This window comes from Streptomyces sp. NBC_01017 (assembly GCF_045162795.1).
Taxonomy (GTDB): Bacteria; Actinomycetota; Actinomycetes; order Streptomycetales; family Streptomycetaceae; genus Streptomyces; species Streptomyces machairae.
This window is the reverse complement of sequence record NZ_CP108683.1, coordinates 10356906-10472248: the sequence shown is the minus strand read 5'-3', so window position 1 is coordinate 10472248 and position 115343 is coordinate 10356906. Positions and strand designations below refer to the sequence as shown.

At 66.3% G+C, this 115343-nt stretch carries 101 protein-coding genes and 17 pseudogenes (2 of these 118 cut by a window edge); 60 read left to right on the top strand and 58 right to left on the bottom strand.

Annotated features, from left to right (window positions below; genetic code table 11):
• Together OG331_RS47890 and OG331_RS47885 are read left to right on the top strand one after the other, a co-directional pair.
• Positions 1-1049 carry the 3' portion of a helix-turn-helix domain-containing protein gene (locus OG331_RS47890; protein ID WP_406191756.1) on the top strand. It extends 433 nt beyond the left edge of the window, so only the last 1049 of its 1482 coding nucleotides appear in the window; its start codon lies off the left edge, out of view; its stop codon occupies positions 1047-1049.
• A gap of 828 nt (positions 1050-1877) precedes the next feature.
• Positions 1878-2327, top strand: a complete 450-nt coding sequence (locus tag OG331_RS47885) for a single-stranded DNA-binding protein (protein WP_406191757.1) — start codon at positions 1878-1880, stop codon at positions 2325-2327.
• A 221-nt stretch (positions 2328-2548) separates the two neighbouring features.
• Here the strand turns inward: OG331_RS47885 and OG331_RS47880 are convergent, their stop codons facing one another.
• Both OG331_RS47880 and OG331_RS47875 read right to left on the bottom strand, forming a co-directional pair.
• A complete protein-coding gene (locus tag OG331_RS47880; RefSeq protein WP_406191759.1) occupies positions 2549-2806 on the bottom strand; it encodes a hypothetical protein in 258 nt (85 codons plus the stop codon).
• 92 nt (positions 2807-2898) lie between these two features.
• Positions 2899-3235 (bottom strand): annotated as a pseudogene (locus tag OG331_RS47875) (Mu transposase domain-containing protein); the annotation flags it as partial.
• 329 nt (positions 3236-3564) lie between these two features.
• Here OG331_RS47875 and OG331_RS47870 point away from each other — a divergent pair.
• Positions 3565-6051, top strand: a complete 2487-nt coding sequence (locus OG331_RS47870) for a hypothetical protein (RefSeq protein ID WP_406191761.1) — start codon at positions 3565-3567, stop codon at positions 6049-6051.
• Positions 6052-6155: 104 nt separating this feature from the next.
• On the opposite strand, the gene rapZ is transcribed toward OG331_RS47870, so the two are convergent.
• Entirely contained in the window at positions 6156-7070 is a 915-nt protein-coding gene (rapZ, locus tag OG331_RS47865; protein WP_406191763.1) for an RNase adapter RapZ, read from the bottom strand.
• Between the two features lie 1507 nt (positions 7071-8577).
• Complete coding sequence (locus OG331_RS47860) at positions 8578-8952, bottom strand: VOC family protein (protein WP_406191765.1); 375 nt, start codon at positions 8950-8952, stop codon at positions 8578-8580.
• 63 nt (positions 8953-9015) lie between these two features.
• Here OG331_RS47860 and OG331_RS47855 point away from each other — a divergent pair, with 63 nt between their 5' ends.
• Both OG331_RS47855 and OG331_RS47850 read left to right on the top strand, forming a co-directional pair.
• On the top strand, positions 9016-9966 hold the full coding sequence (locus tag OG331_RS47855; protein ID WP_406191767.1) for a helix-turn-helix transcriptional regulator: 951 nt from the start codon (positions 9016-9018) through the stop codon (positions 9964-9966).
• A 971-nt stretch (positions 9967-10937) separates the two neighbouring features.
• A pseudogene (locus tag OG331_RS47850) lies at positions 10938-11138 on the top strand (cold-shock protein); the annotation flags it as partial.
• Positions 11139-11394: 256 nt separating this feature from the next.
• Here OG331_RS47850 and OG331_RS47845 read toward each other — a convergent pair.
• Both OG331_RS47845 and OG331_RS47840 read right to left on the bottom strand, forming a co-directional pair.
• Positions 11395-11868, bottom strand: coding sequence for an ATP-binding protein (locus OG331_RS47845; protein ID WP_406191769.1), 474 nt, complete (start codon positions 11866-11868; stop codon positions 11395-11397).
• 88 nt (positions 11869-11956) lie between these two features.
• A complete protein-coding gene (locus OG331_RS47840; RefSeq protein ID WP_406191771.1) occupies positions 11957-12289 on the bottom strand; it encodes a hypothetical protein in 333 nt (110 codons plus the stop codon).
• A 72-nt stretch (positions 12290-12361) separates the two neighbouring features.
• Here OG331_RS47840 and OG331_RS47835 point away from each other — a divergent pair, with 72 nt between their 5' ends.
• Positions 12362-13000 (top strand): flavin reductase family protein, encoded by a 639-nt coding sequence (locus OG331_RS47835; protein ID WP_406191773.1) that lies wholly within the window; start codon positions 12362-12364, stop codon positions 12998-13000.
• 60 nt (positions 13001-13060) lie between these two features.
• Positions 13061-13306 (top strand): annotated as a pseudogene (locus OG331_RS47830) (IS1182 family transposase); the annotation flags it as partial.
• A gap of 31 nt (positions 13307-13337) precedes the next feature.
• Here the strand turns inward: OG331_RS47830 and OG331_RS47825 are convergent.
• The 7 genes and pseudogenes from OG331_RS47825 to OG331_RS47795 form a co-directional block, all read right to left on the bottom strand.
• Positions 13338-13796, bottom strand: a complete 459-nt coding sequence (locus tag OG331_RS47825) for a transposase (protein WP_406191775.1) — start codon at positions 13794-13796, stop codon at positions 13338-13340.
• A 181-nt stretch (positions 13797-13977) separates the two neighbouring features.
• Positions 13978-14124, bottom strand: a pseudogene (locus OG331_RS47820) (IS3 family transposase); the annotation flags it as partial.
• A gap of 104 nt (positions 14125-14228) precedes the next feature.
• Positions 14229-14462: a hypothetical protein gene (locus tag OG331_RS47815; protein ID WP_406191777.1), complete on the bottom strand. Its 234-nt coding sequence runs from the start codon at positions 14460-14462 to the stop codon at positions 14229-14231.
• Between the two features lie 167 nt (positions 14463-14629).
• Positions 14630-15004, bottom strand: a complete 375-nt coding sequence (locus tag OG331_RS47810) for a hypothetical protein (RefSeq protein ID WP_406191779.1) — start codon at positions 15002-15004, stop codon at positions 14630-14632.
• A complete protein-coding gene (locus tag OG331_RS47805; protein ID WP_406191781.1) occupies positions 15001-17520 on the bottom strand; it encodes a tyrosine-type recombinase/integrase in 2520 nt (839 codons plus the stop codon). Before OG331_RS47805 ends, OG331_RS47810 begins: the two co-directional genes overlap by 4 nt.
• A 211-nt stretch (positions 17521-17731) precedes the next feature.
• Complete coding sequence (locus OG331_RS47800) at positions 17732-19048, bottom strand: IS701 family transposase (RefSeq protein WP_406191783.1); 1317 nt, start codon at positions 19046-19048, stop codon at positions 17732-17734.
• Positions 19049-19122: 74 nt separating this feature from the next.
• Positions 19123-19920 carry a tyrosine-type recombinase/integrase gene (locus OG331_RS47795; RefSeq protein ID WP_406191785.1) on the bottom strand — a complete coding sequence of 266 codons (798 nt, stop codon included), beginning with the start codon at positions 19918-19920 and terminating at the stop codon, positions 19123-19125.
• An 878-nt stretch (positions 19921-20798) separates the two neighbouring features.
• Here OG331_RS47795 and OG331_RS47790 point away from each other — a divergent pair.
• Entirely contained in the window at positions 20799-21065 is a 267-nt protein-coding gene (locus tag OG331_RS47790; protein WP_406191787.1) for a hypothetical protein, read from the top strand.
• Positions 20998-21405, top strand: coding sequence for a glycine betaine ABC transporter substrate-binding protein (locus OG331_RS47785; RefSeq protein ID WP_406209481.1), 408 nt, complete (start codon positions 20998-21000; stop codon positions 21403-21405). The genes OG331_RS47790 and OG331_RS47785 overlap by 68 nt, the downstream gene beginning before the upstream one ends.
• Before the next feature lie 68 nt (positions 21406-21473).
• On the opposite strand, the gene OG331_RS47780 is transcribed toward OG331_RS47785, so the two are convergent.
• Positions 21474-21920 (bottom strand): subtilase-type protease inhibitor, encoded by a 447-nt coding sequence (locus tag OG331_RS47780; protein ID WP_406191791.1) that lies wholly within the window; start codon positions 21918-21920, stop codon positions 21474-21476.
• Positions 21921-23192: 1272 nt separating this feature from the next.
• Here OG331_RS47780 and ltrA (OG331_RS47775) point away from each other — a divergent pair.
• Both ltrA (OG331_RS47775) and OG331_RS47770 read left to right on the top strand, forming a co-directional pair.
• Complete coding sequence (gene ltrA / locus OG331_RS47775) at positions 23193-24905, top strand: group II intron reverse transcriptase/maturase (RefSeq protein ID WP_406191793.1); 1713 nt, start codon at positions 23193-23195, stop codon at positions 24903-24905.
• A gap of 227 nt (positions 24906-25132) precedes the next feature.
• Positions 25133-26180, top strand: a pseudogene (locus tag OG331_RS47770) (transposase); the annotation flags it as partial.
• A 125-nt stretch (positions 26181-26305) separates the two neighbouring features.
• Here the strand turns inward: OG331_RS47770 and OG331_RS47765 are convergent.
• A complete protein-coding gene (locus tag OG331_RS47765) occupies positions 26306-27502 on the bottom strand; it encodes a S8 family serine peptidase (RefSeq protein ID WP_406191315.1) in 1197 nt (398 codons plus the stop codon).
• Between the two features lie 1049 nt (positions 27503-28551).
• Here OG331_RS47765 and OG331_RS47760 point away from each other — a divergent pair.
• Positions 28552-28935 (top strand): hypothetical protein, encoded by a 384-nt coding sequence (locus OG331_RS47760; RefSeq protein ID WP_406191795.1) that lies wholly within the window; start codon positions 28552-28554, stop codon positions 28933-28935.
• A 74-nt stretch (positions 28936-29009) separates the two neighbouring features.
• Here OG331_RS47760 and OG331_RS47755 read toward each other — a convergent pair whose 3' ends face one another.
• The gene (locus OG331_RS47755; protein WP_406191797.1) at positions 29010-29552 is read right to left on the bottom strand and encodes an integrase; all 543 of its coding nucleotides are present in this window, start codon (positions 29550-29552) and stop codon (positions 29010-29012) included.
• Positions 29553-30195: 643 nt separating this feature from the next.
• Between OG331_RS47755 and OG331_RS47750 the strand changes: the two genes are divergently transcribed.
• The 6 genes and pseudogenes from OG331_RS47750 (at position 30196) to OG331_RS47725 (ending at position 38132) form a co-directional block, all read left to right on the top strand.
• Positions 30196-31941, top strand: coding sequence for a PxKF domain-containing protein (locus tag OG331_RS47750; protein WP_406191799.1), 1746 nt, complete (start codon positions 30196-30198; stop codon positions 31939-31941).
• 582 nt (positions 31942-32523) lie between these two features.
• Positions 32524-32785 (top strand): annotated as a pseudogene (locus tag OG331_RS47745) (transposase); the annotation flags it as partial.
• Between the two features lie 867 nt (positions 32786-33652).
• Positions 33653-34033, top strand: a complete 381-nt coding sequence (locus tag OG331_RS47740) for a hypothetical protein (RefSeq protein WP_406191801.1) — start codon at positions 33653-33655, stop codon at positions 34031-34033.
• 74 nt (positions 34034-34107) lie between these two features.
• Complete coding sequence (locus OG331_RS47735) at positions 34108-35400, top strand: IS701 family transposase (RefSeq protein WP_406191803.1); 1293 nt, start codon at positions 34108-34110, stop codon at positions 35398-35400.
• A gap of 1603 nt (positions 35401-37003) precedes the next feature.
• Positions 37004-37264: a hypothetical protein gene (locus OG331_RS47730; protein WP_406191805.1), complete on the top strand. Its 261-nt coding sequence runs from the start codon at positions 37004-37006 to the stop codon at positions 37262-37264.
• A gap of 529 nt (positions 37265-37793) precedes the next feature.
• Positions 37794-38132 carry a carboxymuconolactone decarboxylase family protein gene (locus tag OG331_RS47725; RefSeq protein ID WP_406191807.1) on the top strand — a complete coding sequence of 113 codons (339 nt, stop codon included), beginning with the start codon at positions 37794-37796 and terminating at the stop codon, positions 38130-38132.
• Between the two features lie 684 nt (positions 38133-38816).
• Here the strand turns inward: OG331_RS47725 and OG331_RS47720 are convergent.
• Together OG331_RS47720 and OG331_RS47715 are read right to left on the bottom strand one after the other, a co-directional pair.
• Entirely contained in the window at positions 38817-40793 is a 1977-nt protein-coding gene (locus OG331_RS47720) for a PxKF domain-containing protein (RefSeq protein ID WP_406191809.1), read from the bottom strand.
• 369 nt (positions 40794-41162) lie between these two features.
• Complete coding sequence (locus OG331_RS47715; RefSeq protein ID WP_406190426.1) at positions 41163-42407, bottom strand: IS110 family transposase; 1245 nt, start codon at positions 42405-42407, stop codon at positions 41163-41165.
• 1656 nt (positions 42408-44063) lie between these two features.
• Here OG331_RS47715 and OG331_RS47710 point away from each other — a divergent pair.
• Complete coding sequence (locus OG331_RS47710; RefSeq protein ID WP_406191811.1) at positions 44064-44966, top strand: Ku protein; 903 nt, start codon at positions 44064-44066, stop codon at positions 44964-44966.
• A 27-nt stretch (positions 44967-44993) separates the two neighbouring features.
• A complete protein-coding gene (locus OG331_RS47705; protein ID WP_406191813.1) occupies positions 44994-45173 on the top strand; it encodes a hypothetical protein in 180 nt (59 codons plus the stop codon).
• Here the strand turns inward: OG331_RS47705 and OG331_RS47700 are convergent, their stop codons facing one another.
• Positions 45174-45512 (bottom strand): DUF6233 domain-containing protein, encoded by a 339-nt coding sequence (locus OG331_RS47700; RefSeq protein WP_406191815.1) that lies wholly within the window; start codon positions 45510-45512, stop codon positions 45174-45176.
• Between the two features lie 50 nt (positions 45513-45562).
• Between OG331_RS47700 and OG331_RS47695 the strand changes: the two genes are divergently transcribed.
• The 4 genes from OG331_RS47695 (at position 45563) to OG331_RS47680 (ending at position 47167) form a co-directional block, all read left to right on the top strand.
• Positions 45563-45952 (top strand): hypothetical protein, encoded by a 390-nt coding sequence (locus OG331_RS47695; protein ID WP_406191817.1) that lies wholly within the window; start codon positions 45563-45565, stop codon positions 45950-45952.
• Positions 45939-46139, top strand: a complete 201-nt coding sequence (locus tag OG331_RS47690) for a hypothetical protein (protein WP_406191819.1) — start codon at positions 45939-45941, stop codon at positions 46137-46139. Before OG331_RS47695 ends, OG331_RS47690 begins: the two co-directional genes overlap by 14 nt.
• A gap of 251 nt (positions 46140-46390) precedes the next feature.
• Positions 46391-46624 carry a hypothetical protein gene (locus OG331_RS47685; protein WP_406191821.1) on the top strand — a complete coding sequence of 78 codons (234 nt, stop codon included), beginning with the start codon at positions 46391-46393 and terminating at the stop codon, positions 46622-46624.
• Between the two features lie 9 nt (positions 46625-46633).
• Positions 46634-47167, top strand: coding sequence for a hypothetical protein (locus OG331_RS47680; protein WP_406191823.1), 534 nt, complete (start codon positions 46634-46636; stop codon positions 47165-47167).
• A 46-nt stretch (positions 47168-47213) separates the two neighbouring features.
• On the opposite strand, the gene OG331_RS47675 is transcribed toward OG331_RS47680, so the two are convergent.
• From OG331_RS47675 to OG331_RS47655, 5 genes are all read right to left on the bottom strand, one after another.
• Positions 47214-47774 (bottom strand): hypothetical protein, encoded by a 561-nt coding sequence (locus tag OG331_RS47675; RefSeq protein WP_406191825.1) that lies wholly within the window; start codon positions 47772-47774, stop codon positions 47214-47216.
• 269 nt (positions 47775-48043) lie between these two features.
• Positions 48044-48448, bottom strand: a complete 405-nt coding sequence (locus OG331_RS47670) for a hypothetical protein (protein WP_406191827.1) — start codon at positions 48446-48448, stop codon at positions 48044-48046.
• Positions 48445-48903 (bottom strand): hypothetical protein, encoded by a 459-nt coding sequence (locus OG331_RS47665; protein ID WP_406191829.1) that lies wholly within the window; start codon positions 48901-48903, stop codon positions 48445-48447. The genes OG331_RS47670 and OG331_RS47665 overlap by 4 nt, the downstream gene beginning before the upstream one ends.
• A gap of 87 nt (positions 48904-48990) precedes the next feature.
• Complete coding sequence (locus OG331_RS47660; protein ID WP_406191831.1) at positions 48991-49836, bottom strand: helix-turn-helix domain-containing protein; 846 nt, start codon at positions 49834-49836, stop codon at positions 48991-48993.
• Positions 49833-50573 carry a DUF6879 family protein gene (locus tag OG331_RS47655; protein WP_406191833.1) on the bottom strand — a complete coding sequence of 247 codons (741 nt, stop codon included), beginning with the start codon at positions 50571-50573 and terminating at the stop codon, positions 49833-49835. The genes OG331_RS47660 and OG331_RS47655 overlap by 4 nt, the downstream gene beginning before the upstream one ends.
• A 298-nt stretch (positions 50574-50871) precedes the next feature.
• On the opposite strand from OG331_RS47655, the gene OG331_RS47650 reads away from it, so the two are divergent.
• On the top strand, positions 50872-51348 hold the full coding sequence (locus OG331_RS47650) for a hypothetical protein (RefSeq protein WP_406191835.1): 477 nt from the start codon (positions 50872-50874) through the stop codon (positions 51346-51348).
• A gap of 107 nt (positions 51349-51455) precedes the next feature.
• Positions 51456-52676 carry an ISAs1 family transposase gene (locus OG331_RS47645; RefSeq protein ID WP_406191102.1) on the top strand — a complete coding sequence of 407 codons (1221 nt, stop codon included), beginning with the start codon at positions 51456-51458 and terminating at the stop codon, positions 52674-52676.
• A gap of 45 nt (positions 52677-52721) precedes the next feature.
• Here OG331_RS47645 and OG331_RS47640 read toward each other — a convergent pair whose 3' ends face one another.
• Positions 52722-54653 carry a transposase gene (locus OG331_RS47640; protein WP_406209477.1) on the bottom strand — a complete coding sequence of 644 codons (1932 nt, stop codon included), beginning with the start codon at positions 54651-54653 and terminating at the stop codon, positions 52722-52724.
• Positions 54654-54923: 270 nt separating this feature from the next.
• Here OG331_RS47640 and OG331_RS47635 point away from each other — a divergent pair, with 270 nt between their 5' ends.
• A complete protein-coding gene (locus OG331_RS47635; RefSeq protein WP_406191297.1) occupies positions 54924-56351 on the top strand; it encodes an IS1380 family transposase in 1428 nt (475 codons plus the stop codon).
• 557 nt (positions 56352-56908) lie between these two features.
• Here the strand turns inward: OG331_RS47635 and OG331_RS47630 are convergent.
• Together OG331_RS47630 and OG331_RS47625 are read right to left on the bottom strand one after the other, a co-directional pair.
• A complete protein-coding gene (locus OG331_RS47630) occupies positions 56909-57115 on the bottom strand; it encodes a DUF3303 family protein (protein ID WP_406191840.1) in 207 nt (68 codons plus the stop codon).
• 878 nt (positions 57116-57993) lie between these two features.
• Complete coding sequence (locus OG331_RS47625) at positions 57994-58743, bottom strand: transposase family protein (protein ID WP_406191842.1); 750 nt, start codon at positions 58741-58743, stop codon at positions 57994-57996.
• A gap of 127 nt (positions 58744-58870) precedes the next feature.
• Here OG331_RS47625 and OG331_RS47620 point away from each other — a divergent pair, with 127 nt between their 5' ends.
• A complete protein-coding gene (locus OG331_RS47620; protein WP_406191844.1) occupies positions 58871-59791 on the top strand; it encodes a hypothetical protein in 921 nt (306 codons plus the stop codon).
• 464 nt (positions 59792-60255) lie between these two features.
• Here OG331_RS47620 and OG331_RS47615 read toward each other — a convergent pair whose 3' ends face one another.
• Together OG331_RS47615 and OG331_RS47610 are read right to left on the bottom strand one after the other, a co-directional pair.
• Positions 60256-60549 (bottom strand): DUF3303 family protein, encoded by a 294-nt coding sequence (locus tag OG331_RS47615; RefSeq protein ID WP_406191846.1) that lies wholly within the window; start codon positions 60547-60549, stop codon positions 60256-60258.
• Between the two features lie 72 nt (positions 60550-60621).
• Complete coding sequence (locus tag OG331_RS47610; protein ID WP_406209691.1) at positions 60622-61860, bottom strand: IS256 family transposase; 1239 nt, start codon at positions 61858-61860, stop codon at positions 60622-60624.
• Between the two features lie 16 nt (positions 61861-61876).
• Between OG331_RS47610 and OG331_RS47605 the strand changes: the two genes are divergently transcribed.
• From OG331_RS47605 to OG331_RS47595, 3 genes are all read left to right on the top strand, one after another.
• The gene (locus OG331_RS47605) at positions 61877-62050 is read left to right on the top strand and encodes a hypothetical protein (protein WP_406191848.1); all 174 of its coding nucleotides are present in this window, start codon (positions 61877-61879) and stop codon (positions 62048-62050) included.
• A gap of 234 nt (positions 62051-62284) precedes the next feature.
• Positions 62285-62596, top strand: a complete 312-nt coding sequence (locus OG331_RS47600; protein ID WP_406191850.1) for a hypothetical protein — start codon at positions 62285-62287, stop codon at positions 62594-62596.
• An 84-nt stretch (positions 62597-62680) separates the two neighbouring features.
• Positions 62681-63328, top strand: coding sequence for a hypothetical protein (locus OG331_RS47595; protein WP_406191852.1), 648 nt, complete (start codon positions 62681-62683; stop codon positions 63326-63328).
• A gap of 69 nt (positions 63329-63397) precedes the next feature.
• Here OG331_RS47595 and OG331_RS47590 read toward each other — a convergent pair whose 3' ends face one another.
• The gene (locus OG331_RS47590) at positions 63398-64198 is read right to left on the bottom strand and encodes a transposase family protein (RefSeq protein ID WP_406209706.1); all 801 of its coding nucleotides are present in this window, start codon (positions 64196-64198) and stop codon (positions 63398-63400) included.
• A gap of 378 nt (positions 64199-64576) precedes the next feature.
• Positions 64577-65533 (bottom strand): IS701 family transposase, encoded by a 957-nt coding sequence (locus OG331_RS47585; protein ID WP_406191854.1) that lies wholly within the window; start codon positions 65531-65533, stop codon positions 64577-64579.
• A 564-nt stretch (positions 65534-66097) separates the two neighbouring features.
• Here OG331_RS47585 and OG331_RS47580 point away from each other — a divergent pair.
• From OG331_RS47580 to OG331_RS47565, 4 genes are all read left to right on the top strand, one after another.
• Positions 66098-66286, top strand: coding sequence for a hypothetical protein (locus OG331_RS47580; protein ID WP_406191856.1), 189 nt, complete (start codon positions 66098-66100; stop codon positions 66284-66286).
• A gap of 72 nt (positions 66287-66358) precedes the next feature.
• Positions 66359-68821, top strand: a complete 2463-nt coding sequence (locus OG331_RS47575) for a hypothetical protein (protein WP_406209475.1) — start codon at positions 66359-66361, stop codon at positions 68819-68821.
• A gap of 626 nt (positions 68822-69447) precedes the next feature.
• Complete coding sequence (locus OG331_RS47570) at positions 69448-70686, top strand: hypothetical protein (RefSeq protein ID WP_406191860.1); 1239 nt, start codon at positions 69448-69450, stop codon at positions 70684-70686.
• Between the two features lie 147 nt (positions 70687-70833).
• The gene (locus OG331_RS47565; RefSeq protein ID WP_406191862.1) at positions 70834-71832 is read left to right on the top strand and encodes a hypothetical protein; all 999 of its coding nucleotides are present in this window, start codon (positions 70834-70836) and stop codon (positions 71830-71832) included.
• 321 nt (positions 71833-72153) lie between these two features.
• Here the strand turns inward: OG331_RS47565 and OG331_RS47560 are convergent.
• Positions 72154-72290 (bottom strand): annotated as a pseudogene (locus OG331_RS47560) (IS1380 family transposase); the annotation flags it as partial.
• 477 nt (positions 72291-72767) lie between these two features.
• On the opposite strand from OG331_RS47560, the pseudogene OG331_RS47555 reads away from it, so the two are divergent.
• The 4 genes and pseudogenes from OG331_RS47555 to OG331_RS47540 all read left to right on the top strand — a co-directional run.
• Positions 72768-72836: pseudogene (locus tag OG331_RS47555) on the top strand (hypothetical protein); the annotation flags it as partial.
• Between the two features lie 25 nt (positions 72837-72861).
• Positions 72862-73152 (top strand): transposase, encoded by a 291-nt coding sequence (locus tag OG331_RS47550; protein WP_406209472.1) that lies wholly within the window; start codon positions 72862-72864, stop codon positions 73150-73152.
• Between the two features lie 136 nt (positions 73153-73288).
• Entirely contained in the window at positions 73289-73477 is a 189-nt protein-coding gene (locus OG331_RS47545; RefSeq protein ID WP_406209469.1) for a hypothetical protein, read from the top strand.
• 12 nt (positions 73478-73489) lie between these two features.
• A complete protein-coding gene (locus OG331_RS47540) occupies positions 73490-73636 on the top strand; it encodes a hypothetical protein (protein ID WP_406209466.1) in 147 nt (48 codons plus the stop codon).
• A 240-nt stretch (positions 73637-73876) separates the two neighbouring features.
• On the opposite strand, the gene OG331_RS47535 is transcribed toward OG331_RS47540, so the two are convergent.
• Entirely contained in the window at positions 73877-74077 is a 201-nt protein-coding gene (locus OG331_RS47535; protein WP_406191865.1) for an EF-hand domain-containing protein, read from the bottom strand.
• Between the two features lie 753 nt (positions 74078-74830).
• On the opposite strand from OG331_RS47535, the pseudogene OG331_RS47530 reads away from it, so the two are divergent.
• Positions 74831-75471: pseudogene (locus OG331_RS47530) on the top strand (transposase); the annotation flags it as partial.
• Positions 75472-75625: 154 nt separating this feature from the next.
• Positions 75626-76024: a hypothetical protein gene (locus tag OG331_RS47525; RefSeq protein WP_406210958.1), complete on the top strand. Its 399-nt coding sequence runs from the start codon at positions 75626-75628 to the stop codon at positions 76022-76024.
• A 1105-nt stretch (positions 76025-77129) separates the two neighbouring features.
• Here OG331_RS47525 and OG331_RS47520 read toward each other — a convergent pair.
• Positions 77130-77378, bottom strand: a complete 249-nt coding sequence (locus OG331_RS47520; protein ID WP_406209463.1) for a cold-shock protein — start codon at positions 77376-77378, stop codon at positions 77130-77132.
• A 224-nt stretch (positions 77379-77602) separates the two neighbouring features.
• Here OG331_RS47520 and OG331_RS47515 point away from each other — a divergent pair.
• From OG331_RS47515 to OG331_RS47505, 3 genes and pseudogenes are all read left to right on the top strand, one after another.
• Positions 77603-77762: pseudogene (locus OG331_RS47515) on the top strand (ISL3 family transposase); the annotation flags it as partial.
• A gap of 217 nt (positions 77763-77979) precedes the next feature.
• Positions 77980-78501 (top strand): annotated as a pseudogene (locus OG331_RS47510) (AAA family ATPase); the annotation flags it as partial.
• 177 nt (positions 78502-78678) lie between these two features.
• On the top strand, positions 78679-80898 hold the full coding sequence (locus tag OG331_RS47505) for a LuxR C-terminal-related transcriptional regulator (RefSeq protein WP_406210828.1): 2220 nt from the start codon (positions 78679-78681) through the stop codon (positions 80896-80898).
• A 252-nt stretch (positions 80899-81150) separates the two neighbouring features.
• Here the strand turns inward: OG331_RS47505 and OG331_RS47500 are convergent, their stop codons facing one another.
• From OG331_RS47500 to OG331_RS47485, 4 genes and pseudogenes are all read right to left on the bottom strand, one after another.
• Positions 81151-81360, bottom strand: coding sequence for a transposase (locus tag OG331_RS47500; RefSeq protein ID WP_406209460.1), 210 nt, complete (start codon positions 81358-81360; stop codon positions 81151-81153).
• 248 nt (positions 81361-81608) lie between these two features.
• Positions 81609-82016 (bottom strand): annotated as a pseudogene (locus tag OG331_RS47495) (transposase); the annotation flags it as partial.
• Positions 82017-82118: 102 nt separating this feature from the next.
• Positions 82119-82268, bottom strand: a pseudogene (locus OG331_RS47490) (ATP-binding protein); the annotation flags it as partial.
• Between the two features lie 186 nt (positions 82269-82454).
• A protein-coding gene (locus OG331_RS47485) for an IS3 family transposase (protein ID WP_406201769.1) occupies positions 82455-83635 on the bottom strand; the annotation gives its coding sequence in 2 pieces (ribosomal slippage) (positions 82455-83371 and positions 83371-83635; 1182 coding nt in all).
• A 267-nt stretch (positions 83636-83902) separates the two neighbouring features.
• On the opposite strand from OG331_RS47485, the gene OG331_RS47480 reads away from it, so the two are divergent.
• The 3 genes from OG331_RS47480 to OG331_RS47470 all read left to right on the top strand — a co-directional run bounded on the left by OG331_RS47480 (position 83903) and on the right by OG331_RS47470 (position 87035).
• Positions 83903-84199, top strand: coding sequence for a transposase (locus tag OG331_RS47480; RefSeq protein ID WP_406209457.1), 297 nt, complete (start codon positions 83903-83905; stop codon positions 84197-84199).
• 574 nt (positions 84200-84773) lie between these two features.
• Complete coding sequence (gene ltrA / locus OG331_RS47475; protein WP_406209455.1) at positions 84774-86027, top strand: group II intron reverse transcriptase/maturase; 1254 nt, start codon at positions 84774-84776, stop codon at positions 86025-86027.
• A gap of 30 nt (positions 86028-86057) precedes the next feature.
• Positions 86058-87035, top strand: a complete 978-nt coding sequence (locus OG331_RS47470) for an IS3 family transposase (RefSeq protein ID WP_406210824.1) — start codon at positions 86058-86060, stop codon at positions 87033-87035.
• A gap of 118 nt (positions 87036-87153) precedes the next feature.
• Here OG331_RS47470 and OG331_RS47465 read toward each other — a convergent pair whose 3' ends face one another.
• The 6 genes from OG331_RS47465 to OG331_RS47440 all read right to left on the bottom strand — a co-directional run bounded on the left by OG331_RS47465 (position 87154) and on the right by OG331_RS47440 (position 89451).
• A complete protein-coding gene (locus OG331_RS47465) occupies positions 87154-87519 on the bottom strand; it encodes a transposase (RefSeq protein ID WP_406209452.1) in 366 nt (121 codons plus the stop codon).
• 227 nt (positions 87520-87746) lie between these two features.
• The gene (locus tag OG331_RS47460; RefSeq protein WP_406209450.1) at positions 87747-88052 is read right to left on the bottom strand and encodes a helix-turn-helix domain-containing protein; all 306 of its coding nucleotides are present in this window, start codon (positions 88050-88052) and stop codon (positions 87747-87749) included.
• Positions 88049-88351, bottom strand: a complete 303-nt coding sequence (locus OG331_RS47455; protein WP_406209447.1) for a transposase — start codon at positions 88349-88351, stop codon at positions 88049-88051. Before OG331_RS47455 ends, OG331_RS47460 begins: the two co-directional genes overlap by 4 nt.
• A 13-nt stretch (positions 88352-88364) precedes the next feature.
• Positions 88365-88946, bottom strand: a complete 582-nt coding sequence (locus tag OG331_RS47450) for an ISAs1 family transposase (RefSeq protein ID WP_406209445.1) — start codon at positions 88944-88946, stop codon at positions 88365-88367.
• The gene (locus tag OG331_RS47445; RefSeq protein WP_406190661.1) at positions 88943-89206 is read right to left on the bottom strand and encodes a transposase family protein; all 264 of its coding nucleotides are present in this window, start codon (positions 89204-89206) and stop codon (positions 88943-88945) included. The genes OG331_RS47450 and OG331_RS47445 overlap by 4 nt, the downstream gene beginning before the upstream one ends.
• 107 nt (positions 89207-89313) lie before the next feature.
• Positions 89314-89451, bottom strand: coding sequence for a hypothetical protein (locus tag OG331_RS47440; protein WP_406209442.1), 138 nt, complete (start codon positions 89449-89451; stop codon positions 89314-89316).
• Between the two features lie 149 nt (positions 89452-89600).
• Between OG331_RS47440 and OG331_RS47435 the strand changes: the two genes are divergently transcribed.
• From OG331_RS47435 to OG331_RS47425, 3 genes are all read left to right on the top strand, one after another.
• Positions 89601-89732, top strand: coding sequence for a hypothetical protein (locus tag OG331_RS47435; RefSeq protein ID WP_406209439.1), 132 nt, complete (start codon positions 89601-89603; stop codon positions 89730-89732).
• A 479-nt stretch (positions 89733-90211) separates the two neighbouring features.
• Positions 90212-91852 (top strand): TIGR03767 family metallophosphoesterase, encoded by a 1641-nt coding sequence (locus OG331_RS47430; RefSeq protein ID WP_406209437.1) that lies wholly within the window; start codon positions 90212-90214, stop codon positions 91850-91852.
• 71 nt (positions 91853-91923) lie between these two features.
• Positions 91924-92694 (top strand): transposase, encoded by a 771-nt coding sequence (locus tag OG331_RS47425; RefSeq protein ID WP_406209435.1) that lies wholly within the window; start codon positions 91924-91926, stop codon positions 92692-92694.
• Positions 92695-92763: 69 nt separating this feature from the next.
• Here OG331_RS47425 and OG331_RS47420 read toward each other — a convergent pair whose 3' ends face one another.
• From OG331_RS47420 to OG331_RS47410, 3 genes are read right to left on the bottom strand one after another with little or no spacing between them, the layout of a single operon-like run.
• Positions 92764-93420 carry an IS630 family transposase gene (locus OG331_RS47420; RefSeq protein ID WP_406210821.1) on the bottom strand — a complete coding sequence of 219 codons (657 nt, stop codon included), beginning with the start codon at positions 93418-93420 and terminating at the stop codon, positions 92764-92766.
• Between the two features lie 14 nt (positions 93421-93434).
• Positions 93435-93878 (bottom strand): helix-turn-helix domain-containing protein, encoded by a 444-nt coding sequence (locus tag OG331_RS47415; protein ID WP_406209432.1) that lies wholly within the window; start codon positions 93876-93878, stop codon positions 93435-93437.
• Between the two features lie 35 nt (positions 93879-93913).
• Positions 93914-94396, bottom strand: coding sequence for a transposase (locus OG331_RS47410; RefSeq protein ID WP_406209429.1), 483 nt, complete (start codon positions 94394-94396; stop codon positions 93914-93916).
• Positions 94397-94398: 2 nt separating this feature from the next.
• Here OG331_RS47410 and OG331_RS47405 point away from each other — a divergent pair.
• Positions 94399-95273 (top strand): annotated as a pseudogene (locus OG331_RS47405) (transposase); the annotation flags it as partial.
• A 562-nt stretch (positions 95274-95835) separates the two neighbouring features.
• Here OG331_RS47405 and OG331_RS47400 read toward each other — a convergent pair.
• Both OG331_RS47400 and OG331_RS47395 read right to left on the bottom strand, forming a co-directional pair.
• Positions 95836-96657 carry a tyrosinase family protein gene (locus OG331_RS47400; protein ID WP_406209426.1) on the bottom strand — a complete coding sequence of 274 codons (822 nt, stop codon included), beginning with the start codon at positions 96655-96657 and terminating at the stop codon, positions 95836-95838.
• Between the two features lie 24 nt (positions 96658-96681).
• Complete coding sequence (locus OG331_RS47395) at positions 96682-97086, bottom strand: tyrosinase cofactor (RefSeq protein WP_406209424.1); 405 nt, start codon at positions 97084-97086, stop codon at positions 96682-96684.
• Positions 97087-97711: 625 nt separating this feature from the next.
• On the opposite strand from OG331_RS47395, the gene OG331_RS47390 reads away from it, so the two are divergent.
• Entirely contained in the window at positions 97712-98110 is a 399-nt protein-coding gene (locus OG331_RS47390) for a subtilase-type protease inhibitor (RefSeq protein WP_406209421.1), read from the top strand.
• A 142-nt stretch (positions 98111-98252) separates the two neighbouring features.
• Here OG331_RS47390 and OG331_RS47385 read toward each other — a convergent pair whose 3' ends face one another.
• The 3 genes from OG331_RS47385 to OG331_RS47375 form a co-directional block, all read right to left on the bottom strand.
• The gene (locus OG331_RS47385) at positions 98253-99143 is read right to left on the bottom strand and encodes an IS3 family transposase (RefSeq protein WP_406210818.1); all 891 of its coding nucleotides are present in this window, start codon (positions 99141-99143) and stop codon (positions 98253-98255) included.
• Between the two features lie 17 nt (positions 99144-99160).
• The gene (locus OG331_RS47380; RefSeq protein WP_406191182.1) at positions 99161-99469 is read right to left on the bottom strand and encodes a transposase; all 309 of its coding nucleotides are present in this window, start codon (positions 99467-99469) and stop codon (positions 99161-99163) included.
• 80 nt (positions 99470-99549) lie between these two features.
• Positions 99550-101193, bottom strand: a complete 1644-nt coding sequence (locus tag OG331_RS47375) for an IS4 family transposase (RefSeq protein WP_406209418.1) — start codon at positions 101191-101193, stop codon at positions 99550-99552.
• Positions 101194-101341: 148 nt separating this feature from the next.
• Between OG331_RS47375 and OG331_RS47370 the strand changes: the two genes are divergently transcribed.
• From OG331_RS47370 to OG331_RS47360, 3 genes and pseudogenes are all read left to right on the top strand, one after another.
• Positions 101342-101533, top strand: coding sequence for a transposase (locus OG331_RS47370; protein WP_406209415.1), 192 nt, complete (start codon positions 101342-101344; stop codon positions 101531-101533).
• An 11-nt stretch (positions 101534-101544) separates the two neighbouring features.
• Positions 101545-102447: pseudogene (locus tag OG331_RS47365) on the top strand (IS3 family transposase); the annotation flags it as partial.
• 202 nt (positions 102448-102649) lie between these two features.
• Entirely contained in the window at positions 102650-103927 is a 1278-nt protein-coding gene (locus OG331_RS47360) for an IS701 family transposase (protein WP_406190343.1), read from the top strand.
• Between the two features lie 110 nt (positions 103928-104037).
• On the opposite strand, the gene OG331_RS47355 is transcribed toward OG331_RS47360, so the two are convergent.
• Complete coding sequence (locus OG331_RS47355; protein ID WP_406209412.1) at positions 104038-105171, bottom strand: IS630 family transposase; 1134 nt, start codon at positions 105169-105171, stop codon at positions 104038-104040.
• A gap of 666 nt (positions 105172-105837) precedes the next feature.
• Here OG331_RS47355 and OG331_RS47350 point away from each other — a divergent pair.
• Positions 105838-106380: a winged helix-turn-helix domain-containing protein gene (locus OG331_RS47350; protein ID WP_406190674.1), complete on the top strand. Its 543-nt coding sequence runs from the start codon at positions 105838-105840 to the stop codon at positions 106378-106380.
• Complete coding sequence (locus OG331_RS47345; protein ID WP_406190495.1) at positions 106305-106907, top strand: transposase; 603 nt, start codon at positions 106305-106307, stop codon at positions 106905-106907. The genes OG331_RS47350 and OG331_RS47345 overlap by 76 nt, the downstream gene beginning before the upstream one ends.
• 251 nt (positions 106908-107158) lie before the next feature.
• Here the strand turns inward: OG331_RS47345 and OG331_RS47340 are convergent, their stop codons facing one another.
• A complete protein-coding gene (locus tag OG331_RS47340) occupies positions 107159-108472 on the bottom strand; it encodes an ABC transporter substrate-binding protein (protein ID WP_406209410.1) in 1314 nt (437 codons plus the stop codon).
• Positions 108473-109204: 732 nt separating this feature from the next.
• Between OG331_RS47340 and OG331_RS47335 the strand changes: the two are divergent.
• The 3 genes and pseudogenes from OG331_RS47335 to OG331_RS47325 all read left to right on the top strand — a co-directional run.
• Positions 109205-109823 (top strand): annotated as a pseudogene (locus OG331_RS47335) (winged helix-turn-helix domain-containing protein); the annotation flags it as partial.
• A 524-nt stretch (positions 109824-110347) separates the two neighbouring features.
• Positions 110348-111568: an ISAs1 family transposase gene (locus tag OG331_RS47330; RefSeq protein ID WP_406191102.1), complete on the top strand. Its 1221-nt coding sequence runs from the start codon at positions 110348-110350 to the stop codon at positions 111566-111568.
• A 199-nt stretch (positions 111569-111767) separates the two neighbouring features.
• Positions 111768-112205, top strand: a pseudogene (locus tag OG331_RS47325) (transposase family protein); the annotation flags it as partial.
• 167 nt (positions 112206-112372) lie between these two features.
• On the opposite strand, the gene OG331_RS47320 reads toward OG331_RS47325, so the two are convergent.
• The 4 genes in view from OG331_RS47320 to OG331_RS47305 are tightly spaced (at most 3 nt apart) and all read right to left on the bottom strand, a layout consistent with a single transcriptional unit that may run on beyond the window.
• The gene (locus OG331_RS47320) at positions 112373-113452 is read right to left on the bottom strand and encodes an ABC transporter ATP-binding protein (RefSeq protein ID WP_406209407.1); all 1080 of its coding nucleotides are present in this window, start codon (positions 113450-113452) and stop codon (positions 112373-112375) included.
• On the bottom strand, positions 113449-114315 hold the full coding sequence (locus OG331_RS47315) for an ABC transporter permease (protein ID WP_406209404.1): 867 nt from the start codon (positions 114313-114315) through the stop codon (positions 113449-113451). Before OG331_RS47315 ends, OG331_RS47320 begins: the two co-directional genes overlap by 4 nt.
• Complete coding sequence (locus tag OG331_RS47310) at positions 114312-115205, bottom strand: ABC transporter permease (RefSeq protein WP_406209401.1); 894 nt, start codon at positions 115203-115205, stop codon at positions 114312-114314. The genes OG331_RS47315 and OG331_RS47310 overlap by 4 nt, the downstream gene beginning before the upstream one ends.
• Before the next feature lie 3 nt (positions 115206-115208).
• Positions 115209-115343, bottom strand: partial view of an ABC transporter substrate-binding protein gene (locus OG331_RS47305; RefSeq protein ID WP_406209398.1) — the end only. The gene runs 990 nt beyond the window's last position; 135 of the gene's 1125 nt are visible here — the last part of the coding sequence; the start codon falls outside the window, past its right edge — the gene reads right to left on this strand; the stop codon is at positions 115209-115211.

Here is a 115343-nt window from a genome sequence, read left to right as displayed (position 1 = left end):
CCGTCCACCCCCCCGCCACACACGCCTGGTCACAGATGGACGAAGGTGCCCTCATCCGCATGCTCGACACGTGGGTTGCCCTGATGGACCAGCAACCCACATGGGACACCATCACCGACGGCCTGGCGCAACTCCTGGAGGAGGAAGAAATCGACGACGACCCCGCAGCCTGGTGGACCGCTGCCTGGGAGTCTTCCCGCGGACGGATCGCATACCTGCGGCAATACAACCGCCAGCGAGCCGACGCTTCCATAACCCTCGATGCACAAATCGCCTACGCCTGGCAATCAACCCAGTGGGCCCTCGCCGACCAGCAACAGCAAACCCAAAACCAGCCCCAGCAACCCACATACACCTGGACCCCCGACCCCCAGACCCAACAGCAGCACTCCCGAAACCAGCCCACACCCCACCCGGCTCCACCATCCTCGAGCGGACAATCAAGGCCCGGGAAGCGGAAACAACCCGCACCAGACCCTAACTTCACTGAACAAAAAGACAACCAACGTAAACGCCAACGCCAACGCCAACGCGCCGTTGGCGAAAACGCTTTCAGCCAGACAATGAAGGAACTGCGCGCAAACCTGACGCAGCAGCAGATTGCAGACAGGTTCGGTGTCACACAGAATTTTATTTGGAGAGGCGAGTCCGGCAGCTACATCGATCCGGACAGGGCACGCCGCTGGATCCAGGCGGTGACAGGCAACCCAAAAATTCAAGAAAAGCTTCAAACGCTCTATAATGAAATATACCAAGGCGGGGAAGGCGGCAGGGATCCCGCAATGCTGGCATTCCGGGAACGGATGCGTCAACTCCGCGGAGAGGGGAAATTCCGCCTAACAAATGTCGCGGCTGCAGTCGGCGTATCGCACGCAACGATTGCGAATTGGGAGCACGGGAGCAAGGAACCTGCAGTAGAGAGCCAGGAGAAAGTTAACAAGTGGATCAACTTCCTGACGGCAGGACTGCAAGACAAGGAAAGCGTCCGCACGGAGCTGCGCCGGCTCTACCAGAAGGCAACGGGGCGGAAGATTTCGTGGACCGACTGAACTGATAGCCCTGTCTGCCCTGCGGACGAACATGGAGATCCGGACCACCATGGCCACCGGAGGCAGGCCACCGGGCCCGTGCCGACGTCTACTGTGCCGGAGACCGGCACAGTAGACGTCGGCCGGGTCCGCTGGACGGCCACCCGGGAGTGGTCGACTTCAGTGCCTGGTCGGCGCAGCTGATCTGCCGTGAAAGGACCGGCAGCGGGGGGCGAACTTGTCGCGGACTCTCATCGCGCGTTCGTGCTGCCGGGTGGGCTGGTGGGTTGTGTCCTGAACGTGAAAGGGAGTTGGTTGTAGGACTGACTTCTGGACATGGTGCTGATGGACCACAGTGGCGTCTGTGGCCTGGTGATCGGAGTGGCAAGAGCCGTGTAACGGGAGACGTGGAGACCTGGTCCGATGCTGACGCCGATGAGCTGGACATCCTTCTCGACTACTGCGGGAGTGGGGATGTTCAGGATTTTCGCGCGGCAGTGGATTGAGGCTCTCACGGGCGGCCAACAGCCGACTGAGGCGGAGCGTAAGCTCCGCGAGCAAGTGTGGGACCTTCTTTTCTCAGGCCATCCTTCGTAGCGGATGCTGAAGAGGTGGTGAGGGTGCCGGCTGAGGGCGTGACGGGGCCGGGGCGGCCTGTGGTTCGGGGCTCCTGGGTTTGTCGGTGAGTCCGGGAATCAGGTGTCACGTTTCCTGCCGGTGTTCAGTAGATATTTTACTTCCTGAATACTTGAAAGCGGCTGTTCATGGCCTGAGTTCGGGCGCCGGAGTGTCGGGGCGACGGGCTACTGTGGGCGGAGGTTTTGGACGATCCGGCGGGAGTGATGGGCAGTGGCGGGCGAGACGCTGGCGACGATTGTGGGGAACTTGACTGCGGACCCGGAACTTCGGTTCACCGCTTCAGGGATTCCAGTGGCCGGTTTCACGGTGGCGTCCACGCCGCGGACGTATGACCGTGAGCGGGCGGAGTGGGTAGATGGTGAACCGCTGTTCCTGCGGTGTTCGCTGTGGCGGCAGGCCGCCGAGAACGCTGCCGGGTCGCTGACCAAGGGCACGCGTGTCATCGTCAGCGGACGACTCAAGCAGCGGACCTTCGACGACAACGAGGGACAGCGCCGCACGGTCGTCGAGATGGATGCCGAAGACATCGCGGTCTCCCTTGCGTATGCGACCGTGTCGGTCAGCAAGACCTATCGGCCTGGCGGGAGTGGGGCATCCGCGCCGGCGCCGCGTCAGCAGCCTCAACAGCCCAGCGCCGAGGGGGACTCGCACCCGTTCTGAGTGGTCGCCGCCCGTGAACGTGAACCGCGACGTGCAGAAGAATTGGGACGAGCGCGTCAGTTGTTGCTGGGCCTGGCTCTTTCGTCCACTGGCTGGCGCGGGGCTTTTCCCGGTCAGGCGCCGGGTCATCATGCTGATGAGTGCCCAGTTCAGGTGGGCTTCGCTGTGCTGCGGGAGGCGTTCGTAGTCGCGCACGATGCGGCTGTTCATGCACCAGTCGATCATGCATTCGATTTTCTAGCGGCGCGGCAGCACGACGTACCCTTGGCGCCCTTGGGGCGGGAGACGATGCGCAAGGTGAGCCAGAGGCGTTTGCGGGCCCGGTCCGCGAGTTCGCCGGCGTAGCCGCGGTCGGCCCAGACCTGGGTGATCTGCGGCTGGGTGAGACGCAGCCGCCAGAAGGTGTCGCGGGTGGCGTCGCGGTCTTGGAGGTCGGCGGGCATCACCGTGATCATCATGGGCAGACCGAGCGTGTCCACGGTGATATGTCGCTTGCGGCCATTTTCTTCGAGGCGTCGTAGCCGCGACTGTTGCGGCCGACGGTGGAGGCGCCCTTGACCGACTGGGTATCCACGCGGGCTCCACGGCCGAGCGCCCGCGAGTGGACGGCCAGCAACGTCCGGCAACGGCGTCAGCGACGGTGGAGCGCAGTGTGACCTGAGACTTCGTGGCCCTGATCCCGACCAGCCGGCGGGGGCGGACCTTGCGGGCGGGCACCGAGTAGAGGTTCGCGTCGAAGGCGACCAAGCAGTCCCCTCCGACGTGACGCAGATGCCGCTGGGCAACCACATAGGGGGACTTCGGCAACGGACGCAGAGCCTCCGCCGCAGCGGCACCCAGGCCGCGAAGGCGGCATTCATCTCCTCGATGGAGGAGAAGGCCCGGCCTGCCGGCACATGATCACGGACGAAGCTCGACAGGAAGAACCCGGACAAGACCAGGCCTTGACCGGCCCCGCCGTTTCAGGGATGACACTTCCCTTCAGCCCTCTGCGGGGCAGTGTGTGAGGCAGCTGGTGGTGCATGTCCTGCTGCCTGGAGGTGCGCAGGGCCCGCAGGAGTGCGCCCCTACGGTGGGATGTGCCGGAGGGCGGACAAGGCTTGGAGGCGCGATGACAGAGTGGAACCCGTGGGAATTCGACCTCGATGACGGTTCCTGGATTGACGCGGATGACTCTTCTTCGGGCCGGCAGCCCCAGCAGGCAGCTGTACCCACACCGGCGCCTGGGGCACAGTCCTTGTTCGGACAGAGCGCGACGTCCCAGGAACGGGTGTGGAATGCCCTGAACGGGCTGGGCGACCCGGACGTCTGGACCGGCCAGGGTGTGACGGAGCAGCTGGGAAATGACGCGCTCCGTGTACTGAAGGAGGTCGCGGACAGTTACGGGATCACCGTCGCGGGCAATGAGGACCTGGCCTCCCTGGTAGTGGCACATCTGGCGGCTGAGGCGGCCGCGGCGGCCGGGCCGCCGACCGCCGTCGCCTACGCCGCGGTGCCCACCACTGCCCCGGCCCCGTACACCAGCGCCGGTATCGGCGACGACCGCCAGTTGCTGCAGTGGTGTATCGACTACGGCTACGCCCGCTATTCGTACCAGCAGGTCTGTGCCGGCGTCATGACGCAATGGCAGTACGAGACGCAAGAAATCGACGGCTGGCTGCTCAGGCTGGCCGCTCGGTTGCGCCTTCCCACCGCCGGCGCCGACCCCGACGGCCTGTGGCAGGCCATCGTCACCAGCAGCACACCCGCCGCCGGGCAGCAGCACCCGGCCACCGCGCCCCCGCCCGCAACCGGGCACACCACCACCGTCTACCAGAACCAGGACGGGGACCGGGATCAGAGCGACGATTCGGCTGTGCTCGGGTGCGTCCGCGACCCGCAGCTGCAGGCCCTGACCTTCGACGCTCTGGCCGCCTACCTTGCCCAGTGGGACCTCAGCCGGGAACGGGTACAGCACTCACTGGCCCGAATCGCCTACAACTCCTCCGTCAGCCTGCAAGGCCTGGACTGGGACCAGGCCTGGAAGGCCATCGTGGCAAAGGAACAGGCCCCGTCCGGCGCCGGACAGGGGACCCCGGGCCCGGTGCCCGCTGCCGCACCCGCGCCGGACCACGAGGCCCTGGTGAACGCCTGCCTCGCCCGGCGCCTGCCCCTGCACACAACCCTGGCCGATATCAGCGGCAGGGCACACGTCCAGCAGATCGACGTCGCAAACTACATCATCGCCCTCGCCCGCCACCGGCTCGGCAGGACATACACCGACCCGGAAACCGCCTACCACGACCTGCAGCAAACCGTTGCTCCCCAGCCCCCGCCCACCCCCACCAGGAAACGCCAACGGAAGCAACCGGACTACGAACCATGGCTGCTCAGCGCGGCCCTGAGCACCGACAATTCCCGGGAGATCGCCCAGCAGGCCGAAGCTGTCGGCGCACCCACCACAGATACCGGCATCGAGAGCGCGATCCGCGCCCTGGGGGGCAAGCTCGGTCTGCAGGGAACTACGCAGGAGATCCGCAAACAGCTGCACGCCCTGGAGCACAACGGCGAACTGCAAAACCCCGACCTCTACATACCGGCTCCCGCCCCCCAACCCGCCGCCCAGCACATGCAGCCCACCCTGAACCGTCTCACCCCCATACAACAGTGGCTGCTCAGCGCGGCCCTGAGCACCGACAATCCTCGGGAGATCGCCCAGCAGGCCGAAGCTGTCGGCGCACCCACCACAGATACCGGCATCCAGGCCGCGATCTGCGTCCTGGGGGGCAAGCTCGGTCTGCAGGGAACTACGCAGGAGATCCGCGAGCAGCTGCGAGCCCTGGAGCACAACGGCGAACTGCAAAACCCCGACCTCTACATACCGGCTCCCGCCCCCCAACCCGCCGCCCAGCACATGCAGCCCACCCTGAACCGTCTCACCCCCATACAACAGTGGCTGCTCAGCGCGGCCCTCAGCACCGACAATCCCCGGAAGATCGCCCAGCAGGCCAAACCCGCCGGCGCACCCACCGCAGCGTCCGGCATCAAGGACGCGATCTGCGTCCTGGGGGGCAAGCTCGGTCTGCAGGGAACTACGCAGGAGATCCGCGAGCAGCTACGAGCCCTGGAGCACAACGGCGAACTGCAAAACCCCGACCTCTACATACCGGCTCCCGCCCCCCAACCCGCCGCCCAGCACATGCAGCCCACCCTGAACCGTCTCACCCCCATACAACAGTGGCTGCTCAGCGCGGCCCTCAGCACCGACAATTTCCGGAAGATCGCCCAGCAGGCCAAACCCGCCGGCGCACCCACGTCACCGCAAGGCATTGAGAAGGCAATCGACGTCCTGGGGGGCAAGCTCGGTCTGCAGGGAACTACGCAGGAGATCCGCGAGCAGCTGCACGCCATGGAGCACAACGGCGAACTGCAAAACCCCGACCTCTACAGGCCGGGTCCCGCCCCCCTACCGGCCGCCGAGGACGTGCAGGGCGCCTTGGACAGTCTCACCGAGGTGGAGTGGTGGCTGCTCGGCGCAGCCCTCAGCTATGACACGGTGAAGATCATCGCCGGTACAGCTGCAAGAACGGGAAATGGGGCGCCAACAAGCCCCAAAGGTATCCAGGGAGCGATCGAGAGGCTGGGTGAGAAACTGGGGTTGGCAGGAACCGCCGGCAAGATCCGTAAACAGCTGCGCCGGCTGGAAGCACAGGGAATATTCCGCGATCCGGGTACATACCGCTGACGGCGTGTCCCGGGGTTTGCGTAGTTGGGTGTCGCTCTATTGGCTGTGGCTGCGTGGCCTCTCACCGGGGGCCAACGGCTGGGCCTGCACTCAAGGATGCTCCGTCATTCGCATTCCATGTCCCGGTGTACGACCACCGTCTCCACTCCCTGGGAGGCGAGACGGGCGGCGAGCTTCTCCGACATGGCGACCGAGCGGTGCTTGCCGCCGGTGCAGCCGATGGCGATGGTCACGTACCGTTTGCCCTCACGGCGGTATCCGGCCGCGATGAGCTGGAGCAGCTCGGCGTAGCGGTCGAGGAATTCCTTCGCGCCGGGCTGGCCAGCGACGTACGCCGACACCTCCTCGTTGAGGCCGGTGTACGGGCGTAGCTGCGGCACCCAGTGCGGGTTGGGCAGGAAGCGCATGTCGACGACCAGGTCGGCGTCGATGGGCAGGCCGTACTTGAAGCCGAAGGACATGACGGTGGCCCGCAGCTCGGGTTCCTCCTCGCCGGCGAACTGGGCGGCCATCTTGGCGCGCAGTTCGTGCACGTTGAGGCTGGAGGTGTCGATCACCAGGTCGGCGTCGCCGCGCAGCTCGCGCAGCAGCTCGCGCTCGGCGGCGATGCCGTCGACGATACGGCCGTCGCCCTGGAGGGGGTGCGGGCGGCGCACCGACTCGAAGCGGCGTACCAGGGCCTCGTCGGAGGATTCCAGGAAGACGATCCGCCGGGTGACGTGCTTGGCCTCGAGGCCGGCGAGACATTCGCGTAGATCGTCGAAGAAGCGGCGGCCGCGTACGTCCACGACCACCGCGATCCGCGCCACGTTCCCCCCGGAGCGGGCCCCCAGCTCCACCATGGTGAGGATCAGCGCGGGCGGCAGGTTGTCGACGACGAACCAGCCGAGGTCCTCCAGGCACTTCGCCGCCGTGGAACGGCCCGCTCCGGACATGCCGGAGACGAACAGCAGCTGTGGGAGGGCCGCTATGGTCTGCAGATCTCGCGGCGCTGTGGGCTGCGGGTCGCACTCGGTCATCTTGTGCCCTCGTCGTTCTTTGCGGGCCCAGCGGTCACGGCGTTCCCGGGGTCCGTGCCCGTGTCGGGGTCAGCCGCCGTCAGCTGGGTCGTGGCGGCTGCTCCTGGCCTCCTCGGAACTGATGCACCAGGGGGGCCGGTATCGGTTGCGGGACCGCAGCCCCGCCCCGGACACGCACCCGGTCCACACGTGAACGAGGCAGGCCCCTTTGGGGTGCTCACCCCATCACCTTCCAGCCGGAAGAACACCGCCCCAACGGGCCGCTCAACAAGCACACCGACTCGACCGGACATCGGCACCTTGAGGGGACCGGGCGGGCTGCGTGGACAACGACGGGCGGGCTCCGGGCATCTTGCGGCGTGCCTGTCGGCGGACCGCTGCAGGCTCTTGCACGGCCACAGGGGACTGTCACCTGCCCGAACCGGGAGCCGGGCATTCCCAACCGGTGGGGGACGTTACAGCTGCCCGAGGAAGTGCCCGAAGGCCCATCCAGCGCACTCCCCCGCCGCGCCAGGATGCGAAGCATGCCGCAACCCATCCCGCCCGACGCGCCTCCGGCACAGCACGAGACATGGCACCCGCCGATGGCCCCGCTTCCTGCACAAGGACAGTGGTGCCCGCCTGTGTTCCCGGTACAAAAAGCCGTCAGCGCGCAGGTCCCCGCACAAAGAGCCATCGTCGCGCAACGCTTCGTATGCAGGCAGTGCGATGTCGCCTGGTACGACACCGACACCACGTGCTGGAACTGCCACCGGCCCGCACACCCCGCCGCCACCGGCCGCACCGGCCACGGCTCGCCCGACCTGGCGGGATGGCGGCCCCCCTGCTGGTGAGGGGCCGCTGAGGGCCCGACCGGCGTCCCAAAAAGGCGTCCCAAAAAGGGGGTCGGCCGCCAGGGCGTCCGCCCGGGTGAGGGCGACGGCGTGGCCGGCTGCCTCCAGCCGGCCGGCCGGGCGGCGTACGCGCGAGGGTCGAAGCTGAGGGTGCGCCGGCCGCAACCGAGGCATGAACCGCCGACCTGTATGGAGCGGGGCGCGCTCAGGCTGGGTTGGCCGCTCGTAGCGGGTGGCGTCCCGTCAGGTGGTGTAGGGGATCAAGGCACTGGAATGCGCAGACCAGGGACGGTGGCTCGGCCCGACCGGGCGCCCAGCTCGCCCTGCCAGGAGGCTTCGTGGAAAGCCACCTCCGCACAGATCTCCAGATCTCCCTGGGCCTCGGCCCCGGAACGCCCAGCGCTTGATCCTCTCCGCCACGTCGCGGGACACGACCTCGTAGCGTGCCGTAGTGACGGCGGGCCGGGTGCCGCGTGAACCGTCTGCCTTGCCGGCCGGCTGTCCCAGGGTATGCCGGCGGCGCGGTGTCCGTCCGCGGCCCGACCCGGCACAGACGTGTCCCGGCCGGTTGGTTTTGGAAGTCGGCGTGTCGGCCGTGGCTGCCCTGTCATCCGGGGCGGACTCCTCACCGCATTCCTTGCCGGAACCGGCCTCGAACTCGCCATAAGGGCAGCTCAGATTCCGTGTTTCGCCAGGCAGAAGGGATGACCTGCCGGATCCAGGAGTACCCGCCATGCGTCGGGGCGCGGCTGGAAGGACGGCACAGTGGCGCCCAGGGCCAGCATCCGCTCCTGGGCGGCGTCCAGGTCGTCGACGCTCAGTTCCGGGTGAGCCTGCTTGCCCTGGGCCGGATCGGGCCAGGTCGGGGGGCGGAAGTCGGCCTGGCGGATGAAGCCGAGGCCGGGCGCCCCTTCCCTGCCGAGCAGGACGAAGTCGTCGCTGCTGTAGAGCACGGGCAGATCCAGGGCACTGCTGTAGAAGCGCGCCGGCTCATGCGGGTCAAGGCAGTCGAAGTCAATGGAGAGGAGACGTATCTCGGGTGTGCTCATGAACCGGACGGTAGGCCATGACCAGGACAGCTTGTGTCCTGGTCATGGTGGACACTGTTGACTGTGACCAGGACCTCCTCCCGCCTGCTGCGCCTGGTGTCGCTGCTGTCCGCGCGCCCGGTGTGGACGTGTCGTGACCTGGCCGAGCGGATGACGGTCACCGACCGCACGATCCGCCGGGACATCGCCCGGCTGCGGGACCTGGGCTACGGCGTCGAGTCCGAGCCCGGCCCCTGGGGCGGCTACCGACTCAGTCCCGGCGCCCGGATGCCACCGCTGGTGCTGGACGACGAGGAGGCTCTGGCCGTCGCCGTCGGCCTGCGCGAGGCTGCTCTCAGCGGAGTCCTCGGCACCGGTCAAGCCGCCCTTTCAGCGCTGCTCAAGCTCCGCCAGGTCCTGCCCAAACACCTCGCAGACCAGATGGCCGTACTGGAGGGAGCCCTCGATCACACCCCCCGCTCCGGCGAACCGCAGATCGACATGCCCATGCTGCTGGAACTGACGCGGGCCTGCAGCAGCGGGCTGCGCGCGACCCTGTCCTACCGAGACCACGCCGGCCGCGCCACTGTCCGGGAGGTCGACCCCTACCGCATGGTCCATACCGGCCTTCGCTGGTACCTGGTGGCACGCGACGTGGTCAAGCAGGAGTGGCGCACGTTCCGCGCCGACCGGGTGAGCGACGTGCACTCCACCACCGAACCATCCGACCTGACCGATCCCCCTGAGGCAGCGCAGCTGGTCTCCCGGGGCATCGCGAGCGTCACCTACCCCGTGTACACGACCATCCGCCTTCCGCTGCCCCTGGACCGCGCCCTGGAAGCGGTCCCGCCCACCATCGGCACCCACAGCCCCGACGGCCCCGAAGCCACCGTGGTCCGGATCGGCGGCAACAGCGCCGAGCACCTGGCCGCTTACCTCCTCAACCTGGGCACCCCGCCGACCGTGCTGTCCCCGAACGAAGTGCGCGAAGCACTTGCCCGGCGGGCCCAAGCCCTCCTGGCAGCCAACAGCTGACGGCAAGAATCAAGGTGGCTGCTGCCGCGGCTGGCCGAAGTGCTGGACGGGCATGCCGTGGTGGCCACGCCGCTTTCGACCGGGGAGTATTCCAGCGGGAACTGCGCCGTCACCTCGGCGACGTGCATGCCGCCCGGGCCTGGCCTGGTCGCTTGCGCCGGCACGACGCCATGGTGCCCTACGCGGTGTGGCACGGTCTGCGGTCTGCGGTCTGCGGTCTGCGGTCTGTGGTCTGCCAAGCGTGGCACCTACTGCAGCCAGCCCCTCGGTGGGCCGCACGACGCCGTCGCCGACTGCCGCCTCCTTCTCGGCAAGCTTCGTGCCATGGCCAAAGCCCCTGACCCGCAGGTGACCAGCGGACAGCCTTGGCGCCGTAACTGCTTGATCACCTCACTCGTTCATCTCCGCGAGATTCCGGAGCAGGAAACCGGCTTCACCCCCCGGCCGGAATCTCCGGCTGCCGCGATGAGGACACACCTCTGGAAGACAGCCGTGGTGCAGTCGGTCCGCGCCCTCCTCTGCTCGGTGCGGGCCGACTGCTGCAAGCGCGAGAGCCGCCAAGGAACGCCGCACGGCTCTGGCCCGGGGTCAGGCGGTGGCGCGTGACCACCAGGCGGCCACGTCACCGCCGACGAGACGTCGGCCGACGTGCCTCCCAAGGCCGATCCGCCCGCATCCTTCCTCCCGCAACGTCGTTGAACTGCGCGAATGCGGATGTACACCCTGGGCGACCGAGCGCCCTCGGCCGGCTCAACCAGGGTGCGTATCCGCTCCTCCCGGTTGAGCCTGCCGGTGAGATGGGGCCCCGGGACGTCATGGCCTCGAAAGTCCCGGGGCCCTCACCCACAGAAAGGGCATGCGGTCGTCAGTTGGCGACGTCCCCGTTCGGCACAGCCGGCAACGGGCATCGGGTAGACACGGTTTGTAGCACAGTGCTCTGCTGGTTGATCATCGACGGCAGGAGGACGCCCATGGCCACCGGCACGGTGAAGTGGTTCAACGCAGAAAAAGGATTCGGGTTCATCCTGCAGGACAGCGGCGGGCCCGACCTGTTCGTCCACTGCACGGGCATCACCGGCTCCGGCTACCGGGAAATGTACGAGGGCCAGAAGGTCAGCTTCGAGGTCGTCCAGGGACACAAGGGACTGCAGGCCGAGAACGTCACCCCTGCATGCCCCCCGGACAGTGCCCCGCCGCCCAACCGCGGAGTACGAGGTCAAGCCCGTTCAGTGAAACTCCGCGTAGAGACGCCGGACGGAAACGGAAATCGTGGTGCCGGCGGAGGAATCAGCGGCCGATGCCTGCCCCGGCTGTGGGTGCCAGTCGCCGGATCCCGCCGACAGGGAAGGACCCTGCGACCTCCCCAGGCGCCATGGCCCTTCCCCGGCCGGCTCCAGATGGCTACCCGTACACCCGGGTCTTACGCTGTCACAGCTGACGGCCGGTGATATCCCCGCCGGGGTCGTCGGCCAGCACGATCGCCGCGGTGATCCGTTTGCCCACCGGTTCACGGTGGATGGCGAAGCTCTGGCCGACCGCCATAACGATCTCCAGCCCATGCCGGCCGATCCGGGTCGGGTCAGGCGCGAGGATCACCGGCGGGGTCGGGTTGCTGTCCCACACGGCCACCTCGATGGCACCGCCGCTGATCTCCAGGGTGAGCAGGCACGGTCCGGGCGCGTACTTCCGGGCGTTGGTAACCAGCTCACTGACGACGAGCTGCACCATGCCCATCGCCCGTCCGGACACCGGCAGCCCGTGCACGGCCTGCACATCGGTGAGGAAGCAGCGGGCCAGGCCGCGGGCAACGGCGATGTCCTCGCTGCCCTCGAACGCGCCGGACACCGAGAGAACGTCCCCCAGCAGCGATTGCCCGTCCTCGCCGCCTGCTGTCTGTTCCATGCCGACCCGCCCTCGCCCCGCGCCCACACGTGCTTCGCTCGTTTGCCCCCGAACCTTCACATCAGGCCGGTCAAGCACGAGGTATGAGTCACGCTGGGTAGAGCGTGAACGCTTCACCGCGGCGGGAGCGGACCACGGTGAAGTGGCGTCTGTCGAGTGCGGCGACGCGCAGCGTCTTGATCCGCCCGGCGACGGCAATGACCGACGCGTCCGTGCCGCCGAGCGGCAGACTCGCGTACTGGCGGACCAGTTCGCCCATGCGCTGCAGGTCATCCGGTATCAACCCCGTGACCGTGCCGTACGCGCCGGCGGCTAGGAGCGTGTCCCAGTAACCGACGCCGGGCTGGTTCTGGCATCGGATGATCGTTCCCTCGCCCGAAACGCGATGTCGCATTTCCGCCAGTGCCAGTGGCTCGCTCACGAGAGAGTCAGCGAAGGCTCGTGTTCCCGATCGCGGGCCTGTCCGTCTGGCACTCCGCGAAAGGCACAGCGCATGCACGTCGTCCCCGGGCTCAAGGTCCTGTACTTCGGAACTCCGGTGGTGCTGATCAGCTCACTCAACGAAGACGGCACGGCCAATCTCGCGCCGATGTCCTCGGCGTGGTGGCTGGGCCAGTCCTGCATGCTCGGTCTCGGCAACAACGCCCAGACCACCGCGAACTTGCTGCGGGAGGGCGAGTGCGTGCTCAACCTGCCCTCGTCGGCGATGGTCGATGCTGTCGACCGGATCGCGCTCACCACCGGGAAGCAGGCCATGCCGGACTACAAGAAGGAGCAGGGCTACCGGTACGAGCCGGAAAAGTTCTCGGCAGCCCACCTGACCGAGCAGGCATCGGACCTGGTCCGGGCCCCCAGAGCCGCGGAATGTCCGGTCCAGCTGGAGTGCAAGGTCGCCTCGGCCCATCCCTTCGGCGGCCCCGAGTCGCACGCCACCGCCTTCGAGGTCGAAGTCCTTCGCGCCCATGTCGCGGAAGACCTGGTCATCCCGGGGACGCACTACGTGGACCCGCTCGGCTGGGACCCGCTGATCATGAAGTTCTGCGAGTTCTTCGGCGGCGGCCACAACGTTCACCCGTCGAGGCTCGCCGAGGGCTGGAACATGCCGCACCAGCTCCAGTCGACGGTCGCCTGAGCAGGCATCCGGCGGCCACCCGCCTGCATCTCGTGACCATTCGTGCGAGATGATCACGGTATGCGCCACAGGGACGGGTTATTCGATGCCGAGCCGGTTGAGCCGAAGCAGCCGCGGGCACGTCCGACGGTGGTGTACAAGCGGTTCCGGGCATTCGACCCGCACCAGATCCTGCTGCTGCCGCCGTCACTGGACGACTGGCTGCCCGAAGACCACCTGGCCCGCTTCGTCGCCGACCTGGTTGACCAGGCGCTCGACCTCGCGCCGATCCTGTCCGACTACACCGAGAAGCGCGGCTACCCGCCCTGAGCTTCCCCCGTTGCTCGGGAGGTGTTGGTCAGCTGGTCAGCTGGGGTTGATGGGTGTTCAGGTTCGTCCGTTCGGCTGCTGCCTGTTCGGCGTAGTGCTTCTCCTCGTACTCGATGGGGCTGAGGTAGCCGAGCCGTTTCTGGATGCGGCGGGGGTTGTAGAAGCCGTCGAGGTATTCGAACAGCGCGAGGTTCGCCTCGGCCCGGGTGGCAAAGACGCGGCCGCGGATGCACTCGGTTTTGATCGTGGACCACAGGTTCTCGGCGAGGGCGTTGTCGTAGCTGTCGCCGACCGACCCCATGGACGCTTCAACGCCTGCCCTGACCAGTCTTGTTGTCAGCTTCACGGAGGTGTACTGCCCGGAGCAGCCGTGATCGGCGTGATGGACGAGTGTGCCGGGTGTGACCTCGCGGGAGGCGAGGGCGTACTCCAGGACGGTGAGGACCAGGTCGGCGTCCGCCTTGTGGGAGGTCTCCCAGGCGACCACGCGGCGGGAGAAGCGTCACGGATGGCTGACAGCCACGTGGCCCCTCGTGCGTGGGGATCATCGTCAGGTCGGTGACCCACAGCCGGTTCGGCGCGGGCGCGGTGAAGTCGCGCTGCACCAGGTCGGCGGCGAGGCCGGCGTCGGGGTCCCGGCGGGTGAAGCCCCTGGTGCGGCGCGGGCTGACGCCTTGCAGGTCGGCCTGGCGCATCAGGCGTTCGACGCGTTTGCGGCCCACGTGCACGCCCTCCCGTTTGAGCTGGGCATGGATGCGGGGCGAGCCGTAGATCCCGCCGGAGTCGGCGTGGATCCTGCGGGTGTGCTCGGTCAGTTCCGCATCGCGCCGCCGGCGCTCGCACGGCTCGGGTTCCGGCGGACTGTTTGATCTTCATGGTGTCACTGGGATGTTGACGGTGCCGAGGGTGGGCGCGGTCGTCATTCGGCGGTGACTTCGGCGACAGCGGCGCATGCGCTGGTCTCGTCGACGATGGGTCTGCCCTCGGCGCAGGCGGACAACAGGGCCTGAACGGCGAGGTTGTTGACGGCGCGGGGATAGCCGCGGGCGGTGTCGTGGATCAGTGTGATCGCGTCGTCGGCGAACAGGGTGTCGGTGCGGCCGGCCAGCGCGAGGTGGCGGACCAGATAGGAACTGGTCTCCTCTCCGGTCATGGACGGCATGTTGTAGCGGACCTGGATGCGCTGGTCGAGGGCGGCCAGGACACCGAGTTTGATCTTGTGCCGCAGGGTCGGCTGGCCGTGCAGCAGGCATGCCAGCGGGCTGGAAGAGTCTTCTCTGAACTTGTGACTCGTCGCTGTTCGTGATTCTGGCCTGCGGTTCAGTGTCCGGTCGCGCGGGTGACGGCGTTCGCGATCAGGGCTGTATTGACGGTGTCGAGTTCTGTGAGGGCCTCGCGTAGGTCGACGGGGACACCTTCGCCGATGCTGGCGGCGATTCGCAGCATCCTGGCTTCGCTTCCTGAGCAGGGAAGACGTCCGCGGTTGAGGGCCATCACGGAGCGAGGCCAGTCGATGCAGGTGGTCACTTCTGCGGTGTCGAAGTCGGTCCCGGTGAACAGGAACTGGTCCCGGAAGTCGGCGCGGTGGAGCCAGCAGCGGTGGGCGATGAGGAGTTCGACGGCGGCGGTCGAGTTGTGCAGGCCGCGGGCGTGTGCTCGCAGCCGCAGGTGGAGGTGTTCGTCCGGGACGGTCATGCGGATCCTTTCCAAGGGTGGCGTCCGCTGGTGATGTGGCTGCCGACGAGGTGCGAAGGGACAGCGGGCATTCCGAGGTCGACGGCGGTGTTCTGGCGGATGATCTGGTCGACTTGGGCGAGCTTCTGCTGGGCTCCGGCGAGGCTGACCTTGAGTCCTTCGACTTCGCCGAGCCAGCCTTCGCGTTGGGCTTCGTTGATGCGGGCGAGCAGGTTGTCGTGTACTTCGGCCAAACGGTTTCGCTGGGTCGGCTCGGGCCGCAGGAGAGGACATCGCAAGCAGGAATGCTCATGGATGCAAGGAGTGCTGAACGCCCGCCCGCAGGTGCCCAGGGCGACCTTGCGGCGTTCGAAATGGCCGAGGAATTCCTCCCACTCCTCCTCGGTCGGCAGCCTGTACTCCTCGGTGGGGCGGAGCGATCGGCGAGGGGTGATGAAGGCTCGGTGCCCGTTGATGACTTCTTCGGGATAGACCGCCTTGTAATGCATCGTGGTGTTGATGTCCTTGTGTCCGACCACGAGTTGAGCGATGTGCGGCGGCATGCCGTTCATGACGGCATCGGTGATGAAGAGCCTGCGCAGGTCATGGGGACGGAAGACCAGAGGCTGGCCGCTGGCATCGGTGATCCCGGACTCGGTGAGGGCGTCTTTGAGCAGACCGCGGATGGCGGCTTCGGCGATCGGCCGGTTCTCCACTCGAAGGCGTCGTTGGAACAGCAGCGGTGCGGGCGGGTTCCAGGTGCGTTCGTGCCGGTCGTAGTCGACCACGAGCGGGACTGCTCCGCTGCTGTCGCGGACGCGGGAGACGATCGCCGACAGGACGTCGGCCAGCTCTGGGGAGATGACCAGAAGACGCTCCGTATCGGTCTTGGACGGGGCGATGTGCAGCAGCGGGATGAGCTCTCCGGTGGAGGGCAGGACGTACTGGACGAAGCTGTGATGGCTGAGTTCTTTCAGCTCCTCGATCCTCAGGCCGGTGGCGCGAAGAACCTCGACCGCGGCCCAGGTCCAGAATCCGCGGTGTTCTTCGAGGGTGAGGTCCCGGCGCTGCCCGGTTTCCGGGTCGTCGGCCCAGATCCGGGCGCCGGCCTGCCGGGTCGTGACCGAGCGGCGCAGTCGCTGATCCCCGCTGGTGAACTCCTGGCCTGGGGCGACCTGTTGGGCGGCCGCCAGCCACTCGGCGCTCTCCCGCCGTCTTCGGTCGGCCGTGGCCACCAGGACGGGCAGAATCGGCATCTGTTCGCGGGTCCGCTGGTCCATCCGCGACTTGCGGTGCTGACGTTCCTTGGCGTGGGATGCCTCCTCCAGGCGGATCGGGCAGGGAACCACCCACGGCCCCCAGCGGGCGGGATCCTCGGTGGCCCAGTGCGCGATGTCCAGGTAGAAGGCGCGCACGGTGGTCAGGCAGTTCAGGGCGCCGGCGCGGGGCCGGGTGCCGCGTTTGGTGGTGACGACCTGGATCCGCTTCTTCCGTGCCGCCACGACCGCCGGGGTGAGCCGGATGTCGCTGATGCCCGGATGGTGCAGCTCGAGGTCTTTCCAGAACAGGCGCCCGAGCTGGTAGGCGAGGTGACGAAGACTGCTGTGGTCGAGCCCGACCTGGCGTTCTCGGAGGTAGTCCACGATGAGGTCCCGGACCGGACGACAGACGATGTCATAGCGGTCGATCAGCTCCTCGATGGGCAGTTGGCCTCGGGTGCGGAACACCCGCACGGTGTTCGGGGCGTCCTCCGGGAACACGTCGAGCGTGTGAAGTGCCTGGTAGAAGCTCAGATTGTTGCGCTTGCGCCGGTTGCCGACGCCCTTCTCGGAGATGTACTCCAGCAGCTCCAGGCAATCGCCGACGACGATGTCGCGGACACCGCCGCCTTTGGCCGCGATGATCGTGGCGATCCGGCAGAGGACCTCCATCCTGGTCGCAGGCGGCGGCTTGTCCATCGACCGCTCCGTGCCGTCTTCCATCAAGGCGTTCAACTCGGCGAAGGTCTCGGGATCGCGGACGCGTGCCATGTCCGCGGCCAGGTAGCGGACCGTGGTGGGGGCGGTGAGCCAGTGCAGGGACGGACGGATCACATCGGCGCAGATCAGGGTCCGCAGAGCGCCGCCGAGGTGAAGATAGGAGTCCTCGACGAATCCGATCTCCTTGGAGCGGATCCAGTCCATCACCAGTGCCCGCCAGGCCGCGGTGCCCGCGGTGGCCTCGGCTCCGCCGGCGCTCCAGCGTTGCTGCCAGGTGTCACCGGGCTGGTCGGCGAGCCAGTCCAGCGTCCGTCGAAGCCCACGGCGGCGTTGGGCCTGGCTGGTGGGGTTGTCGGGCAGGAACGGCGGTGCGAACAGGCATTCCAGGACCTGCTCGCGCGTCCGCTCGGTGGCCGACCACGTGGCCGGGGTCGAGCGGGGCGGAAACCGGATGAGCAACTCTGCGACGTCGTCCGTCGGCCGGCCGAACGCATCGGGCTTGTCGGCTGCGAGAGACGGCGGGTCGACATGGCGGTGCCGTCCCTTGACGACGTTCATGGCTCGTCCCTGCGGAAGAGGATGTCGAGTGACTCGGGCCGATACCGCAGAGGCTCCTGAGCTCCAGCCCCGCCGGCTTGCCGATCGGCATCGCCGCGTTGGCGGGTGTGGTGCGCGAGCACGCTGGCGATCACGTCCTCGACCGGAGCCGAAATATATATTTGAGTGGTCGATAAATGGGCGTGTCCGACACGGCAGCTGTAGTTCTTGATCACGGCTGGTCGTGGCAGCGGTGTCGTTGCTGGTGGCAGGCGGTTGCGACGGCTTGGTGACGGCGCCTCCAGGCGATCCAGCGCAGGACATGATCACGGTCGCGGGCGGCTGGGGGCAGCACGATGGCCCGCAGGAGACGGATGAGCTCGGGACAGGTCAGCGGGACGAGTCCGGGTTGCCGCTCGGAGCCCTCATGGATGGCTGCGGCCGTGAGAGCGAGGACGACGGCGGCGAACAGGGAGAACAGTGACCAGCGCATCCAGGAGTTCCAGCAGGTCACCTGACCCTGGTCGAGCCCGGTGAAGCCCTTTGTGAGCTGGAACGTTTCCTCGATCCGCCACCTGCGCGAGATCACTTCCATCAGTGTGGCGAGGGCGACGTCGCCGGGTGCCCAGCAGCGGAAGTAGGACACCTCGCCGGTGTAGCGGTGCCGCCGCGCGACCAGCACGCTCGTCCCCGCCCCGGCCGCGTTCTCGTTCTCGTTCTCGTTCTCGTTCTCGTTCTCGTTCTCGTTCTCGTTCTCGTCGGGAGTGTCGTCGGGGCGGACGTCGAGCCAGGCCCAGTCGTACTCGCGGGTGCCCTTGGTGCCGTGTCCGGTCTGCCGGCGCATCCACTGCTCGGGACGCACCTTGTTGATCAGTTTGCGGGCCTCCCACCGGCGGCCGCCCCCGTCGGTGACCTGGTACGTAGCGGCGATGCCGACCGTGTAGCCCAGACCCAGTGAGCGTATGCCCCGGCGCAGTTCACGCCCGCAGTACACCTCGTCGCCCGCGAACCAGCGTGCCTCGATCCCCGTGGCGAGTGCGCCGGTGACCATGGACAGCGCCTGCTGCGGCTTCGTCGCGAACCCGACCTCCTCCGGCACCCCGGCGACCTCGCGGCGTTCCTCGTCCGCGGCCCAGTCCGCCGGGAGATACAGGGCCCGGTCGATGATCACCTTCGTGGTCGCGGAGACCGCCGCCAGATGCACCGCCACCTGACACAGACCGACACCGCCGATCGCACCCGAGTACTGCCGTCCGGCTCCCACACACTCCGTCGAGGACTTCGCATCGCCCGTCTCGTCCACCACCAACACCACGTCCTGCCCGGCGAGTTCACCGGCCACCAGGCGGACGATCTCCTTCCCCGCCCGATCGTGATCGAACCGGGCACGGGACAACAGGTGCTGCAGCCGGTGAGGGCCCGGATGTCCCAACGCCTGCCCGAGCGTCCAGCAGTTCCGCGTGTCCACCTCCAGCAACAGTCCGGCGACCAACTCGGCGGCTGTCGCCCGCGTTTCACGCCGTGTGAAACAGCCCGCGACGGTTGCCATGACCCTCCCGAATGTCTCGCCCCACGTCTGCTCCGCTATCGTGGCCTCCGCGGCCACCGTGTCTTGATACGTCGTCACAAACGTTCATGATCGCGGTGGCCGTCCTCATGCCCGCACGCACCCCCGACAAGACACTGACCAGACCAGACGCTGGAACTACAGCTGCCGTGTCCGAGGACCCATTGCACGTCGGTGAGCGGCATCTGCGGGTCGCGTGCCATGCGGTAAGCGGCGGAATGCCGCAGGTCGTGGAGGGTCCAGTTCGTGCCGAGTACGGCGTTGGCCCGGGTGAACATCGCTCGTGCGGCGTGGTAGTTCAGGGCCCGGAACGGCCTGCGCAGCGTCCACCACAGTGGTTCGTCCCGCCCCTGCGGGACCAGCCCGTGAATCTGAGCCTGGTAGAGCCGAAGCCAGACGAACGCGTCGGGCGCCGCGGGTAGTTGCTGCAGCGCGCGCGTTCCCTTGCGGACCACGGTGATCAGCTGCTGGCCTGGATCGGCATCGGCCTGCCGGACGCCCAGCAACTCTGAGGCGCGGGCGCCGGTGGAGATCCAGAACGCGACCAGCGCACGGTCTCGCAGCGAGGGCAGCAAGGCGAACAGCTCGTTGAACTTCTCATCCGGGATGTTGCGTGGAATGCGCTGCGGCAGTGCCGGACGGAACAGCCCGGACTTCTGATTGCGCGCGGGCTCGATCGGGCTGCGGTGGGTATTGATGCCCCGGCCCCTGCGGCCCCGTGCCAGCGGGAAGGGGTTGACCATCGGGCCGGTCCCGGTCTCAAGGTGGAAGTCGTAGAAATGCCGCAGCACGCTCTCGCTGTGCGCGGTCGTCGTCACGGCGTACTTCACGCCGGGCGAGGGCTTCCCCGTCACGGGGTTCAGGGTCCCCGGCCGCAGTGAACCAGATGTCCCCGGTGATGCAGCGGGCCTGTTCCGCCGGGGCTTGTCGGTGAGCTGCAGCCACCGGGAGAAATCCCGGGCTTCGACGCGGGTCACCTGGTCCCAGGGCGCCTCGATCGCCCAGAGGAACCGGAACCACCTCAGCAGATCCATCCCGTAGGACCGCTGGGTCGTTGCAGCACGCCCTGCAGCCTGGAGATCGTTCAAGTACGCCGACACGGACGGCACGATCTGCCCCGAAAAGTCATGCAGTTGGTACGGCTCCCACGGATCGTCCGTAGCCCGTAGGGCCCCGGCCAACGGGACCGCGATCGTGGCCAGGTCCCGACGATCGTCGTCTTCTCGAATCATGGATCGGGAACGTAACGGCCCGAGCCAGGGGCTGTCCGCTGAACTGGCAAGTGAAGTCCAGTAGTTCAGTCAACAGGTCCATGTCGTAGTTGGTCAGCATCCGGATCGCTTCCAGCTGCTCGTGGTCGAGCAGGTGTGCCTCCTCGATGATCAGGATGGGGACGCGGCCGCGCTCGTTGTTCTCGGTGGCGAGCAGGGCGGTGGCCTGCGGGATCAGCGTGGACTTGTGCGGGCGCGGGACGCCGCCGAGCGCGGTGACGGTCGCGTGGGTGGATGCCCGCGACCCCGACGGCGGGGTTCGCCAGGTAGATCACTTTGTGGCGGGGATGGTCCAGTTGGTCCGAGCTGTGGACCCAGCGGCCGCACGGCCCGGCGCCGGTCATGCCGGTGGGCTCTCTTGGCAGCTACTTTGCATGGGTCTGACCTGGCGGGAGGACCCCCGCTGACGGGTTGGCGGGCGACCGGCATCGGCGCGGGGTGGCATCTGCCAGGATGGGGGCATGGCGGGAGAGACGAAGACACACGACGAACGGCTCCGGGACCTGGAGGCGGAAGCGTTCCGTACGGGGCGCACCCTGGCCGGGCATGGTGAGCAGCTCGGGGAGATTCGCGAGCAGCAGACCACGGCGTTCGGGAACATTGACTCACTCGCCAACGCCATCGGCGCACCCGGAGAACGCACGATCACACAGCGATTGGATGGCATCGAGCGGGTTCTGTTCGCTCTGGCCCGGGCCCAGGGCATCGACCCGGATGCTCTGGCTTGAGAAGGACCCTTCCGTCACGCGCATACTGGTTCCGCTTGAACGGCTGTGGCCGGTCAGACGGTCGCTGGGCGGCGAGGGCCGTGACTGGACCGACCGGGAGTCGTGGTCTTCAAGCAGTTCGTGCCTCTGTCGCCGAGTGGGAGCATCACCCAGACCGGACTGCGCAAACGGCACAGTCGACGCGGCTGACATCGTCTCGACAGACCCGGCAGGATCCCGCTTCGGACTCGTCCCGCTCGAGGACCCCAAGCACATCTTCGCTGCACAGAACGTGGTTCCCGTCTTCAGGCAGGATGTCTGCTGCTGTGACCGGGCGCTGCGCAGGGGCATTGAACAATGAACGAGCGGGCCACCCAAAACTGTGCGGCCCGCCCCGTCCATGAGCGGCTTTACCTCAGCCGTGGCGGCTCAGAAGGCGAACGCCGAAGCCCCCTGCGTTTCCTTTATGCACGGATTGGCGAAGGTGTGCTCGTAGTTTACGCGCGTACCGCGCCATACCCCTTGAACGGTGACGACAATGGGACGGTATTCCCTGGTGCAGAGCTGGCCCGTCTCATTTCCCCGGAGTGTGGCCAAGCGGTCGAGGTTCCCGTTCACACGGTCCAGGTCCGCACAGGCTTGCCGCGGGTCGGGGTGCGTGCCCGTGGTGGTGTACGCACAGTTCAGTGTGACAGCGCGTTGTGGTGCGGCCGTCGCGGCCTTCTCGCCGTGGCCGGTGGTCATGACCAAGGCGGAGGGGGCGTACAGCGAGGCCGGTGCGGCGGCGGGCGCACTGTGGGCGGGCACGCTCAGAGGGCCGGCAACGGCCGTGGTGAGCAGGGCTCCTGTCATGGCCCAGCGTGTCATCGGGCGCATGGTGCAACTCCTTTCTGTTGCGGTGTCCGATGCCTCGAAGTACCCGCCTCGCTCCTGTCGCCACAGGCCGCTGGAGCCGAATTCTGTCCGGCCATTGGAATTCGGACCCCATTGCTCGTTCAATCAGTGGCCTGATTGGCTGACCGGTCCTCATGGTGGAGGAGGTGAGAGGCCATCCGTTCCCTTCGCAGAATGCAGGCGTGGCCGATTCACTCGGGGCGTGAAATGGCCTGAAAGTGGGGATTTGATTGCAGCCCCGGACGAGGGGAAGGCGCAGGGCAGGCGGTATGAAGGCACGGCCTGAGGTACGGCTGGCTCCTGGGCGATGAGAGTGGGGTTCGGACAGCTGTCTTCGCTGCATAGTGCGGAGTTGGCGCGGAAGGCCGCCGGCCTGCTGGAGGACCCGCAGCCGGCACCCGTCTGGCGCTGACCGTCGCCCGCGACGCGGCATGCAAGGTCGCCGGATCCCTGGGCTTGATCCGCTTTGACGGACATCTGAGATCAGGGGCTTCAGCCCCGGAAGGATGATGTCCATCATGGAGAGCATGGGGAATTGCGACGCGAGGTTGCTGCCTTGTAGCGGGGGCCACAGCGAGAGAACGTGGCTCCTCCGATCCGTGACCGACGGTCGGTCCGCAGCCTCGGGTGCGTCCGCGGCAACGTGGGGGTGCTGAGCCGAGGTGGTCAAGCTCAAGGGACGGTGGGCCATCATCGAGCCACAAGCGAAGCGGAAGTCCGGGCGGGTGAACCATCGTGAACCCTCGTACGTACGAGTCGTCAGATCTACACCGCGTCTATGGCGAGCAATCGGCGGTGGAAACTCCTGGTGCTGCGAAGCACATCACGGCGGGGCCCTGTTTTCCCGGGGCCACGGGAAGAAACAATTCCCTTCCGTAGGTCACCGTGGGAGTCGGCTCACAGAGGGCGCCCAATCCGGATGCAACTATTGGTAGTGGAACGCGGAAACCCCGTACGGGTCCGGTTTGTCAGCCGGTAGGCCGGAGGTAACGAAGGCGGAAGTCCCGTGCGGGAACAGGATGATCCAAGAAGCGAATGCCGCTAGGGCGAAAGCCCAGAGGAAAGGCCAGACGCAGGGGACTCTCCCCCCTCTGGCTATAACTCGGCGGATACCAGCCGTCCGTGGCTGGACCCGAAAGGGAGCTGACGTGGATCAGGTAGGCCATGTAAGGACACTGGGTGGGAACTTGCACCGAGGCGCAAGTTAGACAGAGGGGGAACGACGCAGTGGCATCCGCTTCGTTGGTTCGCCTGATGAACGGACCCGAGGGCGACGCCGAATTCTGGACCAGCATCAACTGGCGCCAGGAAGAGGAGTCTGTAAAGCGACTTCGCCAGCGAATCTACAGGGCCGCTAGGAACGGCAACCTGAAGCAGGTGCGCAACCTGCAAAAGCTCATGCTGCGATCCAGAGCAAACGCCCTGACAAGCGTGCGCCGGGTGACACAGCAGAGCACCGGAAAGAAGACAGCAGGCATCGACGGGGAAGTTGCACTGACTCCGAAGAATCGTGGGAAGCTGGCCCGGCAGACCCTTGCCGAGCCCAGTCTTCCTGCGGCGCCTGTGAAGCGTGTGTATATTCCGAAAGCCAACGGGAAGCGAAGACCGCTCGGTATCCCCGTGATTCGAGATCGAGTGAACCAGGCAAGGGCCAAGAACGCCCTTGAGCCGGAATGGGAAGCACGATTCGAGGGGCGGAGCTATGGATTCCGACCGGGACGTGGATGCCACGATGCCATCGAGGCGATCTTCTTAGCGGCGGCCCAGAAGAAAGCACGGCGCCTGTGGGTTCTTGACGCAGATCTGTCGGCAGCTTTCGATCGCATCAGCCATGAGCAACTGATGGACACCATCGGCCTGTTCCCAGGCCGGCGGCAGATCCAAGGGTGGCTTCGGGCTGGGGTCATGGAGCAGGGCACCTACGCGCACACGACCGAGGGCACGCCGCAAGGCGGAGTCATCAGTCCGCTGCTGCTGAACGTCGCCCTGCACGGGATGGGGGATGCAATTGGCGCCAACCGGCCACAGGCGGGACGGAGGGCGCCATCCCCGACCCTTATTCGATACGCGGACGACTTTGTAGCGATCTGCACTACGAAGGACGAAGCGGGTGAGCTAAAAGTCCAGCTGGCGGAGTGGCTTGAGCCGAGAGGGTTGGCCTTCAACGAGGAGAAGACGCGCGTCGTCCACCTCGAAGATGGATTTGACTTCCTCGGTTTCAACGTCCGGCGCTACAACGACAAGATGATCACCAAACCGAGTAAGGATGCAGTACGGCGAGCCAGGAAAAGGGTCAAGGGTATCGTCCGAGCACATCGCGGACAGTCAGCCGAAAGGTTGGTGGATACCCTGAACCCCTTCGTGAGAGGGTGGTCGACCTACTATCGGCACGCTGTCTCAAAGCGAACGTTCAGGACGCTCGACGCCTACACGTACGCCACCCTGAAAAGGTGGGCCTTGCGAGTTCATCCGAACAAGACCACTCGGTGGGTCAGGGAGCGCTACTGGGGAGAGTTCCGCAAGGGCCGAGGTGACAAGTGGGTGTTCGGCTCTCCGGCCAAACATCTAGTGAAGTTCGCCTGGACCCCTATCGTGCGACACACGCTCGTCAAGAGCGACGCATCGCGGGATGACGCGGAACTAGAGACGTACTGGACGCTCAGAGCCCGAAAGCGGTTGCCGGAGATCGAATCGAAGAGAATCCTCTCCCTCGCGAACCGCCAGAAGGGACTGTGCACCAGGTGCGGTCAGGATTTGATCGAGGGTGCGGGGTATGACCCCGACGATGTCCGCGATTGGGCGAGCTGGTTCACGGCGCTCTACCGGGGCGTTCATGTGCACCACCTCACCTACCGCAGTCGAGGTGGTTCCGACCACCTCGGAAACCTGGAAGTCATTCACACGCAATGCCACCGGCAGCTTCGCGCCGGTGACCGGAAGAAGGATGCGAATTCCCAACGGCCATAGGCCCGCTTGAGCCGGATGCGGCGTGAGTCGCACGTCCGGTTCTGAGGGGGCGGGAGCGCGGTAATGCGCTCCCGCTACCCGGCGAAGAAGCCGCGTCCTCGCCGCTCGTTCAGCCGGAGTTCAAAACCGAGATCGTCGAGCTGTGCCGGCGCGGTGACCGCTCGGTCGGTCAGGTCGCCAAGGACGTCGGCCTGACCGAGACGGCGGTGCGGGACTGGGTCCGCCAGGCCAAGCGGCACATCACCGACGACGCCGCGGGCTACAAGATCCTGCCGGCCCTGCTGGTCGAGTACGGCGACAGCGAGGAGAACCCGATCCCGGTCGCGGTCGAGACCTCGCGGGGCCTGCTCGTCGCGGTGCTGCGGACCGGCAAGCGGCAGGTGTCCGCGATCAGCCCGATGGCCGCCGCCGCTACCGCGACCGGCACTCGGTCTCGCGCAAGAAGTCCGGCCCCGGCGACGCCCTGGTCCTCGCGAACATCCTGCGCACCGACATGCACGCCCACCGGCCGCTGCCCGATGACAGCGGCCCCGGCCGGGCCATCGCCGTTCTCGCCCGTGCTCAGCAGGACTCTCTGCGGAACCGGCAGCAGCTGTCCAACCAGCTCCGCTCGCTGCTGAGGGAGTACTACCCGGCCGCCCGGGCGGCCTTCGAACCCTGGCGCAACGGCCTGTGCCGGCCGCAGGCCCGGGAGCTGCTGAAGGCGGCCCCGACTCCGGCCCGGGCCGCGCGATTGACCCGCATGCAGCTGGAGGCCGCGCTCAAGCGGGCCGGCCCCAAGCGCGGCATCACGGCCGAGGCCGAGCGGCTCCGTGGCGTCTTCCGCGCCGGCTACGCCCACCAGCCGCCGCTGGTCGAGGACGCGCTGGGCAAGCAAATGCTCGCCCTCCTGGTCCAGTTGGAGGCCGCATGCACCGCCGCCGACGACCTCACGAGGCGGTCGAAGAGGCTTTCCCCCAGCACCCGGACGCTGAGATCACCCTCGGCTTCCCCGGCCTCGGCATCCAGCCCGGCGCCCGGGTGCTCGCCGAGACCGGAGACGACAAGACCCGCTTCGCCGACGCCGGCGCCTCGCCCATCACCAGGGCCTCCCGCAAGAAGTCGAGCATCACCCGCAGGTGGGTCAGGAACGACCGGCTCAACCACGCCGGCTACCTCTGGGCCTTCGCCTCCATCACCGCCTCGCCCGGCGCCAAGACCCACTACCGGCGCCGCCGCGACGACCAGGGAGACTGGCACGCCGCCGCCCAGCGCAACCTCTTCAACCGCATGCTCATTTGATTTCCGTTGCGGCCGATTGGGCTGCGACGAGTTTTTGCCTGGTCGGCCCACGGCTCGTGCCACCCGCCGCGCCGTGCGGGCCGTGGTCTGCCTCGGGGCGCGGCGGGTGCGAGGGGGTGTTACTCGGTGATCTTCAGGAGCTTGTTGGGTGTGCCTGCACCTGGGCTGGTGATCTTGTCGGGGGTGGCGCTCTTGGTCAGGGCGGTGGCGACGTCCGCGGGGGTGGCGTCCTTGTGGCCGGCGAGGTAGACCGCGGCGGCGCCGACGACATGGGGGGTGGCCATCGAGGTGCCGGAGAGGACCTTGGTGCCCTCGTCGCTGTCGTTCCACGCGGAGGTGATGTCCGAGCCCGGCGCGTAGATGTCCACTACCTCACCGAAGTTGGAGAAGTCGGACTGGGCGTCGTCCTTGGTGGACGAGGCGACGGTGAGGGCCTCCTTGACGCGGGCCGGGGAGCCCTTGCCGGCGTCGGCGGAGTCGTTGCCGGCTGCGACAGCGAAGGTGACGCCCGCGGCGATGGCCTTGCGAACGGCCTCATCGAGGGCCTCGTCGGCGCCGCCGCCCAGGCTCATGTTGGCGACGGAGGGCCCCTGGTGGTGCTGGGTGACCCAGTCGATGCCGGCGACGACCTGCTCCGTGGTGCCGGAGCCGTTGTCGTCGAGGACTCTCACGGCAACGATCTTCGCCTTCTTGGCGATGCCGTACGTGGCACCGGCTATGGTGCCGGCGACGTGGGTGCCGTGACCGTTGCCGTCGTCGGCGCTGTCGTCGTTGTCGATCGCGTCGAAGCCGTGCGTGGCGCGGCCTTCGAAGTCCTTGTGCGAGATGCGGACGCCGGTGTCGATCACGTAGGCGGTGACGCCCTCGCCTGCGGAGTCGGGGTAGGTGTATTTGCTGTCTCCGGCGGTGTCGGCCTGGTCGATGCGGTCCAGGCCCCATGAGGGCGGGTTCTGCTGCTCCGCGTTGATGGTGAACTTCTTGTTCTGCACGACCTTGGCGACGGCCGGGTCGGCGGCCAGGCGCTTGGCCTCGGTCTGTGAAAGGCCGCCGGCCGAGAAGCCGTTGATGGCGGAGCGGTAGGTGCGCTTCAGTGTGCCGCCGTACTCGTTGGCCAACTCCTGCTTGTCGGCCTGCTGGTCGAGCATGACGATGAAGCTGCCCGCGACGGCGCCGTCGGCGTTCGCTCCGTAGATCTTGCCCTCGGCGGGCGCCGCGGCGCCGGCGGAGAACGGGTTCAGCAGCGTGACGCCTGCCGCGGCGGCCGCGACGGTGACGGCGGTGAGCCGGATCCGGTTCGAGCGCTTGTGAGTTGCCATGAAGAGGGGTCTCCTCGCCGGTCTTTGTGGGGGGTTGAGTGTTCAACCGCAAAATCTCCGGTGATCTGCGGTGGAAGCCGTGACTCATTGATGTGCTCATGCAGTGGATTCCATGCACTCGCGACCCGATCAGCCGCGGGTCAGCGCGGGAACCGGACAGAACCGGGCCCCGCCGCGACACGCCCGGCTCTCCTTCGCATGTATGGGGCTTCCGTCGAGAAAACGTGAACCTTCCCTGCGTCCCCGTGTCGAACCGGACGGGCAGGGCAGACGCGCGCGCTGCGCGCGCCGAGCGTGAAAGCCCTGCGGAAAACGTGGGCGCCGTGAGGAGGCGCAGCAGTCAGAGAAGCTACTCGCGGGTATCGAATCGGCTTGAATGATCTGGGTGTTGAGCTTCCGCTTCGCTCACCTCACCCTGATTCGTGTACTTGCACAGAGTGTGTCCCCCGATGAGCTCGATGGGAGGGTACGGGGCCTGAATCTGGTCCCCATGGGGCCGCGGCCTGGGAGGCACGTGCCCGGCCGCACGAGCGTCGGACATGATCGCGCCGGCGCAGATCCACGACGTGACCTCCCAGCGCGTGGGACGCAGGCCGCCCCTTCAGCTGACGGGGCGACCCCCTCGAGGAGTTCATCGACGTCGGCGATGAACTCGTACCGCTCCGTTTCCGGCTCGAGGCCGCAGACCATCAGACGCACCGCGTGGCGTTGATCCGGCCTGTCAGGTCAAAGCGCGCATCACCGTCACGTCTCCACGAATCGAACAGCCCGCCAGCGCAGATCCGTCCAACGGAACCGCACGAGAAGAATGAGGGGAACTGACGTCCAGGAGACCGGACTTGGGCCTTTGACCGGCGGGGTCTGTGGCCCTGGGGCTGGTGTCATGGACAGTGGCCTGCAAGGCGGGCCCGGTGGGCGTCTGCATGTGTCAAGCGCGGTCGGAGCCGACCGGACCCTGGCAGTCGAGGACGGCGACGCGGATTTCACCACGTCGCCCCGGCCGGCAGCAGCCCCGGAGAAAGCCATGGCCAACAGAGCCGGCCGGGTCGATGCTCGGCAGCCTGTCCTTCTGTGACTGCTCCCGCGTGCACGTTCTGCCGGCTGCCCGCGAACGCGCCATGGGGGCCGGGTATCTCCTCGGCTGCAGGAGTTCCACCTTCTGCGCGGCGGTAGGCCAGCGGGCCGGCAGGGCTTCCGCGGTCATAGGAGATGCCGACGACGGCAAGTCCGGCCCAGGCATGCGCGGCCTTCTCTCGGCCGATGGGCAGACGCTCCTGCTACTGCAGCCGTCCCGCCTGACAATGCTGGTCGTGGTGCTGGACCGCTTCCTCGGGAAAAGCGCGGGCCATCCAGTCTTCTGGTGCGCCGACCTGGTGCAGCGTCTTGATCTGCCAGTCGTAGTCGCTTCCTTCGGGGCCGGCGTGGACGCGTAGGCAGATGGGGTGTTACCGCGAGAGGGCATGAAAAGGCCCCTCACCAGCAGGTTTCCCACCGACGAGGGGCCGTCTCAGGCAGCCTGGGCCGTCTCTGGGCCGTCGTGAGCGTAACCGGCGGCCCGGTACATCGCGGAGATGGCATTGCGCGTCCGGCTCTCGCCGGACGGCATGAGATGCGTGTACACGCGGAGCGTGAACCCCGGATCGCCGTGACCGAGGCAGAGACTCAAAGCCTTGATGTTCTCCCCGGCGTCCAGGAGGACCGAGGCGTAGAAGTGCCGCAGGGCGTGCATCCCGTGCTCGCGGGCCGCCGCGTAGCGCTGCCCCTTCTCGGGGGCGGGGATGATGCCGGCCGATGCCAGCGCGGGTTTCCAGGACTGGTCGTTGAACCCCTGGCTCCAGATGGCGGCGCCGATGCTGCTCGTGAAGACGAGCCAATGCGTGCCCTTCCGGCCGGTCGGCGTCAGCCAGGGCAACGCAACTTCGACCGGCGGGAACTGCTTCATGTGCTCCTGCAGCGCGGCCGATACCTCGCCGGCGAGGGGCACATCACGCACCTTGCCGCGCTTGGGCGGAGCGAAGACGAGCGGAGCGCCGTTCCCGACTGCGGGCACATTGCGGCGAGCATTGAGAGGCTTCCATCCCGTCCACCGTCGACCCAGGCAGAACCGAGCAGACGGGATGGAAGCCGGGGCCAGTGGTGGGTTGCCGACAGTGGGCTGATGCCGCAACGGAACCGGCGCCGGGCCCTGCAAGGCAGCAACGACTCTGAACAGTCCTCAGCCGTCGCCGACAAGCTGCGACCCCCCGGGCGTGGAGCCGAGTAACGGATGGCCGGCGGGCGGCCCGGGGAACCCGTGAGAGCTGCCTCGCGGTGGCCAGAACGGCTTCCGGAAGCCGGCTCGGCCATGGAGACGCGCAGTGCGCCACGGCCTGCGACGGAGTTGTCCGGGCAGTCGGCAAGGCACGCGGCTGGTACCGCACTCTGCCCTCACGGTACGGAAGGCACTGGTCAGCGGGTGTTGTGATGTAGGTCTCTCATCCGGCCGGCAGATGCGGTGTCCCCAGGATCGACGCCGCTCCGCGCTGTCCACCGTCTCCAGGCGAGGCAGCACGGTGGCCCGGGCCCTGTCCGCCACCCAAGGAGCCAGGATGTCCACCACGTCTGCCCCACCCTCACAGCCCAGTGCAGCCCCCGTCACACCACGCAACAGACGGCGTACACCCCGGCGTCTCGCCGTGGCCATTGCGTGCTGCATGACCGCAGCCACCGTCGTACCCCTGACCATGACGAGCAGCGCATCGGCCGCAGACGAACCCTGCACGACCGCCGGCCACACCGTCACCTGCACCTACATCCATACCGATACCGAACAAACCCTGACCCTGCCCGACACCGTCGACACCGTCGACATCACCGCCATAGGCGCCGCAGGAGGCAACTCCCTGACCAACGGCGGTTCTGTCATCAGTGGAGCTGGTGGCCGGGGGGCGATCGTCGACGCCTACAACGTGCCGGTCACCGACGCGGCAGTCACGGAGCACCAGCGGACCCTGTATGTCATGGTCGGCGGTCCCGGCGCCGACGGGGCACAGTCCGATGGAGGCGGCCAGGGCGGCTTCAACGGCGGAGGCGGATACTCGCAAGAAGGCAGCGGTACCACTTCCCTCGGTGGGGGCGGGGGCGGTGCCAGCGATGTACGCACGCGGTCCTCCTCGAGCACACCTCTCACCCTTCAGGACAGCCGCCTCGTGGTCGCCGGCGGCGGCGGAGGCGGAGGAAGATACGGCGGACAGGGCGGCACTGCAGCAGGCCCCGGCGGCATCAACGACTATGACACGGGGTACGGCGACGGCCTGGACGGGGAGGACGGCGACGGCTTCGACAGTCACGGCGGCAAGGGCGCAGACTCCAACGGCGTGTTTCACCAGACGCGCACGGGTGGTGAAGGAGGCGGAGGCGGAGGCGGCGTAGGCGACGATCTCCACGTCGCCGGCGGCGGAGGCGGCGCATCCCCCGACAGCTTTAGAATTCAAGAATCCGACGTCGACGGAGGCCCCGGCGGTGGCGGGGGCGGCACCTCCGGCGGCAAGGCAGGCCAGCCATTGGACGTCGAGTATCGCTTCGACGCGACGGACGGCACTCTCGGACAGGGCGGAAACCCAGGAGTTTTCGGCGCCGTGGGCGCGGGCGGCGGCGGCGGCTATTACGGCGGCGGCCCCGGCGACACCCAGGGTGAGCTTGGCGGTGCTGGGGGTGGGGGTGCAGGCTCGTCGTACTCGGTGACCACCAACGCCACCGCCGGTCCGGTCCCCGCGGACAATCCCGTGGCATCCCAGGTGATCATCACCTACACCCTCGACGTGAACAAGGCGGACAGCAGCACCACCCTGTCCTCCAGCCGAAACCCCTCGGCACCGGGCGAGTCCGTCGTCCTCACCGCGCACGTCGACAGCAGTACCGCAAGCCCCGGCGGTGACGTGGTGTTCAGCCGCACCGGGAGCAGCACCCCGCTGGGAACCGCCCCGGTCGAGGCCGGTAGCGCCTCCTTCACTGTCCCGGCCGCGTCCCTCCAATCGGGCGACAACGCCTTCACCGCCGCCTACCAGGGCGACAGCACCCACAACGGGTCCGCGGGCGAGATCGTGCAACGGGTGCAGTACGCCACCAGCGATCCCTTCTTCCTCTCCCCCATCGACCCCGACGCCGTCAACCTCCTCAAGGCCAGCCAGGCCGTACCCGTCAAGTTCACCCTCGACGGCAACCAGGGCATGAACGTGATCGCCGCCGGCTACCCCCGCTACACCCGAACCGCCTGCACCGGCGGCGAACCGACCGACCTCACCGACGAGACCACCACCAGCCAGGCCGGACTCACCTACGACAACGGCACCTACAGCTACGTATGGAAGACCAAGAAGGACTGGGCCGGCCAGTGCGGCACCCTCAACATCAAACTCGCCGACAACACCACCCACACCATCCAGGTCCGCTTCAAGTGACCACCTGAACCGCACCCCACCCCCCACCCCGAAAGGAACAACACCCCCCTCACAACCCAAGCAAGACCCCGGGCCCTCACCAGGCGTGCACCCCACCCCTGGCGAGGGCCCACCCACGACATGAGGCACCGAGTCGGCAACCCCAACACCCCAGCCGTGCCCCGCACAAGCCCTCCGCAACCGGCCGACCAACCCCGCAAACCCCGGTGACCGCCCCGCCCGAAGTCCGCACCGCGCAGGCGCTCCAGGCGGCCGGTTCCACGTGCACCATCGGATGACCCAACCCCCTTAACGGAACGTAGAGTTGGACCAGCCTCGCGACGCTCTACTCCTGGTCGCGCGCAACGTCAAGCGGGCCGCTGATGTCTGACATCACCGGCTGACATCAACAGCCACCCAGGCCAAGCCGAGCAGACACGGCCCATGGCGTACGGGATGGAAGCCGGGGTGAGTGGTGGGCCGAGGGGCGAGGACGGAAGCGGAGGCACAGTCGCTGCTCGCTTCGGCCTGTCTCAGATGCCGGTACCTCGCGGGCGATAAGGCGATTCAGGCAACCGAAGATGTCCTTCCTGGACATGCCGACGGACCCGGATCGACTGGGCCGGCCAGGTCAAACAGCTACTGACCGTGGACTACCCCGACGCCGAAACCGTGGTCCTGGTGATGGACAACCTCAACACCCACACCATCGCCTCCCTGTACGAGGCATTCGAACCAGAAGAGGCCTTCGCCCTGGCCCAGCGCCTCGAGATCCACCACACACCCAAACACGGCTCCTGGCTCAACATCGCCGAGATCGAACTCTCCGCGCTGACCCGGCAATGCCTCGACCGCCGGATCGGCGACCTCGACACACTCAACACCGAACTCTCGGCCTGGCAGAACGCCACCAACACCCACCAACGCCAAGTGGACTGGCAGTTCACCACCCATGACGCACGCATCAAACTGCGCCACCTTTATCCCAAGAATTAGCCACGACAGTCTACTAGCTCCGACCGGCAACGGTGGCTTCGGCAGCCGGTCACGGGCCCTCGGTTTCCGTCTCGTTCAGCTACGTTCACGGCCGTTCAGGACCCGACACCCGCTCTCACGACCCTCCCCGCAGCCTGTATGACCTCCAACAACCGATCTCTGCAGAGCTGCACATCACCGTGCCCGTGCCCCTGCCGTACCCGATCGTGCGCGGAACCACGGGGAACACCGGGCAGTTACGGTTGCCGGACGTGAGCAGGGCCCCTTCACAGTGCTCGCAGAGCGGAGGCGGCGGGATCTGGACCCCCGGTGACACCGCTGCCACGACGGTTTTCAAGACCGTTGCCCTGCCGCGGCAGTTATTGGCCCTGACCTGCACCGATGCATCAACCATGTGGCGCGTCAGGTGCGTTGGCCCAGGCATGGCCCACGGACTCGGCACTGAGAGCGAGACCTCTTCGTCCCGAAGGAACTTGGGCGGGCGCTCGGCCATCGGCTGATGTGCCGCCCGTCTGCGCTGATGGTCCGTAGGCGTCCCCGCTCGTCCGCCAGTGTGCGTCGGCGTTGTCACGCAGTTAGACACTCACCCGGTTGTCAACGCAGGTTAACGCAGGTCAACCCAGTTCTCCGGGTGCAGGCATAACTCTCCCCGAGGGAGGCTGAGCGGGACGTCACCGGTTCTCAGCGAGCGTGGACGGGACCGCGCCGGTCGTGGTGGGCGGAAGGAGCGCGTGCGATGAGGGTCATGCTGAGAGCGCAGCTGGACACTCAGATGTCGAATGAGGCGATCAAGAACGGCACACTGCCGAAGGTCATGCAGTCGATGACGGAACAACTCAAGCCCGAGGCGGCCTACTTCGTCCCCACCGGGGGCGGGCGATCCTGCACCTTCGTCTTCGACATGCAGGACAGTTCACTGCTGCCCACGATCGCGGAGCCCCTCTGCGAGGGGCTCGGCGCGAAGATCGAGATCCAGCCGGTGATGAACAGCCAAGACCTGCAGAAGGGTAACGGCGACAGCCACGGCAGCTGTAGTTCCAGCGTCTGGGCTGGTCAGTGTCTTGTCGGGGGTGCGTGCGGGCATGAGGACGGCCACCGCGATCATGAACGTTTGTGACGACGTATCAAGACACGGTGGCCGCGGAGGCCACGATAGCGGAGCAGACGTGGGGCGAGACATTCGGGAGGGTCATGGCAACCGTCGCGGGCTGTTTCACACGGCGTGAAACGCGGGCGACAGCCGCCGAGTTGGTCGCCGGACTGTTGCTGGAGGTGGACACGCGGAACTGCTGGACGCTCGGGCAGGCGTTGGGACATCCGGGCCCTCACCGGCTGCAGCACCTGTTGTCCCGTGCCCGGTTCGATCACGATCGGGCGGGGAAGGAGATCGTCCGCCTGGTGGCCGGTGAACTCGCCGGGCAGGACGTGGTGTTGGTGGTGGACGAGACGGGCGATGCGAAGTCCTCGACGGAGTGTGTGGGAGCCGGACGGCAGTACTCGGGTGCGATCGGCGGTGTCGGTCTGTGTCAGGTGGCGGTGCATCTGGCGGCGGTCTCCGCGACCACGAAGGTGATCATCGACCGGGCCCTGTATCTCCCGGCGGACTGGGCCGCGGACGAGGAACGCCGCGAGGTCGCCGGGGTGCCGGAGGAGGTCGGGTTCGCGACGAAGCCGCAGCAGGCGCTGTCCATGGTCACCGGCGCACTCGCCACGGGGATCGAGGCACGCTGGTTCGCGGGCGACGAGGTGTACTGCGGGCGTGAACTGCGCCGGGGCATACGCTCACTGGGTCTGGGCTACACGGTCGGCATCGCCGCTACGTACCAGGTCACCGACGGGGGCGGCCGCCGGTGGGAGGCCCGCAAACTGATCAACAAGGTGCGTCCCGAGCAGTGGATGCGCCGGCAGACCGGACACGGCACCAAGGGCACCCGCGAGTACGACTGGGCCTGGCTCGACGTCCGCCCCGACGACACTCCCGACGAGAACGAGAACGAGAACGAGAACGAGAACGCGGCCGGGGCGGGGACGAGCGTGCTGGTCGCGCGGCGGCACCGCTACACCGGCGAGGTGTCCTACTTCCGCTGCTGGGCACCCGGCGACGTCGCCCTCGCCACACTGATGGAAGTGATCTCGCGCAGGTGGCGGATCGAGGAAACGTTCCAGCTCACAAAGGGCTTCACCGGGCTCGACCAGGGTCAGGTGACCTGCTGGAACTCCTGGATGCGCTGGTCACTGTTCTCCCTGTTCGCCGCCGTCGTCCTCGCTCTCACGGCCGCAGCCATCCATGAGGGCTCCGAGCGGCAACCCGGACTCGTCCCGCTGACCTGTCCCGAGCTCATCCGTCTCCTGCGGGCCATCGTGCTGCCCCCAGCCGCCCGCGACCGTGATCATGTCCTGCGCTGGATCGCCTGGAGGCGCCGTCACCAAGCCGTCGCAACCGCCTGCCACCAGCAACGACACCGCTGCCACGACCAGCCGTGATCAAGAACTACAGCTGCCGTGACAGCCCCCGGACGCTACGAACTCCGCGGCAGCGCTTTTACCAGTCCCTTGTTCCGAGGAGTGCCCGCAGTCCCCAACGACGCTAATGACACGATGCACGACGACGACACCGTTCCGTTGTGTGGCGACGCCTGATCAGATGACCCTCCGCAAGAAGTAATTATCGGACCGTTCGCCACGGAGGTTTAATGCCTAAACGGCGGTAGCAGCATCAAACGGCAGCAAGAGCGGAGACTGCCGAGCGATCACTTTGGGTGAATAGAAGGCATGTACAGTAGTCGACCTGGAGCTGCTTACAGAGCACGGGCGACACGGCTGAGAACCCGACTTCGAAAGGGATCGAAACTTCCCGCGAACTGCTCGTCGGCATGCTGCCAGCCCGCAAGCGGAAGGCGATCGCGATCAACCCTATGGTCACCGACCTCGACACTCGCTGCGGCGGCCCGGTTCAGCAGAACCTACAGCGGTCCGGCCTTCGGCCCGAGAGCCTGAAAGCGGCTCAATAAAAACTACTGCCCGATACCTTAACCCTACGGGCAACCGCGACGACTGGCATCGAGCCATCCTGGACTCCCCCTCTTACTGCCAAAGCAGTCGGCGTCTGTCCATGGAGAACCCAGATGAGAAACGACCGTCAGGTTTCACACCCGACCCACAAGATCACCCCAGCCGAGCACGAGCCGTCCCCCGTCAAGCGCGAGCAGCCCTCCAGTTGCATACCCCACCGTCATACGACGAGCGATGCTGCGAACACGGCAAACGGTGCGGGACGCCCGTTTGTCAAACACGGGCAGGGGAGGCAAATATGGCCACGCATTGCGGCCTTGCAACCGTCGCGAACGGGTAGGCGAGCCCTCGCCGCCGCACTCGGACTGAGCCTACCCCTAGCCTTCCTGCCCCTATTCGCCACACCAGCAACAGCCGCAGCCAGCCCCAATCCTTCATCAGCCGTAGCGGAAGTAGCTTCATCGCGATTTGCGCCAGACAAAAGCAGCGATGCGTGCTGGATTAAGTATTACCGCTGGTGCACGAAATGGGGCACCGTGGGCTTTCGGGGTCCCCGCGGCCCTGTCGGTCCCCGCGGCCCTGAGGGTCCTCAAGGTCCTCAAGGGCCTCAAGGGCCTCAAGGCCAGGTCGGTGCCGCCGGCGAGAAAGGCGAACCCGGCCCACAAGGCGAACCTGGAATTTCCGGTTGGATACAGGTGCGAAGCATAGTAATAGTCCCGCCTGGGCAAGGTCGTTTTCATGAGGCACAGTGTCCAACAGGTAAAAAAGTCCTCGGAGGCGGGTTCAACTTCAATAGCGCGGCAGGCGGCGTGGTCGAAACCAGCCTTCCCGACACCGATGCGTGGTTTGTGCAGGGGAGGAACACGGGAACAATAGATCTCACTCTTTCTGTATTTGCAGTCTGCGCCACCGTGGCTTCTTGAGGGACGCCGTCGACTCGGGCCCCGACGGCTACGGACTGTCGGGGCCTGGGAGGCCAGGGTTCGTGCGGTCTCACGCGGCAAGATAGGTTACTTGTGGGCTTACGTGACCTGATGGCTAGTTATCCGCTTGGATGCGGCGAATGCGACCCCTGATGGTCAAGGTTCTCGAAGCCTTTGATCACGAACAGGGGTGTCGCGTTCGCGCGCCATCCTCGCTGATCGACGTTCTCGAGCGCCACGGCGGAGACGTCGATCTGCCCTGCCCGTCACCTGCCCCCAGGACGATGGCGACCATGCGCAACCTCGCCATCGGCCTCATCCGCCAGGCAGGCTGGACAACATCTCCGCCGCCAACCGACCACTACCGGTCACGAACCGACCACGCACTCCAACTACTCGAGCTCGACGCCTGAGAACGCATCAGCCTTAGCCCCCTGAGGCGTTTGACTGCGTGCCACGGGGGCGACGGGCTTGCTGCTTGACACTCCTGAAACCGTCGTGGCAGCGATGGCACCGTGGGTTCAGATCGCACCGCCTCCGCTCTGCGAGCACTGAGAAGGGCCCCTGAACTGGGCTTTTGGTCAGGGGCCCTTCTCATGTCCGGCAACCGTAACTGCCCGGTGTTCCCACGGCAGGGGCACGGGCAACTTCTGATCCGTAGCTCTCCAGAGATCGGTCATTTGAGGTCATTCAGGCTGCCGGATCGCCTGTGATGGCCGGCGCGGGGCGCTGGCGGTTGCTGGGGTTGCTGTACTTCGTTGCTGTACCGCCTCGCCGAGGTGCCGGACGGCTTTCGCGCTCTGCCGGGTCTCGTGGCTCATCGCGCGCCATGCCCGGAACGCTTCTACGGTTGAGGGAGAACGTGGCGCCTGCGGATGCCTGTTCTGTCCGCCTCCGCTGCGCCCGTCTCGGAGCGTCAGCGCCTTTAGGAGGCCCTTCGCAATGGCTACAGCATCCGACACCCCGGTCCTGGACACTCTCGTCGCCATGACGGTCGACTCTCTTGAGCGATGTGGGCTGCCCCCGGACACACTCATCCTCACTCGCATCGCCGCGCTCGCCGCTTCGGACGCGCCTCCCATCTCCTACCTCGCTCACATCGATCCTGCTCTCAGGGCCGGCCTGACCGCCGCCCAGGTGCAGGACGTCCTGGTCGCCGTCGCCCCCATCGTGGGTACCGCCCACGTGATGACGGCTGCGCGCAACATCGCAGAGGCGCTTGGCATGACGATCGCGGTAGCCGAGGCCGAGATCGAAGCCGAGGCCAAGGCCAAGGGCTGAGGGAGGGACCCACCCCGGCAGTCAACGTGCCTCCGGTGTCCTGCCGTTTTGGCCGTCGGCTGCTGGGCGGTCAACGTCGGCCCGGCTCTGCTGGCCTGGCTGCTTGTGATCATGCCAGCAGTGATCAGCGCCCAAGGCTCCGACACAGATGTGTCGACGGCCTACCTATTGGCCGCCAGTCAGAGCCTGGCTCTGGGCCCCTTGCTCGGCCTGTCCCAGTCCCTCGTCCGGCATGTCCCCGGTAGTCGGCCGTCAGGGTTCGGCGCCAGCCGGGACTGTTCGTGGCTGTTGATGTCAGCCGGTGATGTCAGACATCAGCGGCCCGCTTGACGTTGCGCGCGACCAGGAGTAGAGCGTCGCGAGGCTGGTCCAACTTTACGTTCCGTTAAGGGGGTTGGGTCATCCGATGGTGCACGTGGAACCGGCCGCCTGGAGCGCCTGCGCGGTGCGGACTTCGGGCGGGGCGGTCACCGGGGTTTGCGGGGTTGGTCGGCCGGTTGCGGAGGGCTTGTGCGGGGCACGGCTGGGGTGTTGGGGTTGCCGCCTCGGTGCCTGATGTCGCGGGTGGGCCCTCGCCGGGGTGGGGTGCACGCCTGGTGAGGGCCCGGGGTCTTGGTTGGGTTGTGAGGGGGGGTGTTGTTCCTTTCGGGGTGGGGGGTGGGGTGTGGGGTGTGGTTCAGGTGGTCACTTGAAGCGGACCTGGATGGTGTGGGTGGTGTTGTCGGCGAGTTTGATGTTGAGGGTGCCGCACTGGCCGGCCCAGTCCTTCTTGGTCTTCCATGCGTAGCTGTAGGTGCCGTTGTCGTAGGTGAGTCCGGCCTGGCTGGTGGTGGTCTCGTCGGTGAGGTCGACGGTTTCCTCGCTGGTGCAGGCGGTTCGGGTGTAGCGGGGGTAGCCGGCGGCGATCACGTTCATGCCCTGGTTGCCGTCGAGGGTGAATTTGACGGGTACTGCCTGGCCGGCCTTGAGGAGGTTGACGGCGTCGGGGTCGATGGGGGAGAGGAAGAAGGGATCGGTGGTGGTGTACTGCACCCGTTGCACGATCTCGCCCGCGGAGCCGTTGTGGGTGCTGTCGCCCTGGTAGGCGGCGGTGAAGGCGTTGTCGCCCGCGTTGAGGGATGCGGCGGGGACGGTGAAGGAGGCGCTACCGGCCTCGACCGGGGCGGTTCCCAGCGGGGTGCTGCTCCCGGTGCGGCTGAACACCACGTCGCCGCCGGGGCTTGCGGTATTGCTGTCGACGTGCGCGGTGAGGACGACGGACTCGCCCGGTGCCGAGGGGTTTTGGCTGGAGGACAGGGTGGTGCTGCTGTCCGCCTTGTTCACGTCGAGGGTGTAGTCCTGCGATGTGACGGACTGTTGCAGGCTGCCGGTGCCGGCGTCGGTCACCGTGACGGTCACGGGCTGGTCGTCTGCGGCGGGTCCGGTGGGGGTGCCGGTGATCAGTCCGGTGTCCGGGTCGATGTCCAGGCCGTCGGGCAGGCCGGTGGCGGTGTAGGCGTAGGGGGCGGTGCCGCCGGTGGGCGGTCCGGTGATCGGGAGGTGGCTGTAGTCGTCGCCGATCTTCGCGGCGGGCAGGGAGTCGGTGAACACCGCCTCCAGGTCCGGCACGGTGTAGGAGATGACCACCTGGGATGGAACGGGATTGTCCGCGGGGACCGGAACGACCGTGGCGTCGAGGGTCACCGAGTACGACGAACCCGCACCCCCACCCCCCGCATTGGAAAGCGGAGCCTCGGTTCCGCCGGGGCCGCCGCCGTAATAGCCGCCGCCACCACCCGCGGCCGCGGCCGACACTATGACTCCTGAATTTCCGCCCTGTCCGAGAGTGCCGTCCGTCGCGTCGACGTCTCCGCTGTAGTCCGAGTCCCATGGCTGGCCTGCCTTGCCGCCGGTGGTACCGCCCCCGCCGCCGCCGGGTCCGCCGTCGAACGGGGCACCATTGACATAGCTGTCGGGGGATGCGCCGCCTCCGCCTCCGGCGACGTGGGGATCGCCGCCTCCGCCCCCTTCACCGCCCGTGCGCGGATCGTTGGAAAAAACGCCGCTGGAGTCTGCGCCGTCGCCGCCGGGCGTGCCGAAGCCGCCGCCGTCCTGCCCGTCCAGGCCGCCGCCGTAGCCCGACTCGTAGTCGTTGATGCCGCCGGGGCCTGCTGCAGTGCCGCCTTGTCCGCCGCGTCTTCCGGCGCCTCCGCCGCCGCCGGCGACCACGAGGCGGCTGTCCTGTTCGGTGAGAGCTACGCTTGCGGGCTTGGTGCGTACATCGCTGGCACCGCCCCCGCCGCCACCGTAGGCGTAGGTGGAGCCGGCTTGCGGGTTTCCGCCTCCGCCGTTGAAGCCGCCTTCGCCGCCTCCACCGAGGGCCTTCCCGTCGACGCCGCGGCCGCCGACCATGACATACAGGGTCCGCTGGTGGCCCGTGACTGCGGCGTCGGTGACCGGCACGTCGTGGGCGTCGACGATCGCCCCCCGGCCACCAGCTCCAAGGAAAGTACTGGCGAGGGTGGCGTCGCCTCCTGCGGCGCCTGTGGCGGTGATGTCGACGGTGTCGACGGTGTCGGGCAGCGTGAGGGACTGTTCGGTGCCGGTGCCGGTGTAGGTGCAGGTGACGGTGTGGCCGGCGGTCTCGCAGGGTCCGTCCGCGGCCGATGCGCTGCTCGTCATGGTCAGGGGTACGACGGTGGCTGCGGTCAGGCAGCAGGCAATGGCCGCGGCGAGACGCCGGGGTGTACGCCGTCTGCTGCGTGGTGTGACGGGGGCTGCATCGGGCTGTGAGGGTGGGGCAGACGTGGTGGACATCCTGGCTCCTTGGGTGGCGGACAGGGCCCGTGCCACCGTGCTGCCTCGCCTGGAGACGGTGGACAGCGCGGAGCGGCGTCGATCCTGGGACACCGCATCTGCCGGCCGGATGAGAGACCTACATCACAACACCCGCTGACACGTAAATACATGCAGGTCAGGGCGTTTTCGGGCAGGGGTGGTGACCGGGCGGTGGTGATGCGAGGGCCGTCCGGTGTCTGGGTAGACGGAGTTTCAGGCCGCGCTGTTCATCGGGTCGAGGGTGACCCGGTAGCCGAGCTGGTTGAGCTGGCCGACTGCTTTGCGGGCGGCGCGTTCGGGGTCGCGCTGGGTGAAGTAGGTGCCGCCGAGTTCGTGGTAGGGCCGTTGGTCGGTGAGCATGTGCCAGATCGCGGTGATGATCGAGTGTTCGATGGCGACCAGGGCCTTCATCGGGCCCCGGCGGGCGGTCAGGCGTCGGTAGCGGGCCTGGAGATAGGTGTCTTTGGTTCTCACCGCACCGAACGCGGCCAGGCCCAGGGCGCCTTTGAGATGCGGGTTTCCGGGCCGGACCTTGGTGGTCTTGCTCCGGCCGGCGGAGGAGTGATGGCCGGGGCAGACGCCGGCCCAGGAGGCGAGATGCTTGTCACTGGCGAAGCGGCTCATGTCGCCGCCGGTCTCGGCGACGATCACTTCGGCGGTGGTTTGGTTGACACCCGGGATGGTGTCCAGGAGTTCCAGGACGGGCCGAAAGGGAGACATCGCCTCCGCGATCCTCGTGTTCAGCGTGTCGAGCGCGGTCGTGAGGTGGTCGTAGTGGTCGAGGTGGACGCGGGCCAGGAAGCCGTGGTGTTCGCGAAAACGCCCGGTCAATGCCTCGGTGAGCTCGGGAATCTTGTTGCGGAGGCGACGCTTGGCCAGGTCGGCGAGCGCGTGCGGGTCGTCCTGACCGGCGATCAGAGCCTCCAGCATCGCCCTGCCGGAGACACCCATGATGTCGGCGGCGACCGCGGAGAGTTTGATCCCGGAGTCTTCCAGCATCTTCTCCAGCCGCTGGACGATCTGTCCGCGGGTGCGGGTGAGTTGAGTGCGCATCCGGGTCAGATCCCGCAGTTCGCGGATCGGCTGCGGCGGCACGAACGAAGCCCGCACCAGGCCGTGCGCCCCGAGTTGGGCCAGCCAGGCCGAGTCCGAGACATCAGTCTTGCGGCCGGGCAGGTTCTTGACCTCCCGCGCGTTGACCAGCATCACATTCAAGTCCTCGGAGAGCAGGAAGTAGAAGGGCTTCCAGTAGTCCGACGTCGCTTCCATCACTACCAGCGTCACGCCTGCCGCCACCAGATGATCACGCAGTTCAAGGACCGAGTTGGTGGTCGCACCCCAGGTAGTGATCTCACTGGTGAACGTTCCCCGGCGTTTGCCACCCGGCGTCCGCACGCAGACCTTGGCGTCCTTCTTGCTGATATCCATCCCCGCGCACCGCTCGTGCAGCACATCCATGGTCCCGTTCCCCTTCCGGCCGAGCAGACAGTCCACAGGAACTGCCCGCTCCGGGAGGGCCAGGGCAAATCAGGAATCTGACACCCGTGCTCACAGCAACACTCCACGGTTCCCGTGGACGGCCCTCAGCACCATGCTGACCAACGAGCTGCACAGCATCACAGAGGAGTCGGTTTCGACCGGAACGACCAGCCCACGATCATGCTCGCGGCCATCGCACCAACCCGGCAGAGCGCGCGAGAAGCACCCGCAGCACACCACACCATTTACCACGCCCCCGGCGCGCACCGAAGGTGCGCTGGGTTGCTGACCAGTGCCTTCCGTACCGTGAGGGCAGAGTGCGGTACCAGCCGCATGCCTTGCCGACTGCCCGGACAACTCCGTCGCAGGCCGTGGCACACGGCGCGTCTCCATGGCCGGAACGGGTTCCGGAAGCCGTTCCGGCACCGCGAGGCAACTCTCACGGGTTCCCCGGACCGCCCGCCGGCCATCCGTTACTCGGCTCCACGCCCGGGGGGTCGCAGCTTGTCGGCGACGGCTGAGGACTGTCCGAAGTCGTTGCTGCCTTGCAGGGCCCGGCGTCGCTTCCGTTGCGGCATCAGCCCACCACTGGCCCCGGCTTCCATCCCGTCCGCCGTCGACCCACACCGTGGTGGAGCGGGCGTGGTTCATGGCGTCCAGGTGGAGCGCGCCACTGTACGAACGACCTGGACGCCATGGGCCGCGTCTGCTCGGCTCTGCCTGGGTCGACGGCGGACGGGATGGAAGCCCCTCAACGCTCGCCACAATGTGCCCGCAGTCGGCAACGGCGCCCCCTGGATCCCGGTGCCGGCCGATCCCCCGCCGGAGGCATCGGCTTTGACCGTGGCTGCGTTCAGGCAGGAGCACAACACTCGTCCCTCTCGGTTCACAGCCCGTGGAGGCCGCCCGACCTCAGCCGTGGCGCACCTGCTTTTGGATCAAAGCGTCTTTTGAGGGTTCGCGCGGATCGGGTGCTGTTGGCCATGGTGCGGTGCCTTGTCCTCGGGTCGGGCCTGGTGGTGTGGGCCATGGTGGGGGGTTCAGGCTCGGTCCGGTGCATCGGCCCCTGGGCGGGCCAGAGCGTGAAACGCGGATCATCCCGGGGCAACGATGGTGGCGCGGGGCCGGGGCCGGGGCGGCGCGGGCCGAAGGCAGGAGCGCAGCCCCGAGCCCCGAGCCCGCGCCGGCCCGCAGTGCGGGCCGGTGGGGTGTGATCCTGCGTAGCGGCGGCCGGAAAGCCATGGGGACAGCGCGACCGGATGGCCGAAGACCAAGAGCCCCTACCTGGGCCACGACGCCGTGGGCCCTGGACCAAGAGGGGCTACGGTGCTGCGCCGAGGGCGCTTGAGCACAGAGAGGCTGCGGTGTCCCGTGGTGGAGCTGTGGAGTCTTGTCAATTCCAAGTGCGCCACGGCCGAGGTCGGCCGGCCTCCACAGGCTGTGGACCGAGAGGGATCCCCGCCCCCCGCCCGGAAGGGCGGGGCTTGATGAGGTAGAGAAGGTCGGGGGCTAGGCCAGCCGCGGGCGCTGTGCGTTAGCCGTGACGTCACGGTGTGGGCCTGGGTTGTGTGCGCATGCGTGGCGACTGTGGCGCTCATAGTCTGGTGGTGCTCGGGGTAGTCGCGGAGGTTAGTCATGCCCCGAACCATCTGGTCCGGCGCGATCAGCTTCGGCTTGGTCACGGTGCCGATCAACGTGGTCAGCGCCACCGAGACCCACAGCATCCAGTTCCACCAGTACCACTTGCAGGACATGGGCCGCGTCCGGGTGCGCAAGGTGTGCGAGCTGGAGGACCGCGAGGTCAGCCAGTCGGAGATCGGCAAGGGCTACGAGTACGCCCGGGACCAGGTCGTCGCCGTCACCGATGAAGACCTGAGCAACCTGCCGCTGCCGACGGCGAAGGCGATCGAGATTGCCGGGTTCGTGCCGCTGGAGTCGATCGACCCGATCCGCATCGGCGACGGCTACTACCTGGCACCGAAGGGGCAGGTCGCGGCGAAGCCGTACAAGCTACTGGTGAAGGCCCTGGGTCGCTCGTCGAAGGTCGCCGTCGCACGCTACGCATGGTCTGGCCGCGAGCGCCTCGGCCTCGTGCGGGTGCGCGATGACACGCTGGTGCTGCATGCGATGCGCTGGCCGGACGAGATCCGCGACCCCACCGAGCTGCTGCCCGAGCCGGTGGAACTCACCGACGAGGAGATCGACGGGGCGCTCTCCCTCATGGACTCGATGACCCGCGACAGCCTGGAGGGCGAAGAGTTCCGCGACAGCTACACGGATGCCCTCGCCGAAATCATCGAGGCGAAACGGGAAGACAGGCCGCTGCCCGAGGCGCCGGAGCCTGAGAAGCCGGGCCAGTTGGTCGATCTGATGGCGGCGCTGCAGGAGTCCGTGCAGAAGGCCAAGGCGTCCCGCGGCGAGGACGCCGAGGTGCACGAGATGCCGAAAAAGAAGACCGCCAAGACGACTGCGAAGAAGGCTCCTGCGAAGAAGACCGCAGCGAAGAAGTCGGCGGGGCGCCAGCCGCGGAGCGCCTGACCGCCACGCAGAGGCAAGGAGCAGATCATGACTCGTGTAGACCGGCAGGGTAGCGACGGGCCACTTCGTATGACCGCGTTGGATCGGCTAGGGAACCGTGAGATCCAGAAGCTCATGGCGGACTACAACACGGCAGACGCGCTCAGCCGCCTTGTCCAGAAGAAGAAGGAGGAGTCTGAGAAGGACATGCTCGACAAGATCGGTTGACTAGTCGAGCACGCCGAGCTCGGAGTCCGGCCGGCAGTGTGGACAGGGATCCACCCGATCCGCCAGCGCCCGCAGTGCCTGCTCCCTCGTCATGCCCTTCGACCGCTTCCCCGCCATGTGGCAGCCACCGACGTGCACGTACACCGGCGCCACGTGCCGGCTGAGGCTCTGCTCGATCAGCCAGTCCGGCGCCAGCGGGCGGGCTTGCAGGCCGCGCTGCCGCTCGGCTGCACGGCGTTCCTCATCGGCAATCCACCGCCGGGTGCGCTCCAGATCCCGCAGCTGCACACGCTCCAGAAAGCGGAGCTGCATGAGTCTCGACGGGACAGGATCGTTCACACGTTCGATTCTAGACAGTAGGCTGCCGCCCGCACCTAGAGGGAGGCCGCGTGCGAGACCGTATGGACCTGGGAGAACTGCTGCGACAGCAGCACCTCGACCTGGACACCCTGACGCCTGCGCCTGCCCTGCCGGCCCGCGACGAGCAGATGCAGCGCATCCTCCGCGTGCCTCCGTGGCCGTGCTCGGTGTGTACCGGACCGAGCGCCACTGCCTGCCCCTACGACAGCCTCCAGCACGGGCCGCGCTGGGTTGACCTGTGCTGGGATCACGCCCTGCTCACGAGGCCGCCGGCGCTGAAGATGCCGACAACGGTGGAGGGCATCTTCGCGGACATGCGGAAGCTTGCCGCCGAATTCGGACTCACCATGCGGATCATGACAGCGGAGGAGTTCGAAGACAGGGCCCACTGGGCGCGGAGACGTCATGAAGAGCCGTGACCGGTTTCACCTCACGCTGACGGTCGCTGACCGCCCGGTGATACACGGGTGGTGGGGCGGCGAGGCGGCCGCGCGCCTGAAGTTCTCCCGCTGGATCGGCGCGTACGGCAGCCTGCCCAAGGTCCGAGTCACCCTCACCGACGAGCAGGAGCGCACCGTGCTGACGAGCTGGCCCGACCCCCACTAGCCGCCTGCCATGCTGGGGATCATGACCCGCCGTGCGCAGCCGGACTGGCTGCTGACGGCTCTTCTGGAGCCTGTGACGGACTCGTTGGCAAGGTGAGGGCCGGTGAGCTGAAGGAAGGTGCGTACGCCGCGCGGGCAGTAGCACACGGCATGACGAAGGCCCCGCCCGGTCCATCTCGGGCGGAGCCCCTATACGTCACGAACCAGCAACACGCACATCAGACATCCATCGCGTACGTCACACTCGCGCGCATGCCTGACACCACACCCCGAAGCGGCTGGCGCCCCTCCCGCACACAGAAGATCATCACCGCGCTGCTGCTCCTTATCGTCTGGACAGCCATGGCCAACTCCTGGACCGACAAAGGCTGCGACCTTGGCCAGAGCTACGCCTTCGTCATCAGCCACGGCGGAAGCCCTGACCGAGATCAAGGCTGCGAGGACGAACCCGGCGGTCCGGCCTACACCGACCAGTACTACGGCTGAGGAGCCAGCATGGACAGCGGCGACCTCGCAACCTGGGTCGGCTCCAGCTTCGCTGCCATCGCGGCCGGCGCAACACTCTGGACCCTGAAGAGCCAGCGCGACCAGATCGGCGAACAGCGGCAGTTCATTGCCGAGCAGTCGGCGACGCTCGCCCTGGAACGGCAGGAACTTCTGGCCTCCGCGCAAGACAGACGCGAGGACCAGGCCAGGAAGATCGAGCTCGAAGTAACACCTTCCTACGTGAAGGTGCGGAACCGCAGTGACGACCCCCTCGCGGAGGTGCACTGCCTGGAGGATGGCCAACCTCCTGTCAGAGCAGCGTCTGCGCGGGCAGAGGGGGCTGAGGCGTCACTCAGCATGGTCCTTGAGCAGTTGCAGGGGCAGGAACAGCACCACCTCGACACCTTGGGTGTTGGGCGGATTGGCTGGTTCCAGCGCAGGAGCGATCCCAGCCGCACCGGCGCAGTTGAGATCGCATTTACGGACGCTGCCGGGGTTCACTGGACGAAGACTCACCTGGGCGAGCTGCGGCAGGTCGGCTGACGCGACGGCCCCGTCGTCCACGGGTGAACGGCGGGGCCCCCTAGACCTACGACTCCGGGGTGATCTGCGCGGACAGTTCCTCCGTCACCGCGTCGATCGCTGCCTGCAGCTCCTCTCCCGACAGATGCCCGCATGCGTCGTAGCCCGGCGTTGCGTCGATCTCCTCGGTGTCGTCGAGGAGTTCAGCTTTGATCCACGTGCGGCACTCGGGCGACACGCTCGCCGACGCCGACCCCAGCGGGGAGGGAAGTAGCGATGCGACATCCCTCTCCGCCTGGTCGCTGTCCAGGTACTCGCCGATGACCTCACCCGTCATCCGGTTCAACGTCTCCTCGTCGAGGCCGGCGCATGCCGTGGGCGACTTCTGTGTCGGGCCCTTGGCTCCGTTGGCCATGACCTTGCGGTAGTTCTCTGTGAGCTTCGCCTTGCACGCGGCCGGGTCCGCGATCGACTCACCCCCGCTGTCGCCCCTGGTGAGTAGGGCGGCGCCACCGCCGGCCAGGGCTGCGGCGACGCAGGCTGCGGCGAACCATGTGAGGGGTGCGCGTCGCTTCCGCTGTGGCGGCGGGAAGTCGGGCATGGGCGGCGGTGGCGTGGCGTCAGTCATGAGCCCCCAAAGGCAGTTGGTGCTTGATCGGCATCATCCAGCCGCGTGTGCACCGCGTGGAGGGGATGTGCCCGAGTTGTGACCTTGAGTGGGCGATGGTCCGATTGCCTGTCGCCCTGGGTGGCCTCGGGGGGAGGTGCGACCCCGCCCGCCCCCTCGTGTTGCCTGGGGTGCTGAGTGGACGGGCGGGAACTCTGAGCGGCCGCCCCCGCCGGGGGTGACGGGAGCGGCCGCGCCTCGGGCCGGCCATTGCCAAACCGGCCGAGTCTCTACATGCGCGTGCCCACCGCGATCCGCTCGTTGTCCGCGAGCAGCGGCAGCGCACGCATCAGGATCAGCAGGCGGCGCTCATCGAGCTGTTCGAGGGCAATCAGTGGCGTGGTGCCGATGCCCACCATCGACAGCACCAGGCCCATGAACGCCCGGTCCTGCTCGTCGAGGCCGAGCGTGTACACGCGGCCCATGAGGCCCTCCCAGTTGGCCCGCATACGGCCGGCCTCCTTGACGACGAGGGCCCTGCGCACGTTGTCCCGGGCGAGGAGCGTGCCCTCCTCAGCCAGGGCCTGGGCGGCCGCACAGCCCCGCCGGCTCTGGGCCGACTCGACGAGCAGCTGCCCGAGCGTGGGGGTGTCGACAGCGTCGGCGGGTGTTGCTCTGGTCTCGGTCGTCGTCATGATGCCTCCGCGGGAAGTCGGTACCCGCCAGGGCCGAACGCGGCGGCGAGTACGGCAGGATCGGTGAGTCGGCCCGAGCCGTCAGGACGCGTGATCCACATCCGGCCGTCCATCTGCCACCCCGTCGGCGGGCAGCGCAGGCACCAGCCCGGAGGCCGCACCACGAGCTGCCGCACGTCGGCCAGTTCCTCGGCCGCGTCGAGCGGGACCAGCCACCACAGCTTGTCCATCTCCGGGTCGGCGAGGACCGGCCCGCGGTGCTCGGCGGGGATGCGGACGACCATCGGGTAGCGGGTGGCGAGTTGGGCTTCGGCAGCAAGCCAGCGGCCGCCGGACACGATCGGGGCGAGCGCCTCGCTGTCCCATGCCGGACGGATGAGGGCCGGGTGCGCGGAGCAGTCGGCGAGCCACGCGTCCCCGGCCTCGTACCGCTGGTCGGACTTCGGTAGGGCCATGGCCAGGACCGTATGCAGGGAGGTTGCGCGTGTGTGCGGCGATTGCGCGGGATTGCGGGCGCGAGTGCTGGTGTTGCCGCGGGTTGCTTACGACAGGTTGAGAGCGGCGCTCGCACGGCCGATGAGCCGGTGTGCGGTGGCGTCGTAGACGGCCGAATCGGCGAGCCAGTCCCACGCGCGCTCGTACAGGGCTATGGACTCGTCGTCGTCCAGCCACATTTCCGTGCTCAGCGTCTCGACGATCACGAGGCGGCGGTCGTAGATCCAGAACCCGTGAGACGGACTGCGGCGCAGCTCGGCAGCGAAGGGGATGATGCCGAGCTGCACCGTGTCCATGCCGACCATGGAGCGCAGCCGGTCCAACTGCGCGGCCATCACCGGCCTCGGCGCGTTCAGCGCGTACAGGGCGCCCTCCCACAGCAGGACGCGGAAGCTGCGCTCAGGCTCGTACAGGGCCTGCTGGCGGCGCATGCGGGCACGCACGGCGTCCTCGATGTCCGCGGCCGGCACGTCGCGGAATGCAGCGTTAGCGGCGAACACGGCCCGCGCGTACTCGGGTGTCTGGAACAACCCGGGGATCCGGATCACCTCGACGGCGCGCAGCAGCTTCGTCTGCTCCGTCTCGATCAGGCCCTGTTCCTGGCGGGCGCGGTGGCCGTTGGAGTACTGCTTTCGCAACGACCGGTAACGCGTCTCAAGGCCTGCGAGCCGACCGGCCAACTCGGTCACCACGTCAGCCCGGCCGGCGGCCTCGGCCCACGCGGCGAGGTCGTCACGGCTCGGGGTCTGCTTGCCGTTCTCCAGCCGGCTGACCTTCGAGCGCTGCCAGCCGAGCCGCTCGGCGAAGTCCTTGCCGTTCAGGCCCGCCTCGGTGCGCAGCTCGCGCATGCGCGCACCGAGAGCGACACGGCCGGATTGGTAGTCGCTGCTCACATGGTGGAACGTACCCGCTCTGCGAAGTCGGCGGCAGCCACAGCGTGGTGCCAGGCAGCATCACGGGCCTGGCAAGCGGCGAGCACCTCGGCGGGGTCCTCGGAGACGATGACGCCCATCGTGGTGTCCTGCTCGTCGAACACGAACCGCAGCAGGGTGCGGGAGTCGATGAGCCAGAAGTCGAAGTCGGGCAGGCCGAGCTGTACGGCGTCCGCCCGCCACAGGTAGCGCACCTCGTCGCCGACGGCCACGTTGCTCGGCGCCCGCGTCAGCAGGAACTCCTGCCCTTGAGTGAGCGGCTGGTCGACGATCCGGACGCGGCCGAAGGTCTTGCCTTGCGCGACCTGCTCGGCGACGTTGCGGCGCCACCCATCCGGCTCGTCGTGGGCGACGTCCTCGCCGGCCTTCCAGCGCGCCCACGTCTCGCTGCCTCGGTCGGTGGCGTAGCCGCGGCGGGTCTCCAGCCGCCACGCGGTGTGCTTCAGGTCGGTGAACACGTGCGCCACGTCCCGGAAGGGGATCACCTCGGACGGCTCGCTGCGCGGGGCGAAGCGCGTGAGGAGCTCACGCGGTACCCGTACGAAGGTCTCGGAGGGCTTCACGTCCCGCAGCTGGGCGAGGTGCTCGGGGTCGTTGACCACGTCGCCCTGTACGAGGATCTCGCTGGTGCCTTCCACTTCGTAGAGGGTGGGGCAGTCGCCGCCGTCGCTGGTCGTGCCGAGGAACCTGAGCGCCATGTCGTCCTCCGTGTCGACTGGTTGGGGCTTCAGGATGCTCGGGATAGCGCGGGCGTGCTGGGAGATTGCGGCGGATTGCTTGGGTGATCGGCCAGGCGGTGATTGCGCGCAACTCGCAGTGACCTCTAACCGCATAGGTGATGCGGTTTGCTGGGCCTGACCTGCGGCTTTCCGAGGGTGTTGGCACTCGTATGGCACACATCGGTCGCGCCCGGCGAGGGTACGGAGAGGGCAACAGCGGGGCCCATTTGGAGTAACCCGCGAGGCCTCGGCCGCAGCCCAGTGCTGGCCTGCTCATATGGTCGTCGCTGCTTTCATCATCTCCGTGGCCTCTGCCGCTGCTGCTTTCGTCTCCGGCCTCGTGGCGTTCTCCGCATACCGCTTCGGCAAGAAGACCCACGAGGAAACAACGCAGCAGGCGGTGGAGCTGAACAAGCGGGATCTGTTCCTGTCGCTGCACGAGAGGCTGTGCAGCCCGGACCAGATCCGCGGACGCCGAGATATCCGAACACGAGGGACCGGGATACCCGAGGTCCAGCAGCTACGAGCTTCCACCAGTGGAGATGATGCCAACGCTGCCGTGGGTGCACTGGCTATGCTCGACACCCTCGGCCTGTACGTGGACTGCAAATTCGTGGATGAAAACCTCGTGTTGACAGAGTGGGGCTACGTCCTGGCTGAGCTGACGGAGCCCGCCAAGTACTTCGTAGAGACAGGCAAGGGCCCCAATGGCAGGGCGGCTTCAAGTTCCATGCTCGCGGCAGTTGTTGCGTGAGGGGTAGATAGCAGTGCAGGCACGGGCTTCGTGATCATTGTGGTGTCTTACGCCCGATGATCATGAGGTGGCCCGTGCCTGCCGCTGTATCTTCTCCGATCCCTGCCGTGCTGGGGAATCTGGGGTCGCTGGACGTCGGCCAGGTCGCCGACCTGCGTCCCTACTTCGACTCCATCCCCGACCCACGCTCGCGGCGGGGCCGGTGGTACTCGCTGACGTCGATCCTGCTGGTGTGTGCCTGCGCGGTCGTCTCGGGAGCGAAGAGCATCGACGAGCTCGCCGAATGGGGTGCGAGGGCCTCGGGCAGGCTACTGGCGGCCCTGGGTATCCGCCGTCATCTGCTCGGGTGGCGGCGCACCCCCTCGCCCGTGACGATCGGGCGCGTGCTGGGCGCCGTGGACGGTGATGCCCTGGACCGGGCGGTGGGCGCCTACCTGACCGACCGGCACCACGCCGTCACCGGCACCGCGACCAGGGCCACGGGGCAGCCGGCGGCACCCGCGCCCGGGCGGCTGCGCGTCCTTGCCCTTGACGGCAAAGCGCTCAAGGGTTCGGCCCGTCTCACCTCGGCACGCCGGCACCTGCTGTCGGTGGTCACCCACGGCCCAGTCGTGACCCTCGGCCAGGTGGAGGTCGGCGCGAAGACGAACGAGACCACCCACTTCCGCCCGCTGCTGGAGCCGCTGGACCTGGCCGGCACTGTCGTCACCTTCGACGCGCTGCACTCGGTCAAGGCGAACGTCTCCTGGCTTGTCGAGACGAAGAAAGCGCACTACATCGCCGTGATCAAGACCAACCAGCCGACCGCCCACCGCCGGCTGGCGGCCCTGCCCTGGCGGGACATCGCCGTCCAGCACACCGCCTCCGGGACCGGGCACGGCCGGCGGGAGTCCCGCTCGATCAAAACCTGCGGAATCGCCGACGAACTCGGCGGAATCCCGTTTCCCCACGCCCGCCTGGCCATCCGCATCCACCGCCGCCGCAAGCTCACCGGCCGGCGCGAGAGTCGTGAGAGCGTCTACGCCGTGACCAGCCTGGACGCCCACCAGGCCTGCCCGGCCGACCTGGCCGCCGCGATTCGCGGGCACTGGGGAGTGGAGAACTCCTCGCACCACATCAGAGACGTCACCTTCGCCGAGGACGCCTCCACCGTCCACACCGGGACCGCGCCCCGGGCCATGGCGACCTTCCGCAACCTCGCCATCGGCGTGCTGAAGGTCCTCGGAGCCAACAACATCGCCAAGACCACCCGGGCCATCCGCGACGAACCCGAACGAGCACTCCCGATCCTGGGCATCATCAACAACCGCGACACCTACGGAACTTGATCAAGCCCTGCGCTCCAACGAGGACTCTGGTGCGCAATTCGTGCGTCAGCCTGCGAGTTGGTAGCTGAGCCGGGTGAGGCGGCTGCTGCGGGTACGGTCGAGCGGGTGTCCGCTCCAGTAGGCGTCGAGCCGCACGACGTTGATCGCGGTGGCGGAGAAGGCGTGCTGGAGACGGACCTTGGGCAGGCCGCGGTAGCGGGCTCTGCGCATCCCGGTGACGTCGAGGGCCTGGTTGATGGTGCCTTCCACGCCGGCCCGCAGCCTGTACCGGGCCTTGTACGCGTCGGTCTGCTGTTCGGCGCGGGCGGCGGCGAGGGTCTCGTGCAGTTCGCGGGGGCGCAGGGTGAGCATCCGGCGGCCCTGGCGGGAGGTGGTGCACCGGTCGCGGAGAGGACAGCTCCCGCAGGTTGTGGCGGCGAAGGTGACCACGATGGCGTCCCTGCGGTGCTGTTGGACGGGGTTCCAATTGCTGCTGGTGCGTCCGGCCGGGCAGCGCGCCTGGCGGGCCTTCCAGTCAATGGAGAACGCGCTCTTGTCGAAGCCCTCGGCGGCCCTGGCCTGCCGGGAGTGGTCGAGCAGGGCGGGGGTCACCATTTCGGTGCCGAGCTTGGCGGCGGCGTGGATGAGGTCGGCGGAGGGGTAGCCGGAGTCGAGGTAGTGCTCGCCGGGCGGCAGGCCGTGCTCGCGCAGCCGCTGCTGGATGGGTGCGGTGGCCTGCACGTCGGGGACGGCGGCGTGGGTGGTCATCACATCCGTGATCAGGTTCGGCGGCAGTAGCCCGCCGTCCTCCTCCCCGCGTCCTTCCCTGTCCCTGGCTTCGGCTTCGGCTTCGGCTTCGGCTTCGGCTTCGGCTTCGGCTTCGGCTTCGGCTTCGGCTTCGGCTTCGGCTTCGGCTTCGGCTTCGGCTTCGGCTTCGGCTTCGGCTTCGGCTTCGGCTTCGGCTTCGGCTTCGGCTTCGGCTTCGGCTTCGGCTTCGGCTTCGGCTTCGGCTTCGGCTTCGGCTTCGGCTTCGGCTTCGGCTTCGGGGGGAGTGTGGCAGGACTCGGTCAAATGGACCTTGTAGCCCAGCCAGAACAGTTCCTCGCCCTTGGCCGCCCAGCGCGCATCGGCGTCGTAGGGCGAGGCCAGGCGGATACTGCCGGGCGGGACTCCGTCCGTGTCGGCCTCCCGCTTCCTGACCACCTCCCGCCCCCGGTTGTCGGTGTGGATGTAGTAGGTCTGCACCAGCACCTGCCGCAATAGCTGCACGGCCTCGATCTCGCGGATCCACGGCGGGGTGGCATCGGCCCAGGCCGCCCGGCACAGTGTCAGCGCGTCCTGCCCGAACACCTGGGCGAGCCGTTCACGCTTGGTCTTGGACGTGGGCATCGTCCAGCCGTTGATCCGCTCCCCGTAGCGGTGCGCGAACTCGGCGATGTCGACTGCCTCGGCGAGCCAGGCGGGGGTGGCCACCGCCAGTGCCTCCAGGGCCGCCCGCACGCTCTGGCCGGCCAGCTCGGTGCGGTTCAGGTCCCGGACCGCGCTGATGACGTGGGTGGCGTCGGTGCGCTGCCTGCCGCCGGCGGCCACCAGCCCGGCCTCCTTGCAGTGCTCCAGCAGCCGGTCGAAAACCGTGCGCTCCAGGCCGTGCTCGGCCAGCCTCGTCCGGAACCGGGGCAGCACGCTGTGGTCGAAGCCGGTGTCCGCCAGCTCCATCCCGAGGGCGTATTTCCAGTCGATCGCGCGTATCGCCATCGCCGCCGCCTGCCGGTCGGTGAGGTTCTCGGCGAACTGCAGCACCGTAACCAGCGACAAGGCGCCCGGCGAGAGGCCCGGCGCCCCGCGCACCCCGAACGCCTCGGCGAACGGCTCGTCGGCGAAGACTTCCGCGAGCCGGTCGCGGACCCGTATCGCCAGGGTGCCCTTGGGGAACGCGGCGCGGGCCACCGCCGCGGTCTGCTCGGGAACCGGTGGCAGGCCCTTGGGCCGCATCGACATCTACATCACCCCCGCGGCCGCACGACGGGAAAGGCGACCGCTCAGGCGATCATCGCGTACTCAGCCGACCCCGCGTCAGGAATTGCGCACCAGAGTCAACGAGGCAGTCAAAACCCGCATATACGCCAACGCCGACTCAGCTTGATCATTAACCCCGGCTCTTCAGCGGAATTGGTCGATCTGACGCCCTGACGGCAGAAAGGTGCCGCCGACCTGCAAGGATGCGAGTGTCTAGATCGAATCCGGCGCAGGAGTCAGGGCACCTTTCTGGTGAGTGAGCGTACAGGGTGGGACCGCGGTCTGTCTGTGACGGCCGACGGGAAAGGGCTGGTCGGGCATGCCGGGGCAGTGCTGTTGCGCAGGCTCGCCGACCGCGTGGGCCTGACCGACGCACTGGCGGGAGTGCTTCCATCGGGCACGACCTCGTCGTGGCGGGACCGGGCCACCGCGCTCGTCGGCCTCGTCGTCGCGATCACGCTCGGCGCCACGAATCTGCTGGAGGCCGAGCAACTCCAGCTCCACCACGGCCCGCTGTTCGGACCGGCAGTGTCGGACTCCACGCTGCACCGGCTGCTGTCCACGACGGACGAGACGACGCGCGCGCAGATCGCGAAGGTACGACAGCGGGTGCGTCGCCACGTCTGGACGCTGCTGCACCTGCGGCCCGGCGGCTTCCCGTATCTGACCGTCGCGGGGCGGCATCTGAAGGGCTGGATCGTGCTCGACATGGACGCCACGGTCATCACCGCGGCCTCCAGGAAACAGGGCGCCGCCGGCACGTTCAAGGGCACCTTCGGCTTCCACCCGTTGGCCGCGTGGCTGGCCAACACCGACGAGTGCCTGGCGATGGAGCTGAGGGAGGGCAACGCCGGCGCGAACACCGTCGCCGATCACCTGCGGGTGCTGGATGCCGCGCTCGCGCAGATACCCCGCTCCTCCCAGGCCAAGATCCTGGTGCGGGTCGACGGCGCCGGTGCCACGCACGGCCTGCTCAAGCGCCTTCAGGCGCTGAACACCACGCGGCGCACGGTCCGCTACACCGTCGGCTGGACGATCACGCCCGAGGACGAACGCGCCATCGCCCGCCTCCCCGAAGCCGCCTGGGAAACCTCCCTGCGACAGGACGGCGAGGTCCAAGAGGGCTACTTCGTCGCCGAGTTGACCGGGTTGAACACTCGTGAGGGCTGGCCCAAGGGCATGCGGCTGATCGTCCGCCGCGTCAAGCCCTCCCGCCGGCACCTGGGGAAGCTGACGGCGTTTGAGCAGAAGACCGGCTGGCGCTACTCGATCACTGCAACGAACATCCGGCACATGGGTCACATCGCCGGCACCCACCAAGTGCAGTTCCTCGACGTCCTCCACCGCGATCACGCCGAGGTCGAAGACCGCGTGCGCACCAACAAGGCGATGGGACTGGCGAACCTGCCGTCCAAGTCCTGGGAAACGAACGCGAGCTGGATGCTCACCGCGAACCTCGCCGCCGATCTCGACGCCTGGATGCGGCTGCTGGCCCTCCACGACCAAGCGGACCTCGCCGACGCCGAGCCGGACACGATCCGCTTCCGCCTCTACCACCTGCCCGCCCGCCTCGCCCACCACGCACGCCGCCGCCACCTGCGCATCGAACGGACCTGGCCCTGGGCCGAGACATTCACGACCAGCTGGAAGCGGATCAACAACCTGACGGTCGCCACCTGACGACCAGCCCCTTGCCCCAACGCACACCGAGAGGAGGAAGGCCAGCAGCCTCCGGGTCCGTGGAACCCGGCGCACCCCGCAGCGAGACGCGACGGCCCACCCTCACACGGCGAGGGACATTACGGGCGAACCACCAGGCCACTCAACGACCAAACCCCACCGAAGAATCGAGGTTAACCTCGCTGCTGTTTGGATTGTGGACCTTCACTTTGGACCACTCAGCCATATGCTCATATTCGTAGAGCGGCAAACCGCAAAGCACGCATCCGAATCCGCATCGCTGCCGAATCTCACGTTTCGTGAGCTCTGGAATGACTGGTCGACTCTTCTTCATGGACGAAACTCCAGCCCCGCCGACGCTGTCGAATTCACTTTGCGGAATTTGTCATCACCCCTTGCGAGGTGACATCGCTGCCACGACGGTTTTCAAGATCGGCGAAAGGCTTGACCGCCTAGTAAGGCTCCACTGGCCGCGTGACCCCCCAGACGGTCCGGCCTCTCTCACTCCGTGTCGCGACTTGGATCAGCGGACCGAGTGCTGCAGGCCGCTGAACAGGTCAGTCCTGCAGCGCGGCGAGACCCTTCTGCAGGTCTTCGCTGTTCATCACCGGCTGGATCTCGATCTTCGCGCCGAGTCCCTCGAAGAGGGGCTCCGCAATCGTGGGGAGCATTGAACTGTCCTGCATGTCGAAGACGAAGGTGCACGATCGCCCGCCCTCGCTGGGGCCGAAGTAGGCCGCCTCGGGCTTGAGTTGTTCCGTCATCGACTGCATGATCGGCCGGCACCGGGAGGGAGGGGGCATCGTCGCCGACTGCGGGTCCGTGGGTGGCGTGTGGGGTGGCTTCCGTCCCGCCCGCCGTCGACCAGGCAGAGCCGAGCAGACGTGGCCCATGGCGTCCAGGTCGTACGTCCGGCGGGGCGCTCCACCTGGACGCCATGGACCACGCCCGCTCCACCGCGGTGTGGGTCGACGGCGGACGGGACGGAAGCTGGGGGGAATGGTGGGCTGAGGAGCGGGGACGGCAGTCTGCTCCTCGCCTCGGCCTGTCCAATACCTGTGCCTCGCGAAGTAGCGTTCGAGGCAGCGGAGGATGTCCTCCATGGGCATGCCCTCTGAGCTGCGCCGGGCGGCGCATGCCGACGTGTGGGCGGACCCAGGGCGGACCCGCTCCGGACGGGTGCGGTGGTGTGCAGGACGTGGTCCGCCTGGCGGTCGCCCCGACCGAAGCGATTCCGCACAGCCCGCGTGCAATGAATTCGTGGTTGAGAATGCTCCGGTTTCTTCTCAGGTCGCTTGAGGGTGCCCGATGAGCCCGTCGGGAGGGAATCGCCGCCAGACCGAATGCTGGTACTTCAGGCTGTGCTTCTGCAGCGCGGCAGGACATATTGTGCGGAGCGTCATTGGACCGCTCTTGTACAAGTTGTGTCGGGCTCGCAGGTAAGGACGGGGAAGCGCATGAGTGAACCCCAGTGGCTGGCCGATATCTGTTCCTGCTACGCCGGCCAGCCCAGCCCATATCGTGATGCTGAAGTCCTCAGGTCCATGCAGGCGGCCGTGGACCCGACGTCACTCAACCGTGTCGACTGGAATCAGTACAACACTGAAGAATTCCGTGTCGGAAGCACTCTCAATGAGGTTCTTCAGCGGTGCTTCTCCAGGGTGAGGATGGCCTTGACGATTGACGTCAGGCGGTTGGGACTGCAGCGGGCGCGGCGGAAGATCCGCCAGGACTTGAGTAGGGCGAAGGCCCGCTCGACCGGGCTGCGGAGCCGTGCGTGCGCGCGGTTGACGGACTTCTGGTGCGCGGTCAGCTCACGGCCGCGGTGCCGTTTGTATGGTGTGCAGAAGGTTCCGCCGGCTCCTTCGTAGGCTTTGTCCGCCAGGACGGGAATCTTCAGGCGTTCACATACGGTGATGATGCGGTGGGTGCGGGCGGCGGTGATGTCCACCGTGCGGCCCGGCAGGGCTGGCGAGTACCAGATCAGCTTGCCGGTCGGTCCGGTGACGGCCTGGATGTTCACTCCGTGCCGTCTGGCCTTGCCGGAGTAGTCGCGTTCGCCGTCGCCGACCCGGTCGCACTCGGCGATGGTGCCGTCCACGAGGACGTGGTCGGGCTTGGCCCGCCGCAGTGCGCGGGTGAGAGACGGGGCCATGTCCGCCAGCAACGCGGTGACGCTGTGTACATAGGCGTGGGCGGTGGCTTCGCTGATCCGGAAGCCCGCGGCGATCTTGGCGAGGGTGGTGTGCTCGCGCAGGTACACCAGGGCCACCATGGCCCGCTGGGAGGGGCGCAGCTTGCAGCGGCGGTCACCCTCGCGGGTGACGATCAGCATGGTCACCCACTCCACCAGTGCATGCGGCAGGTCGAGTGCGCAAGGATAGGTCACCAACGAGGCCCCCTGGCTGGCGAGTCGAGACGTGAGACATCTCGCTCAACAGCCCGAGGGCCTCGCCTGTTACGCCCCGCCGCCGGTCACCCGATCAGTGGCCACTCTGAAGAACCTCAATCTACGGACCTTGTACTTGCGGCTGGAAGCGGCTGTGGAAGCGCGGGAGGAGCGCGGGCGGGAGACGGGATGCGTGCTCCACACCACGGCTGCTGAAGGGGAACCCAACCTTGAGGATCTGCTCGCTCTCCTTCGGTTCCTCTTTTCTCCGCAAACGGGCTACCAGCTTGACGAGGCGACCCGACGGTACTGGACCTTGGACTGGGCGGAGGTGTTCGACGATTTCAACGTACGGCACCCGGCCTCGAGTTGCGACAGCCAGGGCACTGTATGGAGTGACGATCGGTCCTCCTTTAATGCCGTCGGCTCTCTCGTATGGAACCGTGCCTATCCGGCCGGCGCTGCCAGCGGCGTGTCGGGGATGCAGGAGCCCCCGGATGCAGCACCATCCGGGGGCACTCAGGCCTTTGTGCCGCAGCAGGACCCCGCACCACCTGTGCGTGCGGCCCAGAAGCCCGTCAAGGTTCTCGATCGCGTGTTCCATGGGACATGGAGTCGTTATGTAGATGATCTCCTTAAGGAAGGTTTTAAACCAGGGATGTCACGCAACGGAAAACGATTCGGGGACGGTTTCTATTTTACGGAATCGGTACAGAGCGCACGGAGCTGGTCGGCCGATGATATGCGGGTCAAGGGGAAGGGCCCGGTGATTGCAGCAAGGATAAGCGGATCCGTCGCCTTCATCGATCAGCAGAAGGTCGAGCAGACCGTGAAGAAGGGCGACTTTTCAGAATTCCCGTTCATCGAGTCCGCTGCGGATGAATCTCGCCTCACGGAGCTGATCAAGTCTGTCTATGCAGGAAGTGGCGTGTCCGAATCCGCGATTGGAATCTTCCTCAAGGAAAAGGGGTACTCTGCGATGTATCTATCCCCCTGGAGGGAGATTGTCGTGTTCGACAGTGCGCACATCGTCGGTATGGAGAAAATCTAGCTGCTGCTGCCGCATGCTATCGGATCTGCGTGATAACGCCGGCGAACAGCGGCGAACAAGAGCGGACGCCTGCCCACCCTTGTACAGGTGAGAGCCACAGCCGCCCAAGGTCAGGGGTTCACCCAAGTTGCTTCGCATCGAGGGGCAACTTGCGAGGGGTGGGCGTGCCTCAGCCGTGCCCGATCCAGCGGGGTACCTCGGGGAACAGCGGTCACTCACGGGCAAGACCCAACACGACGGCCCCTGACCGATCTGCCTGGTCAGGGGCCGTCCACCTGCGGTAGGTGTGGAATTTGAACCCACGGTCACATCGCTGCGACGACGGTTTTCAAGATCGCCGACAGGCTTGGCCCGCCTATTGAGGCTCCACTGACCGCGTGACCCCGCAGACGGATCCTGCTTCTCTCACTCCGTATCGCGACTTGGATCAGCGGACCGAGCGTTGCCGGCGGCTGACGAGGCTGTCAGTCCTGCAGCGCGGCGAGACCCTTCTGCAGGTCTTCGCTGTTCATCACCGGCTGGATCTCGATCTTCGCGCCGAGTCCCTCGAAGAGGGGCTCCGCGATCGTGGGGAGCATTGAACTGTCCTGCATGTCGAAGACGAAGGTGCACGATCGCCCGCCCTGGCTGGGGCCGAAGTAGGCCGCCTCGGGCTTGAGTTGTTCCGTCATCGACTGCATGACTTTCGGCAGTGTGCCGTTCTTGATCGCCTCATTCGACATCTGAGTGTCCAGCTGCGCTCTCAGCATGACCCTCATCGCACGCGCTCCTTCCGCCCACCACGACCGGCGCGGTCCCGTCGATGGTGTCCCCCGTCGTGGTGTTGCCGATCAACTGGTGGGCGTGTTCGGGGTGTTGGGTAGTGCGGGGGCGCTTTCGGGGCGTTCGGAGTAGAGCTCGTCCATGCTGCCTTCGGGGAGGTAGCGGCGGGGGAAGGCGATCCATTCGTCGTGCATCTCGAACAGCACGGCGGTGACGAGCCGCAAGAGCGCGTCGTCGTTGGGGAAGACCTGGACGACGTCGGTGCGGCGCTTGATCTCCCGGTTGATCCGCTCCAGCGGGTTGGTCGACTGGATCTTCTTCCAGTGCCTCGGTGGGAAGTCCGCGAATGCTGTCAGGTCTTCCTTCGCGTCGAGGAGCATGGCTTTGACCTTGGGGAACTGGGTGCCGAGCATGTCCGCGACGGTGTCGAGCTGGGTGCGCACGAGGCCGGCAGTGGGCTGGGTGAAGATCGTGCGGATCGTCGCGGCAACCATTTCACCGGAGTCCCGGTCGATCACGCCGAAGACGTTGCGCAGGAAATGAACCCTGCACCGCTGCCAGGCGGCGCCCAGCATCACCTTGCGGACCGCGGCGACCAGACCCGAGTGCTGGTCGGTGACGACGAGGCGGACCCCGGACAGTCCGCGTTCACGCAGGGAGCGCAGGAACTCCTTCCAGAACGCCTCGCTCTCGCTGTCTCCGGCCATCAGGCCCAGGACCTCGCGGTTGCCGTCCTCGGTGATGCCGGTGGCCACCACGACGGCCCGGGAGACAATCTGGTGGTTGACCCGCCCCTTGCAGTACGTGGCATCCAGGTAGACGTAGGGGAAGCGGACATGGTCGAGTGGGCGGGTGCGGAACGCGGTCAGCGGTTCGTCCAGCGCCGCGCAGATCCGTGAGACCTCCGACTTCGAGATGCCGCTGTCCCCACCCAGGGCTTTGACCAGGTCATCCACGCTGCGGGTGGACACACCGTGCACGTATGCCTCCATGATCACGGCATAGAGGGCCTGGTCGATCCGGCGCCGCCGTTCCAGCAGTGACGGGAAGAAACTGCCGGTGCGGACCTTGGGGATCTCCAGGTTCAGGTCGCCGGCCAGCGTGGTCAGCACCTTCTCGCGGTGCCCGTTGCGGATGGTGGTCCGCGTCGGCGTGTGCTCGTTCCACTCCGCACCGATATGGGCACTCGCCTCGGCCTCGATCAGCTCCTGCACCATCCGCTCGGCGATGGTGCGGATGAACTCGATTCCGTCGGTCGAGCGTAGTGACTCAAGCAGCCGTATCAGCTCAGACTGGGACAGGGCCATCGTGTACTCCTCGTGGTTGAACTGGCTGTTCACCAAGAAGAGTTACGCGGTGGCCCACCCCCTGTTCAGGGAGCGGCACTCACCCGTGGAAGTGCGCCCCGGGCAGACGCCCGCGCACTCCCAGCCGCTGATCCGCAACACCACGACGAGGGACACCATCGTCCCGTCCGCGCTCGCTGAGACCCGGTGACGTCCCGCTCAGCCTCTCCTCGAGTGATCAGGGCGGCAACCTCTCGCCCTCCGTCCGTGTCGCATGTCGCGATCAAGGGCGAGATCATCGGCATGTACCTGCTCCGATGGGCTGCGCCGGCGCCTGCCCGAAACCGGGAGCCGGGCAGTCCCGACCGCGGGGACGTTACAGCTGCCCGAGGAAGTGCCCGAAGGCCCATCCAGCGCACTCCCCCGCCGCGCCAGGATGCGAAGCATGCCGCAACCCATCCCGCCCGACGCGCCGCCGGCGCAGCACGAGACATGGCACCCGCCGATGGCCCCGCTTCCTGCACAAGGACAGTGGTGCCGGCCTGTGGTCTGCGCACAAAAAGCCGTCAGCGCGCAGGTCCCCGCGCAAAAAGCCATCGTCGCGCAACGCTTCGAATGCAGGCAGTGCGATGTCACGTGGTACGACACCGACAGCACGTGCTGGAACTGCCACCAGCCCGCAACCCCCGCCGCCACCGGCCGCACCGGCCACGGCCCGCCCGGCGTGGCGGGATTGCCCATGGGGCTGAGGGCCTGACCGGCGTCCCAACAGGGGTTCGGCCACAGGCAAGGACGGCATCACCGCAAATGGCACATCGCATACAAAACCCAAGGATTAACAATGGAAATCCGCAGGGCAACTGAATGCGGACCAACACTCTCCGCCTATACGATTTCCGCAATGCACAGCGCCAGCCCCAATGACGTACCCGATCAGCACGACATACTCCAGAATATAAATCCCGGAAAGTATCGCCTTCCTTTCTGGAATTTCCTCCAGGACATGTCCGGGAAAAATTTCAAGTCCGAAGAAATAGAGGCGGACCTCAACTGGGCCCCGGACGCCATGGACCCGGACAAGGAAAGACCGCCGCCCTCACAGGCCACCCGGGAAGCAGCGGAAGACTACATTCGCCACCACCGATGGATCCTTGCGAAGATCTCGGAGGTCGCCGACATGCGCCGCGAACTGCTCCTGGCGGAGAAACGACTGAGCGCGTTTACTCAATTCAGGGAAAGCAGTCGGCAGCAGGCCTTCGACGGCGCCGCCGTCCTCGCCATCACCCGGGCTGCAGGCGACGCCGACCATGACACACTGATAGCCCAAGCGAAAGCAACAGAAATATCCATCAAATACGCAGACAGCAAGATTGCCGAAATGAGCCGAATGATCATGTGGTACAGGACCGAGCTCGGTGAAACCTGCACCAGCGAAACAGGCCAGGAAATCTACCGCCTGGCCGATCAGGCACTGTCACGGCAGCTGTAGATCACGGTGGCTGCAGGAGTTCTGTCAGTGAGTCTTTGCCAGTAACGGATCATGACGTTGCGTGATTGATCAGATGGTGCGGTCGTACTCGAGCTGGAGCAGGACGAGGGCTGCGGCGGCGATCTTCGTGATGCGGCTGGGGTCGAGGCTGATCCGGCGCAGGGCTTTGAAGGTCGTCTTGAGCAGGGAGCTGGCGCGCTCGCAGACGCCGTGGATGCCGCGGATGACCTTGTTGTACGTCTGCTGGGCCTCGGTCAGCTCGCTTCCGGCGGGCTTCTTGTACGGGTGTCGGAAGCCGTCGCCGGCGTTCTCGTGGCCGAGGTCGGCCAGGGTCGGCATGTCCAGCTCGGCGGCGATCCGGTTGAGGGCGTCAAGCAGACCGTGGTGGCGGGCGCAGGTGGTGTCGTGTTCGCGGCCCGGGCGGGCCGGTGAGACCCGGATCGGCCGGCCGTCCGGGGTTGAGATGACCTGCACGTTCCCGCCATGGTGCTGATGTTTTCCGGACCACCAGAGGTCCGCGTCGTTGGGGCCGGGAGCGGCGACGCGATCCGTGCGGACGACGGTGCCGTCGAGGTTCAGATGTGTCAGCCCGGCGGCCTTCGCGCGTTCCGGCGCAGTCGCCAGGTCCGGTGCCCCGGCCGCCGGAACGGTCAGTCCTTCATGGAGGTAACGGTAGGCGGTGGAGGTCGACAGGCCGTTGTCGCGGGCGAGTTGGGAAAGGCGGGCGTTGTCGATGAACCAGCGCAGGACGAGCACTGCCTGCCGGAAGCAGCCCGGCGCACGCCTGCCCCTGCGGGTTCCGGCCGCGATGCGGTGGTCGCGCAGCAGCCGAGCCAGGTGCTCGGCGGTGGACCGCTCCACGTCGAGCACCGCGGTGTATGTGACACTGGTCGGCACGTGAGGCCCCTCGGTCAGAACAATCCGTCGCAAGATCGTTCCTACCAGGGGCCTTACGCCTGCCCGGACTTGGGGACCACACGAGCCGCAGCGGAAGCATCACGATCACAGCGAGCGACGGCCGCTTACCGGGAAAGACTCAGTGTGTCGGGTTCGGCTGGGACGGTGTGAGCGCGTGTTCGGCGGCGTCGGTGGCAGGCACGGGCGACGGCCTGGTGGAGGCGGCGGTAGGCGGACCAGGCCATGGCGTGCCGGATGCGTTGGTGGCGTTCGGGCAGCGGGGTGAGCAAGATGAGCAGGCGCCTGATCTCGAAGGCGGTGAAGCGGACGGGGGCGGGCGGGCTGCTGGGATCAGGCGGGTCCCCCTCTCTCGGCTACGGGCGCTGTCGGCGGGGGCCGGCCGTAGCGGGTCCGGGCCGGCGGGCCGTTCTCGCGGGCGGTGGCTGCGTCGCAGCCGGCCAGGAACGCGGCGGCCAGCTGGGCGAGGGTGACGTGCCGGTACCAGCCGTGGAAGGAGCGGACCTCGTAGTCAGCCATCCCGCAGGCGGACTTCGCCGGCTTGATCGCCTCTTCCACCCGCCGGCGCGCACCCGGCACCAAAACGATCTCCTCGACCGGGGTGTCGGTCGGGCCCCGGCCCAGGTAGTAGTCGCGTTTGCCGGGATCCTCCAGGCGGCGTCGCGCGACCAGCCATCGCGCCCACGCCTGGCCATCGGCCATCTCCTCCTCGCCGGGGAGTCGCCGCACCCACCACTGCCACGTGCGGGTATCCAACTGGGAGGGCCCGGCGGGCAGTTCGACCCAGTCCTCCTCCCGGGCGACCCGCTCCACCAGCCGGGCGGCGTGCCGCCGGCCCGGACGCTGCAGCACCGGCGAGTTCGCCTGCACGTTGACCACGTACGGCAGACGATGCTCCTCCAGGAAGAAACGGAACGCACGCTCGCGCCCGTACACCTCGTCGGCGGCTACCCACACCTTCCCCGTCTCCTGGGGCAGGCCGGGCAGCGCCCGCTCGATCATCGCCTCCGCCGGCCGTGGCTTGGTCAGGAACCCGCGCTGCCCGGGCACGTGCGCGGCCCGGCAGCGATCCGGATCGTCCGTCCATTCCCGCGGCAGGTACAACTCCCGGTCGATCAACGCCTGCCCCGCACCGGTGGCCCACGCGCACATCACCCCGATCTGGCAGGGGAATACCCCGCCGAGCGTCCCGGAGTGCTGTCTCGCCACCCCGGCCGAAGCCTTCCCGCGCTTGGCGAACCCGGTCTCGTCCACCACCAGCACCCCGGCCCCGCCGGGCCCCGCGCCCACGCCGTCGTCCGCCAGCCCGGCGACGGCGTACCGGCGGGTGAGCGCTTGGTCGGATCGAGGCGAGCCCGACGGACTACCGGCGGCTGCCGGCCCGGGCCGAGCGGCGGCCGCAGCGCAAGCCGGCCGTGGACAACGCCGGACGGAGCGGGCCGGCATCTCGCTCAGCGGCTCGTCGCCCGCGGCGCGAGCGTCGTCGACGTGCCTGCCGCGGCGAGCAGTCGAGTGCGCGAACTCTCCCACGGCGGACGGCGCAAAAACGATCGGCGCCGCGGCCGCAGCCACCGTCACCCCCTTGGCAGAAAGACGGACGGATGTCGAGCCCGAGGACCACACCACGGCGCCGGCTCTCGGGGACGAACGGCGTGAGAAGCCGGCCCGGACCCGGGCCCCCGGCCGGCCCGGGCCCGGGCCCGCACGGCCGGCCGGCTCCACGCGCTGCTGCGTGATCTGCTGCCCGGCGGCGCCCAGGCCCAACGGTCCGCGGACCAGGCCGGCCGGACTGCTGCAGTGCGTCCGCCGCGCCGGCGGCGCCGGGACCGTCCGCAAGGACCCCGTGCAGCATCGATGACCTCCGCCGAGCTGGTCCGGATCCGTCTCGAACAGGTGCAGTACCGGCCCGGCCCGGTCCACGGATTCGTCACCGCGACCGGCTGGTCAGGACGCAGCCAAAACGCCACACCGCAAACGCAGACCTCAACAGCCGGCCCGGCGCCGCTGGATGCGGCTGAATCCGGTCCTGGCTTCGGGAACTGAGGTCTTCCTTCTTGGCTGCCCTGCAGGCCCGCTCCGCCGGCGGCCGGTGCGTCTAGCGTGAGGGTGCCGGCGGTGGCCGTAGGGAACCTGTCCGCCGGCGCGGGCATGGCCGCAGAGGGGCAGCTGTCGGAGCATGAGGAGATCCTGATGAGTGTGTTGGACCCTAAGTTTGCGACGGTGAAGCAGGCCGTCAGGGAGATAGCCGTACCCGATACGTGGCGGGCGTTCCGTGACGCTCTGTGTGCCCAACGGGCCGACCTGCGCTCGCTGCTGTGGGGCACAGAGACCGAGGGCGGCCTGCGGGGCCTGTTGACTTACATGATCGATTCCGATCCGGGCGAGGGAGTCCCCTCGCCCCAGGACGCGTCATACATTGAACCGCCCCTCGACCTGCCCGAATGGGTGATCGAAAGCATGGTGCTGAGCGCGCTGACGCCAACCGTTCGCGCCGTGCGGCACAGCACCCGCGGCGCGCCCTGGCTCGAGAGCGTCGGCGACAACAACCAGGTCCTCGAAGCGGAGGACAAAGCCGGCTACCTGCTTTACTGGAACGAACCGGCAGAGCCCACCTACAGTTTCGAGGTGAAGGCGCTCCAGTCCTACGTCTTCGGCGATACGACCCTTTTCTACCGCGAGATCTCCGCCACCGAAGGGGAATACTCTCTCGATGGCACGTTCACCCCGGAGGACAGGGCACGGACGACGGCATTTCTTGCCCAATGGGACGAACGAATGGCCGCCGCCAGCGTACCCCCGAAGGGGACGTTGCTGTCCCAACCGAAGCTGCTTGACGAGCATAAACCGACGGAGCCTGACGAGGACAAACCGGCGGAGCCTGACGAGGATAAACCGAAGAAGCTGCGCAAGCGCAAACCGGTATGGTGGGTCCGGCAGGTCGCGGACGGCGCGGGCGGTTCCGAAATGCAGTACTCCAGTGACGAGCAGTTCAGCGAAGTGAAAATGCTCTACGCCGACGGCGTGCGGGCCCTGCGGAGGAAAGCGGCGAAGGCGCGCTTTTCGTCCTCGGAACGGAAGGCCATGAAGTCGACGGTGGCGCCCGACGCCACGGTACCGATGGGGCACTCGTACGTCGAAGACGATGTCAAGCCGTCGCGGCTGGTCCTGTATCTGCCCAAGGAGACACGGAGCCGGCGCAAAGTGACTCGTGTGCTCGACGAGGGGGCAGAGCCGCCCCAACCGTGGGTGTTCATGCAAGGCGGGGAGAGGGTGCCCGCCGGGCGCTACGGCTGGGTACTCGACCCGGACTTCAACTTTTATCTCTTCAATGACGACCTGAACCTGATCTGGAAACTTGAGACAGTCGACGGCCAGGCACAAAACCTCGACATTCCGCCCGAGATTCTGCAGAACGCCGACCTGCAGACCTTCGGAAATATCCCCCAACTCCTCGAACGCCTGCAGACGGAGCAGGATCCGTCCAGGCACCGAGTCGTCGAGGTCGTGCTGCGCCACAGCAGCAACGTGCAGGGCGGGCGAGTCATCAGCGCAGGCATCTGCACCGTCGCCCAGGTCCAGGTCCCTGCCACGGACGCCGAAGGGCAGCCCTTGTACACCACGGAAAGCGACGACGGCGCCACCGTCCTGGTGCCGGAAGGCGACCTGCCCGCGAACAAGCAAGGCACGGCGCTCATCACGGGTTTCGAGCAGGCTTTCTCCGTGGATGACGTGCTGTCGGTGGCCGACAACGACAGCGGCCACTACCGCCCGCTGGTGGAAAACCATGAAAATGCCGTCAAGTGGCTGTTGAGAAACCGATTCATGCTCCATGCCAGCAACGTCAGACTCGTGGCCTCCGACCGATCCGGCGGGACAACGACATACAAGGACACCATGCTGCGAGCAGGCGCTCTCGACCAGGCCCTGGACCACAGTGGCGAACCGATTACCTACGCAGAACTGGAGACCCGCCACGACACCGCCCGCAACGCAGCGGCCAGGGGATTCATCAAGGGCGGTATCACGGCTGACATCAACAGTGCAAGAATGCTTTGCAAAATCGAAGACGATCCCCGTGAGCTTAAAAGGAGAAAAAGGAAATTCCATCAGGCGTACGTCAAATGCGCCCACCTGTACGGCACCGACCTCCTGGATGAAGCGTCCCGAGGCAAGGACTACGTGACTGCGCTCTCCCAGGTCCAAAAAATGGAGGATCTTGAGACCTTTCGCGAGGCATGGCAGCAGCTCACGGCGAAAGACAGACCGCCGAAGAACATTGCCCTGCTCCTGACGGCCGACGAATGCGAAGCTCTCGGAGTGGACGCCTCACGCGAAGGAGTGTCCACCGCGGAAACCAACTGGGCCGAGACCATGAAGGAGCACATGCCGTCCTCAGCCGACCTGAGCGAACTCGGACCCGCAACCCCAACCCCCACGCCCTACTCCACAGAAGCCGAAGACAACGAAGACGACGACGAACCGAACGAGCAGGCCCGCCGGCCAGACCCCCAGCCAGACCCAACCACCCGCGACGACGACGACGGATACATCGGCGGCGGATACTTCGTGGAACGGTAAACAAACCACCCCAAAAACACCTGCACCGAAAACCGCAATCCCCCACGACCACACCACACCGCCCCCGACTACCGGCCAGAACGCGGACGCGGCGAGCGTGAGGATGTAGGTGAGGAGATGACGCCGTCCCTGCGCCCGTCGGGGGATCCGGCACCGCCTGCGAGGCAGACAAGCCCCGGGTCATCCCCGGGCCCGGTGGACCGGACAACGCGGGCGGCTCAGGCCGGCGGGGTGGGCGATGATCAACGGGCAGGCGGGCTCTCGCCATGTGGTGATCAGGGGCTCGACGCCTCGTGATCACCCGGAGGCCGTGCCTGCCTGCGTTCCGGCCCCGCGAACTCCGCAGCCATATCCGTCACCTGCACCAGCATCGAATCGGATCGAACCTCTGAACGACGCCGCTCTGGCCCCTCTCTCAATCTCGAGGGAACCTCACCGTCCCGCTCGTCTGCACTCTCCAGACCTGTGACTGCGCAGGAGAAGAAGGCGGGCCAAGTGGGTTCGTGGCCGTGCCCTTAGGTCTGCCCTGGCCAGGCTGGTGGTCTGGGTCTGGGCCGGGAGACAGTTGAGGGCGCGGAGGGGCTCTGCCTTGCGAAGTATCGATCCTGTCGTCACTGGGGAATTCTATGGATAATGCAGAAGGGATTGCTGCGGCGATCCGTGAGGTGGCGGAGGCGGGCCAAACTGACTCCTCCTACGTGCTCTCCGTGAGGGCGTGGGTAACCGATTTCATCGGCCGGGACTTCGGCCTGGTTTTCAAAGACGGGAAAGTGGTCGAGGGGGCTGCTCAAATCCTTGAGCCGCTCCTGGGAGCACTCCGGGTCCTCGGCGTCGGTGATGGACTTCAGGCCATGTCCGTTTTCGAGAGGCTATGTGCAGCCGCCGAGCAGGACACGGCCATGGGTATGCACACACCTGGCGTGAAAGCTGAGCGCACACCTGATGTGCAAGCGGGCGCTTCTGCCATTGCCGAGGCTGTCTGCACCATAGTGGGTGCGGAAGCTGTCGATGCCGAGTATGTGCTTGCAATGAAGACATGGGTAAGCAATGTCCTCCTCGACTCATTTAAGCTCACATTTGAGGACGCTTTCACGGTCGCTGGAATGCCTGCCGGCCTCCCCATCGCCCCACTCCTCCTGGCAGAAATCGAAGCACGCGGCGCCACCGATCCACAGCAGACCGTGTCCGATTTCTCATTGCTGTGTGCATTCGCCGCGGACGCGCCGGTCATTGCCGAGGCCGTTTGCGCCACAGTGGGTGCGGAAGCTGTCGATGCCGAGTATGTGCTTGCAATGAAGACATGGGTAAGCAATGTCCTCCTCGACTCATTTAAGCTCACATTTGAGGACACTTTCACGGTCGCTGGAGTGCCTGCCGGCCTCCCCATCGCCCCACTCCTCCTGGCAGAAATCGAAGCACGCGGTGCCACCGATCCACAGCAGACTCTGATCGAATTCGCGTCGCGGTGCGCACTCTCCGGGCAGGACATGGGCACCCACGACATTACCGCCGCGCCGAATGACGCACAGATGCCCCAAGCCGCTACAATTTCCATGATATCGGACCTGCTCGGAAACAGCGAAGCCTTCGCTGCCGCCGGTCCCCTGCTGGCACAATTCTCCGAGTTTTTCGCCGACTCGGATGCGCCCCTTGTACAGATGCCCGATATTGCTCCGGAATCTCTTACTGACACCCGCCTTCTATCGGAACTGTTCGAAAGCAAGGAAGAGTTCGAGGAGACCCTTCCCCAGCTCGCAAAACTTGCCCAGTACGGCGACAAGCCGGAGAAGTTCCTTGAAGAAATGTTCGGGATCACCCCGAATGTCCTGGACCTGCTGGCGGAGATGGAGAACGGCGATGGCTGACATTCCTGCGCTTCAGGTGAGCACGCATTGAGGCCGTCCGGAGCGGCTGAAACTTCGCCACAGAGGGATCATGGAAAGGTATTCCTCCAATGACTCCTCTCCACTCGAAGCAACCTCGGAACCCGAGACATGGAAGGCGGTGCAGCCATGGAAGACACCAGCAGCGACAAAGGCTTCGCAGACAGTAAAGGTAAAGACCCGGATGTGAAGCCGAAGAGTAAGAAGAAGTACTCGAATTTCTCTGTTGATGACCTACAGCGTCGAATGAAGGTGACCATCGATCGCGCAGTAAAGTCGGGGGTAAAAGAAAACAGGGATGGGGAACTGGTAGTGCGCGCTACCAACCTGGCCCTGGCGAAGTATTTCGGGGTCGATGTTCCTACAATTGAAGGCTGGATCGGGAATGGAAATCCCCCTGAGGAGATGGCCGGCGAACTGGGGGATATCTGGTACGATCTCACGAACCTCGGATGGGCGACTGTCCAGAACTGCAGGAGGATTTATGATATTCACGCGGAAGAGGGTGTGTACACTCTGAACCATGAGCTCTCTAAGCGAGACCTTCGCGGCGAAACGCAAGAAGAAGAGGCTCAACGCTGGTCTTTGGCCTCGAATTCTATCCTTTATCCGGTAGCGACCCTGGGGACCGCAATATCCAGCGCGTTCATCGCTTGGGCTTGGATGGCAAGCAGCGAAGCAGTCCGCGGCAGTAATGACACGGCGCCTGGCGTGGCTGACAGAGAGGAAAGACTGGGTATCGGATCCCTTATCGCGTCCATCTTTGCGCTCGTGTTTTTCATTTGTGTTCTCGCGGGCGGAATAATAAAATGTAAACAGCTGTATGGTGGACAGGGCAGCAATACGCGCCTCCAGCAAAGGGACGTGTACTCACAGCGGCAGCAAGCCAAGTACAAGACCGGCGAGAAATACAGGGATTTGGCCAGCGATGCCGCCAACTTGGAAGTGGATGCTGCCAAGGAATCTGACGGCGCCAAGGCCGAGAGGATACGCGCCATAATGAATGTGAAAATTGAGATTTTGGAGAATTTCATCGCTGAAATAATGAGAGAATGTGAAGAACTTTCACGCATGCTTTCTCGGGCTCCCGCTTTCGCGCTGCCACCGACGAAGGCGAAGGACAAGTAATCGTCACGGCGCCGACGCGTAGCAGGCGAGGCCCCCGGACTGTTGAGCGAGATGTCTGACGTCTCAACTCTGCAGCCTGAGGGATGGAATGGGTCAGGGCCTGTACCCCGTCCCACTCCACGATCGCTTGTCCGGTGGCGTCCGGCGAAGAAGAGCCACCCAACTTCCAGGCCCGCTCGCGTACTTCGGCCCGCGCCGACCCCGGATCGCGCTCAGACCGAGCCTCTTCAGAGCGCCCACCAATCGGGTGACATGCCTGACCAATTTGCCCAGTTCGGCGGCGGCTTCCTTCCTCCACGAAGTTCCGAGTTGAAAAGGCTCACTCTTCGATTCGTACGCGGCGAGCTTGTCGATGAGCCGGAAGCGGTCGGGTCGGGGGCCACCGGTCCGAACACGGCCGCTCCGCCCGGCAGCATCCCGACATTCGCCAGACAGTCCCCGCTCAGCGCGACCGCCAGGAAAGCGATTTTGACCGTAACCGTTGGGGATCATCGTTCGCCCCCGTGCCCGTGTTGGAATGTGGCCGCTGCGTGTGGCGACGGACGGGCGGCGACGTGCAGCCGGTGGCGAAGACATGGAGACGACGCGGCGGCGACCGGCCGACGCCGCCGCGCTTGCGCAGCCCTCGGTTGATCCGACCTACTGGCGTAGGCAACCGGGTGGAAAGGGGTGCGCTGTGGCCCCGGAATCGGGGTGCTATGGTCCGACCGCTGTTGCGTTTCCTATCTCGAGGCCGGATCGTGGTGGCGGTGGCGTGCGGGCCGGAAGCGGCCGTTGGTGCGCTTGGGCAGAGTCTGCGCCGGCCGGGTTGGCGATGATCGAAGAGCGCCGTTGGCCGCCGGACAAGCGCGCGAAGCGAGCCTTGATGCAGTGGGGAAACTCTGTCCGCGAGGCGCTCTTGCGACGGGGCGGGGGCCGGGCCCGGTGGAGCAGGCGTGCTGGTGGTGGACGAGACTGGCTTCGCCAAGCGCGGCAACGCCTCGGCCGGAGTGGCGCGCCGGTACTGCGGCGCTCTGGCGGAGTTTTCCCTTGCCAGGCGGGCGGGTGCCGGCCGCCTGGGCGAGCGGCACCGGCCAGGCTCTGATCGACCGGGAGCTGTACCTGCCCCGCGAGTGGACAAAGGACCGTGAGCGGTGTCGCCGCGCGCGCGTTCCCGACCGGGTCGCCTTCGCCGTCAAGCCGCGCCTGGCCGAGCAGATGATCGACCGGGCGGTGCCGGACCTGCCGCAGGGGCGGGTGTGGGTGGCCGCCGACGAGGTCTGCGGCCGCGACGGCGCCTCCGCCGGCACCTGGAGGACCTGGGCCTGCCCTACGTGGTGACGGTGCAGGCCAACCAGGGTGTGCTGCCCCGCCCCGGCTGGCGCCACCTGGCCCGCCTCGTGGAACGCTGCGCGGGTGAGGACGGGGTCGAACTGCCCGCCGGCCCCTCCCAACTGGACCCCCGTACCTGGCAGTGGTGGGTGCGCCGGATACCCGCTCCGGACGCACCGGCCGGCAGCGGCACCGCCCGCTGGCTGCTGGCCCGGCGCCGCCCCGAGACGCCGGGTACTACCTGGGCTGGGGCCCGCAGGACACCTCGGTGGAAGACTTCGTGCTGGTGTCGGGCGCCCGCTGGCGGGTGAAGGAAGCGATCAAACTCGCGTAGTCGGCCGCCGGGATGGCCGACTACGAGGTACGCCACTTCCACAGCTGGTACCGGCACGTCACCCTGTCCCAGCTGGCCGCCGGGTTCCTGGCGGTCCAGGCCGCCGCCGAACGCCGCGACGCGCAAGCCGTTCCGCCCCACACAGTGGAACCGGAGTGACCCCACCGTCCCCGGTGAACTCATCCCGATCAAACCTCACCGCCTTCGAGGCCGCCCGCCTCCTCATCCTGATGGCTCCTCAGCCATCGCGTGAGCAGCGGATCCGTCACGGTCTGCACTGGTCACGATGGCGCCGCCTCCACCAAGCCCTTGCCCGTGCCTGCCACCGCAAACGCCGAACCGACGCCAGAACCCCACCCGGCCACCAACCGCGCTCTAGGACTGAAGGGTCAGCAAGGGTCAGCGGACGAACGTCACGTATTCCTCGAAACTGATCTTCTTGTCCCCGTTTTTGTCGGCCATCCCCATAATCACGGCGACATTATCGTCAGAGACGTTCTCACTGCCGGCCCTCAGCGCTGCAGCGAATTCCGCAGCCGTAATAAACCCGTCGCCGTCCGTGTCGATCTCGTCGAATGCCGCCCGCTTGTCGCCAGCCACAAGGCCTCCCTCACACAGTGATTACCGAGCTGATTACCGAGCCCACTATCAGCTCCCTCACACTTCATGCTAACCCCCGACCGCCGACAAGGCATTACGACGGCTCCCCCAGCAATCGCACTCGATCTCCATACAATCCCTCGCCCGACCCCGGAAATGACCGCCCCACCACCACGACGAACACCAAGCCAGAGTGACAATCGACCCGAGAACTCAACGCCGACCAGGTACGCACGCCCCGGTGGCCAGCCGAAACCATCAGCGCACCACAAATCCCGCACGGGGCAGAACGGCACAACCCGGGGCCGGCAGGGCACCACCCCGGTCACCAGCAGAACAAGGCACGCCGGGCCCGGGAGGACACCCATGCGTTCACAGCAGGTCTGTGTCCGATCAACAGCTGATCTAGGTTGACGAGGCTCAGTGAACCTCTTTCAACCTGAGCATTCGCAGGTCAGCGATCCAGCGCACCTTCGGTACACGCCAAGGGCGTGGTAAATGCCGCGGCGCGCTGGGGATACTTCTGTCTCCCCCGACATGGGCTGATGCCGGTCCGGGACGCCGGAGGAACTCGTTCCGGCCGAAACCGATACCTCTGTGATGCCGGTGAGCTCGCAGGTCAGCGTGGTACCGGGGGCCACCCACGGAAACCGTGCAGTGTTGATGCGAGCACGTGCGTCAGAATTCCTGATACACCCTGGCCCTCCCGGAACGACGTACGACGGGTTCGTCCGCCAGGGAGGAAGCAAGGCCCTGGACGTACTACACGAACGCTGCGCAGGCCTCGACATCAGCAAGAAGGACGCCAAGGCCTGCGTCCGAACCCCGAGTACGAAACAGCCGGGGGTCCTTCACAACCCAGACCACAACGTGGGGATCGACGACGAACGCAGTCCTCGCCCTGCGGGACCACCCGCTCGCCGCACAGGTGACGCTGGTTGCGATCCAGGCGACCTCGGACTACCGGAAGCCCCTTCCACTACGTGCTGGACGAGGGCCTGAACGTGATCCTGCTCAACGCCCGGCAGGTCAAGAACCTGCCCGGCCGCAAGACGGACGTCTCCGATGCAGCCTGGCTGGCCCAGCTCGACACCCACGGCCTGGTCAGGCCCTCCTTCGTCCTACCCGAGTCAGTGCGCCAACTACGGGACCTGACCCGCGCCCGGACCACCGCAATCCGTGAACGCGGCCGGGCGATCCAGCAGCCGGAGAAGCCCCTGGAGGACACCGGCATCAAACTCTCCGCGGTCGCCGCCGACATCACGGGCGTCTCCGGCCGGGCCATGCTCGAAGCCCTCATCCGCAGCGAAGCCGACCCCCAGGTCCTCGCGGACCTGGCCGAACACAAGCTCCGCAACAAGATCCCCGAACTCACCGAGGCCCTGACCGGCCGCTCCCTGGCCGACTGCGCTTCCGGCGAAGGCAAGTGCAGCTTCAACTCCCCCGAGACCTCGCGGGGCTTACCCCGGCAAGCCCCGCCAGGTCTCCGAACTGCTCTACAACTGCACCGCCTCGCCCGCCGCCCAGACGATGTCAGGGGCCGACACCGTGGGCTCCTCCCACTCGGTGGGCGGCACGATCACCGTCGGCGGCGGCATCGAGGGCATCATCACCGCCAGCGTCACCGCAACGTACAACTACACATGGCAGCGCTCGCACACGGAGACGAGTTCCTTCACGGTGAACGTCCAGCCGGGAGACGTCGGTTGGATCCCCCGGGCCCAGGTGATGCAGGACATATCCGGCACGTGGCAGACCCACTACGACGACCCCAAGTGGGGCCACTACTACTGGTTCGTGCCCGACGTGGTCACCGGCCCCGCCCCGAACGGCACGGACGGCAAGCACAACGCCGTCGTGGTCGAGTCCGGCAAGATGACAGCCGACGAAAAGAAGCTCTACTCCAACGGCTCCACCAAGAACGAGGTCTTCACCCGCAACAGCTGAACCGCCCCGCTCAGCGAGGACCGTAGGATTCAGTGAACACGGTGGGCGCACAGCCCGGCCGGCTGCCCCGCGTGTGCCGTCGCGGGCTCACGCAGACCATCCAGATGATCACCTGGCCGCCGGCCGGACGGTGTCCCACACTTGCGCAGCGCACACACCAAGCAGTCTTATGCTGGGCGCGGCATCGTGACAGCTCTTACCGTGGCGGGCCACCACACGGCGCCGGCCCGGCATGTAACCGCGGGGTGATCGCAGCGCGGGCCCTCTCATGACTGCGGCCCTGCGTGGGCATGCCACTGACCGTCGTGTTCCTGCTCGCTGTTGACGTGTGGCGCCGCTACCCGGGGCCCTCACCATGCCCCGAAGTCTGCCCTATGGAGCAGACCTTCCTTCTTATGTCGCGATCTGCCGTCCCGGCGGCACTAAGATGCTTCGCCCGCGAGTTGCTGGATCACGGGCACACCGTCACGGCGGTGCAGCTGCCGCCGACGTCGCTGTTCGACGATGTGGCGGTCGTGCACTGCCCGCTGGCCCAACACGGTCCCATGGTGCTGGTCGGGCACTCTTACGCAGGTGCGGTGATCTCCGCAGCATCACAGGCCCCGTGGGATGGCGCGAGCGTCCGTCGTGGTACGTGCTGTGCAACCAGGACGGCACACTCACACCGGACATACAAAAGGCTATGGCGGGCCAGCTCGCTGCGCGGGTGGTCAGTGTCGAGGCCAGTCACGCTGTCGCCGCCCAGCCACACGTCGTGGTCGAGGCTCGAACTGGCAGCGGCTGCCGTCCCTGTATAAGGGGCCGGACAGTCCACCGCCGGTGGCCAGGAACCATAAACGGCCCCGGTTGCCCCGGCCCCACCGGGGCAACCTTGTCTGGGCCAGCAGCTGCAGACGGTCGTCGGACACAGCTCAGGTCAGCGCACGAAGCGACTGAACCATGACCGGCACCGCGCCGTCACCCGGTGCTTGTAGCGCTGCGCATGACGTGCCAGAGCCTGACGTGCGGCCAGCTTGATAGACGATGTGACGTTCACAGAGCACCTCTCAACTACACCGTGCATGAGCCATGACACAGGCAGCCACGACCTGACGTGCCCGGCGCATTAGAAAACCTGCTTCTGATCGCGGCGCACATTCTCCGCCTGGAGGCCCTTGGAATTGCGAGCCACGTCGAAGGTCACTCCTTCGCCTGCATCCAAGGACCGGTAGCCGCTCCCACTGATCGCGCTGTAGTGAACGAAGACGTCCTGCGATCCCTTGCCTGCCACGGGGCTGATGAAACCAAACCCCTTGTCAGCGTTGAACCACTTCACGGTTCCCTTGACGTTGCACTCGACGGTTGAATCGGTCACTTCAACTCCTAGACCTGCTGCACTGTTAGCCATGAGGGTGCACAGGCGACCTTGAATGGACACCAAGGCCGCCCCACCCGGGCCGGCGCCCACCTGGCTGCCGGCTGCTGTCCATTGCATCCGCAAGACACCCGCTTTACCACAACCGATGAGGCACCTACCCGTCTTGAAAAAATGAACCTTTCAGGCACGCCGCCGGGCCGCGCGGCCCGGCGGTGGACGGCAATGGCCTCGAAAATGACCGGTCCGCCGTGGACGCCGGCCCGCACCTTGCCCTACCACAACGGCCGCACCGAAGGCATCAACACCCGCACCAAGAGGATCATGCGACAGATGCACGGCGCTGGATTCGACCTCCCCCATCACCGCATCCTCCTGCCCTGAGAACACCCGGCGTCACCACCGACTACGGGTCAGAGCCGCTCGTTTGACAGATCCGGACCTGGGACATCAGCATCTACACCCCACGGCGACGAGACGGTGATCTATTGGCTGGACGTGGGTTGTCAGCGGGATTGGTGAACGATCAGCCGACCGACCGCACCGGAGAAGGTACGCTCGGGGGGGAACGGCACGGCAGGGCGGAAGGCGGTGACCAGGCGTGGATGCCGAGTCACGTGGCGCGGCGGCCTCCGCGGCGACCGATGCAGCTGCGCTTGATGCTGTGCTGGGGGCAGTGTGGGAGGGGGGCTTTGCGGGACGGGCTACGCAGCTGGCGGCATTGGCGCAGTGCCGGGCTGAGGCGGTTGCTGGCAAGCCGTGGGTGGTGGTGATCGAGGGCAAGCCGGGGATTGGGAAGACGGCGCTTGCCCGGCGTGCGTTGGCGCCCGGGCCGGACGGGATGCGGGTGTGCTGGTGTGCGTGCGACCGCTTCGAGCAGGATTACCCCTACGGGGTGGTCGAGCAGCTGCTGCGCCATCTGCCTCCCGCGGCGGACGGCTCTGAGCCGACAGCCGCGCCGACTGCTGCAGCCTCCCCGTTCGCGGTCGGCGCCGATCTTCTGACAGTCCTAGCCGGGGCCGCCGAAAGGTCCCCCCTGGCGGTAGTGATCGATGACATTCCCTGGGCGGACGATGAGTCCCTAAAGGCGCTGTCGTTCGTCCTGCGCCGCCTGTACAGCGAGCCCGTCCTAGTGCTGGCCATCGCCCGCCTCCGCGATACTCAAACTACCGAGTCCTTCCCAAACTCAGTGCCAGGGGCGGGGGCGGCCTCGCTGGGGGATTGGCGCACCGTGACCCGCGGTGCGGCTCGGACCTTTCCGCTGCAGTTGGCGGGTTTGAGCCGGGAAGAGACAGTGCAGATGGTGGCCGCGTCCGGTGTCGGAGTACTGAGCCAGCGGGCCGTGGTCCGGCTGTGGCAACACACCGCCGGTCACCCGCTGTACCTGCGGTCCCTGCTCGCTGATGCCAGCCCCCAGGCACTGGCCGACCTCACTCGCCCCTTGCCGGTGCCGTCCACCCTGGAGGCTTTGGTCCGCCGCACCCTGGAGCGCCTTCCCGCCGACGCCCGTCGCCTGATCGAGGCTCTCGCCGTCCTGGACGCTCCCACCTCGATGGCCACCACTGTCCAGTTCGCTGACCTGTCTGACCCCACCACTGCTTTGGAGGCAGCCCTCGCCTCCGGCCTGATCCAATGGCAGCCCGACCAGCCAACCACCCCGCTGCGTATCCACCACCAACTTCAGCGCGACGCCGTCTACCACGCCATCAGCCCCGTCCACCGCCGCGCCCTGCACGCCACCGCCGCCACCCTGGCTGGCTCGGACCGAGCCTGGGACCACAGGGTGGCCGCCGCCGACGACGACCCGGAGCTGGCGGATCAGCTAGCCGACGAGGCCAGCAGACAGGTCGCCCAGGGCTGTTACCACCGCGCCGCCACCCTCGAGCTGTGGGCCGCCGATCTCGCCCCCACACGCGATGCCCGCGAACACCACCTGATCACAGCCGCAGCCCAACTCCTCACCGTACAAGCAGTCGCCCGCGCCGAGACGCTGCGCGAGGCCGTCGAGGGCTGTGCCCCCAGTCCAGCCCGCGACGCCGTCCTCGGCTACCTGGCTGGGCAGGGCGGGGATCTCGTCACCGCCGAAAAGCTCCTCGTGCCAGCCGCCGCGGCCGCCGCCCCGGCTACCCGCCTCACCGCCGCCACATGGCTCGGCGCCACCCACATCCTGCAGGCAGACGGCCACAAGGTCGCCGCGGCCCTGCGCCCCGTCATCGACGAGATGCCACCGGGCCCAGCAGCTCGCTACGCCCGTGGTCTCCTCGCGATCGCGGCTGGCTACGCCGACGGAGCGCCGGCCGGGCTGGCGGTACTGGCTGAGGCGGGCCTGCCCGGGCACGCTAGCCGGGTCTCCCACGTGGACAGCCGTCTGCTGGCCTACCGGGGCACCTTGCGAGTGTGGGCCGGACATCTCGGGGCAGGGGTCGACGACTTGACCACTCTCACCACCCGCCAGCGCGCCGACAGCGACATTATCGTCTCGCCCATCGAGCATTACATGCTCGGCTTCGGCCGTTACCTCACCGGCCACTGGGCGGACACCACCATCAGTGCCGAGCAGGCCGTGCTAGTCGCCGACACCCAGGAGCGGCCGTACGGGCTGGCTCCTGGACACGCAATCGCGGCCATGGCCCACGCCCACCAGGGCCACCAGGAGGAGGCCGAATCTCAGCTGGCAGCCTGCCGCAAGGCCGCCCGGGTCTTCCCGGAACTGAACTGTCTCTTCCTGGTGCTGGCCGAAGCGGTGGCAGCTCAGGCCCGTGCCGACTGGCCGGCCATGCGCCAGGCGCTCCGAGCGCTTGACGACCCCGCCGCCGTCACCCCGGGCATGCGCGCTCTCCTACAGGTGCCGTGGGTACCGCTGTATGTCGAGGCTCTCACCGCCACCGACCACCGCCCCACGCCCGAAGATCTTCAGCACGCCGAGGACGCCCTGCGCACCTTCGACCCGATCGCCGACCACGCGCCCTCTTTGGCCGCCACCGGCCATTGGCTGCATGGGCGCCTCGCCGCTGCCCGCGGCGATACCGCCACGGCCCTCCACCACTACCGGGCCGGCCTGGCCGCACCGGTCCACTACGGCGACGACATTCCCCTGCATCGCGCCTTCCTCCACCGGGACCTCGCCCGCCATCTCCTGACTACTGGCCGCCCCAGTGACCGCGCCGAGGCCGATCACCACCTCCAACAGGCACACCACATTCACACCAGCCTTGGGGCCACCCCCCACGCGCAACGCACCGCCCACAACCTCACTCTGCTCCACCCCACCGCCCCCACGGCCCCGCCTGAATTGCGCAACCCGGCTGCGGCGCTCACCGAACGCGAACATGCTGTCGCCCACCTCGCTGCCCAGGGTCTGACTAACAACGAGGTCGCCCGTGAGCTCTTCGTCAGCCCCAAAACCGTCGAGTACCACCTCGGTCACGTCTATACCAAGCTCCGACTCACCGGACGCCGCCAACTGCGCACCGCACTGCAGCCCACTGCCTATGGACCGAACCAGACCCAAGGCGTTTGAGCCGCGCGGGAGCGCCTTCCCCCGAGGCTGCCATATCGCGTCAAGCCGCTTGGGCGAGATTCTCGGAGTTCATGCCGGCGTCTCGGTCGGAATGCTCGAGGATCTTGAAGCGCTGACGGCAGAATCTCGCTTGAGGCAGCGTTGCGTGTCGCGAGAGGTCTTCCCCTCAGCGACTCTGCGGGCCACGTACGCCTTCGTGGTCGGATCGATCCGCATGCGGATCAGCGAGATGGTGTGCAGGGCCCGGTTGAGCTACCGGTCGCCGCTGCGAATGAGCCGGTGCCGGTTGGTCAGCCCAGAGGAGGCGGGTATCGGCGATACTCCGGCGAAGGACGCGAAGGCGGCCTCGGACCGGAACCGGCCAGGATGAGACCAGCTGACCAGGATCTGGGTCGCGGTGATCGGCCCGACGCCGAGCAGGTCCAGGAGTTCCGGCGCCACCTCGCGGACCAGAACGAGCATCTCGCCCTCGAGCTCTTTGGCCTCGGCCTGTAGGGCTTGGTGCGTTGAGCGGTGGATCGCAGGGCCCGCGCGGTCATACGATGCTCGACGTCCTGTGCCGGGCGGTCTCGCAGCTGAGCACAGCGGGCAATCTGGACCAGCCGCTTGCGTTTCCGCAGCTCGGCGCGGAGCTCGTCCGGCGCGGACACGATCAGCGACTTGAGCTGGTTGATCGCGGCGGTGGAGGCGCGGACGGCTCCATGGCGGGTGGCGAGCAGGACGCGCAGGGCCTCGCGCTCGCAACCGAGCCGCGGCTGGATCAAATGCTGGGTGGCCAGGGCTTCCTTTGCCGACCGGATCGCATCGCTCATGTCGGTCTTGCGCCCGCAACGGGCAGCGGGGCGCTTGGGTCGACAGACTTCCAAGACCTGTTCACCTGCCTGATCGAGGAAGGCGGCCAGACCCTCGCCGTAGCTGCCAATGCCTTCCAGGCCCCAGCAACGACGGCCGGGGATGTGCTGGCGGGCGTAGTCCAACAACCGCCGGTAGTAGCCACGGGCGTTGGCGGGGACATCAGTGCTGGCCGGGACGCCGCCAATGGGGCTCACGGCCGCAGCGGCGAGGGTGTCACGGTGGGTGTCGAGGCCGATGACGCCGTCGACCTGTTCTGCGAGCATGGTCACGTGGTTGTTCTCCTTCATGGGCGGGACGGCCGTGGTCGGCGTTGTCGGCGTACGAGTTGAAGTGCAGAGTCGCGTACGGATAAACGTGCAGAGGTGTCAGGCGACTTCGTTCTCGCGCTCGATGGCCTTGAGGCGGTTCTTGAGCCGGTAGCTGGGACCGTTGATGGAGATCACTTCGCAGTGGTGCAGGAGTCGGTCGAGGATGGCGGTGGCGAGGACCTCGTCGCCGAAGACCTGGCCCCATTCATCTGGGGCTGGCACTTGTTCCCCATCGAGAGTTCCTGCTGCCACCTGGCCGTATCCCCTTCCTGGGGGCCTCGTTGAATCTCGTGGCGGCACCCATTTTCTCCAGGTGCCACCTTGACCGTTCAGGCGCGAGGAAGGTGTGCCTGAGGGGCCTCGTGTTTTCCGGACAGGCATCTGACTATTGACTCACGCGACGATTCGCAACTTCTGGTACGCGGCGTGGACTTCGCGGGGAGGACGGTAACCCACCGCCGAGTGAAGGCGTTTGTGATTGTACCAGAATTCGATGTAACGGGTGATGTCCTGCCTGGCGATGTCGCGGGTCAGGTAAGTCACCCTCGAAACGCGCTCGTTCTTCAGGGCGCCGAAGAATGATTCGGCCATGGCATTGTCGAAGCAGATCCCGGTACGGCCGGCAGAACGCCGCAGGCCGAGCTCGCCCAGAACCGCAGCATACTCGGCCGACATGTAGTTGCTTCCGCGGTCCGAGTGGAATATTGCGTTCCTGGCGAGTTTCCTGTTCCGTGCTGCGTTACGGATGGCTCTGGCTATGAGAGGGGTTTGAAAATGGTCGTCCATCGCGTAGCCGACAACCTCCTTCGTGCAGCAGTCGATGACGGTCGCGAGATACAGCCAGCCCTCTCCGGTGGAGATGTAGGTGATGTCCCCGACGAGTTTTTCACCCGGAGCGTCGGCGGTGAAGTTCCGGCCCACGAGGTCGGGCACGGCGGCGGGCGCGCCTCGGGTGAGGCCGAAGCGTCTGGGCTTCGGCTGGCAGGGCTCAAGTCCCAGCTCCCGCATGAGCCGGCGGACCAGCTCCGGGCCCGCGGCGTGGCCCCAGCGATGGAGCTGGGCGTGGATGCGCCGATAGCCGTAGGTGCTGTCGGAATCGTCGAATGCTTTCTTGATCAGCAGTTTCAACTCCTCGCGTCGCTGCGCCGTCGCGGATTTCGGGCGGCCCCGCCAGTCGTAGTAGCCAGATGTGGATACGCCGAGTCGTTCGCACATGAACTCGACGGGATATGCGTACTCCGTTGTGTCGAGTCGCATCTCATCGATGAACTCGTACTTGCTCGCTACCGGGGATCCTTCGCGAAGTACGCTGCGGCTTTTTTCAGGAACGCATTCTCCATCTCGACTTCACGGATACGGCGTTCAAGTTCCTTCAGGCGAGCGCGTTCATCGTGGGACAGCTCGGTACCGGCAGGAGGTTCGTTCCGTTCCTTATGCTTCTTCACCCAGCCCCGGAGGGTTTCGGGGTTCATACCGAGTTCACGGCCGACCTCGGTTACGGTCTTGCTGGAAGCCAGCGCGATCCGGACGGCTTCCTCACGGAACTCAGGCGTGTACTTGCTCGGTGGTGCCACTTCGATTCCTCGTTTCCAGTTCAGACGATCCTATTGGACGCCTGTCCGGAAACTTCGGGGCATCCCAGCCGGTGGGCGAGGCGAGACTGCAGGTCATCGCGGGCGGTGCCGTTCCGCAGGAACCGCTGGCGACAGACCCGTGGCAGTTCCAGGCCGTGTGTGTCGACGCGTTCGTCGCGTCCTGGCGGGCCCGCGGGTTCTGGGATGCCCCGAAGTTTCCGGACAGGCGTCCAATAGGATCGTCTGAACTGGAAACGAGGAATCGAAGTGGCACCACCGAGCAAGTACACGCCTGAGTTCCGTGAGGAAGCCGTCCGGATCGCGCTGGCTTCCAGCAAGACCGTAACCGAGGTCGGCCGTGAACTCGGTATGAACCCCGAAACCCTCCGGGGCTGGGTGAAGAAGCATAAGGAACGGAATGAACCTCCTGCCGGTACCGAGCTGTCCCACGATGAACGCGCTCGCCTGAAGGAACTTGAACGCCGTATCCGTGAAGTCGAGATGGAGAATGCGTTCCTGAAAAAAGGTGTGCCACGAACGCGGGAGGCTGCTTTCGGTAGTTGAGTAGCTGAACGCGGTGCTGCACGAGAGATGAAGGACTTTCGGCCCTTCGGAGTCGCCCTGCGGGGGGGGAGGCTCCAAACCGCCACATGCTGCGGAAGCGGTGACGCGACCGTGGTGAGCGACTGTGGAAAAGGCGTCCGTGAGGCGTCAGGTGGGGATCAGGGAGACGGAGCGCAGTTCCCTTACAGGGGATCGCTGTTGACGCGTCGTTATTGATTAAATGGCATCAGAACCGGGTGTTACTTTTTGGCCCGGGATTAGTCTGGCGGAAACCCGTTTACTGGCCAGGCGGTGCCCGGCGTGGAGGCGACGTGAATCTGGTCTGCTGCTTTCGTGCGGAACGTGGGAAGACACACTTCGATGCCTCAACTCTGCGTTTTTCACGCGGTGTTGTGAAAGGGAGCCTTCCAAGCGGACAACCCGTGAGGAACTGAGTACCGATGCGAGGTGTGTTGGCGGACCGGTTCGTAGTAGCGGTGAACCTCCTGCTGGGCGCGGTGGGAGCGGAGCGAAGGGGCCGGATTGTCCGTGGTTCGTTTGTTCGGTCAACCAGGAGTTCCCTGGGAGGAGCTGCGTGGGCGAGCTGAAGTCGCAGATCAAGTCGTTCGAGATATCAAAGACGGAGGTCTGGGAGGCATACCTGAAGGTCAAGGCCAATCAGGGTGCTCCGGGGGTGGATGGCTGCACGATCGAGGAGTTCGAGAAGGATCTGAAGGGGAACCTCTACAAGATCTGGAATCGGATGTCGTCGGGAAGCTACTTTCCTCCTCCGGTGAAAGGTGTGGAAATCCCGAAGTCGCATGGCGACGGGGTTCGTTTGCTCGGTGTGCCCACGGTCGCGGACAGAATCGCCCAGACGGTGGTGGCCGCTCATCTGGAGAAGCGGGTGGAACCGGTGTTCCACCCGGACTCCTACGGCTACCGGCCGGGCAGGTCGGCTCTGAACGCGGTTGAGGCATGCCGGCGGCGGTGCTGGAAGAAGAAGTGGGCCGTCGATCTCGATGTCTCCAAATTCTTCGACAGCGTCCGCTGGGACCTCGTCATCAAGGCGGTGGAAACCCACACCGATGCCGCGTGGGTCGTGTTGTATGTGAAGCGGTGGCTTGCCGCTCCACTGCAACTTCCCGACGGCACCTTGCAGCAGAGGGGCCGTGGAACTCCCCAAGGCTCAGCTGTTTCTCCCGTGTTGGCGAACCTGTTTCTGCACTACGCATTCGATCTGTGGCTCTCCCGGGATTTCCCGGACGTCCAGTTCGAACGCTATGCGGATGACGCAGTCGTGCACTGCGACTCCCAACGCCGGGCCCATGCGGTCCTGAAGGCGATCGGGGACAGGATGGAAGAGGTCGGCCTGCAACTGCACCCGGCCAAGACCCGGATCGTGTACTGCGGAAGAGACGGGCGCCACGATGATGTCGCGGCAACATCGTTCACCTTCCTCGGTTTCACGTTCCAGCGTCGTCCAGCGCGAGACCGGAACGGAAAGATCTTCACTTCATTCCTTCCGGCGCCCAGCAAGGACGCCCTCAAGAAGATGAGTATGGAGGTCCGCTCCTGGCGGATCCACATGCACATCGGCTACACCCTCGGCGAGTTCGCGCGATGGCTCAACCCCATCATCCGCGGCTGGATGCAGTACTACGGTGCGTTCTATCGCACCGAGTTGTATCCCCTCCTCAAGCGCATCAACTACTACCTGATGCGCTGGGTCCGCAAGAAATATCGACGGCTGAAGACCTTCAAGAATTTCCACCGGCGATGGAAGCAGGTCACCACCGCGTACCCGCTTTTCTTCGCCCACTGGAAATGGGTCCACTCGATCTGGTGACCAGGATGATAGGAGCCCGGTGACGGGAGACTGTCACGCCGGGATCTGTGGGAGCCCGGGGGTGAAATTCCCTCGGGCCACCCGACCCGCAGCGTACTTCGCGAAGGATCCCCGGTAGCGAGCAAGTACGAGTTCATCGATGAGATGCGACTCGACACAACGGAGTACGCATATCCCGTCGAGTTCATGTGCGAGCGACTCGGCGTATCCACATCTGGCTACTACGACTGGCGGGGCCGCCCGAAATCCGCGACGGCGCAGCGACGCGAGGAGTTGAAACTGCTGATCAAGAAAGCATTCGACGATTCCGACAGCACCTACGGCTATCGGCGCATCCACGCCCAGCTCCATCGCTGGGGCCACGCCGCGGGCCCGGAGCTGGTCCGCCGGCTCATGCGGGAGCTGGGACTTGAGCCCTGCCAGCCGAAGCCCAGACGCTTCGGCCTCACCCGAGGCGCGCCCGCCGCCGTGCCCGACCTCGTGGGCCGGAACTTCACCGCCGACGCTCCGGGTGAAAAACTCGTCGGGGACATCACCTACATCTCCACCGGAGAGGGCTGGCTGTATCTCGCGACCGTCATCGACTGCTGCACGAAGGAGGTTGTCGGCTACGCGATGGACGACCATTTTCAAACCCCTCTCATAGCCAGAGCCATCCGTAACGCAGCACGGAACAGGAAACTCGCCAGGAACGCAATATTCCACTCGGACCGCGGAAGCAACTACATGTCGGCCGAGTATGCTGCGGTTCTGGGCGAGTTCGGCCTGCGGCGTTCTGCCGGCCGTACCGGGATCTGCTTCGACAATGCCATGGCCGAATCATTCTTCGGCGCCCTGAAGAACGAGCGCGTTTCGAGGGTGACTTACCTGACCCGCGACATCGCCAGGCAGGACATCACCCGTTACATCGAATTCTGGTACAATCACAAACGCCTTCACTCGGCGGTGGGTTACCGTCCTCCCCGCGAAGTCCACGCCGCGTACCAGAAGCTGCGAATCGTCGCGTGAGTCAATAGTCAGATGCCTGTCCGGAAAACACGAGGCCCCTCAGTGTTGGCCTGCTGGTTCGGCGTGGACACCATCACACGCGTTCGAGGTGCTGGGCGCAACGAGTAGACTGTCGTGGCTAATTCTTGGGATAAAGGTGGCGCAGTTTGATGCGTGCGTCATGGGTGGTGAACTGCCAGTCCACTTGGCGTTGGTCGGTGTTGGTGGCGTTCTGCCAGGCCGAGAGTTCGGTGTTGAGTGTGTCGAGGTCGCCGATCCGGCGGTCGAGGCATTGCCGGGTCAGCGCGGAGAGTTCGATCTCGGCGATGTTGAGCCAGGAGCCGTGCTTGGGCGTGTGGTGGATCTCGAGGCGTTGAGCCAGGGCGAAGGCGCGGCGTCGGGGTGGTCCACCGTCAGTAGCTGCTTGACCTGGCCGGCCCAGTCGATCCGGGTCCGCCGGGTCAGTGCCTGAACTCGACGCCATCCGCGCAGGGGTTCGGTCCATACGAAGACGGAGCAGGTGCCGCAGCGGATGTACTCGCTGTCCTGGCACGCGTCGCGGCCGGGCCGGGCCGGGAGGGGGTCGCGGACATGGGTGAGGAGCTGGTAGGGCTTCTCGTCCATGCACACCACCGGACGCGCCGGGTCATAGGGCCGGGCATAGACGGCCAGTACGTCCTCCATGCGCGCCGCGAACTCGGCGTCCGCGGGGCGGGATGGTCCAGCACTTCTTCAGGTGAGGACGCAGTTCCGTTTTTTTAAGACCCGGCCGATGGTGGAGTGGTCCAGATCAGGGATGTCGTCGACGAGTGCCACGTGCTTCTCCAGTAGCCGCAAGGACCACCGCGCATGGCCCGGGGGCGGCTGGGAGCACGCCATCGCGATCAGCCGGGCTTCGACCTCGCCGGTCACCGGCGAGGGCACCGGCGGCAGGTCGCGTTTCTTCCGTGCGACCGTGGCGCGGACATCGCCACCGGTCTCGGCGAAGCGCTTGGCGACCAGCCGCAATGTCTCACCAGAGACACAGGGCTTGATCAAGTTCCGTAGGTGTCGCGGTTGTTGATGATGCCCAGGATCGGGAGTGCTCGTTCGGGTTCGTCGCGGATGGCCCGGGTGGTCTTGGCGATGTTGTTGGCTCCGAGGACCTTCAGCACGCCGATGGCGAGGTTGCGGAAGGTCGCCATGGCCCGGGGCGCGGTCCCGGTGTGGACGGTGGAGGCGTCCTCGGCGAAGGTGACGTCTCTGATGTGGTGCGAGGAGTTCTCCACTCCCCAGTGCCCGCGAATCGCGGCGGCCAGGTCGGCCGGGCAGGCCTGGTGGGCGTCCAGGCTGGTCACGGCGTAGACGCTCTCACGACTCTCGCGCCGGCCGGTGAGCTTGCGGCGGCGGTGGATGCGGATGGCCAGGCGGGCGTGGGGAAACGGGATTCCGCCGAGTTCGTCGGCGATTCCGCAGGTTTTGATCGAGCGGGACTCCCGCCGGCCGGCGGTGGGCGGTCGGCTGGTTGGTCTTGATCACGGCGATGTAGTGCGCTTTCTTCGTCTCGACAAGCCAGGAAACGTTCGCCTTGACCGAGTGCAGCGCGTCGAAGGTGACGACAGTGCCGGCCAGGTCCAGCGGCTCCAGCAGCGGGCGGAAGTGGGTGGTCTCGTTCGTCTTCGCGCCGACCTCCACCTGGCCGAGGGTCACGACTGGGCCGTGGGTGACCACCGACAGCAGGTGCCGGCGTGCCGAGGTGAGACGGGCCGAACCCTTGAGCGCTTTGCCGTCAAGGGCAAGGACGCGCAGCCGCCCGGGCGCGGGTGCCGCCGGCTGCCCCGTGGGCCTGGTCGCGGTGCCGGTGACGGCGTGGTGCCGGTCGGTCAGGTAGGCGCCCACCGCCCGGTCCAGGGCATCACCGTCCACGGCGCCCAGCGCGCGCCCGATCGTCACGGGCGAGGGGTGCGCCGCCACCCGAGCAGATGACGGCGGATACCCAGGGCCGCCAGTAGCCTGCCCGAGGCCCTCGCACCCCATTCGGCGAGCTCGTCGATGCTCTTCGCTCCCGAGACGACCGCGCAGGCACACACCAGCAGGATCGACGTCAGCGAGTACCACCGGCCCCGCCGCGAGCGTGGGTCGGGGATGGAGTCGAAGTAGGGACGCAGGTCGGCGACCTGGCCGACGTCCAGCGACCCCAGATTCCCCAGCACGGCAGGCATCGGAGAAGATACAGCGGCAGGCACGGGCCACCTCATGATCATCGGGCGTAAGACACCACAATGATCACGAAGCCCGTGCCTGCACTGCTATCTACCCCTCACGCAACAACTGCCGCGAGCATGGAACTTGAAGCCGCCCTGCCAGAGACACCGAGCCGGGTCGCGATCACCTCCTTGGAGTCCACCTCACCCACCGAGGTGTCCAGCGCGAGCAACACCCGCGCACGCATGATCATCGAAGCTCCGCGCACACCCGTCGTGGTCACCCGGACCAATTCCTCACGGTCCTGCGTGGTCAGCCTGACCGGCCGCTTCTTCTGCGAACCCCTAACAACAGCCCTGTCTGACAAGCGAGAAGGATCTGACAGATACCAGCCTCCCAGACATGACACAACTAAGCAGCGACGACCTACGAGGCTGCACTGGCGTCGCGCCGGGTATCGGGCTGCGCACTCTGGCCAAGGTCATCGGGCACCTGGGCGCCGGCGGTCAGATCGGGATCATGGACGGCACCTGACGTCCATGGTCGTCACGGACACCAAGCAGCGAGTGCTGTTCCGCAGTCGGGTGCGGCCGGTCGTCCCGACGACCTGCACGTTCGCCGGGAGCTCCGGCCTTCCGGCACGGCACGGATACATTCGGTGGAGCATATGCCTGGGCCGCTTCATGGGACGGATCCCTCTCCAAGTGGCCTGCGCCGCAACCTTCTGAAAGCCTACCAATCAGGCAAACTGAATAGTTCTGGTTGGATGCGTACCGACGCAAAAGAGGGGCAGAGCTGCTTGAACTGGTCGGGTTGTCAAATCGAGGCCGCGTTCCCGATCAGTTGTCCAGCGGCCAGCGGCAGCGCATCACCCTGGCCCGAGCTCCGGTCACACGCCAAAGGTTCTGAACGCCATGCGGCCCTGTTGTTCAAGTTGCTCAGTCCGCTCCATTCAGGCCTGAGCCCGGGACCCCTCGGGCACGGCGCGGTCTCACCGGCGAAAGGAGCGCATCATGGACAGCCACCCGACTACACTCAAGGCCACCATCGGCCCCGGACGCATCCTGCGACGCGGCACGGAGCGGCCCTATCAGGAGCTGGCGCTGCTCGACGGGGAGCGTCACACGCTACGGGACGACCTGGCCAGAGCCGACCGGCCGCACCCCCTGAACCGCCGACGCCGTTCGATCCTGTGTTTCGCCCACCTATCGGATTTCCAGATCGCAGACGTCCAGTCACCGGCGCGCTTTGAGTTCTTCAACCGCTACTTCGGTGATCCACGCGTCGCAGCAATCGTGCCTGTGCAGCGCCCGCAGGAAGCCCTGGTGGTGCACGCGGTGCAGGCAATCATTGACACCCTCAACAACATCGATAGCAGCCCGGTCACAGGTACCCCGCTCCACCTAGTCGTGACGACCGGAGACGGAATAGACAATGCACAGTGGAACGAAATGCAGAACTTCATGTCACTACTTGAAGGCGGCAAAGTCCACCCCAATTCGGGCGGCTCTTCTTACGAGGGAATACAAAGCGCCTCTTGGCCTGATGAGTTCTTCTGGCACCCGGACGTGATCCAATCTGGAGGCCCAGACATTTGGCGCGAGAAGTATGGCTTTCCTCACGCCCCGGGGCTACTCCTTTCCGCACTCAGAGACTTCGACAGCGAAGGTCTGAACCTTCCATGGCTCGGTTGCTTCGGCAACCATGAGGCCCTCATACAGGGCGTTGGCGCACTTACCCGCCCCGTACTCGAGTACCTCGTGGGCGGCCGTAAACCTGTGGGCCTGCCTTCAGGAATGGACCTAGACGAAGCCAAACACTTCACTACAGAGCCAGAAATATTTCTCACAGGCGAACAACTTCCTGTCACCGCGGATGTACACCGACGTGGCATTACTCGGGCAGAGTTTGTTGCTGAACACTTTCGCCCAAGGGGTCGCCCCCACGGACACGGATTCACCCAAGACAATTTGAGAGAGGGCACGGCCTATTACGCCTATGACGAGCCCCACTCCGGAGTCCGCCTGATCGGCCTCGACACCAATCGTATACAGGGCGGCGTCGGCGGATCGCTCGACCACCGCCAGGTGCAGTGGCTTGAGCAACGTCTCCTCGAAACCCATTCCGTCTATCGCCAAGCAGACGGAACCGAGACCCACTCAGGCCACGAAGACCGGCTGGTAGTCGTCTTTTCCCACCACGACTCCGAAACACTGGTTGGCAGCAACGATCCCGCCACCCCTGACGCAGCGCGGGGCAGCCCCGGCTTGATTTCCTTGCTGCACCGGTTTCCCAACGTCGTGCTCTGGCTGAACGGTCACCGCCACATCAACAAGGTCCGCCCGCATCGAGACCCGGCTGGATACGGGCCTGGTTTCTGGGAAGTCACCACGTGTTCAGTCATGGACTGGCCAAGCCAGAGTCGCCTGGTCGAACTAGTCGACAACGGCGACGGCGCTCTGTCGCTGCTTTGCACAATGGTGGACCACAACGCGCCCGTCCATCCCCTCCTGATCGACGGACGAACCTCGCTCCCGTCTCTGCACCGTGAACTGGCAGCCAACAGCCCTTGGGGGGGCACCACCGCGGATCTAGCAGGCACCTTGCATGACCGCAATGTCGATCTGCTGCTACCTGGTCATGTCCCCTCGTGATCCGGCAATGAAGGCTGACGGTACCTAAGACTTGTCCCGTAACTGCTGGTGCCGGGTGAGATGATCTTGCCGTGTCTGGTTTGATCACGGCGTCGGAGCCGTCCTGGATAGCCCCGTTCACCGGGCTGAGCCCGCGTCAGTTCGGGAAGCTGATCACCGCGTTGCGGCGTGAGGGGGCGGATCCGGTGCGCAAGGGCCGGCCGTGGAGCCTGCCGCTGGAGGACCGTGTGCTGCTGGTCGCAGCCTACTGGCGGACCAACCTGACCCTGCGCCAACTGGCGCCGCTGTTCGGGGTGTCCAAGTCCGCAGCCGACCGCATCATCGACCACCTCGGACCCACGCTCGCCCTCCAGCAACGCAAGCGGTTCCGCAAGGACACCGTGCTGATCGTGGACGGCACCCTGGTCCCCACCCGCGATCACCAGGTCGCCGAGCAGTCGAAGAACTACCGCTACTCGACCAACCACCAGGTCGTCATCGACGCCGACACCCGGCTCGTCGTCGCCGTCGGCCGACCGTTGCCCGGCAACCGCAACGACTGCAAGGCATGGGAACTGTCCGGTGCGAAGGACGCCGTCGGCAAGACAACGGTCATCGCGGACGGCGGCTACAGGGGCACCGGCCTGGTCATCCCGCACCGCCGCGAACCCGGCCAGACCGAACTCCCTGACTGGAAAGAGGAACACAACACCTCCCACCGCAAAGTCCGCGCCCGCGTCGAGCACGCCTTCGCCCGCATGAAGACATGGAAGATCCTCCGCGACTGCCGCCTGAAAGGCGACGGCGTCCACCACGCCATGCTCGGCATCGCCCGCCTGCACAACATCACCCTCGCCGGGTGACGGAGAAACGGCAGGTCATCCAGCACGTCAAAGATCATTTACGGGACAACGCTTAGTAGACTGTCGTGGCTAATTCTTGGGATAAAGGTGGCGCAGTTTGATGCGTGCGTCATGGGTGGTGAACTGCCAGTCCACTTGGCGTTGGTCGGTGTTGGTGGCGTTCTGCCAGGCCGAGAGTTCGGTGTTGAGTGTGTCGAGGTCGCCGATCCGGCGGTCGAGGCATTGCCGGGTCAGCGCGGAGAGTTCGATCTCGGCGATGTTGAGCCAGGAGCCGTGCTTGGGCGTGTGGTGGATCTCGATGCGCTGGGCCAGGGCGAAGGCTTCCTCCGGTTCGAATGCCTCGTACAGGGAGGCGATGGTGTGGGTGTTGAGGTTGTCCATCACCAGCACCACGGTCGCGGCGTCGGGGTGGTCCACCGTCAGTAGCTGCTTGACCTGGCCGGCCCAGTCGATCCGGGTCCGCCGGGTCAGTGCCTGAACTCGACGCCGTCCGCGCAGGGGTTCGGTCCATACGAAGACGGAGCAGGTGCCGCAGCGGATGTACTCGCTGTCCTGGCACGCGTCGCGGCCGGGCCGGGCCGGGAGGGGGTCGCGGACATGGGTGAGGAGCTGGTAGGGCTTCTCGTCCATGCACACCACCGGACGCGCCGGGTCGTAGGGTCGGGCATAGACGGCCAGTACGTCCTCCATGCGCGCCGCGAACTCGGCGTTCGCTCGGGGCGGGATGGTCCAGCACTTCTTCAGGTGAGGACGCAGTTCCGTTTTTTTAAGACCCGGCCGATGGTGGAGTGGTCCAGATCAGGGATGTCGTCGACGAGTGCCACGTGCTTCTCCAGTAGCCGCAAGGACCACCGCGCATGGCCCGGGGGCGGCTGGGAGCACGCCATCGCGATCAGCCGGGCTTCGACCTCGCCGGTCACCGGCGAGGGCACCGGCGGCAGGTCGCGTTTCTTCCGTGCGACCGTGGCGCGGACATCGCCACCGGTCTCGGCGAAGCGCTTGGCGACCAGCCGCAATGTCTCACCAGAGACACCGAGCCGGGTCGCGATCACCTCCTTGGAGTCCACCTCACCCACCGAAGTGTCCAGCGCGAGCAACACCCGCGCACGCATGATCATCGAAGCTTCTCCGCGCACACCCGTCGTGGTCACCCGGACCAGCTCCTCGCGATCCCGCGCAGTCAACCTGAAGTTCCCCCCGGGTCCTGGACAGCGGGTGTTTACGCTGCGGGGGTGAGGTCTTGCCTGAGCAAGGTTCTCGTTTCGAGTGGGGTGACGTACCCGTACTCGGGGTGTCTGCGAAGTCGGCTGCGGTTGTACTCGATCTCGATGTAGCGGAAGACGTCGGCCCGGGCGGCCTCGCGGGTCTCCCAGACGGTGGTTCCGATCTCCGCTTTGAGGACGGCGAACCAGCTTTCCGCAGCAGCGTTATCGTAACAAGAGCCGACACGTCCCATCGACTGTCGCATGCGCAACTTGCGTATCTCGGTGCGGAATTCATCACTCGTGTATTCGCTGCCGCGGTCGGTGTGCATGATGCAGCCGTCCTCCAGACCGCCGCGTCCGGCCGCCATCCGCAGGGCGACGACCGGCAGCTCGGCACGGTGGTGGTCGGCCATCGCCCAGCCGATCACCTCCCGCGTCGCGAGATCGATGCAGGTCGCCAGATACAACTTCCCTTCCAGTGTGACGAGTTCGGTCATGTCTGCGGGCCGAGCCGGCCGTGTTCGGGCCGGTGGCCTCCGACCCGTCGGGCTCCCGTCTCATCGACGCCTGGCCTCGGCGGGCCCGAAGGCCCTGACCGCCATCCGGTCAGCACGAGCCGAAACGGGCGAGCGCGTGTGGAAGTTGGCCGAAGCCTTGTCGCCGGACACCACCGGGCAGGTGATCGTGGACCTGGACGGGGAGCTGGTGCTGGCGCACTCCGAGTAGCAGGACGCCACCGCGACCTGGAAGAAGACCTACGGGCACCATCCCCTGATGGGGTTCGTCGATCACGGAAGCGGTGGCGGCGCCCAGCCGGTGGCCGGCCTGCTCAGGCCGGGCAACGCAGGCAGCAATACCGCCGCCGACGACTTCACCACGGCCCAACTCGCCCTGGCCCAGCTGCCGAAGAAATACCGGCGTAAACGTCAGACGCTGATGCGTACCGACTCCGCAGGCGGAACCCACGAGTTGGTCGCCCGGCTCGCGAAGCGGGGCCGGTGACTGTCGTACTCGGTCGGTATGACTATCACCGACGCCATCCACGAGGCCGCCCTCAAGGTCCCGCCCACCGCGTGGACGCCTGCCGTCGAGCCCGTCGGCGAGATCCGCGACGGCGAACGGCCCCACCCCGGAGCTCAGTTGCGCTTCACCGGCGCCGACGGACTACGACTCACCGCCTTGGCCACCAACACCACCCGCATCCCGATCGCGCAGCTGGAGCTGAGGCACCGCCAGCGGGCACGCGCCGAGGCCCGCATCCGGGCCGCCCGCGCCACCGGCCTGCGCAACCTGCCCCTGTACGACACCGCGCAGAATCAGATCTGGCTGGAGATCGTCCAGCTCGCCCTCGACCGGCTGGCCTGGATGCCCATGCGGCCCGGGCTGTCCTGCTCGGCGGTGCGCACGACGAACCACTCAAGGCCCCCTGCCCCGCAACCAGACTCCGAAAAGCCGGGAGGTTTCCTATCCATCGGGGCTGCCGCGAAGGCCGGGCTCAACCGTTCCATCAATAGTGCCGATGGGAAGTGTTCCCGGCGATTGGGCCCGTCAAGGGTGAAAGCGCCGGACGGGAGGTGATCGCAGTGGAACCCCCACACCTCCCGGCAGTTGCCCGGCATGGGACACACCGCCAATGAGAACTGGCCCGCACACGAAAAGTGCCCCTGCGTCACCTGCGGCCACCACGCCCACGCGGACACGGTGTTCTACGGGACCGGCTGGTCCGTCACGACGCCACACCGGCACGCCCCCAGTTTCACGCAGGGGAGAGGTCACCTGGTTGAGCCTGTAGCTGTTGTCATGCCCAGGCACTGGGCCGTCATCGGTGCCTGGGCATTGTTCAAAGCGACCACCTTTCCTGTCATGTCAGGCCTAGCCGTGGTGTGGTGATGGGGGCAGCGCCCCGGACTGTGGGAGACGTGAGGGCGGGCGCGGCTCAGACGTCGTATGTGTAGAACTGAGTATGGTCCAGCATGTCGCGCGGTGTGACGTCGTTCCATGGGCGCATGGTGGAGTCCAGTGCCACCACGTTCGCGGTGACAGTGTCGGGCAGGTATGGCGATGCGGGGTGCCGTGTTTGCCAGTCCGCCCATAGTTTATCGATGAAGGCGTGGTGCAGCCAAAACACCGGATCATTTGGGGATGCGCCCGTTGCCATGTGGCCGCCCACCCAGACGTGTACTCGGTTGTGCAGGTTGACGCCGCGCCAGCCCTCCAGGAGGTTGCGAAAACCCTGTGAGGTGCTATTCCACGGCGGTGTGTCGTATGTTTCCACGGCAAGGACGGCTTCGACGTCGGCGCGGCTAGGTAAAGGCCTTCCTCCGCCACCTAGGGAGCGCCTCAGGAAGGGGCGTGTGTCGACTTGTGTGTCGATGGACCAGTTGCCTGCGAGGTTTGCAAATGGACCGTTCGTCACCTGGCCGTCGCGAGTACGTCCGTTGCCGCCCAAGAAGTCGATGGCCCATATCGAGGACTCGGGTGTTCGATCTGTGCTCCAGTCCCAGTAAGGCAGTGTCACGGAGGGAATTACCCTTTGGAGTTCCTGCTCAAATTCAAGCAGGAACTTTCGGTGCCAGGGCAGAAAGGACGGCGACCGGTGTCCTACCCGCTCACCCAGATCCGTGTCGCTCATTATGAATTCGTTGTGAGTGCGCACGAATTCGTCATAGCGACCGCCGCGTTTTAACTCGAGGATTGCATCGATAAAATCCCGCTTCTCTGCGGAGGTGAGCGTGGATTGGTTTTTCCGTACGGCCATGTCAGGTCCTACTTTCTAAAATGATCACCGGTGCATGGTGTGAGGGACGAGGTCCGCGCCGGCAAGGTTGTCGACTGCGGAGCGGGCCAGTGCGCGCGGCGCCGCGAAGACTTCGTAGTGATCGATGAGGCTGACCCACGTCCCGTCTCCGTTCTGCATGACATGGAGTTCGGCTCCGTCTATCAGTACGCGGTAGCCACTCCCGGTCCCGTGATGCCCATCATGAGCTGGCCATCCTTGGATGCGACGGCCCTTGTACATCTCGTCGAACGGCTCACTGGCTGTGGGGTGCGCATGGGCGGAACCGCCGAGATCTGTCGGGTTCCTGTGGGTGTTTTCCTGACCGCGCATAGAAGCGGTCGTCCCGGCGACGGCGAGCGCCGCGAGTGCAGCGGTTCCACCTCGAAGAAATCGACGACGAGTGCGCATGCCTTACCTCTCTGACGTGTGGCAGGACTTTCTGCCCAGTTGTGTTCGGATTTCAGGTGCCCCAGATCATGCCAATGTTGCGGACGAACCGATCACATTCCACCGAGCCGGTGGTGATCTAGCCAACAGTTGCATGAAAATGCAACTTCCCAGACGGGGGGATCGTCCTGTCGGCCCGAACGGCAAAGGGTCTGAGTAGGAAATTCGTGGCCGATTCTCGGTCGCCGTCGAAGATCTTTCATCTGTAGACCCTCTCTTACGCTCCATGTGTCCGCGTCAGCTTGACGCAAAAGCGATGCCGCTGGGGGTTTGCGTGCCGCTTCAACTATTTCTCTGCGGTATCGGACGGAAGGGCGGCATGCCGGTCAAGCTGTTACGGCTCATTTACAACTGTGAAAGCGCTTGATTCGTGAGCGTGCAGGCTAGACGAACAGACGTCGGTGCTGGCACAGGCGCTGTGACTACCTGCCTGCGGCCTTGCTTTTTTGGCCATCTGTCCACGTCGACGATGTCCGATGTGAAGCTCGTGGATGTGGCGTTCTCGGATAGCTGAGCAACCCTGTCAATTCCGTAGTCGAGAAAAAGGGAGACTCTGATGCGTCACTCAGTCACCAGGATCGCCTGCATGGCGGGGGCGATCGCCGGCGTCGTTGCTTTGACAGCCAACCCTGCCGGTGCGAGTGAGCCCCGCAGTCTTTACGCGCCCTCCGCAATGGTGCTGACAGTGGGGCAAGGTGAGAACGCGGCAACGGCGACCGTCGAACGGGCGGTGACTCTCACCTGTAAGCCGACCGCCGATGGAACACACCCGGATGCCAAGGCTGCGTGCGCGGACCTGGAACGAGCCCATGGCCAGCCCGCGCTCACGCTGAATGACGAATCGGATCACATCTGCCCGCAGATCTACGCTCCCGTCATCCTCACCGCAGACGGCGTGTGGGAGGGTCGCCGAGTATCGTTCGAGCAGACGTTCGCCAACAGCTGTTTGGCGCAGGCCCAGGTCACGAATCTGTTCGCCTTCTGACGTTCGGTGCAAGCAACATCCCAGCACGTCGGGGACGTGTGCTCCGGCCCGCCGGGCCGGAGCACACGTCCCGATGCCTTTGCACGGGGGCCCCTGCTGATAGCGGCTCTGAAGTTCCCCCCTGATCTTGGACAGCGGGTGCTTACGCTGCAGGGGCGAAGTCTTGTCGTAGCCTGGCTCGTGTTTCGAGTGGGGTGAGGTACCCGAACTCGGGGTGCTTGCGGAGCCTGGTGCGGTTGTACTCGACCTCGATGAAGCGGAAGATGTCGGCACGGGCCGCTTCGCGGCTCTCCCAGACGGTAGTGCCGATCTCTGCTTTCAGCAGGCCGAAGAAGCTCTCGGCCGCGGCGTTATCGTAACATATACCGGTTCGCCCCATGCTCTGCCTCAGGTTCAACTTCCTTGTCTCCCAGCGGAATTCGGCGCTCGTGTACTCGCTGCCGCGGTCGGTGTGCATGATGCAGCCGGGCTGCAGGTCCCCACGGCCGGCGGCCATCCGCAGGGCGTCGGTGACCAGTTCGGCGCGGTGATGTTCGGCCATCGCGTAACCGATCACCTCGCGGGTGGCCAGGTCTATAACGGTCGCGAGGTACCACCAGCCCTCGAGGGTCGGCAGATACGTGATGTCCCCGACGAGTTTCGTGCCCGGCCTGTCGGCGGTGAAGTCGCGGCCGACCAGGTCCGGGGCCGGGGCGGCCTTGGTGTCCTGCTTCGTGAGATGGCGGCGCTTGCGGCGGGTGATACCGCGGATGTCGCGTTCCCGCATGATCCGCTCGACCTTCTTCCGGTTGATCGCATGCCCCTTGCGGCGGAGCTCGGCATGCACGCGCGGGGCCCCGTAGGCGCCCCGGGACTTCGCGTGGATGGCGCGGATCCGTCCGGCCAACTCCTCCTCGGCACACTGCCGTTCGACGGCGTCGGGCCGCGACGCGAGCCACGCGTAGTAGGTGGAGCGGTTGATGCCCAGCACGCGGCACAACCGCGCCACGCTGTAGCCATCGGGGTTGTCCTCGGTGGCCTTCTCCGCATCGATGAAGAGGCAGGCATCACCTACTTCACGATCTCCTTCGCGAAGAAGGCCGCGGCTTTTACCAAGATCTCGTTCGCCTTCTTGACCTCGGCCAGCTCGCGGCGCAGGCGCCGAAGCTCGTCGCGCTCATCGCTGGTCAGGGCGCCCGCGGGCCCCTCACCCCGATCGATCTCTGCCTGCTTGACCCAGCCGCGAAGTCCTTCGGGGCTGACCCCCAGTTCCCGGGCGATCTCGGTGACGTTCCGATGCGGCGACGAACGGACGAGCGCGATCGCGTCGCGCTTGAACTCGGCCGTATACCGCTTGCTCATATTGCTCTTGCCACTCAACCTGAACTGCTTCCTCCGGGACCCAACCGTCCCAGTATCAACCTGTCCAGATCAACGGGGGAACTTCCAAGGCCGGGTAGTTAGCGTTTTTGCAGGTCACGCAAGGGGGTCCTTTCCGGTGCGACTGCCGTGTAGCGTCCCGTGCGAACCCTCTTGATCATTCCCTTCTCGGTCCAGCGGGCGAGTTGTCGGTAGGTGGCGACGAGGGTGACGTCGCCGAGTAGTTCGGCGATCTCCCTTGAGCGCCAGAGCCGTTCGGGTTCTGCCTGCAGGATGGCCAGGACGCGTGTCATTCGGTTGCTGGTCTGGCCGGGGCCGACGTACTGGGGGACCGTGGTCGTGGGCAGTGTGGGCTCCGGCGTCGGCGGCGGCAGGAGAGTGATCACCGTCGAGGTCACGGCCTTGCCGGCGTCGGGGCGGCCGTCCAGTTTCCTTTCCGCGTAGCGGGAGATGGGGGACTTCACCTTGCGGGTACTGACGCGGCCCCGGCGTGCGGGCGACAGCGCTGACAGGACGCGCCGGCCGATCTCTCCAATGCCCTGCTCGAAGACTCCTTCTGCACCTACCAGCAGGTCACGGGCGGTCTGGAGGGCGACGGTGAAGCCGCAGCGGTCGGGATCGGTACCCGGCCGGGACTCCGCCGCCTGGACCATGGTGCGGCGCAGGAGTTGGTAGAGGGTGAGCAGGGCCCACATCTCCTGCTCGACGCCGGCCGGGTCGTGCGAGCGCAGGACACGTCCGTGCAGGATGGTGTGGCGCAAGGCGTAGTAGGCGCTCTCGTGCTCCCAACGCTCGTGATACAGGTGCACGAGGCGGTCGGCGGGGTGGCGGCGGGCGTCCAGGAGCGTGGTCACCAGACGGTAAGAGCCCTCGAAGTTGCTGCCATCGGTGCAGGTGATACTCACCTGGGCTTCGATGATGCGCACCGGGGCGCCGCCGATGACCGAGAGATAGGAGAAGTCGGCGAGAGTTTGAAGGACTGGTGGGCGGCGGCGCCGGCGGATGCGGCCCAGGACCTGTGCGCCGGTGGCGTGCACGGCGGAGAGGAAGTCGTTGCCGTCGAAGCCCCGGTCCCACAGCACCAGCATCTCGGGGCCCAGATGGTGCAACAGCCTGGTGGCGTAGGAGGTTTCGCCCTCCCGGGTGGGACCGAAGACCGCCGCGATGACGGCCCGGGTGCCGGTCTCGACGAGCGTCATCAGCTCGACCTGGGGATACCCACCGTGCGGGCACCGCCCCAGCCAGCCCCGGTTGCGTTCGCTGTCAGGCACCTTGATCGAGCTGCAGCCGTCGAACGACACCGTCCGATACGGGCCGAACCGCACCCCCGGCATGGTCGGCCGGGCCAATGGCCCGGCCAACACCTCGAACAACGCACGCACCGGCGCGACTCCGAGCCGCCGGCGCAGGTCACGCAATGCCTTCCCGGTCGGGCAGACCACCGCCATCCCGGACAGGCCGGCTGTCAGCTTGGCCCACACGAGCCGGTAGCCGACTTCGGGGAACATGCACATCGCGAACAAGAAGTAGACCCCGACCCGCGAGGGCAGATCACGCAGCCGCCGCTGCACGACCCTCGTCTCCGACAAGACCGCGTCAACCAGCTCGAACGGCACGATCGCCGTCAGCTCCCCCAGATGACCCGGCGCGAACCGGCCCGCGGCCACAGTGACCGTACGGGTGATGGTCGCCAGTGGCGACGGCAGGACACAATGACCGGGCAACGGAGCTCCTTCGGGAACAAGCTGTCTTGGACGACTGCCTGTACCAACGAGCTCCGTTGCTCCGTGTCAGGACTTCCTCAACTCCCTTGCGTGACCTGCAAAAACGCTAACTACCCGGCCTTGGGGGAACTTCACCCGGGACCTGGGGGTGAGCCCGGAGGGTCTGCGTGGCTGGGTGAAGCAGGCCAAGGTCGACCGGGGCGAGGGGCCTGCCGGGACTCTGACCAGCGCCGAGCGGGAAGAACTCGCCCAGCTGCGGCGTAAGGTCCGCGAGCTGGATAAGACGGTCGACATCCTGGGAAAAGCGACCGCCTTCTTCGCGCAGGACAAGATGAGGTAGACACCGCCACGCGGTGCCGCTTCATCGACGCGGAGAAGACATCGGACGACAAGCGCGCAGGTCACAGCGTTGCGCTGCTGTGCCGTGCGCTCGGAGTGCCGCGCTCTACCTACTACGCGCACCGGGCGGCCGAGTCAGCGCGCCGGGTCGCGCGGCGCGAGGAGGAACGCCTGGTGGACGAGATCCGAGTGCTCCACGCCGGATCGCGCGGCGCCTACGGGGCCCCGCGGATCCACGCCGCCCTGCGGCGGGCCGGGCGGGCGGTGAACCCGAAGAGGGTCGAGCGGCTGATGCGCAAGTACCGGATCGTCGGGATCACCCGCCGCCGGCGTCGGGGCCTGACCAGACAGGCCAGGCGGGCGGTGTTCACCGCCGACCTGATCGGCCGGGACTTCACCGCCCCCCGTCCCGGGATGCGGCTCGTCGGTGACATGACCGAACTCGTCACACTGGAAGGGAAGTTGTATCTGGCGACCTGCATCGATCTCGCGACGCGGGAGGTGATCGGCTGGGCGATGGCCGACCACCACCGTGCCGAGCTGCCGGTCGTCGCCCTGCGGATGGCGGCCGGACGCGGCGGTCTGGAGGACGGCTGCATCATGCACACCGACCGCGGCAGCGAATACACGAGTGATGAATTCCGCACCGAGATACGCAAGTTGCGCATGCGACAGTCGATGGGACGTGTCGGCTCTTGTTACGATAACGCTGCTGCGGAAAGCTGGTTCGCCGTCCTCAAAGCGGAGATCGGAACCACCGTCTGGGAGACCCGCGAGGCCGCCCGGGCCGACGTCTTCCGCTACATCGAGATCGAGTACAACCGCAGCCGACTTCGCAGACACCCCGAGTACGGGTACGTCACCCCACTCGAAACGAGAACCTTGCTCAGGCAAGACCTCACCCCCGCAGCGTAAACACCCGCTGTCCAGGACCCGGGGGGAACTTCACCTTGTCCCCCAGCGCGTGAAACCGTCGTCCGGGACCGGCCTTGGCCGCCCGGTAGAGCGCATGCTGCAAGGCTCGGACCGGATCCAGCTTCAGGGATCCCGACGTGGCGGAACTAGTAGGACTCCGTTATGTCTGCCTGTCGGTCCTGTTTGGGGGAACGCTGAAGGTGTGGATACACATGAAGTGAACCGGGCTCGGGCGAAGTTGGCGTTATTCGTGGCTGATGTGTTCGCCTCGGTGCCGCGCAAGGACCAGCGGGCCAAGAGCGACTGCTATCTGCGGGGACTGATGGTGGACGGTCGCCGCAAGTCCATCCAGGCCATGGCGCAGCGGCTGCCGGACGGCAACGAGCAGAATCTGCAGCAGTTCGTGAACCAGTCGACGTGGGATCCGCTGCCGGTGCGGCGGCGGATTGCGCAGCGGATGGTGCCGCTGGTCGGTCCGGACGCGTGGGCGGTCGATGACGTGTCGTTTCCCAAGGACGGGAAGATGTCGGTGGCGGTCGCCCACCAGTACTGCGGGGCGCTGGGCAAGCAGGCCAACTGCCAGGTCGCAGTGAGTGTGCACGCGGTCTCCGACACGGCGTCCTGTCCGCTGCAATGGCGCCTGTTCGTGCCTGAGGAGTGGGCGCACGATCCGGTTCGCCGGCGCAAGACCGGGATGCCCGACGAGATCGGGCACCGGGAGAAGTGGCGTCTGGCCCTGGACACCATCGATGAGCTGGCCGGATGGGGTCTGGTGCCTCCGGTTTTGGTGGCCGACGCCGGCTACGGACAGAACGCCGACTTCCGCGACGGCCTGGAACATCGCAGCATCGACTACGTGGTGGCGATCCGCTCGGATGTGACCGTCCACCCGCATGATGCGATGCCCATGGCCCCCACCTGGTCCGGCAACGGCCGCAAGCCGCAGCCCCGCTACCGCGACAGGCCGACTCCGGTGGCCGCGCTGGTGGCCGGCCACGGACGGCAGGCCTTCACCGAGGTGACCTGGCGGGAAGGATCCCGCGGACCGCTGCGCTCACACTTCCTGTCCCTGCAGGTGCGGCCCGCCGGGATCAAATCCAAACGCCTCGCCCAGGCCGCCGCCCTCGCCTCACACGGCCACTGGGACGGCGTCCTGCCTGAGGTCACACTGCTGGCCGAATGGCCCGACGGCGCCGAAGCACCCACCGGCTACTGGCTGTCCAACCTGCCCGCAGACACCCCAATCGCCGAACTGGTCCGCCTGGCGAAGATCCGCTGGCGCATCGAGCACGACTACCGGGAACTCAAGCACGGCCTCGGCCTGGACCACTTCGAGGGACGTTCCTGGAACGGCTGGCATCACCACGTCACCCTGGTCACCGCCGCCCACGCGTTCCTCACCGAACAGCGACTGGCCCCAAAAGCCGATACAGCCAACTCACCCTCTACCAGACCCTCGACGCCATCCAGGACCTGCTGAACTGCTGGACCGGCACCTGCACCACCTGCCACCGCCCCCTGCCCAGAACATCCACCACCAGCCAAAACCCCAGAGCCAGAGCAACCTAACGGAGTCCTACTAGTGCCGTATCAGGCAACGTTCGCCCTGTCGACTACCTTGCGCAGGCGTTCGTCGGCGGCGTGCTTGTTCCGCCAGATGATGTAGCGGCGGATCATGCTGCCCTGCTCCTTGTGGCTGGCATGGTCGGTGCCGTCGAGTGCGAAGTAGCGCAGGGCGGTGAACTGGGCCTCGATGCGGTTGAGCCAGGAGCTGTTGGTCGGGGTGTAGGCGAATTCGACGTTGTTGGCCGTGGCCCAGTCGCCGACGCGGGTGTCCTTCTTGGTGGTCAGGTGCGGGGAGAAGTTGTCGAGCACGATCGCGATCCGGGTCTCGGCCGGGTAGAGGCTGCGCAGGTAGCGGCAGAACTCCAGGAACCTCGTCCGGTTCTTCTTCGGCTTGATGTGGCCGTAGAGCCTGTCCCGGGCCAGGTCATAGGCGGCGAAGAGGTGGCGGACGCCGTGCGGGCGGGTGTAGGTGGCCCGTCGGCGGGGGCGGGGTTCCCGGTCGGGGTCCTTGTGCTTCCCGCCGCGCTCGGTCCACTGCCGGCCGGGGTGAGGCTGGAGGTTGAGCGGGCCGAACTCGTCAAGGCAGAAGACGACTTCTGGTTCGCCATCGTCGGGTATGACCTCGCCGTCGGCGATGGCGTAGAGGTGCTCGACGCGCGCTTTCTTGGCGGCGTAGTCGGGGTCGCGGGAGGTCTTCCAGGTCTTTATGCGTTGAAACGAGACGCCCTCCTCACGGAGCAGAACCCGAAGGCCCTCGTGGCTGATGTCGTCGACCACCCCCTCGGCGACCAGGAAGTCGGCCAGCTTGGCCAGGCTCCAGGTCGAAAACGGCAGGCCGTGCTCGGCGGGCTTGGACTTGGCGGTCTTCTTGATCTCCCGGCGTTCGGGGAGAGTGAAGGTCTTGGGCCGACCGCCCTTGTACTTCGGGTAGAGCGAGTCGAAGCCGTCGGTGTTGAAGTTGTGGATCACGTCCCGGACTCGGTCCGCGCTGGTGAATGTCACCTCGGCGATCTTCACCACGGGCATGCCCTGCGCGGACAGCAGCACCATCTGGGCCCGCCGCCAGGTCACCACCGACCCCGTGCCTCTACGGATGATCCGCAGCAGGCGCTGCCCCTCGTCGTCATCGATCTCACGGACGCGTACTCGTTCTGCCACCCAGACAGCTTGGCCGACACCGCGCCGTCCGGACCAGCATCCGAACGGCGCGTCACATCACCACAGGGCAAAGGTTCTCTGATGCGGCACTAGCCGAAACGGCACTCACCAAGCCCCTCCAGACAACCTGCACATCGACGAAGCAGCGGCCCTTCCCTGGCCGGCGGTTGTGTTGTCCGCCGACTCATAGCGGTACTACGGCCGCCTCCGACGCCCACCCGGCCCGCGCCCACTTCCCGGGGATCACCCGGTTATAGGACGCGCAGCTTCCGGCAGCACCTGTCCGCAGGCCGCCGGGCCGGGGAGGGCCTCCCCAGTTCCCGCTGTCACCGTCGCAACGTTCCATGCCCCATACGCCGAGGAGTCCCTCACGGCTGCATCTCCAGGATCTTCGCCGCTTCCATGGCCTTCACCCTGATTTCGGGGGCTCGGCACTCCCTGTCCCCGCCCCAAAGGACGGGCCTCTAACGACGCCGCAGACTTCGCGTGATGCTACGGACCGCTGCTTTGCTCCCCCTTGCAGGGCTTTCGACACTGGGCTTCGACGCCGGGCGTTTCCCCCCGACGCCGCCAGTCTGCTACCGGGCCTCCTGGCAGCTACTCAGCTTGAACTCGTAGACGCCGAGAGGGCGTGACGGTCCTTGATCCCTGCGGTATGGCAGGTTCATGCGGTATGCGCAGAGGGGCGGGTATACGCCTGCCGAGCAGGAACGGCGTGAACAACTGCGGCTGAAGGCCGCTGAGTTATTTGAGCAGGGCGAGAGTTCTGGTGCGGTCGCGGCGGAGTTACGGGTAGCGCCGCGCACTGTGCGGCTGTGGCGTCAGCGGTGGCGCGAGGGCGGGGTGCAGGCCCTGCGTTCCAGGGGACCGGTGTCGCCGGAGCGTCTGTCGGCGCGGCAGTTCGCGCGTCTGGAAGCAGAACTGCGGCGCGGCCCGCCGGCGCACGGATTCGCCGACGACCAGCGGTGGACGCTGAAGCGGATCAAGGCGCTGATCGGGCGGCTGTTCCATGTGGGCTACACGGTGCAGGGCGTGTGGAAGCTGATGCGGCGCCACGGCTGGTCGTGCCAGGTCCCGGTGCGCCGGGCCGTCGAGCGGGACGAGGAGGCCATCGAGGTGTGGAAGCAGGAGGTGTGGCCGCAGGTAAAACCAGTGCGGCGGACCTGGGCGCCTACATCTGCTTCGAGGACGAGGCGGGGCAGGGCCTGAGGCCGCCGAAGGGCCGCACATGGGCCCCGCGCGGGGCACGGCCCGTGGTGAGGGTGCGTGGCAGAGGTTCCGGCCGGGTCAACGTGGCCGGCGCGGTCTGCTTCCGCCCCGGCGAGCGCCCGCACTTCTTCTACCGGCTGCACGTCTGTCACGGGCGCAAGGGCGAGCCCAAGAGCTTCGCCTGGCACGAGTACCGCGAACTGATCCTCGCCGTTCACCAGCAGCTGCACGCGCCGCTCGTGTGGTGCTGGGACAACCTGAACGTGCACCTGTGTGCACAGATGAAGGAGTTCGCCGACGAACACCAGGAGTGGCTGCGTGTGGTCCAGATGCCCGCGTATGCACCCGAGCTGAACCCCACCGAGGGCGTCTGGTCACTCCTGAAACGCTCCATCGCCAACTTCGTCGCCGCCGACCTGGGCGGCCTCGTCCGCATCGTCAAGCGCAAGCTCAAGAAGATCCAGTACCGGCCCGACCTGATCAACGGCTGCCTCACCGAGACCGGCCTGGTGATCGAACCACCGTGATCCACCAGCCGGCGTCTACGAGTTCAAGCTGAGTACCCGGACCGGACTTCCACCGGCAGGCGACGACGAGCTTACGACTCAAGATCAGCTACATCACGAAGACCTCCGAGTCTGCTGGGCGCGCGAAAGCTCGAGGTTAGACGTGCCTTGAGCAGGCTGAGAACGGCTCCCTCCACGTGGCATCATCAGCGCAGATTTGCCCACCCGTGGCCAGTCAGCGGCAGCCCTTCCCTGAAACGGGACAAATGGGCTCAGTTTCGATAGGCGTTGGCCGCCGCATCCTCCAGCTTCATGGCGGTAGCTTTGGGGTCGGACGGGTCGCGCAAAAAGTCCTGCAGAATCTTCCATTCACTGGCACCGTCAGTACCGCCGAAGGATGCCGGCGCCTGGTCGGACATGTCGAAGCGAACCCGATCATCCGCATTAACCAGCGAGTCGGCCATGGCGCGGGTGGTGATTTTATTGTAGGTGTGAATGGAGAGTTGCTTGTTCGGAGAAAGGAAACCACCCAACTTCGCCCACACGGCAGCAGCTTCCGGGGTAGCAAGGTATTCGACTAGTTTCATGCCGGCAGCAGCGTTCCTTCCGTCCTTGAGGACGACAGCGGCGTCACCACCACTGATGACGGGGACCGCACCTCCTTTAACAGCTGGGAACGGGAAGAAGTCAGCGTCTTTGCCCATGCTCTTGTCGTACTGACCTTGGGCCACACCGGCGACGAAGTCGCCTTCGTAAACCATGCCCGCCTCGGGCTTCGGTCCGAACACCTTTTTCACCGAGCCGGGAAAGTCGATGTTGAGGGCTCCGTCGGGGCCGCCCGCGATCAGGTGCTTCTTGTTGAAAAGCTTGCCCAGTTCTGCGAGAGCATCCACGATCGATGGGTCGGTCCATTTCAACTCGTGGGCTGCCAGGGCGTCATACTTCTCGGGTCCCGCCTGGGAAAGATAGACGTTTTCGAACCAGTCAGTAAGAGTCCAGCCGTCTTTCCCGGCGATGGCGAAGGCGTCGAGACCTGAGTCGGACATGGCTTGTCCGGCAGACAGCATCTCTTCGAAGGTGGATGGACGCCAAGCGCCAGCCCTAGCAAAGGTCTCCGGGCTATACCAGACGGTCGACTTGTGCGCAACTTTGAAGTACACGCCGTAGAGGGTGCCGTGTCTGCTTCCGTACTCCCTCCACACGTTGGCGTAGTTGTCGTTCACGGCTGCCCGTGCTGTTGCAGACAGGGGCTCAAGCCAGCCATTGTCAGCAAACTGCTCGAGTACGCTGAGCTGCGGTAGCAAAGCCACGTCGGGTGCGTTACCGGTCTCGATTTTTCTCCCTACAACAGGGGATACGTTGTTGCCTGTGCTCACGAAGTATGCCTTGGCGCCAGTCTTGTCATTGAAGTTATCGAGCACCTTTTGAAAGTTCTTCTGCTCACTTCCAGTCCAGGCGCCGGCCACGGAGATATTTAGGCCATTCAACTCCTTGTTGCCACTGTCTCCCAGGTCGTCGCAGGTAGCTGCACTTGAGACCAAGATGAGCACAATGCAGCTGGCGAGTGGGGTATTTTGTCGGCGCATTTTTGTTGATGTCCTTCTCTCGCAGCGACGGGTCTGCAGAAGGCAGCCGAGGCGAACGGTAGGGTCAGGGCGCACAGGGGCAGGTTGGGCAGAGTTGAAGACTTACGCTGGTGGAGCAGCTCAGTGCGCGTGCGTGCGCCGCGCCACGGTCCGCAGCGAGCCGCTGTGCAGCCATCGCTAGCAGGCCGAACTCGACCGGGCCGCCCCCGCCCAGCAGCGAGTTGAGACCGCTGCAGCACGACCGCGTCGCAGCTCGGGTCACATTGCAGCGAAGGGCACGTACGGCTCAGACAGCCCTCGACGACGCTAACCTTCCACAGATACGACATCCCTTTGACTTCGGCGAAATCGCCGGTGCAGTCACCAATGCGGTCCATCAGACTGCGAACGTGCAGTTGGTAGCACGCTGCGTCGCGCCACCAGAGGTGACTATCGAAACGCTGCAGACTCACCCCGTCCACCCGTCTGTGCGTGCGAAGACCCGATATCGACCAGGAGATTCCAAGCATGGTAGAGAGGGGTTTCCCGATACCTCAACGAGCTGACCGAAGTCGTGCACCTTCGTGCAGAAACACTGCCGCCCGGGTGCGGAACGTGGCGCCACTGTGTGTGGGCGTTGCGTCCCGCGCCTGCCATCTGGCGGCGTAGGTCGGCGTTGACGCTCGATGGGCGCAGAAGCTATTCAAAACGATTGCGCGCAAGGGTCGCCCTCCTATTGATTCGAAACGGTAGGTGTTCTGGGTCGTTGATCCCTGCGTGAGTGAACTGGCGGGGGACGTACGGAAGTTGTCGCCGTCGGCGCGGGAAGCCCTTCGTCTGCGGGCGGTGGCCGCGTTGGTGGCGGGCCGGACTCGCAAGGATGTTGCGGTGGTGTTCCAGGTCTCGCTCAAGGCGGTGGACAACTGGTGGGCGAAGTGGCTGGCCGGCGGGCGGGAGGCGCTTGTAGCCCAGCAGTGTGGACGTCGGGTCGGCAAACATCAGCTTCTCGATGCGGTCGAGCAGCAGACGGTCCGGCAGGCCGTGCTGGAGCACCGTCCCTGTGATCTGGGTCTGGCCGGGCAGCTGTGGACGCGGGCCGGGGTGGGGGACCTGATCGCGAAGCTGTACCGGGTGCGCCTGACCGAGCAGGGGTTGGCAAGTATGTGCGCCGCTGGGGCCCTCGTTCCAGCGGCCGGACAAGAGGGCCGTCGAACAGGACCAGGAGGCGGTCCGCGTCTGGCGGGAGGAGGCGTGGCCGGCGATCCGGGCCAGGGCAAAGGCGGAGGGTGGCGAGGTGCTCTTCGCCGACCAGGTCGGCATCCGCTCCGACCAGGTCAACGGCCGCACCTGGGGGCGCGAGACCGGGTCAACCGGCAGGTGGGCAGGCCGCAATTCCCGCACCCGCTCCATGATAATGGTCAGGCCCCGTTCCCACCCGATCCGCCCAGCGATCACCGTGGCTGGCATCGTCGGAGTCTGCTTCAACAGCTCACGGTTGGCCGGCTCGGCCAGATCCACAGCCGACCCCTTCAACGGGCGTTGGCAGAATGGCGGCCGGTCCGAGGCCGGGGCCAGCGCTACGGGCAGACGGGTGGGCCTCCGGTCCTGGTCATGGTGTCGGGCTCCTCGAGGATAATCACGGCACGAATGCTGCCTTCGCGGACCACCGCCGATCTGATCGACGGGCACTGGCGGCTGCTGAAACGGCTGGCAGGCCGTCCCAAGGATGCTGGTCTGCGCTAATCGCAGGGCGGCTTCAAGTTCCATGCTCGCGGCAGTTGTTGCGTGAGGGGTAGATAGCAGTGCAGGCACGGGCTTCGTGATCATTGTGGTGTCTTACGCCCGATGATCATGAGGTGGCCCGTGCCTGCCGCTGTATCTTCTCCGATCCCTGCCGTGCTGGGGAATCTGGGGTCGCTGGACGTCGGCCAGGTCGCCGACCTGCGTCCCTACTTCGACTCCATCCCCGACCCACGCTCGCGGCGGGGCCGGTGGTACTCGCTGACGTCGATCCTGCTGGTGTGTGCCTGCGCGGTCGTCTCGGGAGCGAAGAGCATCGACGAGCTCGCCGAATGGGGTGCGAGGGCCTCGGGCAGGCTACTGGCGGCCCTGGGTATCCGCCGTCATCTGCTCGGGTGGCGGCGCACCCCCTCGCCCGTGACGATCGGGCGCGTGCTGGGCGCCGTGGACGGTGATGCCCTGGACCGGGCGGTGGGCGCCTACCTGACCGACCGGCACCACGCCGTCACCGGCACCGCGACCAGGGCCACGGGGCAGCCGGCGGCACCCGCGCCCGGGCGGCTGCGCGTCCTTGCCCTTGACGGCAAAGCGCTCAAGGGTTCGGCCCGTCTCACCTCGGCACGCCGGCACCTGCTGTCGGTGGTCACCCACGGCCCAGTCGTGACCCTCGGCCAGGTGGAGGTCGGCGCGAAGACGAACGAGACCACCCACTTCCGCCCGCTGCTGGAGCCGCTGGACCTGGCCGGCACTGTCGTCACCTTCGACGCGCTGCACTCGGTCAAGGCGAACGTCTCCTGGCTTGTCGAGACGAAGAAAGCGCACTACATCGCCGTGATCAAGACCAACCAGCCGACCGCCCACCGCCGGCTGGCGGCCCTGCCCTGGCGGGACATCGCCGTCCAGCACACCGCCTCCGGGACCGGGCACGGCCGGCGGGAGTCCCGCTCGATCAAAACCTGCGGAATCGCCGACGAACTCGGCGGAATCCCGTTTCCCCACGCCCGCCTGGCCATCCGCATCCACCGCCGCCGCAAGCTCACCGGCCGGCGCGAGAGTCGTGAGAGCGTCTACGCCGTGACCAGCCTGGACGCCCACCAGGCCTGCCCGGCCGACCTGGCCGCCGCGATTCGCGGGCACTGGGGAGTGGAGAACTCCTCGCACCACATCAGAGACGTCACCTTCGCCGAGGACGCCTCCACCGTCCACACCGGGACCGCGCCCCGGGCCATGGCGACCTTCCGCAACCTCGCCATCGGCGTGCTGAAGGTCCTCGGAGCCAACAACATCGCCAAGACCACCCGGGCCATCCGCGACGAACCCGAACGAGCACTCCCGATCCTGGGCATCATCAACAACCGCGACACCTACGGAACTTGATCAAGCCCTGCTAATCGTCCGCAAGGAACAGCCCCACCCCGGAGCTCAGTTGCGCTTCACCGGCGCCGACGGACTACGACTCACCGAGCATTTCAACTTGGCCACTGATCGGGTGACGGTGGGGCGGTGGAGGAACGGTCAGAGCCCCACAGATGTTGAGCGAGGTGTCTAGGCTCAGCTCGTCACCGGTGGGGCTCTGTTGGTTCCTTATCGTGCCGTACTCGATGTCCCGCATGCACTCGTGGAGTGGGTGACGATGCTGATCGTCACTCGCGAGGGTGACCGCAGATGCAAGCTGCCACCGTCCCAGCGCGCCTTGGCCGCACTGGTGTACCTGCGTAAGAACGACACACTCACCCAGATCGCCGCCGGATTCGGTATCAGCGTGGGCACCGCCCACGCCTACGTTCATTCCGTGGTGACACTCCTGGCCTCCCGGGCACCAGGCCTGACCGCTGCACTGAGAGCCGTCGGTGCACGCTATGTCCTGCTCGACGGGACACTCGCCGAATGCGACCGAGTCGGTGACAGCCGCGCGGATTACTCAGGAAAGCACCGCAAGCATGGCGTGAACCTGCAGGTCATCACCGCTCCCGACGGCACCCTGGTGTGGATCTCGCCCGCCCACGCGGGCCGGGTGGAGCTGAGGCACCGCCAGCGGGCACGCGCCGAGGACCGCATCCGGGCCGCCCGCGCCACCGGCCTGCGCAACCTCCCCCGAAAGCGCGAGGGTAGCCCCACAGTACGGCCAGTAACGAATATGCCAGCAGCCGCGACAAGCGTTCGGCAGACCAGGGACGGATGTCAGGTCCGCAGCAAGAGCGGGTTGGCTGGCTTGAAGGACAGGGCCGCCCGGGCGCCCGGAGGTAGTTCATCGGCGGACGCAGGGATGTCCACACGGATGACTTGTCCAGTGCCGTGTTCCAGCTTGACACTCACGCGGGTGACTGGCCCCAGAAAGCTCCGGGTCATCACCACGCCGGTGAGAGCACCTGGGTCTGCATCTTGTACCGGGGCGATGCGGATCTCCTCCGGACGAAGGACAAGATTGACGTCTGTGCCGCGGCCATGTCGAGCTGCCGCGGGTGCGGTGATGCGCTGTCCGTAGACGACGACCTCGTTGCCGTGCGCGACCGCGGGGAGGATATTACCAGCGCCGATGAATGTGGCGACGAACTCGGTGGCTGGCTCCTGGTAGACGGTCGAAGGCGCCGCAAGCTGTTCCAGCCGGCCCTCGCGCATCACGCCTACCCGATCGGACATGGAGAGGGCCTCTTCTTGATTGTGGGTGACGAACAGTGTCGTAATGCCAAGCTCGCTTTGGATCCGGCGGATCTCCTCGCGCAGGGTGGCCCGTACGTTTGCATCAAGCGCCGAAAGCGGTTCGTCAAGCAGCAGGACCTGGGGAGTGGCAGCCAGAGCCCGGGCCAGGGCGACTCGCTGCTGCTGGCCGCCGGACAGTTGGTGCGGAAAATGATCTGCCCGTTCCGATAGGCCGACCAGTTCAAGCAATTCCGCGGCCCTTTTTTGGCGGCGAATGCTAGAGATTCTGCGCACTCGAAGTCCGAACTCCACGTTGACTTGTGCAGTCATGTTAGGAAAGAGACTGTAGCTCTGGAAGACCATACCCATATCTCGCTTGCTTGACGGTACATGGGTGATATCTGCACCGTTGACGAGGATGTGACCTGTATCGGCCGTTTCGAAACCGGCCACGATGCGAAGGGTTGTAGTCTTGCCGCATCCGCTCGGTCCTAGCAGGCTTACAAATTCGCCCGCTTGAATGCCTAGTTCGAGTCCATTCAGAGCGCTGGAGGCACCAAAGGACTTACGCAGGGAGCGGAGCTGCACGTGCCACATCGCCATCTTGCTCCCTGTTGTCATGCATGGTCCTGGTCGATGGGACGCGAGCGCCGGTAGCTGACGGCGGAGACGGCAAACAAGAGCGCGAAGACAAAAATGATCGCGGCCAGTGAGACAGCGACTGCTGATTCCGCGTTGGACTTGCTCAAGAGGTCGATCTCCACTTGAAGATTACTGAAATTCAGCAAGGACGCGAGGGTAAACTCGCCCAGGACTACAGAGACAGTGAGCAACGCCGCTGCCATCAATGCGCCTCGCATGTTAGGTACGACGACTCGCACCAACACAGTGAGCCATGAAGCCCCCAGCCCCCGGGCCGCCTCGACCAAAGTGGGCAGGTCCATCGCCGTGAGCCCAATATCGATGGCCCGGGATGCGTAGGGCAGTGCGAGGACGGTGTAGCTGAAGGTGAGGGTCAGTGGTGATTCTCCTAGGAGGCGTGCGACCCAAGTGTAGACAGGTGCAATGCCCACGACCAGGACAATGGCTGGGATAACCAGAGGCAGCAGGCACAGAGCTTCGACCAGCCGACGGATCTTTGGCAGTTTCAGTCTCACCCAAGTCAGTGTCGGGACCAGCAAGGCCAGCGTGAGGACCGTGGTGAGGCCGGACAATGCCAGGGACGTAGCGATTGCCGACACCAGTTCAGGGGTGTCGGCGATAGCTGCCCATGCCTGCAGGCCCCGGCGTCCTTGCACCTCGCGGGTGCTGAATTCCACCATGGCGATCAGCGGCAGCAGGAAGAATCCCCCCAGTGGCAACAGCACCGTCCAACGCAGCATGGTCTGGCGGCGGGTGCGGCGGCTAGGTGAGGACGGCAGTAGCGCTGCCTCATGCTCAGGGGAAAGCGGCGAAGGAAGTGGCCTTTGGCTCAGCCCGGTCACCTCCACCATCTCGTCGCACGCCGCATTAGTAGCGCGTAGAAGACCATGACAACTGCGGCCACCATGATCATACTCAATCCGAGCGCCTTGCCGAGGTTCTCCTGTCCGAGCAACACCTCGCTCGTGAAGTAGGCCCTGATTTTTAGAGGAATAAGAGGGCTGCCCTGTGACACAAGCGCGGCTGCAGTTGCATACGCGGAGAAGGCGTTGGCGAACAGCAGCAAGCTGGCGCCCATAAAGGAGGGAAGCAAGAGGGGAATTGCAACGTGCCGCCAGTAATTCCACGTGGTACCACCAAGACTATTGACGGCTTCCCGCCAATTGGGGCGCATTCCTTCCAATGCAGGCAGAAAGATAATTACCATGAGCGGGATCTGAAAGTAGGAATAGACGAGCAGCAGTCCCGGGAGATCGAACAACCATACGCCTTGAGCGAAAAGGTCAATAGAGAAATAGTTTCGGAGAAATTCAGTTACTAGTCCGGTGAGACCGAATGTGGCGATAAAGGCAAAGGCGAGCGTGACGCCACCAAATTGGGCGAGCACGGCACAGGCTGAGCTGGCTACACGGCGTAGTACACCGCGCGGTTTTGCCGTGGATAGCGCCCAGGCCAGGAGTGCTCCCAGGATCGCGCCGACTGCTGCAGAAGTGGCTGAGAGCTGAAGGCTGCGCACGTACGCCTCCAGGTACACACGGTGGGTCAAGGCCCGCACGTTGACCATGGAGGCGTTGCCCTGATCGTCTTGAAAGGCCCCGACCACGACGATCAGGGTGGGAAAGATGAGGAAGATGCCTACATAGGTGAAAAAGGGGAGCACTCCCAAGTAACGCAAGCCAATGCGTGTTGTTGCCCTGATTCCCCGAGCCGGATTCCGAGCATCTTCGGTCATCGGTCAGCCGACAGCATTCGCCCAGTGCTCTGACAGGTACGCCCTTGCGGCTTCTACCTGTTTGGGGTTCGGGAAGATAGGTTCGCCCTCGACTGCTGGCAGCCTGCCGTATGCCTTCTTGTCGACCGTGCCTGCATT

What these genes read in the sequence shown, in the direction of transcription:
- OG331_RS47760 (WP_406191795.1), top strand. Translation starts at nt 28,552, where the DNA reads ATGCTCGGCAGCCTGTCCTTCTGTGACTGCTCCCGCGTGCACGTTCTG.
- OG331_RS47505 (WP_406210828.1), top strand. Translation starts at nt 78,679, where the DNA reads ATGGTGGCCGCGTCCGGTGTCGGAGTACTGAGCCAGCGGGCCGTGGTC.
- rapZ (WP_406191763.1), bottom strand. Translation starts at nt 7,070, where the DNA reads ATGACCGAGTGCGACCCGCAGCCCACAGCGCCGCGAGATCTGCAGACC.
- OG331_RS47740 (WP_406191801.1), top strand. Translation starts at nt 33,653, where the DNA reads ATGAGGGTCATGCTGAGAGCGCAGCTGGACACTCAGATGTCGAATGAG.
- OG331_RS47395 (WP_406209424.1), bottom strand. Translation starts at nt 97,086, where the DNA reads ATGCGCACTCGTCGTCGATTTCTTCGAGGTGGAACCGCTGCACTCGCG.
- OG331_RS47715 (WP_406190426.1), bottom strand. Translation starts at nt 42,407, where the DNA reads ATGGATGTGCTGCACGAGCGGTGCGCGGGGATGGATATCAGCAAGAAG.
- OG331_RS47675 (WP_406191825.1), bottom strand. Translation starts at nt 47,774, where the DNA reads ATGACTGACGCCACGCCACCGCCGCCCATGCCCGACTTCCCGCCGCCA.
- OG331_RS47720 (WP_406191809.1), bottom strand. Translation starts at nt 40,793, where the DNA reads ATGACGAGCAGCGCATCGGCCGCGGACGGACCCTGCGAGACCGCCGGC.
- OG331_RS47705 (WP_406191813.1), top strand. Translation starts at nt 44,994, where the DNA reads ATGACTCGTGTAGACCGGCAGGGTAGCGACGGGCCACTTCGTATGACC.
- OG331_RS47815 (WP_406191777.1), bottom strand. Translation starts at nt 14,462, where the DNA reads ATGACCGGAGAGGAGACCAGTTCCTATCTGGTCCGCCACCTCGCGCTG.
- OG331_RS47615 (WP_406191846.1), bottom strand. Translation starts at nt 60,549, where the DNA reads ATGAGGGTCATGCTGAGAGCGCAGCTGGACACTCAGATGTCGAATGAG.
- OG331_RS47410 (WP_406209429.1), bottom strand. Translation starts at nt 94,396, where the DNA reads ATGACCGAACTCGTCACACTGGAAGGGAAGTTGTATCTGGCGACCTGC.
- OG331_RS47390 (WP_406209421.1), top strand. Translation starts at nt 97,712, where the DNA reads ATGGCGGGGGCGATCGCCGGCGTCGTTGCTTTGACAGCCAACCCTGCC.
- OG331_RS47665 (WP_406191829.1), bottom strand. Translation starts at nt 48,903, where the DNA reads ATGGCCCTACCGAAGTCCGACCAGCGGTACGAGGCCGGGGACGCGTGG.
- OG331_RS47350 (WP_406190674.1), top strand. Translation starts at nt 105,838, where the DNA reads ATGCGGTATGCGCAGAGGGGCGGGTATACGCCTGCCGAGCAGGAACGG.
- OG331_RS47680 (WP_406191823.1), top strand. Translation starts at nt 46,634, where the DNA reads ATGGACAGCGGCGACCTCGCAACCTGGGTCGGCTCCAGCTTCGCTGCC.
- OG331_RS47595 (WP_406191852.1), top strand. Translation starts at nt 62,681, where the DNA reads ATGGAAATCCGCAGGGCAACTGAATGCGGACCAACACTCTCCGCCTAT.
- OG331_RS47630 (WP_406191840.1), bottom strand. Translation starts at nt 57,115, where the DNA reads ATGACGGAACAACTCAAGCCCGAGGCGGCCTACTTCGGCCCCAGCGAG.
- OG331_RS47730 (WP_406191805.1), top strand. Translation starts at nt 37,004, where the DNA reads ATGGTCAAGGTTCTCGAAGCCTTTGATCACGAACAGGGGTGTCGCGTT.
- OG331_RS47610 (WP_406209691.1), bottom strand. Translation starts at nt 61,860, where the DNA reads ATGGCCCTGTCCCAGTCTGAGCTGATACGGCTGCTTGAGTCACTACGC.
- OG331_RS47640 (WP_406209477.1), bottom strand. Translation starts at nt 54,653, where the DNA reads ATGTCGATGCGGCCCAAGGGCCTGCCACCGGTTCCCGAGCAGACCGCG.
- OG331_RS47780 (WP_406191791.1), bottom strand. Translation starts at nt 21,920, where the DNA reads ATGCGCCCGATGACACGCTGGGCCATGACAGGAGCCCTGCTCACCACG.
- OG331_RS47565 (WP_406191862.1), top strand. Translation starts at nt 70,834, where the DNA reads ATGGAAGACACCAGCAGCGACAAAGGCTTCGCAGACAGTAAAGGTAAA.
- ltrA (WP_406191793.1), top strand. Translation starts at nt 23,193, where the DNA reads ATGAACGGACCCGAGGGCGACGCCGAATTCTGGACCAGCATCAACTGG.
- OG331_RS47500 (WP_406209460.1), bottom strand. Translation starts at nt 81,360, where the DNA reads ATGCTCGTTCTGGTCCGCGAGGTGGCGCCGGAACTCCTGGACCTGCTC.
- OG331_RS47440 (WP_406209442.1), bottom strand. Translation starts at nt 89,451, where the DNA reads ATGATCATGCGTGCGCGGGTGTTGCTCGCGCTGGACACCTCGGTGGGT.
- OG331_RS47805 (WP_406191781.1), bottom strand. Translation starts at nt 17,520, where the DNA reads ATGAACGTCGTCAAGGGACGGCACCGCCATGTCGACCCGCCGTCTCTC.
- OG331_RS47765 (WP_406191315.1), bottom strand. Translation starts at nt 27,502, where the DNA reads ATGGCAACTCACAAGCGCTCGAACCGGATCCGGCTCACCGCCGTCACC.
- OG331_RS47580 (WP_406191856.1), top strand. Translation starts at nt 66,098, where the DNA reads ATGACCTCCGCCGAGCTGGTCCGGATCCGTCTCGAACAGGTGCAGTAC.
- OG331_RS47810 (WP_406191779.1), bottom strand. Translation starts at nt 15,004, where the DNA reads ATGACCGTCCCGGACGAACACCTCCACCTGCGGCTGCGAGCACACGCC.
- OG331_RS47670 (WP_406191827.1), bottom strand. Translation starts at nt 48,448, where the DNA reads ATGACGACGACCGAGACCAGAGCAACACCCGCCGACGCTGTCGACACC.
- OG331_RS47835 (WP_406191773.1), top strand. Translation starts at nt 12,362, where the DNA reads ATGCACGTCGTCCCCGGGCTCAAGGTCCTGTACTTCGGAACTCCGGTG.
- OG331_RS47785 (WP_406209481.1), top strand. Translation starts at nt 20,998, where the DNA reads ATGGCATCGAGCGGGTTCTGTTCGCTCTGGCCCGGGCCCAGGGCATCG.
- OG331_RS47725 (WP_406191807.1), top strand. Translation starts at nt 37,794, where the DNA reads ATGGCTACAGCATCCGACACCCCGGTCCTGGACACTCTCGTCGCCATG.
- OG331_RS47690 (WP_406191819.1), top strand. Translation starts at nt 45,939, where the DNA reads ATGAAGAGCCGTGACCGGTTTCACCTCACGCTGACGGTCGCTGACCGC.
- OG331_RS47655 (WP_406191833.1), bottom strand. Translation starts at nt 50,573, where the DNA reads ATGGCGCTCAGGTTCCTCGGCACGACCAGCGACGGCGGCGACTGCCCC.
- OG331_RS47710 (WP_406191811.1), top strand. Translation starts at nt 44,064, where the DNA reads ATGCCCCGAACCATCTGGTCCGGCGCGATCAGCTTCGGCTTGGTCACG.
- OG331_RS47320 (WP_406209407.1), bottom strand. Translation starts at nt 113,452, where the DNA reads ATGACAACAGGGAGCAAGATGGCGATGTGGCACGTGCAGCTCCGCTCC.
- OG331_RS47400 (WP_406209426.1), bottom strand. Translation starts at nt 96,657, where the DNA reads ATGGCCGTACGGAAAAACCAATCCACGCTCACCTCCGCAGAGAAGCGG.
- OG331_RS47845 (WP_406191769.1), bottom strand. Translation starts at nt 11,868, where the DNA reads ATGGAACAGACAGCAGGCGGCGAGGACGGGCAATCGCTGCTGGGGGAC.
- OG331_RS47600 (WP_406191850.1), top strand. Translation starts at nt 62,285, where the DNA reads ATGCCGCAACCCATCCCGCCCGACGCGCCGCCGGCGCAGCACGAGACA.
- OG331_RS47570 (WP_406191860.1), top strand. Translation starts at nt 69,448, where the DNA reads ATGGATAATGCAGAAGGGATTGCTGCGGCGATCCGTGAGGTGGCGGAG.
- OG331_RS47435 (WP_406209439.1), top strand. Translation starts at nt 89,601, where the DNA reads ATGACACAACTAAGCAGCGACGACCTACGAGGCTGCACTGGCGTCGCG.
- OG331_RS47310 (WP_406209401.1), bottom strand. Translation starts at nt 115,205, where the DNA reads ATGACCGAAGATGCTCGGAATCCGGCTCGGGGAATCAGGGCAACAACA.
- OG331_RS47465 (WP_406209452.1), bottom strand. Translation starts at nt 87,519, where the DNA reads ATGGACCGAACCCCTGCGCGGATGGCGTCGAGTTCAGGCACTGACCCG.
- OG331_RS47540 (WP_406209466.1), top strand. Translation starts at nt 73,490, where the DNA reads ATGGCCGACTACGAGGTACGCCACTTCCACAGCTGGTACCGGCACGTC.
- OG331_RS47430 (WP_406209437.1), top strand. Translation starts at nt 90,212, where the DNA reads ATGGACAGCCACCCGACTACACTCAAGGCCACCATCGGCCCCGGACGC.
- OG331_RS47735 (WP_406191803.1), top strand. Translation starts at nt 34,108, where the DNA reads ATGGCAACCGTCGCGGGCTGTTTCACACGGCGTGAAACGCGGGCGACA.
- OG331_RS47650 (WP_406191835.1), top strand. Translation starts at nt 50,872, where the DNA reads ATGGTCGTCGCTGCTTTCATCATCTCCGTGGCCTCTGCCGCTGCTGCT.
- OG331_RS47800 (WP_406191783.1), bottom strand. Translation starts at nt 19,048, where the DNA reads ATGGCAACCGTCGCGGGCTGTTTCACACGGCGTGAAACGCGGGCGACA.
- OG331_RS47340 (WP_406209410.1), bottom strand. Translation starts at nt 108,472, where the DNA reads ATGCGCCGACAAAATACCCCACTCGCCAGCTGCATTGTGCTCATCTTG.
- OG331_RS47860 (WP_406191765.1), bottom strand. Translation starts at nt 8,952, where the DNA reads ATGAGCACACCCGAGATACGTCTCCTCTCCATTGACTTCGACTGCCTT.
- OG331_RS47685 (WP_406191821.1), top strand. Translation starts at nt 46,391, where the DNA reads ATGCCTGACACCACACCCCGAAGCGGCTGGCGCCCCTCCCGCACACAG.
- OG331_RS47750 (WP_406191799.1), top strand. Translation starts at nt 30,196, where the DNA reads ATGACCGCAGCCACCGTCGTACCCCTGACCATGACGAGCAGCGCATCG.
- OG331_RS47790 (WP_406191787.1), top strand. Translation starts at nt 20,799, where the DNA reads ATGGCGGGAGAGACGAAGACACACGACGAACGGCTCCGGGACCTGGAG.